111 protein-coding genes, 1 tRNA gene, 2 rRNA genes and 2 pseudogenes (1 of these 116 running past the window's edge) are annotated in these 115343 nt (G+C 67.7%); 70 read left to right on the top strand and 46 right to left on the bottom strand.

Features of this window, described 5'->3' with window-relative positions:
• The 18 genes from K2R93_04415 to K2R93_04330 all read left to right on the top strand — a co-directional run.
• On the top strand, positions 1-502 hold the 3' portion of the coding sequence (locus tag K2R93_04415; protein MBY0489063.1) for a double zinc ribbon domain-containing protein. Its footprint begins 362 nt before the window's first position; only the last 502 of its 864 coding nucleotides appear in the window; its start codon lies beyond the left edge, outside the window; it ends in the stop codon at positions 500-502.
• Between the two features lie 5 nt (positions 503-507).
• The gene (gap, locus tag K2R93_04410; protein ID MBY0489062.1) at positions 508-1521 is read left to right on the top strand and encodes a type I glyceraldehyde-3-phosphate dehydrogenase; all 1014 of its coding nucleotides are present in this window, start codon (positions 508-510) and stop codon (positions 1519-1521) included.
• 83 nt (positions 1522-1604) lie between these two features.
• Complete coding sequence (locus tag K2R93_04405) at positions 1605-2801, top strand: phosphoglycerate kinase (GenBank protein ID MBY0489061.1); 1197 nt, start codon at positions 1605-1607, stop codon at positions 2799-2801.
• An 18-nt stretch (positions 2802-2819) separates the two neighbouring features.
• Entirely contained in the window at positions 2820-3575 is a 756-nt protein-coding gene (gene tpiA / locus K2R93_04400; GenBank protein ID MBY0489060.1) for a triose-phosphate isomerase, read from the top strand.
• Between the two features lie 140 nt (positions 3576-3715).
• Positions 3716-4117, top strand: coding sequence for a preprotein translocase subunit SecG (secG, locus tag K2R93_04395; GenBank protein ID MBY0489059.1), 402 nt, complete (start codon positions 3716-3718; stop codon positions 4115-4117).
• A 7-nt stretch (positions 4118-4124) separates the two neighbouring features.
• Entirely contained in the window at positions 4125-5237 is a 1113-nt protein-coding gene (carA, locus tag K2R93_04390) for a glutamine-hydrolyzing carbamoyl-phosphate synthase small subunit (protein ID MBY0489058.1), read from the top strand.
• Between the two features lie 153 nt (positions 5238-5390).
• Positions 5391-5723: an integration host factor subunit beta gene (locus K2R93_04385; protein MBY0489057.1), complete on the top strand. Its 333-nt coding sequence runs from the start codon at positions 5391-5393 to the stop codon at positions 5721-5723.
• A 91-nt stretch (positions 5724-5814) separates the two neighbouring features.
• Positions 5815-6057, top strand: a complete 243-nt coding sequence (locus K2R93_04380) for a MoaD/ThiS family protein (protein MBY0489056.1) — start codon at positions 5815-5817, stop codon at positions 6055-6057.
• 3 nt (positions 6058-6060) lie between these two features.
• A complete protein-coding gene (locus K2R93_04375; protein ID MBY0489055.1) occupies positions 6061-6540 on the top strand; it encodes a molybdenum cofactor biosynthesis protein MoaE in 480 nt (159 codons plus the stop codon).
• On the top strand, positions 6540-7511 hold the full coding sequence (gene moaA, locus K2R93_04370) for a GTP 3',8-cyclase MoaA (GenBank protein ID MBY0489054.1): 972 nt from the start codon (positions 6540-6542) through the stop codon (positions 7509-7511). Before K2R93_04375 ends, moaA begins: the two co-directional genes overlap by 1 nt.
• Positions 7512-7735: 224 nt before the next feature.
• Complete coding sequence (mdh, locus tag K2R93_04365; protein MBY0489053.1) at positions 7736-8665, top strand: malate dehydrogenase; 930 nt, start codon at positions 7736-7738, stop codon at positions 8663-8665.
• 60 nt (positions 8666-8725) lie between these two features.
• Positions 8726-9418, top strand: a complete 693-nt coding sequence (locus K2R93_04360; GenBank protein ID MBY0489052.1) for a succinate dehydrogenase cytochrome b subunit — start codon at positions 8726-8728, stop codon at positions 9416-9418.
• A 1-nt stretch (position 9419) separates the two neighbouring features.
• The gene (locus tag K2R93_04355; GenBank protein ID MBY0489051.1) at positions 9420-11333 is read left to right on the top strand and encodes a fumarate reductase/succinate dehydrogenase flavoprotein subunit; all 1914 of its coding nucleotides are present in this window, start codon (positions 9420-9422) and stop codon (positions 11331-11333) included.
• Positions 11333-12106: a succinate dehydrogenase/fumarate reductase iron-sulfur subunit gene (locus K2R93_04350; protein MBY0489050.1), complete on the top strand. Its 774-nt coding sequence runs from the start codon at positions 11333-11335 to the stop codon at positions 12104-12106. Before K2R93_04355 ends, K2R93_04350 begins: the two co-directional genes overlap by 1 nt.
• A gap of 82 nt (positions 12107-12188) precedes the next feature.
• Positions 12189-13010 carry a c-type cytochrome gene (locus K2R93_04345; GenBank protein ID MBY0489049.1) on the top strand — a complete coding sequence of 274 codons (822 nt, stop codon included), beginning with the start codon at positions 12189-12191 and terminating at the stop codon, positions 13008-13010.
• Positions 13007-13624 carry a twin-arginine translocation signal domain-containing protein gene (locus K2R93_04340; GenBank protein ID MBY0489048.1) on the top strand — a complete coding sequence of 206 codons (618 nt, stop codon included), beginning with the start codon at positions 13007-13009 and terminating at the stop codon, positions 13622-13624. Before K2R93_04345 ends, K2R93_04340 begins: the two co-directional genes overlap by 4 nt.
• Positions 13625-13789: 165 nt before the next feature.
• Positions 13790-15199 (top strand): hypothetical protein, encoded by a 1410-nt coding sequence (locus tag K2R93_04335; protein MBY0489047.1) that lies wholly within the window; start codon positions 13790-13792, stop codon positions 15197-15199.
• Between the two features lie 78 nt (positions 15200-15277).
• Positions 15278-16720 carry a hypothetical protein gene (locus tag K2R93_04330; protein ID MBY0489046.1) on the top strand — a complete coding sequence of 481 codons (1443 nt, stop codon included), beginning with the start codon at positions 15278-15280 and terminating at the stop codon, positions 16718-16720.
• Here K2R93_04330 and dcd read toward each other — a convergent pair.
• Positions 16701-17255, bottom strand: a complete 555-nt coding sequence (dcd, locus tag K2R93_04325; protein ID MBY0489045.1) for a dCTP deaminase — start codon at positions 17253-17255, stop codon at positions 16701-16703. The two genes, K2R93_04330 and dcd, sit on opposite strands and share 20 nt — an antisense overlap.
• Positions 17256-17585: 330 nt before the next feature.
• On the opposite strand from dcd, the gene K2R93_04320 reads away from it, so the two are divergent.
• The 34 genes from K2R93_04320 (at position 17586) to K2R93_04155 (ending at position 50611) form a co-directional block, all read left to right on the top strand.
• On the top strand, positions 17586-17993 hold the full coding sequence (locus K2R93_04320) for an NADH-quinone oxidoreductase subunit A (GenBank protein MBY0489044.1): 408 nt from the start codon (positions 17586-17588) through the stop codon (positions 17991-17993).
• A 29-nt stretch (positions 17994-18022) separates the two neighbouring features.
• Complete coding sequence (locus K2R93_04315) at positions 18023-18610, top strand: NADH-quinone oxidoreductase subunit B (GenBank protein ID MBY0489043.1); 588 nt, start codon at positions 18023-18025, stop codon at positions 18608-18610.
• A complete protein-coding gene (locus tag K2R93_04310) occupies positions 18607-19320 on the top strand; it encodes an NADH-quinone oxidoreductase subunit C (protein MBY0489042.1) in 714 nt (237 codons plus the stop codon). Before K2R93_04315 ends, K2R93_04310 begins: the two co-directional genes overlap by 4 nt.
• A gap of 124 nt (positions 19321-19444) precedes the next feature.
• Positions 19445-20638: an NADH dehydrogenase (quinone) subunit D gene (nuoD, locus tag K2R93_04305; protein MBY0489041.1), complete on the top strand. Its 1194-nt coding sequence runs from the start codon at positions 19445-19447 to the stop codon at positions 20636-20638.
• Entirely contained in the window at positions 20635-21186 is a 552-nt protein-coding gene (locus K2R93_04300) for an NAD(P)H-dependent oxidoreductase subunit E (GenBank protein ID MBY0489040.1), read from the top strand. Before nuoD ends, K2R93_04300 begins: the two co-directional genes overlap by 4 nt.
• Positions 21186-22514, top strand: a complete 1329-nt coding sequence (nuoF, locus tag K2R93_04295; protein ID MBY0489039.1) for an NADH-quinone oxidoreductase subunit NuoF — start codon at positions 21186-21188, stop codon at positions 22512-22514. Before K2R93_04300 ends, nuoF begins: the two co-directional genes overlap by 1 nt.
• A gap of 7 nt (positions 22515-22521) precedes the next feature.
• Positions 22522-24102, top strand: a complete 1581-nt coding sequence (locus K2R93_04290) for a (2Fe-2S)-binding protein (GenBank protein MBY0489038.1) — start codon at positions 22522-22524, stop codon at positions 24100-24102.
• Entirely contained in the window at positions 24099-25430 is a 1332-nt protein-coding gene (nuoH, locus tag K2R93_04285) for an NADH-quinone oxidoreductase subunit NuoH (GenBank protein ID MBY0489037.1), read from the top strand. Before K2R93_04290 ends, nuoH begins: the two co-directional genes overlap by 4 nt.
• Positions 25431-25471: 41 nt before the next feature.
• Positions 25472-25927: an NADH-quinone oxidoreductase subunit I gene (locus K2R93_04280; protein MBY0489036.1), complete on the top strand. Its 456-nt coding sequence runs from the start codon at positions 25472-25474 to the stop codon at positions 25925-25927.
• Entirely contained in the window at positions 25924-26430 is a 507-nt protein-coding gene (locus K2R93_04275; protein MBY0489035.1) for an NADH-quinone oxidoreductase subunit J, read from the top strand. Before K2R93_04280 ends, K2R93_04275 begins: the two co-directional genes overlap by 4 nt.
• Positions 26427-26720: an NADH-quinone oxidoreductase subunit NuoK gene (gene nuoK / locus K2R93_04270; protein ID MBY0489034.1), complete on the top strand. Its 294-nt coding sequence runs from the start codon at positions 26427-26429 to the stop codon at positions 26718-26720. Before K2R93_04275 ends, nuoK begins: the two co-directional genes overlap by 4 nt.
• Complete coding sequence (nuoL, locus tag K2R93_04265) at positions 26717-28738, top strand: NADH-quinone oxidoreductase subunit L (GenBank protein ID MBY0489033.1); 2022 nt, start codon at positions 26717-26719, stop codon at positions 28736-28738. The genes nuoK and nuoL overlap by 4 nt, the downstream gene beginning before the upstream one ends.
• Complete coding sequence (locus K2R93_04260; protein ID MBY0489032.1) at positions 28738-30309, top strand: NADH-quinone oxidoreductase subunit M; 1572 nt, start codon at positions 28738-28740, stop codon at positions 30307-30309. The genes nuoL and K2R93_04260 overlap by 1 nt, the downstream gene beginning before the upstream one ends.
• Positions 30306-31877 (top strand): NADH-quinone oxidoreductase subunit N, encoded by a 1572-nt coding sequence (locus K2R93_04255; GenBank protein ID MBY0489031.1) that lies wholly within the window; start codon positions 30306-30308, stop codon positions 31875-31877. The genes K2R93_04260 and K2R93_04255 overlap by 4 nt, the downstream gene beginning before the upstream one ends.
• Before the next feature lie 55 nt (positions 31878-31932).
• Complete coding sequence (locus K2R93_04250; protein ID MBY0489030.1) at positions 31933-33312, top strand: phosphomannomutase/phosphoglucomutase; 1380 nt, start codon at positions 31933-31935, stop codon at positions 33310-33312.
• A 21-nt stretch (positions 33313-33333) separates the two neighbouring features.
• On the top strand, positions 33334-35913 hold the full coding sequence (locus tag K2R93_04245) for a UPF0182 family protein (protein MBY0489029.1): 2580 nt from the start codon (positions 33334-33336) through the stop codon (positions 35911-35913).
• 66 nt (positions 35914-35979) lie between these two features.
• Complete coding sequence (gene sucC, locus K2R93_04240; GenBank protein MBY0489028.1) at positions 35980-37125, top strand: ADP-forming succinate--CoA ligase subunit beta; 1146 nt, start codon at positions 35980-35982, stop codon at positions 37123-37125.
• On the top strand, positions 37122-37994 hold the full coding sequence (gene sucD / locus K2R93_04235; GenBank protein ID MBY0489027.1) for a succinate--CoA ligase subunit alpha: 873 nt from the start codon (positions 37122-37124) through the stop codon (positions 37992-37994). The genes sucC and sucD overlap by 4 nt, the downstream gene beginning before the upstream one ends.
• A 103-nt stretch (positions 37995-38097) precedes the next feature.
• The gene (ndk, locus tag K2R93_04230) at positions 38098-38520 is read left to right on the top strand and encodes a nucleoside-diphosphate kinase (GenBank protein ID MBY0489026.1); all 423 of its coding nucleotides are present in this window, start codon (positions 38098-38100) and stop codon (positions 38518-38520) included.
• Between the two features lie 127 nt (positions 38521-38647).
• Positions 38648-39157 carry a DUF177 domain-containing protein gene (locus K2R93_04225; GenBank protein ID MBY0489025.1) on the top strand — a complete coding sequence of 170 codons (510 nt, stop codon included), beginning with the start codon at positions 38648-38650 and terminating at the stop codon, positions 39155-39157.
• 37 nt (positions 39158-39194) lie between these two features.
• Positions 39195-39377 carry a 50S ribosomal protein L32 gene (gene rpmF, locus K2R93_04220; protein ID MBY0489024.1) on the top strand — a complete coding sequence of 61 codons (183 nt, stop codon included), beginning with the start codon at positions 39195-39197 and terminating at the stop codon, positions 39375-39377.
• Between the two features lie 2 nt (positions 39378-39379).
• On the top strand, positions 39380-40432 hold the full coding sequence (gene plsX / locus K2R93_04215; protein ID MBY0489023.1) for a phosphate acyltransferase PlsX: 1053 nt from the start codon (positions 39380-39382) through the stop codon (positions 40430-40432).
• Entirely contained in the window at positions 40429-41427 is a 999-nt protein-coding gene (locus K2R93_04210; protein ID MBY0489022.1) for a ketoacyl-ACP synthase III, read from the top strand. The genes plsX and K2R93_04210 overlap by 4 nt, the downstream gene beginning before the upstream one ends.
• 35 nt (positions 41428-41462) lie before the next feature.
• Positions 41463-42413: an ACP S-malonyltransferase gene (gene fabD, locus K2R93_04205; protein ID MBY0489021.1), complete on the top strand. Its 951-nt coding sequence runs from the start codon at positions 41463-41465 to the stop codon at positions 42411-42413.
• A 7-nt stretch (positions 42414-42420) separates the two neighbouring features.
• Positions 42421-43191, top strand: a complete 771-nt coding sequence (gene fabG, locus K2R93_04200; GenBank protein MBY0489020.1) for a 3-oxoacyl-[acyl-carrier-protein] reductase — start codon at positions 42421-42423, stop codon at positions 43189-43191.
• A 136-nt stretch (positions 43192-43327) separates the two neighbouring features.
• On the top strand, positions 43328-43567 hold the full coding sequence (locus K2R93_04195) for an acyl carrier protein (protein ID MBY0489019.1): 240 nt from the start codon (positions 43328-43330) through the stop codon (positions 43565-43567).
• Positions 43564-44811, top strand: a complete 1248-nt coding sequence (gene fabF, locus K2R93_04190) for a beta-ketoacyl-ACP synthase II (GenBank protein MBY0489018.1) — start codon at positions 43564-43566, stop codon at positions 44809-44811. The genes K2R93_04195 and fabF overlap by 4 nt, the downstream gene beginning before the upstream one ends.
• A 78-nt stretch (positions 44812-44889) precedes the next feature.
• Entirely contained in the window at positions 44890-46080 is a 1191-nt protein-coding gene (locus tag K2R93_04185) for a CofH family radical SAM protein (protein MBY0489017.1), read from the top strand.
• A gap of 16 nt (positions 46081-46096) precedes the next feature.
• Entirely contained in the window at positions 46097-46945 is an 849-nt protein-coding gene (locus K2R93_04180; protein MBY0489016.1) for a menaquinone biosynthesis protein, read from the top strand.
• A gap of 11 nt (positions 46946-46956) precedes the next feature.
• On the top strand, positions 46957-47994 hold the full coding sequence (gene mqnC / locus K2R93_04175; GenBank protein ID MBY0489015.1) for a dehypoxanthine futalosine cyclase: 1038 nt from the start codon (positions 46957-46959) through the stop codon (positions 47992-47994).
• A gap of 14 nt (positions 47995-48008) precedes the next feature.
• Entirely contained in the window at positions 48009-48482 is a 474-nt protein-coding gene (ispF, locus tag K2R93_04170) for a 2-C-methyl-D-erythritol 2,4-cyclodiphosphate synthase (GenBank protein ID MBY0489014.1), read from the top strand.
• Between the two features lie 107 nt (positions 48483-48589).
• Positions 48590-49084, top strand: coding sequence for a VTT domain-containing protein (locus tag K2R93_04165; protein ID MBY0489013.1), 495 nt, complete (start codon positions 48590-48592; stop codon positions 49082-49084).
• Entirely contained in the window at positions 49051-50010 is a 960-nt protein-coding gene (gene xerD / locus K2R93_04160; protein ID MBY0489012.1) for a site-specific tyrosine recombinase XerD, read from the top strand. Before K2R93_04165 ends, xerD begins: the two co-directional genes overlap by 34 nt.
• Positions 50011-50023: 13 nt before the next feature.
• The gene (locus tag K2R93_04155; protein ID MBY0489011.1) at positions 50024-50611 is read left to right on the top strand and encodes an aminodeoxychorismate/anthranilate synthase component II; all 588 of its coding nucleotides are present in this window, start codon (positions 50024-50026) and stop codon (positions 50609-50611) included.
• An 18-nt stretch (positions 50612-50629) separates the two neighbouring features.
• Here K2R93_04155 and K2R93_04150 read toward each other — a convergent pair whose 3' ends face one another.
• Positions 50630-51607, bottom strand: a complete 978-nt coding sequence (locus tag K2R93_04150; protein ID MBY0489010.1) for a TerC family protein — start codon at positions 51605-51607, stop codon at positions 50630-50632.
• 108 nt (positions 51608-51715) lie between these two features.
• On the opposite strand from K2R93_04150, the gene kdsB reads away from it, so the two are divergent.
• The 15 genes from kdsB to dapF all read left to right on the top strand — a co-directional run bounded on the left by kdsB (position 51716) and on the right by dapF (position 68986).
• Positions 51716-52477, top strand: a complete 762-nt coding sequence (gene kdsB / locus K2R93_04145) for a 3-deoxy-manno-octulosonate cytidylyltransferase (GenBank protein MBY0489009.1) — start codon at positions 51716-51718, stop codon at positions 52475-52477.
• 2 nt (positions 52478-52479) lie between these two features.
• On the top strand, positions 52480-54162 hold the full coding sequence (locus K2R93_04140; protein ID MBY0489008.1) for a CTP synthase: 1683 nt from the start codon (positions 52480-52482) through the stop codon (positions 54160-54162).
• On the top strand, positions 54159-54992 hold the full coding sequence (kdsA, locus tag K2R93_04135) for a 3-deoxy-8-phosphooctulonate synthase (GenBank protein ID MBY0489007.1): 834 nt from the start codon (positions 54159-54161) through the stop codon (positions 54990-54992). The genes K2R93_04140 and kdsA overlap by 4 nt, the downstream gene beginning before the upstream one ends.
• Positions 54992-55624, top strand: coding sequence for an HAD hydrolase family protein (locus tag K2R93_04130; protein MBY0489006.1), 633 nt, complete (start codon positions 54992-54994; stop codon positions 55622-55624). The genes kdsA and K2R93_04130 overlap by 1 nt, the downstream gene beginning before the upstream one ends.
• Positions 55549-56583: a KpsF/GutQ family sugar-phosphate isomerase gene (locus tag K2R93_04125; GenBank protein ID MBY0489005.1), complete on the top strand. Its 1035-nt coding sequence runs from the start codon at positions 55549-55551 to the stop codon at positions 56581-56583. Before K2R93_04130 ends, K2R93_04125 begins: the two co-directional genes overlap by 76 nt.
• Entirely contained in the window at positions 56583-57143 is a 561-nt protein-coding gene (gene lptC / locus K2R93_04120) for an LPS export ABC transporter periplasmic protein LptC (GenBank protein ID MBY0489004.1), read from the top strand. The genes K2R93_04125 and lptC overlap by 1 nt, the downstream gene beginning before the upstream one ends.
• Positions 57140-58858 carry a hypothetical protein gene (locus K2R93_04115; protein MBY0489003.1) on the top strand — a complete coding sequence of 573 codons (1719 nt, stop codon included), beginning with the start codon at positions 57140-57142 and terminating at the stop codon, positions 58856-58858. Before lptC ends, K2R93_04115 begins: the two co-directional genes overlap by 4 nt.
• Before the next feature lie 353 nt (positions 58859-59211).
• A complete protein-coding gene (gene lptB / locus K2R93_04110; protein MBY0489002.1) occupies positions 59212-60060 on the top strand; it encodes an LPS export ABC transporter ATP-binding protein in 849 nt (282 codons plus the stop codon).
• The gene (rpoN, locus tag K2R93_04105) at positions 60057-61556 is read left to right on the top strand and encodes an RNA polymerase factor sigma-54 (protein ID MBY0489001.1); all 1500 of its coding nucleotides are present in this window, start codon (positions 60057-60059) and stop codon (positions 61554-61556) included. The genes lptB and rpoN overlap by 4 nt, the downstream gene beginning before the upstream one ends.
• Positions 61557-61623: 67 nt before the next feature.
• Positions 61624-62640, top strand: coding sequence for a glycosyltransferase (locus K2R93_04100; protein ID MBY0489000.1), 1017 nt, complete (start codon positions 61624-61626; stop codon positions 62638-62640).
• 13 nt (positions 62641-62653) lie between these two features.
• On the top strand, positions 62654-63850 hold the full coding sequence (locus K2R93_04095; GenBank protein ID MBY0488999.1) for a glycosyltransferase: 1197 nt from the start codon (positions 62654-62656) through the stop codon (positions 63848-63850).
• Complete coding sequence (locus K2R93_04090; GenBank protein MBY0488998.1) at positions 63847-64827, top strand: flippase-like domain-containing protein; 981 nt, start codon at positions 63847-63849, stop codon at positions 64825-64827. Before K2R93_04095 ends, K2R93_04090 begins: the two co-directional genes overlap by 4 nt.
• Before the next feature lie 41 nt (positions 64828-64868).
• Positions 64869-67304 carry a YfhO family protein gene (locus tag K2R93_04085; protein MBY0488997.1) on the top strand — a complete coding sequence of 812 codons (2436 nt, stop codon included), beginning with the start codon at positions 64869-64871 and terminating at the stop codon, positions 67302-67304.
• A 19-nt stretch (positions 67305-67323) separates the two neighbouring features.
• Positions 67324-68076, top strand: coding sequence for a polyprenol monophosphomannose synthase (locus K2R93_04080; GenBank protein MBY0488996.1), 753 nt, complete (start codon positions 67324-67326; stop codon positions 68074-68076).
• A 112-nt stretch (positions 68077-68188) separates the two neighbouring features.
• The gene (gene dapF / locus K2R93_04075; GenBank protein ID MBY0488995.1) at positions 68189-68986 is read left to right on the top strand and encodes a diaminopimelate epimerase; all 798 of its coding nucleotides are present in this window, start codon (positions 68189-68191) and stop codon (positions 68984-68986) included.
• 571 nt (positions 68987-69557) lie between these two features.
• Here dapF and K2R93_04070 read toward each other — a convergent pair.
• Both K2R93_04070 and moeB read right to left on the bottom strand, forming a co-directional pair.
• Positions 69558-70217 carry a tetratricopeptide repeat protein gene (locus K2R93_04070; GenBank protein ID MBY0488994.1) on the bottom strand — a complete coding sequence of 220 codons (660 nt, stop codon included), beginning with the start codon at positions 70215-70217 and terminating at the stop codon, positions 69558-69560.
• Positions 70218-70311: 94 nt separating this feature from the next.
• Positions 70312-71619 carry a molybdopterin-synthase adenylyltransferase MoeB gene (gene moeB, locus K2R93_04065; protein ID MBY0488993.1) on the bottom strand — a complete coding sequence of 436 codons (1308 nt, stop codon included), beginning with the start codon at positions 71617-71619 and terminating at the stop codon, positions 70312-70314.
• Between moeB and K2R93_04060 the strand changes: the two genes are divergently transcribed.
• Positions 71618-72733, top strand: a complete 1116-nt coding sequence (locus K2R93_04060) for an exo-alpha-sialidase (GenBank protein MBY0488992.1) — start codon at positions 71618-71620, stop codon at positions 72731-72733. The two genes, moeB and K2R93_04060, sit on opposite strands and share 2 nt — an antisense overlap.
• Complete coding sequence (locus K2R93_04055) at positions 72730-73056, top strand: MoaD/ThiS family protein (GenBank protein ID MBY0488991.1); 327 nt, start codon at positions 72730-72732, stop codon at positions 73054-73056. The genes K2R93_04060 and K2R93_04055 overlap by 4 nt, the downstream gene beginning before the upstream one ends.
• 49 nt (positions 73057-73105) lie before the next feature.
• Here the strand turns inward: K2R93_04055 and K2R93_04050 are convergent.
• The 5 genes from K2R93_04050 to K2R93_04030 form a co-directional block, all read right to left on the bottom strand.
• A tRNA-Arg gene (locus K2R93_04050) sits at positions 73106-73179 on the bottom strand.
• Between the two features lie 23 nt (positions 73180-73202).
• Positions 73203-73673, bottom strand: a complete 471-nt coding sequence (locus tag K2R93_04045; protein MBY0488990.1) for a hypothetical protein — start codon at positions 73671-73673, stop codon at positions 73203-73205.
• Complete coding sequence (locus K2R93_04040; protein ID MBY0488989.1) at positions 73673-74221, bottom strand: adenine phosphoribosyltransferase; 549 nt, start codon at positions 74219-74221, stop codon at positions 73673-73675. Before K2R93_04040 ends, K2R93_04045 begins: the two co-directional genes overlap by 1 nt.
• Before the next feature lie 23 nt (positions 74222-74244).
• On the bottom strand, positions 74245-74565 hold the full coding sequence (locus tag K2R93_04035; protein MBY0488988.1) for an acylphosphatase: 321 nt from the start codon (positions 74563-74565) through the stop codon (positions 74245-74247).
• Entirely contained in the window at positions 74562-75668 is a 1107-nt protein-coding gene (locus K2R93_04030; protein ID MBY0488987.1) for a hypothetical protein, read from the bottom strand. Before K2R93_04030 ends, K2R93_04035 begins: the two co-directional genes overlap by 4 nt.
• Between K2R93_04030 and K2R93_04025 the strand changes: the two genes are divergently transcribed.
• Positions 75646-75870: a hypothetical protein gene (locus tag K2R93_04025; protein ID MBY0488986.1), complete on the top strand. Its 225-nt coding sequence runs from the start codon at positions 75646-75648 to the stop codon at positions 75868-75870. The genes K2R93_04030 and K2R93_04025 overlap by 23 nt on opposite strands.
• A 140-nt stretch (positions 75871-76010) precedes the next feature.
• On the opposite strand, the gene K2R93_04020 is transcribed toward K2R93_04025, so the two are convergent.
• The 37 genes and pseudogenes from K2R93_04020 to K2R93_03840 form a co-directional block, all read right to left on the bottom strand.
• Positions 76011-76670, bottom strand: coding sequence for a protein-L-isoaspartate(D-aspartate) O-methyltransferase (locus tag K2R93_04020; GenBank protein ID MBY0488985.1), 660 nt, complete (start codon positions 76668-76670; stop codon positions 76011-76013).
• A complete protein-coding gene (gene surE, locus K2R93_04015) occupies positions 76652-77410 on the bottom strand; it encodes a 5'/3'-nucleotidase SurE (GenBank protein MBY0488984.1) in 759 nt (252 codons plus the stop codon). The genes K2R93_04020 and surE overlap by 19 nt, the downstream gene beginning before the upstream one ends.
• 26 nt (positions 77411-77436) lie before the next feature.
• Positions 77437-77823: a MerR family transcriptional regulator gene (locus K2R93_04010; GenBank protein ID MBY0488983.1), complete on the bottom strand. Its 387-nt coding sequence runs from the start codon at positions 77821-77823 to the stop codon at positions 77437-77439.
• Between the two features lies 1 nt (position 77824).
• Entirely contained in the window at positions 77825-78832 is a 1008-nt protein-coding gene (locus tag K2R93_04005; GenBank protein ID MBY0488982.1) for an NAD(P)-dependent glycerol-3-phosphate dehydrogenase, read from the bottom strand.
• Positions 78832-79467 carry a glycerol-3-phosphate 1-O-acyltransferase PlsY gene (plsY, locus tag K2R93_04000; protein MBY0488981.1) on the bottom strand — a complete coding sequence of 212 codons (636 nt, stop codon included), beginning with the start codon at positions 79465-79467 and terminating at the stop codon, positions 78832-78834. The genes K2R93_04005 and plsY overlap by 1 nt, the downstream gene beginning before the upstream one ends.
• A complete protein-coding gene (gene der, locus K2R93_03995) occupies positions 79464-80774 on the bottom strand; it encodes a ribosome biogenesis GTPase Der (protein MBY0488980.1) in 1311 nt (436 codons plus the stop codon). The genes plsY and der overlap by 4 nt, the downstream gene beginning before the upstream one ends.
• Before the next feature lie 18 nt (positions 80775-80792).
• The gene (locus tag K2R93_03990; GenBank protein MBY0488979.1) at positions 80793-82088 is read right to left on the bottom strand and encodes a DUF512 domain-containing protein; all 1296 of its coding nucleotides are present in this window, start codon (positions 82086-82088) and stop codon (positions 80793-80795) included.
• Between the two features lie 154 nt (positions 82089-82242).
• Positions 82243-83388, bottom strand: a complete 1146-nt coding sequence (locus K2R93_03985) for a threonine synthase (protein MBY0488978.1) — start codon at positions 83386-83388, stop codon at positions 82243-82245.
• Complete coding sequence (gene uvrC / locus K2R93_03980) at positions 83385-85388, bottom strand: excinuclease ABC subunit UvrC (GenBank protein MBY0488977.1); 2004 nt, start codon at positions 85386-85388, stop codon at positions 83385-83387. Before uvrC ends, K2R93_03985 begins: the two co-directional genes overlap by 4 nt.
• Entirely contained in the window at positions 85378-86976 is a 1599-nt protein-coding gene (murJ, locus tag K2R93_03975) for a murein biosynthesis integral membrane protein MurJ (GenBank protein MBY0488976.1), read from the bottom strand. The genes uvrC and murJ overlap by 11 nt, the downstream gene beginning before the upstream one ends.
• Entirely contained in the window at positions 86973-88592 is a 1620-nt protein-coding gene (gene bshC, locus K2R93_03970) for a bacillithiol biosynthesis BshC (GenBank protein MBY0488975.1), read from the bottom strand. Before bshC ends, murJ begins: the two co-directional genes overlap by 4 nt.
• Before the next feature lie 73 nt (positions 88593-88665).
• A complete protein-coding gene (locus tag K2R93_03965; GenBank protein MBY0488974.1) occupies positions 88666-89130 on the bottom strand; it encodes a 23S rRNA (pseudouridine(1915)-N(3))-methyltransferase RlmH in 465 nt (154 codons plus the stop codon).
• A gap of 14 nt (positions 89131-89144) precedes the next feature.
• Positions 89145-89927: pseudogene (locus tag K2R93_03960) on the bottom strand (Glu/Leu/Phe/Val dehydrogenase).
• A 126-nt stretch (positions 89928-90053) separates the two neighbouring features.
• Positions 90054-90455: pseudogene (locus tag K2R93_03955) on the bottom strand (Glu/Leu/Phe/Val dehydrogenase).
• 53 nt (positions 90456-90508) lie between these two features.
• Positions 90509-91552 (bottom strand): tetraacyldisaccharide 4'-kinase, encoded by a 1044-nt coding sequence (locus K2R93_03950; protein ID MBY0488973.1) that lies wholly within the window; start codon positions 91550-91552, stop codon positions 90509-90511.
• Positions 91549-92238, bottom strand: a complete 690-nt coding sequence (locus tag K2R93_03945; GenBank protein MBY0488972.1) for a lysophospholipid acyltransferase family protein — start codon at positions 92236-92238, stop codon at positions 91549-91551. Before K2R93_03945 ends, K2R93_03950 begins: the two co-directional genes overlap by 4 nt.
• Positions 92235-93377, bottom strand: a complete 1143-nt coding sequence (gene lpxB / locus K2R93_03940) for a lipid-A-disaccharide synthase (GenBank protein MBY0488971.1) — start codon at positions 93375-93377, stop codon at positions 92235-92237. Before lpxB ends, K2R93_03945 begins: the two co-directional genes overlap by 4 nt.
• Positions 93346-94398: a Gfo/Idh/MocA family oxidoreductase gene (locus tag K2R93_03935; GenBank protein ID MBY0488970.1), complete on the bottom strand. Its 1053-nt coding sequence runs from the start codon at positions 94396-94398 to the stop codon at positions 93346-93348. The genes lpxB and K2R93_03935 overlap by 32 nt, the downstream gene beginning before the upstream one ends.
• A gap of 20 nt (positions 94399-94418) precedes the next feature.
• Entirely contained in the window at positions 94419-95198 is a 780-nt protein-coding gene (lpxA, locus tag K2R93_03930) for an acyl-ACP--UDP-N-acetylglucosamine O-acyltransferase (GenBank protein MBY0488969.1), read from the bottom strand.
• A 6-nt stretch (positions 95199-95204) separates the two neighbouring features.
• Entirely contained in the window at positions 95205-96473 is a 1269-nt protein-coding gene (locus K2R93_03925) for a bifunctional UDP-3-O-[3-hydroxymyristoyl] N-acetylglucosamine deacetylase/3-hydroxyacyl-ACP dehydratase (GenBank protein MBY0488968.1), read from the bottom strand.
• Positions 96470-97582 (bottom strand): UDP-3-O-(3-hydroxymyristoyl)glucosamine N-acyltransferase, encoded by a 1113-nt coding sequence (lpxD, locus tag K2R93_03920; GenBank protein ID MBY0488967.1) that lies wholly within the window; start codon positions 97580-97582, stop codon positions 96470-96472. Before lpxD ends, K2R93_03925 begins: the two co-directional genes overlap by 4 nt.
• Positions 97579-98148, bottom strand: coding sequence for an OmpH family outer membrane protein (locus K2R93_03915; GenBank protein ID MBY0488966.1), 570 nt, complete (start codon positions 98146-98148; stop codon positions 97579-97581). Before K2R93_03915 ends, lpxD begins: the two co-directional genes overlap by 4 nt.
• Before the next feature lie 57 nt (positions 98149-98205).
• Positions 98206-100605: an outer membrane protein assembly factor BamA gene (gene bamA, locus K2R93_03910; protein ID MBY0488965.1), complete on the bottom strand. Its 2400-nt coding sequence runs from the start codon at positions 100603-100605 to the stop codon at positions 98206-98208.
• Between the two features lie 275 nt (positions 100606-100880).
• A complete protein-coding gene (locus K2R93_03905; protein MBY0488964.1) occupies positions 100881-103388 on the bottom strand; it encodes an ATP-dependent Clp protease ATP-binding subunit in 2508 nt (835 codons plus the stop codon).
• 28 nt (positions 103389-103416) lie between these two features.
• Entirely contained in the window at positions 103417-104517 is a 1101-nt protein-coding gene (locus tag K2R93_03900) for a protein arginine kinase (protein MBY0488963.1), read from the bottom strand.
• On the bottom strand, positions 104514-105011 hold the full coding sequence (locus K2R93_03895; GenBank protein MBY0488962.1) for a UvrB/UvrC motif-containing protein: 498 nt from the start codon (positions 105009-105011) through the stop codon (positions 104514-104516). Before K2R93_03895 ends, K2R93_03900 begins: the two co-directional genes overlap by 4 nt.
• A complete protein-coding gene (locus K2R93_03890; protein MBY0488961.1) occupies positions 105011-105751 on the bottom strand; it encodes an ABC transporter ATP-binding protein in 741 nt (246 codons plus the stop codon). Before K2R93_03890 ends, K2R93_03895 begins: the two co-directional genes overlap by 1 nt.
• The gene (locus K2R93_03885) at positions 105744-106994 is read right to left on the bottom strand and encodes an ABC transporter permease (GenBank protein ID MBY0488960.1); all 1251 of its coding nucleotides are present in this window, start codon (positions 106992-106994) and stop codon (positions 105744-105746) included. The genes K2R93_03890 and K2R93_03885 overlap by 8 nt, the downstream gene beginning before the upstream one ends.
• 16 nt (positions 106995-107010) lie before the next feature.
• On the bottom strand, positions 107011-108477 hold the full coding sequence (lysS, locus tag K2R93_03880) for a lysine--tRNA ligase (GenBank protein MBY0488959.1): 1467 nt from the start codon (positions 108475-108477) through the stop codon (positions 107011-107013).
• A gap of 74 nt (positions 108478-108551) precedes the next feature.
• Positions 108552-109625: a peptide chain release factor 2 gene (prfB, locus tag K2R93_03875; protein MBY0488958.1), complete on the bottom strand. Its 1074-nt coding sequence runs from the start codon at positions 109623-109625 to the stop codon at positions 108552-108554.
• A gap of 183 nt (positions 109626-109808) precedes the next feature.
• Positions 109809-110609, bottom strand: a complete 801-nt coding sequence (locus K2R93_03870) for a zinc-ribbon domain-containing protein (GenBank protein ID MBY0488957.1) — start codon at positions 110607-110609, stop codon at positions 109809-109811.
• Positions 110606-111502 (bottom strand): GGDEF domain-containing protein, encoded by an 897-nt coding sequence (locus K2R93_03865; GenBank protein MBY0488956.1) that lies wholly within the window; start codon positions 111500-111502, stop codon positions 110606-110608. Before K2R93_03865 ends, K2R93_03870 begins: the two co-directional genes overlap by 4 nt.
• A 368-nt stretch (positions 111503-111870) precedes the next feature.
• Positions 111871-112752, bottom strand: a complete 882-nt coding sequence (locus K2R93_03860) for a hypothetical protein (protein ID MBY0488955.1) — start codon at positions 112750-112752, stop codon at positions 111871-111873.
• Positions 112752-113726, bottom strand: a complete 975-nt coding sequence (locus K2R93_03855) for a PorV/PorQ family protein (GenBank protein ID MBY0488954.1) — start codon at positions 113724-113726, stop codon at positions 112752-112754. The genes K2R93_03860 and K2R93_03855 overlap by 1 nt, the downstream gene beginning before the upstream one ends.
• Positions 113726-114604, bottom strand: coding sequence for a GTPase Era (gene era, locus K2R93_03850; protein ID MBY0488953.1), 879 nt, complete (start codon positions 114602-114604; stop codon positions 113726-113728). The genes K2R93_03855 and era overlap by 1 nt, the downstream gene beginning before the upstream one ends.
• A gap of 130 nt (positions 114605-114734) precedes the next feature.
• Positions 114735-114851, bottom strand: a 5S ribosomal RNA gene (gene rrf, locus K2R93_03845).
• A gap of 136 nt (positions 114852-114987) precedes the next feature.
• A 23S ribosomal RNA gene (locus K2R93_03840) occupies positions 114988-115343 on the bottom strand; the annotation flags it as partial.

The raw sequence follows: 115343 nt of genomic DNA, 5'->3' as shown, positions 1-115343 counted from the left end.
GGTGCACGCCCTCAAGTATCAAGGGTGGTCTGCGGCGGCCGAACCCATGGCCGCACGCCTGGCCCGCCTCAGTTGGCCCCGCGATGTGCGGGAGGAGCGCGCCGCTCTGGTCCCCATCCCGCTGTCACGCCAGCGGCTCCGCGAGCGGGGATACAATCAGGCCGCCGAGCTCGCGCGGGCGCTCGCCCCCCGCTGGAACCTGCCGGTCTGGGAGCAGGTGCTCGTCCGTACGCGCCACACCGCGTCGCAAGTCCGGTTGACACCATCAGAGCGGGTGGGCAACGTTTCCCAAGCGTTTGTCGTGCCTGAGTTTCGACGCTCGCTGCTGCGTGGACAGCATGTCGTGCTGGTGGACGATGTGATCACGACGTCCGCGACGCTCAATGCCGCCGCCGAGGCACTCCTCGCTGGCGGCGCCCGCATCATCAGCTGTGTGACCTTCGGACGGGCGCCTGATCCTGGCGACCGCGCCGTTCCCGACTACGACTTCATCCGGAACTGACTCGAATGGCTCTTCGTGTTGGCATCAACGGCTTCGGCCGTATCGGCCGCCAGGTGCTGCGTGCCGCCAAGCTGCAGGGCGTCGCGGACATCGATTTCGTCGCCATCAACGACCTCACCGACACCAAGACGCTCGCGCACCTGTTCAAGTACGACTCGGTGCACGGCAAGTACGACGGCCAGGTGAGCGCCGATGCCGATGGCATCACGATCGACGGCGACAAGGTCAAGATCCTCGCCGAGCGCGATCCGGCGAAGCTGCCGTGGAAGGACCTCGGTGTGGACATCGTGCTCGAGTCCACCGGCCGCTTCACGGATGCGAAGGATGCGGTGAAGCACATCGAGGGCGGCGCGAAGAAGGTCATCATCTCGGCGCCGGCCACGAACGAAGACATCACCGTCGTGATGGGCGTCAACAGCGACAAGTACGACCCGGCCAAGCACCACATCATCTCGAACGCGTCGTGCACCACGAACTGCCTCGCGCCGATGGTGAAGGTCATTCGTGAGTCGTTCGGCTTCGTGCATGGCTCGATGGTCACGATCCACAGCTACACCAACGACCAGTCGATCCTCGACCTGCCGCACAAGGACCTCCGCCGCGCCCGCGCGGCCGCTGTCTCCATGATCCCGACGACGACGGGTGCCGCCAAGGCCACCGCGCTCGTGATCCCGGAAGTGAAGGGCAAGATCGATGGCGTCGCCGTGCGCGTGCCGACGCCGGACGTGTCGCTCACCGACCTGACCTGCATCGTCGAGAAGACGGTCACGAAGGATGAGGTGAACGCCGCGTTCCAGGCCGCCTCCGAGAGCGGCGCGCTCGAGGGGATCCTCGGCTACAGCACCGAGCCGCTCGTCTCGGTCGACTACATCGGCAATCCGAACAGCTGCACGCTCGACGCCGGCAGCACGATCGTGATCAACGGCACGATGGTGAAGATTTCCGGCTGGTACGACAACGAGTGGGGCTACTCGTCGCGCTGCGTCGATCTGCTGCGCTACGTCGGCTCGCGCCTCTAATCCCGCTGTGACTTGAACTGCCCACGCCGAGATCATGGTGACCTCGGCGTGGGTCGTTTGCATTGTTCTCCGTCCCGCCTTCGATGACCACCAAGACCATTCGCGACCTCACCCCCGCTGAGCTCAAGGGCAAGCGCGCGCTCGTGCGCGTCGACTTCAATGTCCCGCTCGACGAGGCCGGCAAGGTCGCCGACGATACGCGTATCACGGCCGCCCTTCCCACGATCACGACGCTGCTCGACGGGGGCGCGAGTGTCGTCCTCATGGCGCACTTCGGCCGTCCCAAGGGAGCGCCGGAAGCCAAGTACTCGCTCAAGCCCGTCGCCGATCGGCTGAAGGAGCTGCTCCCGCGCCCCGTGCACTTCCTCGACGTGACGGTCGGCGAGCGCGCCGTGGAAGCGACGCAGAACCTCGAGCCCGGCGAAGTGCTGCTGCTCGAGAACACGCGGTTCCTGCCGGGCGAAGAGAAGAACGACGAGGCGCTCTCGTACCAGATGGCGCAGCTCGGTGACTTCTACGTGAACGACGCGTTCGGCGCCGCGCATCGTGCGCATGCCAGCACGGCGGGCGTGACCAAGTTCTGCCGCCCGGCGGTCGCCGGTCTGCTGATGGAGAAGGAGCTCGCCTACCTCGGCGGCGCGCTGGCCAATCCGCAGCGGCCGTTCGTCGCCATCCTGGGCGGCTCCAAGATTTCGGGCAAGATCGACGTGGTCGAGGCGCTGCTCCCCAAGGTGGACAAGCTCCTCATCGGTGGCGCAATGGCGTGCACCTTCTTCCGTGCGATGGGCTTCGAAACGGGGAACTCGCTCGTCGAACCCGATCGTCTCGACATGGCCAAGGATCTGCTGGCGCGCGCTGGTGACAAGCTCGTGCTGCCAGTGGATGCGACGATCGCGCCCGGCATGGACGCCGGCGCCGAGGCGAGCGCGGTGAACGCCGATCGCATTCCCGCCGGGCAGGCGATGTTCGATATCGGGCCGGCGTCTGTGACGCAGTATCGCGCCCTCGTCGAAAGCGCCAAGACGGTGCTCTGGAACGGCCCGATGGGGGTGTTCGAAAAGCCGCCGTTCGATGCCGGGACGCGCGGCGTCGCCGAAGCCATGGCCGCCGCGACGGCCAAGGGCGCGACCACGATCATCGGCGGCGGAGACTCCGCGGCCGCCGTGGCCGAAGCGGGGCTCGAGTCGCAGATGTCGCATGTCTCCACCGGTGGTGGGGCGTCGCTCGAATTCCTCGAGGGGAAGGATCTCCCCGGCGTGTCGGCGCTCGATCGCGCCTGATCTCCTTCGAACCCAGCCATGTATCTCAAGCCCATCATCGCCGCGAACTGGAAGCTCAATCATGCGCCGACCGACGCGCGTGCCTTCCTGCAGCGGTTTCTCGCCCAGGTCCCCAAGCTCAACGACCGTACGTTGATCTTCTTCCCCTCGGCGATCACGCTCACCACCGTCATCGACGGCCTCAAGGAGCGCCCCGAGATCTGGACCGGTGTGCAGAACGTTCATACCGAGGCCCAGGGCGCGTTCACCGGTGAGAACTCCGTGCTGATGGCGCGTGATGTGGGCGCGCGCGTCGTGCTGGTCGGCCACTCGGAGCGTCGCCATGTCTTCGGCGAGACCGATGCGCAGACCACCAAGAAGATGGCGCTGATCGCGCAGGGGCGGCTCATCCCGATGCTCTGCGTCGGGGAAACACTCGCCGAGCGCGAAGCCGGGCAGACGGCCATGGTCGTGGAGCGTCAGCTCTCGGCCGGCCTCGCGGAACTGGACGACGCGCAGATCGCCACGATCATGCTGGCGTACGAACCCGTCTGGGCCATTGGGACGGGTCGCACCGCCACCCCCGAGGATGCGAGCGAGATCCACGGGGTGCTGCGCCGGGCACTCGGCACGCGCGTCGGGGAGAAGGTCGCGGCGAGCATTCCGATCCTCTACGGCGGCTCGGTCAACCGGGGGAACGCGAGCACGCTGCTGGCCGCCCCGGACGTGGACGGGCTGCTCGTGGGCGGGGCCTCGCTGGACGCCGACAGCTGGGCCAGCATCGTCCGGGCCTGACCGGGGCCGCCCGGTCCGGTGGCAGGGGGCAAGCGCCGTCACCGGAAGGACTTGCCCCAATCGCGCCGCTCCGCGAAGTTTCGAGGCTCGGGTGAATCGCCGGGGCGATTCACTCCTCAACTCTGGTCTCCGTTCCTGCCATGTACACGTTCCTGCTCGTGCTGCTCATCCTCGACGCGATCGTCCTCGCGGCGGCCGTTCTTCTCCAGTCGGGGAAGGGTGGTGGTCTTGCGGCCAGCTTCGGCGGCGCCAGCTCCTCGGCAGACTCGGTCATCGGCACGCGTCAGGCGGGCAACCTGCTGACCAAGGCGAGCTGGTGGTGCGGCGGGATCTTCCTCGGTCTCGCGTTCATCCTGCAGATCATGAGCACCCGGGGCACGGCGCCCAAGTCGGTGCTCGACAAGCTCGGCGCCACGGCGCCGGCCAGCGCGCCGGCCGCGCCCACCTCCGGCAACAAGAGCGCGGCGCCGTCGGCACCGCTGACGCAGCAGGCCGCTCCGGCGACCGCGCCGGCGACGCCGGCCGCCCCCGCCAAGCAGTAAGGGCGCGGTGGACACGCACCCGATCAAGGGGTTCCTCCTCCTCGAGGACGGAACCCTTTTTCTCGGCCGTCTCGTGGGCACGGCTGGCCCCACCGTCGCCGAGGTCGTGTTCACGACCAATATGACGGGGTATCAGGAGACCTTCTCCGACCCGTCCTTCCGTGGGCAGATCGTCGTCATGACGGCGCCGCAGATCGGCAACTACGGGATCAACACCGACGACCCCGAGTCCGAGCACCCGCAGGTCGCCGGCGTCATCTGCCGTGAGCTGTCGCCGACGTACTCGAACTGGCGCGCCACCGGCAGCCTCCCGGCCTGGCTGGGCGCGGCGAATGTCCCGGTGCTCACCGAAGTCGATACCCGCCGCCTCACCAAGCATCTCCGCAGCCGCGGGGTCATGCGGGGCGTCATCGGAGCCGGCGACAGCCCGACGAAGGAAGCGCTGGGCGCCCTCGACAGCTGCCCGAGCATGGAGGGGCTCGACCTCGCCACGGTCGTCTCCACCCGCGAGCCGTATCAGTGGGGCAAGGCCGAAGCGACCTTCCATGTCGTGGCCTACGACTACGGCATCAAGCGGAACATCCTGCGCCTCTTTGAAGCGCACGACTGCCGCGTGACCGTGGTGCCGTCGGATACGCCTGCCGAACAGGTGCTGGCCATGAATCCCGACGGCGTCTTCCTGTCAAATGGCCCCGGCGACCCGGAGGCGGTGACGTACGCCCCCGCGGCGATCAAGGCCATCGCCGGTGAGCGCATTCCGATGTTTGGCATCTGCCTCGGGCACCAGCTGCTCGGCATCACCTTCGGCGGCCGGACCGCCAAGATGCCCTTCGGCCACCGGGGCGGAAATCAGCCGGTCAAGGACCTCGCCACGGGCCAAGTGCTCATTACGTCCCAGAACCATGGGTTCGCGGTCGTCGGCTCGCCGGACGGGGTCGAGGGCGCGCCCGATCTGGCTGTGACGCACGTGAACCTGAATGACGGCACGGTGGAAGGGCTGCGGCATCGGGAGCTCCCGATCTTTGCGGTCCAGTACCACCCCGAAGCCGCCCCGGGGCCGCACGATGCGGTCCCCCTGTTTGACCAGTTCCTGTCAGCCCTCAAGCGGCGACGTGGGTGAAGTGAGCCAACCGCTTGACTGATATGCACTAAGGTCATACGTTCGCAAAGCTTCGTTCGGCGTTCGCGGCGGTCTTCCCGGCCGGTCAGCGGACCTCAAGTGCGGCGCGAGGTACCTCCACCACCCCGCGTTGCTGCCCCTCTGGTAGATCCCATGACCAAAGCCGATCTGGTCGAGAACGTCACGGCGCGCATCGCACGGACGGCTGGGCCAACGATTTCCAAGAAAGACTGCGCGCGCGTCGTTGACGCGTTCCTTGATGCGATCAAGGAAGCGCTGCAGGAGCAGAAGAACATCGAAGTGCGCGGATTCGGCACGTTCAAGATCCGGCAGCGGAAGACGCGCATGGCGCGCAATCCGCGCACCGGCTCGCCCGTCGAAGTGTCCGCTCGTCCTGTCCCGGTGTTCAAGCCCAGCAAGGAGTTACGGGCGATGGTCGCTGGTGTCGAAGAGCACATGCTCGACGACGATCACGACGACGATTGAACGCTGCGCGCGGCCGTGGCCGCGCTGATCACCATGCGATGAGGCCCGGCATACTGTGTATGCCGGGCCTCATGGCTATCTTGCCACCGTCATGGGCATTCCCGTCCTGCTCTTCGCGTCCTACGCCGACGCCTTGGGGTCACGCACCCTCGACGTCCCGATCACGGCGCCGTGCACCACCGCCGAGCTCGTGGCCGCCTTGCGCGCGCTCCCCGGCGGCGACCGTCTGCCTCCCAAGCCGCTGATTGCCATCAATCAACGCTGGGCGAAGGGCGAGGCCGTGATTCAGGCGGCGGACGAAGTGGCCGTCATCCCGCCAGTGGCCGGGGGCTGACGCATGTCCACCACCGGACCGACCTTCGGCGTGGTGCATGCGGCCATTGTGCACGCGCCCATCGATGTCACGACGCTGATCGCCCGGGCGCAGGCGCCTGGCGTGGGCGCGCTGTCGGTCTTCGTGGGTACCGTCCGCGACCTGAACGATGGCCGCCCCGTCACCGGCATGGATTACGAGGCCTACGAGGCCATGGCCGCCTCGGAGTTGGCGGCCGTGGCGCAGGAGGTCTGCGACGCCCAGCCGGGGCTCCGTGTGGCCCTGGAGCACCGGCTCGGCACCCTGTCGATCGGCGAGGCGAGTGTCGCCATCGTGGCCGCGCACGCCCACCGTGCCGAGGCCTGCGACAGCGCCCGCGCGATCATCGAGGCGCTCAAGGTGCGCGTGCCAATCTGGAAGCGCGAGCACTATGTGGACGGCGAGCGCGCCTGGGTCGATCCAACAAAGTCGGCCGGCGCGGCGCCCACCGGGGCGGAGCGCTGATGCAGGACCAATTCGGGCGCGGCATCGAGTACCTCCGCATCTCCGTCACCGATCGCTGCAACTTCCGGTGCCAGTACTGCATGCCGCTGGAAGGGCTGCCGTGGCTCCCCAAGACCGATATCCTCCGCTACGAGGAGATCGTCGAGGTGGTCCGGCAGCTGGCCCCGCTCGGGCTCAAGCGGCTGCGGATCACCGGCGGCGAGCCCACCATCCGGCCGCAGCTGGCGTCGCTGATCGCGATGCTCAAGGCCGTGCCGGGCATCGAGGACATCGCGCTCTCGACGAATGGCGTGAAGCTCCCCGCGATGGCGGCGGAGTTGGCGGCGGCGGGGCTCGATCGGGTGAACATCAGTGCCGACTCCCTCCGCCCGGAGCGCGTGGTCGCCATTGCGCGACGCGACCTCGACTTCGATCTCGTGCGCGCGGCGCGTGCCGCCGAGGCGGCGGGTATCGGGCCGATCAAGATCAACGTCGTGGTGATGCGCGGCATCAACGACGACGAGGTCACCGACTTCGCGGCGCTGACCCGCGAGCACGCGTGGCACGTGCGGTTCATCGAGCTGATGCCGGTGGGCGAGTTGCGTGAGCTCACGTGGGACCATGTGGTGCCGAGCGATGAGATCCTCACCCGTCTTCGCTCCCACGGCGAACTCCAGCCCGATGCGGGACCGGCGCGCGGCAATGGTCCGGCCGTGTACTATCGCTATGCGGGCGCCGCGGGCACGGTGGGCGTCATCACGCCCATGACGCACACCTACTGCGAGCGGTGCAATCGCGTCCGCCTGACCGCCGACGGCCGGTTGCGCACCTGTCTCTTCGGCGACCATGAAGTCCTGCTGCGCGATGCGCTGCGCGCCGGGCAGCCGCTCGAGCCGCTCTTCGTGCGGGCGCTCGCCGAGAAGCCCAAGGAGCACGCCCTGCTCCAGATGCAGATCGGCGGGCTCAAGGCCCTGAGCCAGGTCGGCGGCTAGTCGTTGCCGTCGCAGCGTTTCGGACGCCACGACTAGGACCGTACGGTCGTGCCCGTTGTTATTGCTCGCCTGTGTGCAGCACCCTAAGTTCCTCAGTACCAAACCAGATCAGACGTCGTGATGCGGTAACCAGCGAACAGGTGTTTTGCTGGCACCGGCGACGCTGCTCACTCCCCAACACTTCGCGGTTCAGCACGCTGAACCGTTCGGAGATTCGTCACAACATGGTCAACAAGATCACGGTCGTTGGTGCTGGCAATGTCGGCGCCACGACGGCGCAGCGGATCGCCGAGAAGTCGCTCGGCCGCACGGTGGTGATGGTAGACGTCGTCGACGGCATCCCGCAGGGGAAAGGCCTCGACCAGTGGGAGTCGGCGCCCGTAGAAGGCTTCGACACGCGCGTCATCGGCACCAACGGCTACGAGGAAACGGCGGGCTCGGACATCGTCGTGATCACGGCCGGCATCGCGCGCAAGCCGGGCATGTCGCGCGACGACCTGCTCAACACGAACGCCGGCATCGTGAAGTCGGTGTCGGAGCAGATCAAGGCGACGTCGCCGAACGCGATCGTCATCGTGGTCTCGAATCCGCTCGACGTGATGTGCTACGTCGCGAAGCAGGTGACGGGCTTCCCGCGTGAGCGCGTGATCGGCATGGCCGGCGTGCTCGACACGGCGCGCTACCGCTCGTTCATCGCCGAGGCGCTGAACGTCTCGGTGCGCGATATTCAGGCGATGGTGCTCGGCGGGCATGGCGACACGATGGTGCCGCTCGTTTCGTACACCACGATCAGCGGCATCCCGATCCGTCAGCTGATGGGTGAGGAGCAGCTCGCCGCGATCGTGCAGCGCGCGCGCGATGGCGGCGCCGAAATCGTGAAGTACCTCAAGACCGGGTCGGCGTACTACGCGCCGTCGTCCGGCGCCGTGGAGATGGTGGAAGCCATCGTGCACGACCGCAAGCGCATCCTGCCGTGCGCGGCGTGGCTCGAGGGCGAGTATGGCATGCACGGCCATTACCTCGGCGTGCCGTGCAAGCTCGGCAAGAATGGCCTCGAGCAGATCCTCGAGATCGAACTCACCGCCGACGAGAAGGCGGCGCTTCAGAAGTCCGCGGCCGCGGTGCTGGAGCCCATGTCCGTCATCTCCCTCTGACCTGTCGAAGCCGGCGCCCTCACCTCGGTGACGGCGCCGGTTTCCACATCAACCCTACCTATGTTCGGTCTCACTCGGTTCTGGCAGAGCACGATCGGCAAGAAGATCGTGATGGCCGTGACGGGGATCATCGGCATCCTCTTCGTCATCGGCCACATGGCGGGCAACCTCCAGATGTTCTATCCGGATGCCCCGCTCAAGATGCAGCACTACGCGCAGCTGCTGCGCATCAGCATGCCCGCGCTGTATGCCGTGCGCGCCGTGCTGCTGCTGAGCGTCATCCTGCACGCGGTCGCGGCGTATCAGCTCACGATGATTGCCAACAAGGCGCGCCCTGAGAAGTACCAGGTGCGCAAGCCGCAGGTCACCACGCTCGCGGCCAAGACGATGCGCTGGGGCGGCGTGCTCCTCGTGGTCTTCATCGTGTTTCACATCCTGCACATGACGCTGGGCACGGTGCACCCGCAGTTCGTGCATCTCGATCCGTACAACAACCTGCGGACCGGCCTCGCGAATCCGCTCGTGGCGGGCTTCTACGTCCTCGCCGTGGGCTTCCTCGGGCTGCACCTGTATCACGGCGCGTGGGCCGTGGCGCGCACGCTCGGTGTGGCGCGTCCGTCCACGCAGCCGCTCAAGCGCAAGCTCTCCGTGGTCATCGCGATCGTGGTGGCGCTCGGCTTCATGGCCGTGCCGGTCGCCGCGGTCCTTGGTCTCTTCCCCGAGGCCTCCGTTCCCGCCGTGGAGGCCAACTGACATGCTCGAACTGAACGCCAAGATCCCCAGCGGTCCCCTCGAGCAGAAGTGGGACCAGCACAAGTTCTCGATGAAGCTGGTGAACCCCGCCAACAAGCGGAAACACCATGTCATCGTCGTCGGCGCCGGCCTGGCCGGTGCCTCGGCGGCCGCCACGATGGCCGAACTCGGCTATCAGGTGTCGTGCTTCGTCTACCACGATTCGCCGCGGCGCGCGCACTCGATCGCCGCGCAGGGCGGCATCAACGCCGCCAAGAATTATCAGAACGACGGCGACTCGGTCCGCCGCCTGTTCTACGACACGATCAAGGGCGGCGACTTCCGCGCCCGTGAGGCGAACGTGTATCGCCTCGCGCAGGTGTCGGTGAACATCATCGACCAGTGCGTGGCGCAGGGCGTGCCCTTCGCGCGCGAGTACGGCGGCCTGCTGGCGAACCGGTCGTTCGGCGGTGCGCAGGTGTCGCGCACGTTTTACGCGCGCGGCCAGACCGGGCAGCAGCTGCTCATTGGCGCCTATCAGGCGCTCGAGCGCCAGATCGCGCTCAAGAAGGTGCAGATGTACACCTTCGAGGAGATGCTCGATGTGGTGCTCGTGGACGGCTATGCGCGCGGCATTGTCTCGCGCAATCTGCTCACGGGCAAGATCTCGTCGCACGCGGCCGATGCCGTCGTGCTGGCGACCGGCGGGTACGGCAACGTGTTCTACCTGAGCACGAACGCCATGTACTCGAACGTCACGGCGTCGTGGCGCGCGCACAAGAAGGGCGCGGCGTTTGCGAACCCGTGCTACACGCAGATCCATCCGACGTGCATTCCGGTGCACGGCGAGCATCAGTCCAAGCTGACGCTCATGTCGGAGTCGCTCCGCAACGACGGGCGCGTGTGGGTGCCCAAGGCGCGCGGCGACAACCGGCCGCCGTCGCAGATCCCCGAGTCGGAGCGCGACTACTACCTCGAGCGCAAGTATCCGAGCTTCGGCAACCTCGCGCCGCGTGACATCTCGTCGCGTGCCGCCAAGGAAGCGTGCGACGATGGACGCGGCGTGGGCCCGGGTGGGCTCGGCGTGTATCTCGACTTTGCCGACGCCATCAAGCGCCTGGGCAAGGCGACCATCGCCGAGCGCTACGGCAACCTGTTCGACATGTATCAGCGCATTACGGACGAGAATCCGTACGAAGTGCCGATGCGCATCTACCCGGCCGTGCACTACACGATGGGCGGCCTCTGGGTGGACTACAACCTCATGAGCACCATCCCCGGTCTGCACGTTGCCGGTGAGGCGAACTTCTCCGATCACGGGGCGAACCGTCTGGGCGCCTCGGCGCTCATGCAGGGGCTCGCCGACGGCTACTTCGTGTTGCCGTACACGATCGGCGACTTCCTCGCGGGGACCAAGCTGGCCAAGGTCGACAATTCCCACGCCGAGTTCCGCGCTGCCGAAGAAGCGATCAAGGCGCAGACGAAGCAGTTCCTGAGCATCAAGGGGAAGCGCACGGTCGACAGCTTCCACAAGGAGCTGGGGAAGATCATGTGGGAGTACTGCGGCATGGCGCGCGACCGGGAGGGGCTCACGAAGGCCATCGGGCTGATCCAGTCGCTCAAGGACGAGTATCGCCAGAACGTGAACGTGCCGGGCAGTGCCGACTCGCTCAACCAGGCCCTCGAGAACGCCGGTCGCGTGGCCGACTTCATCGAGCTCGGTGAGCTCATGTGCCGCGACGCGCTGCATCGCGAAGAATCGTGCGGTGGCCACTTCCGCACCGAGTACCAGGACGAGGGCGAGGCCAAGCGCAACGACGACGAGTACGCGTATGTCGCCGCGTGGGAGTACGCCGGTGAAGGCAAGGCCCCGATTCTCAACAAGGAACCGCTGGTGTACGAGAACGTGCACCTCTCCACGCGGAGCTACAAGTAATGAAGATCACGCTCAACGTGTGGCGTCAGCCGGCGAGCAGCGCGCCGGGCAAGCTCGAGACCTACGATCTGGATGGCGTCAGCGCCGACATGTCGTTCCTCGAGATGTTCGACATGCTGAACGAGAAGCTCACGCTCGAAGGGAAGGAGCCGGTCGCCTTTGCGCACGACTGCCGCGAAGGCATCTGTGGCTCCTGCGCCATGATGATCAACGGGCAGGCGCACGGGCCGTGGAAGGGCGCGGCCACCTGCCAGTTGCACATGCGCGCCTTCAAGGATGGCGACATCATCACGGTCGAACCGTGGCGCGCGTCGCCGTTCCCGATCGTCAAGGACCTCGTGGTGAATCGCGGGGCCTTCGACCGCATCATCCAGGCGGGCGGCTATGTGTCGGTGAACACCGGCGGCGCCCGCGACGCCAATGAGATCCTGATCGGCAAGGATGTCGTGGAAGAGGCGATGGATGCCGCCGCCTGCATCGGCTGCGGCGCCTGTGTGGCGGCGTGCCCGAATGCCTCGGCCGCCCTCTTCACCGGGGCCAAGATCACGCACCTCGGCCTCCTGCCGCAGGGCCAGCCGGAGCGGGACAAGCGCGCGCTCGGCATGGTCGAACAGATGGACCTCGAGGGCTTCGGCCACTGCACGCTCACCGGCGAGTGCCAGGAAGCCTGCCCGAAGGAGATCTCGATCGACGTGATCAAGCGCATGAACCGCGACTACCTCGCGGCGAGTGCGCGGCGGCAGGAACCGCGCGCGGTTGCCGGTTCGGGCTGACGTTCACCGCAGGGATCGGTACGGCACACGGGTGAGATCCCACGATCTCACCCGTTTGCTGTTCCGGGCACATATTGCACAGATGCGTCGCCGACTCCTCGCGCTCTCCATGCTCCTGGCGAGTACCACGCCACTGCGGGCGCAGCTGACGCCCCCCGCGAGTGGCGGCGATGCGGCCCGCGGGTTGGCGCTGCTCACCAATTTTCGCGACTCCCTGCCGCACCACAGCGGCAATGGCCTCCGCTGCATCAGCTGCCACCTCGACAACGGCACGCGAGCCACCGCCATGCCGTGGCTCGGCAGCGTGGCCCGCTACCCGCGGTACCGGTCCCGGCCGGGCTACGAGGAGACCATCGAGCGGCGCATCAACGAGTGCATTGCGCGCAGCCTGGCGGGCAAGATGCTACCGGAGCATGGCCGCGAGATGCGCGACATGGTGGCCTACCTCGAGACATTGCGTGCGGCGCCACGGCCCGCGGGCGTGGACTCGGTGAAGCAGGCCGGGCGCGCAACCGCCGGTCGGCGCGTGTTCACCGCGACGTGCGCCCGTTGCCACGGCCCGAACGGGCAGGGGCTCCCCACCGGTCCCGCCCTCTGGGGCGCGGCGAGCTTTTCGATCGGCGCCGGCATGGCGCGGCAGTACACGTTCGCCACGTTCGTGCGCCACAACATGCCCTTCGATCACACGATCACGCTCACGGATCAACAGGCCGCCGATGTGGCCGCGTATGTCCTACGTCAGGCGCGTCAGGATCATCCGGGCAAGGAACGCGACTGGCCCAAGGGCGACGCACCGGCCGATGTCGCGTATGCTACTGATGGGGCCCGCGCCGCCGGAAAACCGCTGCCTCCCGTACGGCCGCTGCTCAAGCGGCGTATTTCCCCCGACTCCCTCGTCAAATGAGCTCGAACGATCGTCGCACCTTTCTCTCGCGGCTCGCCACGCTCGGAGCTGCGCTCGGCCTTGGCAGCACGACCGCGCACGCGGAATCGGTTGATCGCCCGCAACCGGGTGACGAGCCCTGGATGAAGCGGCTCACCGGCAAGCAGAAGGTGCTCTTCCATTCGCACATGCCCACCGACGGGCAGGCGGTGCGGTGGGGGCAAACCTTCCTCGACACGCAGAAGACCACCTACGGTCTGAGCGACGCCGAGTCCACCGTCGTGATCGGGCTCAACGGCCGCTCCATCGGCTGGTTCTTCAACGATGCGCTCTGGGCCAAGTACCCCACGATCGGCGAAGTCATGGGCGCACCGGGGGCCAGGAATCCGCAGGCGGCCACCATCGCGGGGCTCGTTTCGCGCGGCGTCATCTGCCTCGCCTGCAACAACTCGATCCGCGCCTCGTGGCAGCGCTTTCTGAGCGAGGCTCAGAAGGCCGACCAGACGCTGCGCAACGGTTTCGCCGATGAGATCAAGGCGAATCTGCTGCCGGGGGTCGAGGTCGTCCCCGCGATGGTCGTCACGCTACAGCAGGCGCAGGACCGCGGCTGCCGGTACATCTACGCCGGCGGCTGACCGGTCGCCCATTCCGGCGGCAGACACGCCGCTCACCGTGAGCGGCGGCGTCTAGCTCCCGTCTTTTGCCCCCGGCTCGGGGATTCGGACATTGTCGCCGAACCTGAACCGGGGGGCGTTGTGCGGAATGGACGTCGCCGGCTGGCCTGGCCAGCCCAGTGGTTTGTGAGCACCCTGCCGTTGGCGCTGGCCGCGGCCTGCGGTGCCAGTGATGCCGTGAATCCCGGCACCGTGCCGGACGCGCGACTCGATGTCTGCGAACCGGGCGCCGGTGCGCCCGTCTCCATCGCCCCCAGTGAGCGCGCGGCGCTCGAGGAACGGGGCGGGTTCGTCACCACCCTGCGCGTGGACCAGAGCGTCACCCGCAACGATGGCGTAACCTTCCGCCGCATCACCGACGCCCTCGCCGAGGCCCGGCGCCTCCGCGCCGCCAAGCCGGCGGGCGCGTGCCGCATCACCATCTTCGTGCCGGCGGGCACGTACGTGGGGAGCACCGCGGGAACCGATACGCTGCTCGAGGCGCTCCCGCTGCGCCTCGACATGCGAGACGTGACGCTGCGCGGGGCCTACGCCATCCCCACCGACAGTCTCGACCGGGCGCTCGGGCCGGTGTCGCAGAGTGCGTCGGCCGCCACGACGCTGATCGCCCGCCCGGCGCTCACCATCGTTGGCGGCACCACGCAAACCGGTGTGTCCGAGCCGCTGATCCTGGTGAACAGCGAGAACGGCTCGGGGGGCGACGGGGCCGTCATTGAACGGTTCGTCCTGCGCTCCGGGCACGCCGCCGCCGATTCGGTCACCGCCGGGAAAGGCATCCTCAGCCTTCGCGCCAATAACCTCGTCATTCGCGGCAACAGCTTCGAAGGCAATTTCACCGAGCGCGTGGATCTGCGCGGCGGGTCGGCGACCGTGCAGCGCAACTACTCGAGCGGCCCCGGTGAAACGTGCGATATCTGTCTGGCCGGGCCTGGCGTCTTCACCGTCGATCGCAATACGCTGACACAGGGCGGCATTCCCGGCATCCTGATCGTGCCCGCGACAGTGCTCCCCGTCCCCTCGGGGATCAATCAGTTTGTCCCGCCCACGGTCTCCGAGATCCAGGCGACGATTACCGCCAATGAGATCAGCGGCCATCAGCGCGTGCCTGTCGGCACCGGGATCCGCATCGCGACCATCGGCATCAACGCGCCGAATGTGCAGGGGACCTCGCGCGTGCAGGTGGTCGGCAACACGCTTCGCAACAATCGCTTTGGCTTCATCATCGAAGCGGGATTTCCGGTGGCCGGTACGCTGCTGCGAGGCGATGCCGTCGTCACCGCGACCAACAACGCCTTCATCAACTCCTGCCAAACCGATCTCTACGTGGCGTTCGTGCGGCACACCACGGGGCTCGGGCTGGCGAACACACCGTTCGCCCGCAACTCCACCATCGCGCTCGAACTGGGGCCGGATGCGCCCTGGGCGCGCGCTTGGTTTGCGCATCCGGACGGTTTCGGGAATACGCTCATCGTGAACAAGGCTACCATCGCCAACGACCGCGTGGCGCCGTACAATCCCACCAAGCCGTGCTCCTGACATACGCGAGGCGCTGCTCGCCGGGAGGGGGATCTGTCGTCACATGAGACGCCGTTTCGCCTGCGCGTCATCGGGCCGGTGCTGCTGGAGCGCACCGGCCCGCCCACGCGCGACGTCGCCGAGGCCGCCGCGCTGACCCAGCCGCGCCCGCTGGCGCTGCTCGCGCTGCTGCTCCTCGCCCGCCCGCGTGGCGCGCAGCCGCGCGAGCAGATCATGCAGTGCCTCTGGCCCTCCGCCACCGAGGAGCAGGCGCGTCGCGGCCTGCGCAACGCCCTGTACGCCGTGCGACAGGTGCTCGGCAATGATGCCATCGTCTCGCTGGGGGAGCGGCTCCTCGGCATCAATCCGCGCGTGGTGGGGTGTGACGCACTCGATCTCGAGCGCGGCGACGAGCAGCTGCGGCGCGCCGCGATCGGCGACATCGCGCCCTTTCACGGGTTCACCATCGACGACGCCGCGCCGTTCAACGCGTGGCTGGACAGCGAGCGGGAGCGCCTGCGCGCCATTGCCCGCTCGGGAACGGATCTGCTCGCCCGCGAGGAGCCCGCGCCGCGCGCGGCGCATCCGCACGCGATGGATCCGTACACCTGCTATCTGCGCGGCCATTACTTCTTCCTGCGGGCGGCGCACGGCGGCGCGCCCGATGAGCTCGAACAGAGTCGCCGCTGGTTCGAGCGCGCGCTGCAGATCGATCCGGCATACCCGTCGGCGCTGGCCGGGCTTGCCAACTACTATGCCGTCGCCGCACGGCGTGGGGCGTACGCCGACTTCACCCCCACCTTCGGGCGCGCGATCGAGTTGAGCCATCGCGCCGCGTCGCTCGATCCGACGCTGGCGATTCCGCATGTCCATCTGGGCGTGCAGGCGCTGTACCTCAACGACGACTTTGAACGCGCCGGGCGGGAGTTCGCCACCGCCGCCTTCAAGGAGCCGGAGTATGCCGAAGGGCGACGTTTCTATGGCGTCTGGCTCGGCCTCGCCGGGCGGCACCAGGAGGCGCTGCTCGAGATGGAGATGGCGGCTCGACTGGAGCCCGATATTCCGCACGTGCTCAGTTCACTGGCCGCCGCACGGCTCAAGGTCGGCGACGTCGAGGGCGCTGAAGCCGCGGTGCGCGAGACGCTGCGCCTCGATCCGCGGCACCGACCCGCGCGGGAGCGACTGATTGCCATCCTCGAGCGCACCGGGCGCACGGGCGAGGCGTTGGCCGAGCGCGAACGGGCCCCGGCGCTGCCGGATGCCGCCGTCTATCGCGAGGCGTGGGACGCGGAGGGCGTGGGTGGCTACGACCGCGTGCGGGCACGGCGCCGCAGTGAACAGATCGCCGCGTTGGAGGTGCAGCTGATCGAGGGCATGCCGCCATCGGTCAATGACATCTTTGCCCCTCCGGTGCTGCAGCTGGTGCAGCTGCTCCGGGAGGCCGGCGACGACCGGCGCGCGCGCGCCTGGGAACTGCAGGCCAGTGCCGGACGCCCGGCACTGGCGCACTGGTTTGCGGGGCTCAGATCCGCGGCAACGTGACGCCGTGCTGCCCCTGGTACTTGCCCTTCTTGTCGCCGTAGCTCACTTCGGGTTCTTCATCGCCGGTAAAGAACACCACTTGGGCGATGCCTTCATTGGCGTAGATCTTGGCCGGCAACGGCGTGGTGTTGGAGATCTCGAGCGTCACGTAGCCTTCCCACTCCGGCTCGAACGGCGTGACGTTCGTGATGATACCGCAGCGGGCATACGTGCTCTTGCCCACGGTGAGCGTGAGCACGTTGCGCGGAATGCGGAAGTACTCCACGGTGCGCGCCAGCGCGAAGGAGTTCGGCGGCACGATGCACACGTCGCCTTCGTACTCCACGAAGCTCTTCGGATCAAAGTTCTTCGGATCGACGATGGAGTTCAGCACGTTCGTGAAGATGCGGAACTCCCGCGCCACGCGCATGTCGTAGCCGTAGGAGCTGACGCCGTAGGAAATCACGCCCTGACGCACCTGGCGATCCTCGAACGGTTCGATCATGCCGTGTTCGCGCGCCATGCGCGTGATCCAGCGATCTGAGCAGAGCCCCATGGGGTGATGTCGGCGAGAAAGTGGGACAGGGCGGGGGGCCTCGGACCCTCAGGTCCTGAGCCTCTCGGAAGCGGCGGGCGGAAAGCTAGGGACCGCCGCCCCTCCGTGCCACGGGCGGGGTCGGTGGGGGGTCGGAGGCGGGGCCTGCCGGGCCCACCGGGGCGGTCGGCGGCCGAACGCGCGGTAACCGGTTACTTAGCCAACCTTTTATTTCCCATGCCGTTGAGGGTTTCCGGTCCCTCACATAGGTTGGACGTGTGCTTTTGTGAATATTTTCACGAAGTCAGCGCACTCCCCAGGTTCGACCCCGTCGTCCCGCTGCCTTTCGCGATGCTTCGCTCCTATCTGCCGGTCCTGTTGTTGCTGGCGTTTGTCCTGCTCAACGCGGTGCTCATCCTGGGCATCGCGCACCTCACGGTGAAACCGCAGCCCACGCCGGTCAAAACGACCCAGCCCTACGAATCGGGCATCAGCCCCCTGGGCGACGCGCGTGAGCGATTCTCGGTGAAGTTCTACCTGGTCGCCATGCTCTTCATCGTCTTCGATATCGAGACGGTGTTCATGATCCCCTGGGGCGTCCAGTACCGGCAGCTCTCCTGCACCGTCCCGCTCGCCGGCGGCGCCTGTCCGGCCGGACAGATCTCGTTCTTCGGCTTCGGGGAGATGCTCGTATTCGCGCTCATTCTCCTCGTTGGCTTCATCTACGTCTGGAAGAAGGGAGCCCTTTCGTGGGATTAACCCCCGCCCGGGACAGCCGCCTCGTGCAGGTGGATCCAGGGTCGCAGGACGGCTGGGTCACCAGCCGGCTCGACCTGCTCGTCAACTGGGCGCGCGCCGGCTCGTTGTGGCCCATGCCCTTCGGCACCGCCTGCTGCGCCATCGAATTCATGTCCACCGCGGCGAGTCGTTTTGACCTGTCGCGCTTCGGCATGGAGCGCCTCGCGTACTCGCCGCGCCAGGCGGACGTGCTCATCTGCGCCGGCCGCGTGCCGCTCAAGCTCGCGCCCGTCCTGCGTCGCATCTACCAGCAGATGCCGCAGCCCAAGTGGGTCATCTCCATGGGCGCCTGCGCCTCCACCGGCGGCATGTTCGACAACTACGCCGTGGTGCAGGGGATCGACACCATCATTCCCGTCGACGTCTACGTGCCCGGCTGCCCGCCGCGCCCGGAAGCGCTGATGCACGGCATCATGATGCTGCAGAAGAAGGTCATGCAGGAGCGGCTGCGCGATAGCGCGCGCCACGTGGAGATCGAGCCCGACCCGTCGAGCCAGCTCTACATTCCGCCGTCACGCATCGACGAGCTGTCCGAACCGTTCGGCAACTCGGTGCATCAGACCCGGTCGGCGCCGTGACCGTTCCCGTACCGGCCGCCGCCACCACGCCGACCCCCGCAGCAGCGGCGGCGCTGACCTCCGCGAGCATCATCCCGCCGCACACCGGCGGTGACGAGAATCCCAGCGCGGCCGCTCTGCGCGCGCAGTTCGGCAGCGCCATCACGCGCGTCGAAGTCATCTGGGGCGATACGGTGGTCTTCGTGGCCCGGGAATCGCTGCATGCCGTCGTGCGCTGGCTGCACGACGTGGAGCAGTACGATTACCTCGTGGACGTGACGGCGGTGGAGTACCGCACGCCGGAGCGCCCGATCGAAGTCGTATGGCATCTGCGCGCACTGGCGCGCCGGCGCTTCCTGCGCCTCAAGGTCGAGCTCCCCAAGCGCGGCCCGCTCAGCGTGGCCAGCGTGATCGACATCTACAGTGGGGCCGATTGGCTCGAGCGCGAGTGCTTCGACATGTTCGGCGTCACGTTCGAGGGGCATCCCGATCTGCGCCGGCTCCTCATGTGGGAGGGGTACCGCGAAGGGCATCCGCTGCGGAAGGATTTCCCGCTGCGCGGGCGCTTTTCGCGCGCGGAGCAGCTCAAGCAGACCCTCGCCGCGGAACCGGAAGCGCGCTACTCGATGAACGAGTTGAGCATCGCCGAGGCGTACGATCAGCTGCCGGCGGACATGAAGGAGCGGCTGTCGCATCGCGGCGAAGCCGGCCATCGCTCGGAGGGTGAGTGACATGACGGCCCCTCGGCGAACGATCGAAGTCGCGCTCGGGACGAGCGGCGTGGATGCACAGGGCCAGCCCCTGCGGGCGCCGCTGGTGGCGCAGGGCGGTGCCGCGGTGGCCCTCGAGGCCCCGATGGCCCACACGCCCGAGCCTGAGCTCGACGCCGATCACATGCTCATCAACATCGGCCCGCAGCACCCGGCCACGCACGGCGTGCTGCGGTTGGTGCTCGAGCTCGATGGCGAAACCGTCGTACGCTGCATTCCGCACATCGGCTATCTGCACTGCGGCTTCGAAAAGATCGGCGAGTATCGCCAGTACAACCAGATCATTCCCTGGACGGATCGCGAAGACTATCTCAACTCGCCGGGGAACAACGTCGCGTTCGTGCTGGGCGCCGAACGGCTGTTCGGCGTCGGGATGACCGAGCGCACGAAGGTGCTGCGCGTCATCCTCTGCGAGCTCTCGCGCATCATCTCGCACCTCGTCTGGCTCGGGACCACGTCGGTCGACATCGGCGCGTTCACGCCCTTCCTCTGGTTGTATCAGGAACGCGAGAACGTGTACAACCTGCTCGAAGGGTGGGTCGGCGCACGGCTCACCACGACGGCCACGCGGGTGGGCGGCATGGCGGCCGACATCCCGGATGGCTGGATGGATGGGCTCAAGGCCTTCGTCCGCAACTTCCCCAAGACGCTGGAAGAAGCGGTGCGGATGCTCGAAACCAATGGCATCTGGGCCGGCCGTACGGTTGGCCTCGGTGCCCTCGGACCGGCCGACGCGATCAACGCCGGGCTGTCGGGCCCGATGCTGCGCGCCTCGGGCGTGCCGTACGATGTGCGCAAGGATGTCCCGTACCTCGACTACGAGACCTACGACTTTGACGTGCCCGTCGGCACGCAGGGCGATGTGTACGACCGCTTCCTCGTCCGGGTCGAGGAGATGCGGCAAAGCGTGCGCATTCTCGAGCAGGCCATCCAGCGGCTCCCCGATGGCCCGGTGAACATCAACGACCCGCGGCTCATCCTGCCGCCCAAGCACAAGGCGACGAGCGAGATGGAATCGATGATCCATCACTTCAAGCTCGTCATGGAAGGGCCGCGGCCGCCGGTGGGCGAGTGCTACGTGCCCGTCGAAAGCCCCAAGGGCGAGAAGGGCTACTACTTCGTCTCCGACGGCTCGTCCAAGCCGGTGCGGTGGCGCATCCGCCCGCCGTCGTTCGTGAACCTGAGCGCGATCCCGAAGATGGTGGAGGGACACCTCCTCTCCGACGTGATCGCCATCAACGCCAGCATTGATATCGTGATGGGAGAGATCGACCGGTGAGCCACGGCCCCTCCGCCAGCGGCGGCGCCCTCGTGGCCGCCCCACCGCACGGGCATCACCACGACGAACCGCATGAGCCGGTCTTCGTCGGCGCGGCGCGCGCGCAGCTCGACACGATTCTCTCACGCTACCCCACCAAGCAGGCCGCGCTGCTCCCGGCGCTCTGGATGCTGCAGGACGCGCGCGGCTGGGTGAGCGAGAAGGGGATCGAAGAGATCGCCCAGTGTCTCGAGATCACGCCGGCGTACATCAAGGGCGTCGTGAGCTTCTACACGATGTACCATCAGCACCCGGTTGGGCGTCACTTCATCCAGGTGTGCACCACCACGCCCTGCAACGTGTGCGGCGCCGAAGACGTGGTGAAGAGCTTCCTGGAACACACCGGCTGCGGCGATCTGGGGCTCACCAGCGCCGACGGCAAGTACACGGTGATCGAGGTCGAGTGCCTCGGCGCGTGCGGCTTTGCCACGCCGGTCATGATCAACAACGATTTCATCGAGTCCGTGACACCCGAGTCGGTGCCGCGGATTCTGTCGGAGCTGAAGTAATGGGCTACCCGCATCCGTCGCATCCGCGGGAAACGCCGATCCTGTCGAAGTACTTCGGCGACGCCGGCGCGCGCACGCTCGAGGGCTGGCGCCAGCGCGGTGGCTACGAAGCACTCGAGAAGGCGCTCGCCACCGATCCGCAGGAACTGCAGACGATCGTGAAGGACTCCGGGCTCCGCGGCCGTGGCGGGGCCGGGTTCCCGACGGGCATGAAGTGGTCGTTCATGAAGCCCGACGGCAAGATCCACTACATGCTCTGCAACGCCGACGAGTCGGAGCCGGGCACGTTCAAGGATCGGGAGATCATGCGCTGGACGCCGCATGGCCTCGTCGAGGGCGTCGCGCTCGCCGCGCATGCGATCTACGCCGAGACGGCGTACATCTACATCCGCGGCGAGTTCACCGAGCCGTACGCGCGGGTCACCAAGGCCGTCGAGGAAGCGTACGCCGCCGGCGTGCTGGGCCCCAACGCAATGGGGAGCGGCAAACGCGTGGATGTGCATGTGCACCGCGGCGCCGGCGCGTACATCTGCGGCGAGGAAACGGCGCTCATGAACTCGCTCGAAGGGCGCCGCGGTAATCCACGCATCAAGCCGCCGTTCCCGGCCGTTGCCGGACTCTTCGGCAAGCCCACGACGATCAACAACGTCGAGACGCTCACGACGGTCCCGTACATCATCAAGAACGGCGCCGAGTGGTACAAGCAGTTCGGCCGCCCCGACAATCCGAAGAGCATCGGCACCAAGCTCTTCAGCGTCTGCGGGAACATCAGCCGCCCCGGCAACTACGAAGTCGCCCTCGGCTTCCCGTTCAAGGACTTCCTGTACGACCTCTGTGGCGGTCCGCTGCCGGGGCGTGAGATCAAGGCCGTGATCCCCGGCGGATCGTCAGTCCCGATCCTCACCCGTGAGGAAGCCGAGAACGCGATCATGGACTACGAGGGCATGGTGGCCGCCGGCACGATGCTCGGATCCGGCGGCGCCATCGTGTTCGACGATCGGCAGGACATGGTGCGCCAGATCGCGCGCCTCACGCGCTTCTATGCGCATGAGAGCTGCGCGCAGTGCTCGCAGTGCCGTGAGGGGACGGCGTGGACCACCCGCATCCTCGATCGCATCGTGGCCGGGCAGGGCACGGCCGAAGATCTCGACACGCTGCTGTCGATTGCCGACAACATGAGCGGCAAGACGATCTGCGTGCTCAGTGATTCCTGCGCGACACCGGTAGTGTCGGGCATCAAGAAGTTCCGTCACGAGTTCGAGGCGAAGATCGCCATGAACCGCGGCATGGTCACCGTACCCGGGGCGTTCCGCGCCCCGGCCGCGTGAGGCGTTGATGGCAGACGTAAAGTTGGTGAACTGCACGATCGAAGGACGCCCGGTCACCGTCCCCGATGGCACCTCGATTCTCGAGGCCGCGAAGACGGCGGGCGTGCTCATCCCGCACTACTGCTACCATCCGGGGCTTCCGGTGGCCGGCGTGTGCCGCATGTGCCTCGTCGAAGTCGAGAAGTTTCCGAAGCTCGCGCCCGCCTGCGCCACCACGGTGGGCGAGGGCCAGGTCGTGCACGTGCACTCGGCCAAGGCGCAGGAAGCGCGCAAGGGCGTGCTGGAGTTTCTGCTGATCAACCATCCGCTCGACTGCCCGATCTGCGATCAGGCCGGCGAGTGCGAGCTGCAGGACTACACCTTTGCCGAAGGGCGTGCGGACTCCCGGTATCGTGAGCCCAAGCGGTTCAATCCGGTGGAGGATTTTGGCGGCGACGTGCTGTACGTGCAGAACCGCTGCATCCTCTGCACGCGCTGTGTGCGCTTCATGAGCGACGTCGCGCAGGATCCGGTGCTGAACGTGTCCGAGCGCGGGGATCGCGCCTTCATCGGCAAGGCCGAGGGGCATGACCTCACGAATCCGTGGGCCGGGAACGTGATCGATCTCTGCCCGGTGGGTGCGCTGCTCTCCAAGGACTTCCTGAACCGCGCGCGCGCGTGGGAGCTCGATCGGGCGCCCACCGTGTGCACCGGCTGCAGCCAGGGGTGCAACGCGGTCGCCGAGACGCGCGACAACGTCGCGGTGCGCCTCAAGCCGCGCCCGAACGAGGCGGTGAATCACTACTACATGTGCGAAGTCGGGCGCCTGAGCTATCGCGACTTCAACCGACGCGATCGCGTGGAGCAGCCGCTCGTGCGCGTGGGCGCCTCGCTGCAGATCACCGATTGGGAGGATGCCATCGCCGCGGCGGCGCGCACGCTGCAGGGATCGCGCGTGGTCGTGCTGGCGTCGCCCAATCTCTCGAACGAAGCGCTGTTCCTGCTCGAGCGCGTCATCACCACGGTGGGCGGGCAGGGGGCATTCCGCGTCGAGCGTGGTGAGGCGTTCCCGCTCCCCGGCGTGCCCGATCTGGCCCTGCGCGAGGAGCGCGCCGCGAATGCCACCGGGGCCCGCGCGCTGGGCTTCGTGGAGGTCGCCTCCGCGGCGGCGGCGCTGCGTGACGGCGACGTGCTGCTGGTGGCGGGGGATGCCCTGACCGAGCACGATGCCGACGCGCTCGCGCGCGCCAGTGCCGTCGTGGCGCTCGGCACCGTGCTGCCCGCGGCGCTCGCCGCCAAGGCGGCCGTGGTCCTGCCGATCACGAACACCTTGGAAGAAGAAGGCACGTTCACCAACCTGCGCGGCCGCGTGCAACGCTTCCTGCAGGCCAAGACGGCGCCCGGCATCGCCCGGCCGAGTTGGTACGTGCTGGCGGATCTCTTCGCGGCGATCGGTGGCGACGCGCGCTTCTTCCTGCCGCAGGAGGTCTTCGCGGCCCTCGCGGCCACGCACGCGCCGTTCGCGGGGCTCGACTACGAGGGGCTCGGTCTGCGCGGGCTCCCCGTCCTGCAGGAACCGGCCACGCCGGCATCCGGAGTGACGGCATGAGCACGCTATCGGTGCTGCCGGCGCTCGACCTCGCCCGCTGGTTCCCGCTGGCGGATTCGCAGAAGGCGCCGGAAGCCATCGGGACCTTCGTCCTCGCGAGCGCGGTGAAGATGCTCATCGTCTTTGCCGTCGTGCTGGTCTCGGTGGCGTTGCTGACGCTCGCCGAGCGCAAGATCGCGGCCTGGATTCAGGATCGGCGAGGCCCCAACCGGCTCGGCCCGGGTGGCATCCTGCAACCGGTGGCCGATGGTCTCAAGAACTTCATGAAGGAAGAGACCAACCCGGCCTTCGCCGACAAGGTCCTCTTCATCCTCGCGCCGGCACTCGCCTTCGTGCCGGCCCTCGTCACCTGGGCGGTGCTACCGATCGCCGCGCCGCTCCCGACGCCGTGGGGCCTCATCGACATGGCGGTCGCGCCGTTGCCGGTGGGGTTCCTGTTTACCCTCGCGATCTCGTCGCTCGGGGTGTACGGCATCGTACTCGCCGGGTGGAGCTCCAACAACAAGTACGCCCTGCTCGGCGGCCTGCGCTCGAGTGCGCAGATGATTTCGTACGAGATCGCCATGGGCATGTCCACGATTCCCGTGCTGCTGCTCGCCGGCAACGTCTCGCTGTCGGCTATCGTGCAGCAGCAGGCGAGCATGGGCTGGAACATCCTGTCGCTCACCGTGGCCTGGTTCACGTTTCTGGTCGCGGCCTTTGCGGAGACCAATCGCCTCCCGTTCGACCTCCCCGAAGCCGAATCGGAACTCGTGGCCGGCTACCACACGGAATACTCGGGGATGAAGTTCGCGATGTTCTTCATCGCCGAGTATGCGAACATGATCACCGTGAGCGGGATGACGGCCACGCTCTTTCTAGGTGGCTGGGATCTGCCGTTCACGCAGTGGGACAACATCCCGCCGTTCACGGTCGTGAAGACGGTCGTGACGCTGCTGGCCTTTGCCGCCAAGGTGGGGGCCTTCCTGTTCCTCTTCATGTGGATTCGCTGGACGCTCCCGCGGTTCCGCTATGACCAACTCATGTCGCTGGGGTGGAGCATCATGCTGCCGCTGGCGCTCTTCTATATCGTGCTCATCGCGGGGGCCACGCTCGCGCTCGACGCGATGGGGGTGGCCCGCGGGCCGCTCTTCTCGCTCGCGCTCCTCGGGCTCAACGTGGTGGTGATCACCGTGCTGCTGCGCTGGCTCGATCGCGGGAAGCTCATCAGCCCCGCCAGCGCGCGCGTCGGGGCCACCGATCTGGCCCGGATGCGTGCCCGCGGGCTCGACGTCGCACGGAAACAACTGGCCACCGGAACGCCGGGTGCCATCGAGGGAGGCCACTGATGGCGATCGGCGTCAAGGTCATGGAGCGGCCACTCGAGCGCGTGAGCTACGTCCGCTCCACGCTCAAGGGCATGGCGGTCACCTTCAAGCACCTGGTGGACCCGCACAAGGTCACCATGGAGTATCCCGAGACCAAGTGGGATCTCTCGCCGCGGTGGCGCGGCACGCACCGCATGCTCACCACCGAGGATGGCAAGGCCAAGTGTGTGGCCTGCGGCCTCTGTCCGACCGTGTGCCCGGCCAACTGCATCAAGCTCACCCCCGGTGAGGACGAGCAGGGGAACCGGTATCCGCTCGTGTTCGAGATCGACGAGTTCCGCTGCATCTTCTGCGGCTACTGCCAGGAAGTCTGCCCGGAGGAGGCCATTCATGTCGGTCGCCACTACGAGAACGCCGAGTACGATCGGGCGAGCTTCATCTACGATCTCGAGCGCCTGACCAGCCAGACCCACCCGGTCAGCGAGCTCTGGGACCCCGCCGATCCGAAGGGCGAATGAACGGCTTCTACCAGTTCCAGTTCTACTTCTTCGCGCTGCTCGCCATCGTGAGCGCGCTGCTGTTCGTGACGCGCAAGAACCCCGTGCCGGCCGCGCTCTGGTTGGTGAACGTGATGTTTGCACTCGCCGGGCTGTACGTCATGCTGGATGCGCCGTTCGTGGGCGCCGTCCAGGTGCTCGTGTACGCCGGGGCGATCATGGTGGTGTTCGTGTTCGTGGTCATGCTGCTCAATCTCGGACGCGACGGCATCTCGGATCTGCGCGGGCTCCCGGCACGGCTCGGCGCCGGCTTCGTGGGGCTCGCGCTGCTCGCCAACCTGCTGGTCGTGCGGCGGGAGTCGCTCCCGACGCTGCCGCTGGCCGCCCCGAGCGAGAACGTCGTGGAGCCGGTCGCGGCCTCGCTGTTCACGGATTACCTCGTCGCCTTCGAACTGACCAGCCTCGTGTTGCTGGTGGCCGTCGTCGGCGCCGTTCTCCTTGCCAAGCGGAAGGCGCAGGCATGATCAACGACGCGCTGATCGTTTCGGCGATCCTCTTCGTGATCGGCGTGATGGGGGTACTCACCCGCCGGAACGCGATCATCCTCTTCATGTGCGCCGAGCTGATGCTCAACGCCGTGAACCTGAGCTTCGTGGCGCTCGCGAAGCTCCACAACGTCACCGGGCACGTCTTTGTCGTGATGGTCATGACCATCGCGGCTGCGGAAGCGGCCGTGGGGCTCGCGATCATCATTTCGATCTTCCGCCACTTCGGTACGGTGGACCTGTCGAACCTCCGGACGCTCCGCGGATGATCCCGAAGCTGCTGCCCTTCGTCGTCTTCCTCCCGCTGATCGGCTTCCTGATCAACGGCGCGATCGCCCTGTTCGGTCGCGGCGAGAAGGGGACGGCCCGCCATCCGCTCGTCACCGTGATCGGCCCGGGCGTCGTGATCGGTGCGTTCGCCCTCGCCGTCGCGCTCTTCATGCGCATGCGCGTCGCCTTCGGTGACCCGGTCATCGTGTCGCTGGGCGACTGGATGCCGATGGCCGAGTTCAACATCGCGTGGACGCTGCAGCTCGATCAGCTGAGCATGGTGATGCTCCTGGTCATCACCGGCGTCGGCTCGCTCATCCATCTCTTCTCCGTCGGGTACATGCGCGACGACGCGGGCTACGCGCGCTACTTCGCGTATCTCAACCTGTTCGTCGCGTTCATGCTCGTCCTGGTGCTGGGCGCCAACTACCCGGTGATGTTCCTGGGATGGGAGGGCGTCGGCCTGGCGTCGTACCTGCTCATCGGGTTCTGGTTTGGCGAGCGCGCCAATGCCGAAGCCGGACGCAAGGCGTTCATCGTGAATCGCATCGGCGACTTCGGCCTGCTGATGGCGATGTTCCTCATCTACTCGGCCAACCAGCATCTCGACTTCGTCACCTCGCACTACAACGTCGGGCAGCTGGTGAACCACCCGATGTCGTATACGATCGCGATGTTCCTGCTGCTCGGCTGCGTGGGCAAGAGCGCGCAGATCCCGCTGTACATCTGGCTCCCCGACGCCATGGCCGGCCCGACGCCGGTGTCGGCGCTGATCCATGCGGCCACGATGGTCACGGCGGGCGTGTACATGGTGACGCGCGCCTCGCCGATCTTTGCGGCGGCGCCGAACGCGTCGCTGGTGGTCGTGCTGGTGGGCGCGGTCACGGCGCTCTATGCCGCGACCATTGCGCTCCGGCAGTGGGATATCAAGAAGGTGCTGGCGTACTCCACCGTCTCGCAGCTCGGCTACATGTTCGTGGCCGTTGGCTCGGGCGCCTACACGGCGGGCGTGTTCCACCTGGTCACGCACGCCTTCTTCAAGGCGCTGCTCTTCCTGGGCGCGGGCTCGGTGATTCACGCCATGCATCACGCGTATCATCACACGCATCGCGACGGCGAGGATGCGCAGGACATGCGCAACATGGGCGGCCTCGCGCGCTTCATGCCGGCCACGGCCGGTGCGATGACCCTGGCCACGCTCGCCATCGCGGGCGTGCCGCCGCTGGCCGGGTTTTTCTCGAAGGACGAGATCCTGTCGTCGGTCTTCGCCCGCGCCGGGGGCTCCGCGTTGGCGAGCGGGTCGCTGCTGGGGATCCCCGGCAGCACCGTGTTGTACGCGGCGTACGGCATGGGCATTCTCACGGCGCTGCTCACCGCCATCTACATGACGCGGTTGGTGCTGCTCACCTTCTTCGGCAGCAACCGCACCGGTGAAGCGGAGCGGGGGGCCTTGCACGAGGCGCCGCTCATCATGACGGTCCCGGTGCTGCTCCTCGGGGTGCTGACGCTGGGTGGGGGCTGGCTCAATCTCCCCGAACTCCTCCCCTGGGGACGGGTCGGCGTACTCGAGCACTGGCTCGCACCAGTGGTCGCCGGCGCGGCGACCCGGCTCGCGCCGGCGCAGCCAGTGGCCCATGGCACGGAACTCCTGCTCGTGGGCATCGCGACCGGCACGGCCCTGCTCGGCATCGTCGTCGCCCTCGTGCTGTACCGGAAGCCGCTCGAGGACAAGGCGCACTCCCCGGAAGACACGAGCCTGCTCGCCCGCGCCTACGGTGTGGACGCGGCCGTGCAGGCGGGCGTGGTCCGACCGGTGGCCTGGTTCTCCGACACGGTGCTCGCTCGCGGGATCGATCGCTTCATTGACGCCACGTTCACAGCGGTCGGTGCGCTGTTCCGTGGGGTCTCGTCGCTCTTTGGCAGGCAGGTGCAGGATGGCGATGTGGGCAAGTATGCCTGGCTGCTGGCCGGCGGTGCGATCGTGCTGATCGCCGCCCTCACGCTGGCGGGGCACTGATGCGCACCGCCTTGCTCTCCATGGGCGCGCAGCATTGGGTGCTGCTGGCGCTGCTGGTGTGGCCCGTAATCGCCGCCGTGATGGTTCGCCTGCTGGGTCGCGACGTGTCGCGCGACGAATCCGGCGCCGAAGCCCCGAGCGGCGGCCCCGATGCCCGTGTCCTCACCCTGGGCGCGCTCATCGTGGAGGCGCTCCTCGGCCTCGTGCTCTTCACGCTCTTCGACGCCGCGAAGAAGGGATGGCAGGCGCGCATCGACCTGCCGTGGCTGTCCGATCTTGGCGCGTCGATCAGTCTTGGCGTGGACGGGCTCTCCATGCCGCTCGTCGTGGTGACGGTGGTGCTGCTGCCGATCACGCTGCTGGGTGCGTGGAACAACGTCCGGGTGCGCACTCCGGCGTTCGGGGCGCTGGCCTTGTTGCTCACGAGTGGTCTGGTCGGCGTCTTCGTCGCACTCGATCTGCTGGTCTTCTATCTCGCGTGGGAGCTCATGCTGATCCCCACGTACCTGCTGGTGGGGGTGTGGAGCACCGCCGGTCGCTCGCGGGCAGCGCTGCGCTACGTGCTGTTCACGCTGGTGGGATCGCTGCTGATGCTGGTGGCGATCATCACGCTCTGGAATCTGGGTGGCGCCAACAGCTTTGGCTGGGATCACCTCGCCCTGCAGACACTCACGCCGCGGACGCAGCTCTTCCTCGCGCTGGCGTTTCTCTCGGCGTTCGCCGTGAAGTCAGCGCTCGTGCCGTTCCATACGTGGTTGCCCGATGCGCAGGAGGCCGCGCCCACCTTCGCGGCCGTCACGATCGGCTTCAAGGTCGGGGCGTACGGCATTCTCCGCTTCGTGCTGCCGTTCTTCCCGGCGGGCCTCGCGTGGGCGCCCTTGCGGAACACCCTGCTGGTGTTGTCACTCATCGGCATCCTGTACGGCGCGTTCGTCGCGCTCGCGCAGCGCGATCTCAAGCGGGTGATCTCCTACAGCTCGATCAGCCACCTGGGCTTCATCATGCTGGGCGCGGTGGCGTTCACCGGCCCCGGCCTCGAAGGCGCGGCGATGAGCATCGTGAACAGCAGTCTGACCACGTGCGCCCTCTTCCTGCTCGCCGGGATGCTCGAGGATCGCACGGGCAGCACCGAGCTGTCGCAGTTCGGCGGCATCGCCGCCCGTGCCCCGTTCTTCGGCCTGGCGCTGACCGTCGCCATGCTCGCGACGATCGGATTGCCGGGGACGAGCGGGTTCGTGGCCGAATGGATCGTGCTCTTCGGCGCCTTCCAGACGAAGCCCACCCACACGCTCATTGCGACGGCCGGCGTGGTCATCGCCGCCGCCTATGGGTTGCGGGCGGTCCAGCAGCTTCTCTTTGGTCCGGCCGGTGCCCGCACCGCGTCCATGACGGATTGTTCGGGACGTGAGCGTGTCGCGCTCGGTCTGGTGCTCGCCGCCATCGTGGCGCTGGGCATCGCGCCGGCGCCGGTGCTGCGTCCGTTGGCCCTCGGCACCAACACGGTGCTCGAGGCGGTGCAGTTCGGTCCGAACGCACCGTATGCGTCTCCCTCGATGTCGGTGAATCGATGAGCGACCTCGTGTCCGCCGGCGCGCTCCTGCGCGCCCTCGCGCCCGAGATGCTGCTGAGCGCCGGAGCCATGCTCATGCTGCTCCTGGCCGTGTGGCGGCCCGCGGTCGCGCGGGTCGATCTCGCCGAGGGCGGGGAACGCACCGGCACCATGGTGCAGATCGGCCTCGCGCTGTGCCTCTTTGCCGCGGTCGTGGTCGGGATTTCGTGGGGCGACAACGCCCCCGGCACCGCGGACCTGCGGCTCGCCGGTGACGGCTTCCGCTGGGCCATGGACCTCGTGATCCTCGCCGGCACCGCCGCCACGCTCGGGCTCATGGAGGCCGACCATCGGCGCAGTGGCGCGTATGCGCCCGAGGCGCCGGTGCTGGTCCTGCTCGCCGCCGTGGGGATGATGGTGCTGGCCGCCGCGCGCGATCTGATGTTCATCTTCCTCGGCATCGAGTTGATGTCGCTGGCGATCTACGTGCTCGCGGGGCTCAATCGCCGCAGCGCGCGCGGCGCGGAAGCGGCCATCAAGTACTTCCTGCTCGGCGCCGTGTCGACCGGCTTCCTGCTGTATGGCATGGCCCTGTTGTACGGTGCCACCGGCAGCACGCGGCTGGTGGATATCGCCGAGTGGATCACGGCCCATCCGGACCTCTCGCCGCTCCTGGTGCTTGGCACGGCGCTCTTGCTCGTCGGGCTCGCGTTCAAGGTGGCGGCGGCCCCGTTCCATCTCTGGACCCCCGACGTCTACGAAGGCGCGCCGCTTCCCATCGCGGCATTCATGTCGGCGACGGTCAAGACCGCCGCGTTCGCGGCGTTCGCGCGCGTGATGATCGAAGCGCTGGCCGCCGCGTCGCCACGCTGGCACCTCGGCGTCTGGTGGCTCGCCGCGATCACCATGATCGTCGGCAACGTGCTCGCCCTCTCGCAGCGGCAGGTGGTGCGCATGCTCGCCTATTCGAGCATCGCCCATGCCGGCTATCTGCTGGTTGCGGTGCTCGTCGGCGCCGAAGCCGGCACGGCCGCCATCGTCTTCTATGCGGTGTCGTATACGCTGGCCACGATGGGCGCCTTTGCGGTGCTCGTCACGGTGAGCAATGGTCGCGACCTGTCGCTCACGATCGATGACATCGCGGGCCTGTGGATGGTGCGGCCATGGCTCGCGAGCGCGATGGCGGTGTTCCTGCTCGCGCTGCTCGGCATGCCGCTCGTGGGTGGCATGGGCTTCTTCGCGAAGTGGTACATCCTGCAGGCGGCGCTGCAGGCGTCGTCGCCGCAGACGATCCTCTCGGTCATTCTGGTGGTGACCAGTGCGATCTCGGCGGGCTACTACCTGGTCCTGATCTCGGCGATGTTCATGCGGCCGCGTCCCGAGGGGCAGCCGCTGCCCACCACGGCCCCGATTCTCCGCGCGATCATCAGCGTGGCTGCCGTGACCCTGCTGGTGCTGGGGCTCTATCCCACGCCGCTGGTGCAGGTGGCCCGTCAGGCCTCCACCTCCTCCCCGCGCGCCCCCTCGACCGACGGGCCCAACGGTGGCAGGATTCGCTTGCAGACGGCGGCGACCCCCGGCGCCCCGTAGGAATGACCCGGTCCCGGCGGCAATCGTCTCTCCGGGACCCTTCCAATTCCTTCCCATGTCGATCAGCCAGACCATTTTCCGGCAGTATGACGTTCGCGGTATCGTGGGCCAGGACCTCACCGATGAGGTGGCCTACGGCCTTGGCCGCGCCTATGCGGCCCTCCTCGCCCAGCGCGGGATCAGCGGCGCCGTGGCGGTGGGTCGAGACAATCGCCCCAGCGGCACCGCGCTGCGCGACGCGCTCGTCCGCGGTCTGACCGAAAGCGGCGTGGATGTGGTGGATGTGGGGGTCGTCCCCACGCCGCTCCTCTACTGGTCGTTGCATCACGAGCCGGTGGTCGGCGGCATTCAGATCACGGGCTCCCACAACCCGCCTGAGTACAACGGGTTCAAGATGTGTCTCGGTACCGGGTCGCTGCACGGCGCCGATATCCAGACGCTGTATCAGTACATCGTCGCCGGCGTCTTCCCGAGCGGGCAGGGGCACGTGCGGCATGTCGAGGTGATCGATCGGTACGTCGCCGACATCGCCCAGAAGATCGGCCCGCTCCGCCACGCCGACGGCACGCCGCTCAAGGTGGTCTATGACTGCGGCAACGGCGCCGGTGCGCTCGTCGCCCCGCAGCTGATGCAAGCGCTCGGCGTGGAGGGCATCGGCCTCTTCACCGAAAGCGACGGCACGTTTCCCAATCATCACCCCGATCCGACGGTCCCCGAGAACCTCGAGGACTGCATCGCCGCGGTGAAGCAGCACGGCGCCGAAATCGGCGTGGCCTTCGACGGCGACGCCGACCGCATCGGCGTCGTGGATGCGTCGGGACGGATCATCTGGGGCGATCATATCCTGCTGCTCTACGCGCGGGATGTGCTCGCGCGCACCGGCACGGGACAGCCGATCATCTTCGACGTGAAGTGCTCGCAGGCACTCATGGACGGCATCGCCGCGGCGGGCGGTCAGGCGGTGATGTGGAAGACCGGACACTCCCTCATCAAGGACAAGATGAAGGAGACGCATGCGCCCATCGCCGGTGAAATGTCGGGGCACATGTTCTTCACCGAAGGCTTCTATGGGCACGATGACGCGCTGTACGCCGCAGCGCGCCTGCTGCGGATCATCGCCGATGCCGGTCAGCGGATTGATGAACTGCTCGCCGACGTGCCGCCGTTCGTGAGCACGCCGGAGATTCGCATCGATACCGACGAAGCCACGAAGTTCGCGATCATGAGCAAGGCCGTCCCGCACTTCAAGGGGCTCTACGACGTGATCGATGTCGACGGCGTTCGCGTGCTCTTCGGCGACGGCTGGGGCCTGTTCCGCGCCTCGAACACGCAGCCGGTGATCGTCGCGCGCTACGAGGCACGCACGCCGGAGCGGCTCGCCGAGATTCGCGGCATCATGGAAGCGTGGTTGCGCGAGCAGGGCGTCACCCCCTGACGCCCCACACGCAGCGCTGAGATGCGCATTCGCGGCTGGCTGCTGATCGCGCTCGCGACGATCGCCGGGCTCCTCCTCGTGGGGCGCACGGTGACGGCGTTGATGGTCGACCACGCGTGGTTCGCCGCGATGGGGGTCCCGGGGCTGTTCTGGGAGCAGGTCATCGACTCCCTCGTGCTGCAGGGCGGGGCGTGGCTGGCCGGCTCGCTGTTCGCGTGGGCCAATCTCCATGCGGTGCGGCGGACGATTCAGGCCGTCGCCATCCCCTCGCGGGTCGCGAACATCGAGTTCGTGGCCATGGTGCCGGCGCAGCGCCTGTCATCAGCCACGCTGATCGCCGCACTCGTGATCGGCGCCGTACTCGCGCTGCCCATCACCAACTGGAGCGACCTCGCGCTCGCGCGCCACGGGCTGCCCTTCGGCGAGATCGAGGGCATTCTGGATCGCGACCTCGGGTTCTACGTCTACTGGTTGCCGCTCGAGGAGACGCTGTATCTCTGGTCGTTGGTGGCGATCGTGGCCATGACCGCGCTCGTGCTGGTGCTGTACGCGCTGACGCGCTCACTGCGGCTCGAAGGGCGTCGCCTGACCGCGTCGAACCACGTGCGTCGGCACCTCAGCGCGCTCGGAGCCGTGGTGTTGTTGCTCCTGGCGTGGAGCTATCGACTCGACGCATTCGACCTGCTGCAGCAGGGCAGTGGTCCCGATGGGCTCTTTCTGCACGTGGATCATCGCGTGACGCTCCGCGTGGATTTTGTCCTGTCCTACGCCTGCGCTATCGCGGCCGCGATCATTCTGCGCACCGGGTGGGTGGGGCAGCTCCGCGCGGCGTTCGTCACGCTCACGCTGGTGCTCGTCGGGGCCATCGGCCTGCGTCAGGTCGCGCCGGCGGTGCTGGCGCGCGGCGATCTGCTGGGCGATCCGGCCAAGCGGGACCAGGATTACGTGGCATCGCGCACGCTCTTCAGCCGGCGCGCGTACGACGTGGATGCCATGCGATTGGCGTCGGATTCGCTCGGCCCCGAACCGAGTGCGCTGACCGACAGCGTCCGGCCGCGCCGCATCGAGCGCGCGCCGGTGGCCACGCTGGCCACGCTCGGGGATGACGCGTCGTTGTGGGATCGCACGGCCCTCGGACAGGCGCTCGGCGATGCGTCGGCGGCCAGCGCCGACCGTCCTGCCGCCGAGCCGGCGACCAGCAATCGCCTGGTCGATGCCGCGCCCGTCGGCTGGACGATCATCGATCATCGTCTGACCGGGCTCGTCGTCCGACGCCCGGTGGCGAGCAGCGAACGGTGGCGGCTGTTCGTGGCCGACGCCACGCGGCCGGTGCTGCGCGACAGTACGCTCGATCTCGCCCCGGCCGATGACGACGCGCGTGGTGCCTGGCCGCTGGTCGGTCCCGGACTCGAGGGCGCACGCCTGCTCACCGAACGAGCCGCGAGCGACGTCCCGGCGCCGTCGCTCGCGTCGCGGCGCCAGCGCCTGGCGCACGCGTGGGCGCTGCGCGATGCCGACCTGCTTGCCGCCGACTCCGGCGAGACCCACGCCCCGGTGCTCGTGACGCATCGCGACGTCCGCGATCGCCTCACGCGGCTCGCCCCCATTTTCGTACAGGGCGCCGATGTGCTCCCCGTGCGGCACGAGGAGCGGCTCTACTGGGCCGTACAGCTCTACAGCGTCTCCGATCATTATCCGTTGAGCCAACGCTGGGCCATCAACGACCACTGGTACGGCTACTTCAAGCTGGCGGCGACGGCGCTGGTCGATGCGACCACCGGCCGCGTGCAGCTCGTGCCGAGCGCGCGCCCCGACGCGATCACGCGCACGTGGATGACCCGGCTGCCGGTGCTCTTTACGCCCGTGAGCGCGCTACCGCCCGGGCTGGCCGATCAGCTGCCCCCGGCCACCGAGAGCGCTGCCGCCCAGATTCGCACGTTCGCCCGGTTCGGGTCGCGGCTGGACGGGCCGACCGTGCGCCATCTCCCCGACAGTCTCCTGGCGCGTACCGCACCCGCCCCATATGTGGTGCGCGACGGCGCGGCGGGCGCGGGAATCCTCGCGTGGAGCGTCCCCCTCCTCGACGAAACCGAGGAACTTGACGGCGTCGCCGTCGTCACCGGCGGTGCCGCGCGCACGACCTGGTGGCACCCCACGTCGGCGCCGTCGATCCGGTGGCGGAGCGCGCTCGAGGCGCTGCAGGCCAGCGACGATACCGTCGCGACGCCAGCGGCCACGGCGAAGCGGGACGCGCGCCGTCGACGGGGCCCGGTGCAGGCGCTGATGACCACACGTGGCCCGCTGCTCATGCAGGTCACGCAGACGACCCGGGCCGATGGCACACCGGCGATTGCGCGGGTGGCGCTGACGGACGGGCAGCATACCGGGGCCGGAGGGACGCTCGCCGCGGCTCTCGTGGCCATCGGCGAGCGGCCGTCGGGCGGGGTACCTCCCGCGGCGGCGAGTGGGTCGGTCTCCTCCGATGGGGAGGCCGCCCGCCTGTACGACGTCATGCGGCGCGCGATGCAACGCGGAGACTGGACGGCCTTTGGTGCGGCCTTCGACAGTCTGGGCTCCACGTTACGTCGCCCTCCGCCGTAGACGAGTGGCGAGCTGGATGTACACCCCCTAGCATACCGCTGACATTCCCCAGTCCTTGGAGAGCGCGTGAACCTACACGAGTATCAGGCGAAAGAGCTGTTGCGGGCGGCCGGCGTGCCGATCCCGCCCGGCGAAGTCGCCACGACGCCCGAACAGGCGGAGGCCATTGCCAAGAAGTATGGCACCGCCGTCATGGTCAAAGCCCAGGTGCATGCCGGTGGTCGCGGCAAGGCCGGTGGCGTCAAGTTCTGTCCCACGCCGGAGGCCGCGAAGGAGAAGGCCACGGCCATCCTTGGCATGACGATCAAGGACCTCACCGTCGAGAAGGTGCTCGTGACGGTGGCGGCCGACATCGGCTCGGAAGCGTACGTCGGCATCATCGTCGACCGCGCGACCAAGAAGCCGGTCTTCATGGTGTCCGCCGCCGGCGGCATCGACATCGAGGAAGTCGCGGCGACCACGCCCGAGAAGATCCTCTATCACCCGGTCGACACGCGCTACGGCCTCCTGCCGTTCGAGGCGATGCGCATGGGCTTCTTCCTGTACAAGGACGTCAAGCTCGCGCGTCAGGCCGCGAAGATCATGCAGCAGCTCTACACCGCGTTCATGAGCGCGGGCTGCTCGCTGGCCGAAATCAACCCGTTCGTCATGACGCCCGCTGGTGAGCTCATCGCCGTCGACGGCAAGATGGTCATCGACGACAACGAGCTCGATCGCCGCCCCGAGATCGCCGCCCTGCGCGACGAATCGAGCGAAGCGCCCAGCGAAGTCGATGCCCGCAATGCGAACCTCACGTTCATCAAGCTCGATGGCAACGTGGGCTGCGTCGTGAACGGCGCCGGTCTCGCCATGGCCACGATGGACCTCGTGAAGTACTACGGCGGTGATCCGGCCAACTTCCTCGACATCGGCGGCTCGTCGAATCCGGAGAAGGTCGTGAATGCGCTCCGCATCATCACGTCCGATCCGAACGTGAAGTGCATCCTGTTCAACATCTTCGGCGGCATCACGCGCACCGATGACGTGGCCAACGGCATCGTCACGGCCACGAAGGCGAACCCGCTGAAGGTGCCCATCGTCATCCGTCTCACCGGCACCAACGAGGAGCTGGCGTTGAAGATCCTGCAGGAGAACGGCTTCTCCGCGTCCAGCGACATGGACTCGGCGGTGCAGCGCGCGGTGGAACTCGCGACGAAGGGAGGTGCCGCGTGAGCATCTTCATCGACAACAGCACCAAGCTGATCGTGCAGGGCATCACGGGCCGCGACGGCTCGTTCCATGCCAAGCAGATGATCGAGTACGGCACCAAGGTCGTGGCCGGTGTGACGCCCGGAAAGGGCGGGCAGGTGTTCGAGGGCACCGCGCCCATCTTCGACACCGTGCATGACGCGGTGCAGGCCACCGGCGCCAATACGTCGGTGATCTACGTGCCGCCCATGTTCGCGGCCGACGCGATCATGGAAGCCGCGGCGGCGGGCGTGAAGTTCATCGTCTGCATCACCGAAGGCGTGCCGGTCCTCGACATGACCAAGGTGTACCCGTACGTGAAGGAGTCGGGCGCGCGCCTCCTCGGCCCGAACTGCCCGGGGCTCATCACGCCGGGCCAGTCCAAGGTCGGCATCATTCCGGGCCGCATCTGCGCTCCCGGCAACGTGGGCGTCGTGAGCCGCTCGGGCACGCTCACCTACGAGGTCGTGAACGCGCTCACCAAGGCCGGGATCGGCCAGAGCACGTGCGTCGGCATCGGTGGCGACCCGATCAACGGCACGAACTTCATCGACTGCCTCAAGGCGTTCGAGGCGGATCCGAACACGAAGGCCGTGGCCATGATGGGGGAAATCGGTGGCACCGACGAGCAGGAAGCGGCTGCCTTCGTGAAGGAGCACATGACCAAGCCGGTCGTGGGCTTCATCGCGGGTCAGACGGCCCCGCCGGGCCGCCGCATGGGCCACGCGGGCGCCATCATCTCGGGTTCGGCCGGGACGGCCGCCGAGAAGATCGACGCCTTCAAGGCCGCCGGCATGGGCGTCGCCCAGCGCCCGGTGGACTTCGTGGAGCTGATCAAGGCGCGGCTCGCCTAAAGGGCCGGCCCGCTCCCGGAACGTCCCGGGGTGGTTATCTTGCGCGCGGCGGACGCCTCACGGTGTCCGCCGCGTTGCATCTAACCTCTTGCCAAATCAGACCATGGCCGGTCGTCATACGCTTACCATCGTGAAGCCGGATGCCTTTGGCGCCGGCAATGCGGGCAATATCATCGCGCTGCTCGAAAAGCAGGGCTTCAAGGTGAAGGCCGCGCGCGTCATGCACCTCACGACCGCCCAGGCGGGCGCGTTCTACGAGGTCCACAAGGCGCGCCCGTTCTTCGGCGAGCTCGTGGAGTTCATGACCAGCGGCCCGTGCATGCCGATGATCCTCGAGAAGGACGACGCCGTGGCGTCGCTCCGCACGGCGATCGGCGCCACCGACCCGGCCGAAGCCGCCGAGGGCACGGTGCGCAAGCTGTACGCCGAGTCGAAGGGGAAGAACGCGATCCACGCCTCGGACTCGGATGAGAACGCCGCCCGCGAGGCGCGCTTCTTCTTCGCCGAAGCCGACGTCATCGCCTGATTTCCGGCTCTGCCGTGGGGCCCGGCGTAACTCTGCGTCCGGGCTCCACTTAAAGCCATGTTCCCAACGCGAGAATACTCGGACGAGCCCTTGTGTCACGGGGACGGCCGCTCTACGTTTCACGGCTATGCTGTGCTTTGACATCCGGAGTCTGGAAGCCCGTGCCGAGAGCGTCGATGGTCTGCTCGAGTCCGGCGATCCGGTGTGGGAAGCCGAGGACACGCGTCCGGCGGAAGCCGGGGTGTTCGTGTCCGGCCGGCTCTCCAGCGCGGGGCATGGTCGCTTTTACTTCAGCGGCCGGTTCCATGGCACGGCGACGAGCGAGTGCAGGCGCTGCCTGACCGCCGTCACCTTGCAGGTCTCGGAAGATGTGCAGTGGATCTTCGCCCAGTCCGGAGTGGACGAAGCCGAAGAAGACGATGTCTTTCCGATTCCGGCGAACGAACGCGAGCTCGATCTGCGTCCGGTAGTGCGCGAAGAGTGGTTGCTGGCGGTGCCGGCGTTTGCGCTCTGCAAGGACGACTGCAAGGGCCTGTGTCCGTCCTGTGGTGCCGATCGCAATACGGGGGAGTGCAGCTGTCCCCCGCCGTCAGATCCCCGTTGGGAGTCGCTGCGCGCTCTGCGCGACGAGCCCTGACGGTCCTTCTTGTCCCGAACGTTCAGGTCAGAGTCCCATGGCCGTACCGAAGCGCCGTACCTCCAAGCGGCGGAAGCGCGCCCGCAATACGCACAAGGCTGCGCCCGCCATCGTCATCCAGTCGTGCCCCCAGTGTGGCTCGGCCAAGCGCCCGCACCGCGTTTGCGCGGAATGCGGGTACTATGCGGGTGAGCAGCGGGTAACGGCGCAGGAAGCGTAAGCTTGGCGCGCATTGCCGTGGATGCCATGGGGGGCGATTTCGCTCCCCGGGCCCCCATCGCCGGCGCCCTCCAGGCGCTCGCCGCGCTCCCCCCGCAGCACCACATCGACCTCGTCGGCCAAACGGCCGTCATCGAGGCGGAACTCGACGCGTTGTTCAGCGGCGAGCTCGCCTCGATTCGTCATGTCCGGGAGCGCCTCGCCATCATCGAGGCCCCCGAGGTCATCGAGATGACCGACAAGCCGTCGGTCGCGCTGCGCGGCAAGACCAATAGCTCCATGGTCGTAGGGCTCAAGCGCGTCGCCGAAGGCCACGCGCAGGGCTTCGTCTCCGCCGGCAACACCGGCGCCCAGATGGCCGCCTCGCTGGTGCTCCTCAAGCTGCACCCCGGCCTCACGCGCCCGGCCATCGGCACCGTCTTCCCGACGGCCCGGCAGCCGGTTCTCGTGCTCGACTCGGGCGCCAACGTGGACTGCTCAGCCGAAGAGCTGGTCCAGTTCGCGCGGATCGGCACCGTCTACGCGCACGCGCTCCTCGGGCGAGAGAATCCCGCCGTCGGGCTCCTCTCCATCGGCGAAGAGCCGGAGAAGGGGAATGCCGCGGTCAAGGACGCACATCAGCGGCTGGCCAGCGCCGGTCTCAATTTCCTGGGCAACGTCGAAGGGCGCGACATCCCGAAGGGCCGCTGCGATCGCGGCACCATCGACGTCGTCGTCTGCGACGGGTTCGTCGGCAATGTGCTGCTCAAGTTCTACGAGAGCATCGGCCCGATGATCATCGGCATGGTGTCGCAGGTCGCGAACCTCGACGCGCACGCCATCGCCAAGCAGCTGACGCAGATCGATCCCGATGAACATGGCGGCGCGCCGCTCCTCGGCGTGCGCGGGGTGTCGATCATCTCGCACGGCAAGAGCTCGCCGCGCGCCATTCAGAACGCCATCGCCGTGGCGCTGCGCGCCCACGAATCCGGCATGACCGAGGAAATCGGCCGCCGCCTGGCGGAATCGATGCCCTCGGCGACGGCGTCCGCGACCTCCAGCACGACTGCCGCATGAAGCGTCCGTTTGCCTACATCGCCGGCACCGGCCATGCCGTGCCCAAGCGCGCCGTCACCAATCACGACATCGCCGCGATGGGCGTGGAGACCGACGATCAGTGGATCGTCGAGCGCACCGGCATCAAGCAGCGCTACGTCGCGGGGGAAGGCGAATCGCTGACCTCGATCTCGGCCGAGGCCGCGCGGCAGGCGATGGCCAAGGCCGGCGTCCAGCCCGGCGAAATCGATACGATCATCCTCGGCACGGCGTCCCCCGACCATCTGCTCCCGTCCACGGCCGTGGAAGTGCAGACGGCGCTGGGGTGCACGCGCGCGGCGGCGTTCGATCTCGGCGCCGCCTGCAGCGGCTGGCTCTACAGCGCCATCGTGGGCGAGTCGCTCATCGCCAGCGGATCGGCCGACACCGTGCTGGTGATCGGCGCCGAAAAGCTGAGCAGCATCGTGGACTGGACCGATCGCAACACGTGCATCCTGTTCGGCGACGGCGCCGGCGCGACGGTGCTCCGTCGCACGCCGCAGCGCGGCGGCACGAAGGGCATTCTGTCGACCTTCATGCGCTCCGATGGCGCGCTCGCCGAGCTGCTGTGGCGTCCCGCCGGCGGCGGGGCCAAGCCGTTCTCGCCCGAGTCGTTCGAGCACAAGGAGCACTACATCCACATGGCAGGGCGTGAGGTGTTCAAGCACGCCGTACGCTCGATGGCCGAATCCACCGATCGTGCACTCGACGCCGCCCGCCTGACCGCCGCCGACATCGACCTGCTGATCCCGCATCAGGCGAACATCCGGATCATCGAAGCGACGGCCAAGCACGCCGGGATCTCGATGGACAAGGTGTTCGTGAACGTCGATCGCTACGGCAACACGTCCGCCGCGTCGGTCCCCATCGCGCTCAATGACGCGATGGAGCAGGGCCGCGTGAAGGAAGGCTCGACGGTGCTCTTTGCGGCATTCGGCGCCGGGTTCACCTGGGGCTCGGCCGTCGTCCGCTTCTGAGCGGCACGCGGTCCGTTTTCACCACTCGCTACGCCATGGAAATCGTCCTCCTGCTGCCCGGGCAGGGCTCTCAGAAGGTCGGCATGGGCAAGGACCTCTACGAGGCCTTTCCCGCCGCCCGTGATGCCTTTCAGACGGTCGATGACGCCGTTGGGGCCGCGCTGTCGACGCTCGCCTTCGAAGGGCCGGCCGATGAGCTCACGCGCACGCTGAATGCCCAGCCGGCGCTGCTCGCGCATAGCGCGGCGGTGTGGGCGGTGGTGCGCGACGCCGTCGGCCCCCAGCTGCGGGCGGCCGCCGGTCACTCGCTCGGCGAGTTCTCGGCGTACCACTGCGCGGGCACGCTCGATCTCGCTGCCGCCGCGCGCATCGTGCGCCAGCGCGGCACGCTCATGTACGAGCAGGGGGTCGCACGACCGGGCGCCATGGCCGCCATTCTGGGCGTGCTCACCGCCTCGATCGACGACCTGTGCGCGCAGGCCAGCCGCGAGCGCGGGCTCGTCGTGCCGGCCAACTACAACAGCGAAGAGCAGGTGGTCATCTCGGGCGAAGTCGCAGGCGTGGAGCGCGCGATGGAACTCGCCAAGGAAGCCGGGGCCAAGCGGTGCCTGCCGCTGCCTGTGAGCGGCGCGTTTCATTCGCCGCTCATGGAGCCGGCGGTGGCCGGCCTCACGACCGCGCTCGATGCCGAGGTGTGGCAGGATCCGTCGGTGCCGGTGGTCGCGAACGTCAACGCGCAGGCCATCACCGACGCCGCCACCGCCAGGGCGCTGCTCGTGCAGCAGCTGACGGCCCCGGTGCAGTGGACGCGCGTCATGCGCGAACTCGCAGCCCGTCATCCCGAGGCCCTCTTCCTCGAGATCGGCAGCGGCGCGGTGCTCACCGGGCTCGCCCGCCGCATCGCCCCGGGCGTCAAGACCGCCTCGTGTGGCACCGTGGCCGAAGTCGAGAAGCTGCTGCAGGACCTTTCCGCCGCACGGAGCTGAGACGGACATGAGTACGCCCTCGCAGGGTCTCACCATTCAGCTGGGCGGGCGCGTGGCGCTCGTCACCGGCTCGACGCGCGGCATCGGCCGCGCCGTCGCCACGGCGCTCGCCAACGCAGGCGCCCGCGTCGCCGTGACGGGCCGCGATCTGGCCAAGGCGCAGGAAGCCGCCGCCGAGATCGCCGCCGCCACGGGGGCCGACGTGCGCGGCTTCGCCGCCGATGTGAGCGACGTGGCGCAGGCGACCGCGCTGGTCGAGGCGGTGGAGAAGGAGTTCGGCGCGCTCGACATCCTGGTGAACAACGCCGGCCTGACGCGCGACAACCTGATGATGCGCCTCAAGGACGACGACTGGGACGCCGTGATCAACGCCAACCTGCGCGGCGCCTTTGCGACCTGCCGGGCGGCGACGCGCGGCATGATGAAGCGCCGGTGGGGGCGCATCATCAACATCGCCAGCGTGGTCGGCCTGATTGGCAACAAGGGACAGGTGAACTACGCGGCCAGCAAGGCGGGCTTGATCGGCATGACCAAGTCCATCGCCAAGGAGCTGGCCTCGCGGAACATTCTGGCCAACGTGGTGGCCCCCGGCTTCATCGAGACCGATATGACGGCCGCGATGACCCCGGAGGCCCGCAGCACGCTCAGTGCGGGGATTCCGCTCGAGCGCCTCGGGACCCCCGAGGACATCGCGAGCATGGTGGTTGTGCTCGCTTCCGACCTGACCAGTTACGTGACCGGGCAGGTCTTTGTGGTGGACGGCGGCCTGGTGATGTAGAGCGCCTCGGGTTGCTCGATCCGTCCGCCCCCAACCCGCCCCGGCGGGGCGCGGGATGGGCGCCGGGCCTCCCAGTGGCGCCTCGCAACGGCTAAGTTCCCCATCTTCCCTTACCAACTTCAGAGGAACCGTTCCCATGTCGGATCACGCGTCGAAGATCAAGGACATCATCGAGAAGGAGCTCGGGGTGGAGCGCGAGAAGCTCACGCCCGAGGCGAGCTTCATCGAAGACCTCGGCGCCGACTCGCTCGACATCGTCGAACTGGTGATGGAGTTCGAGAAGGAGTTCAACATCGACATCCCCGATGAGGATGCCGAGAAGCTCCGCACGGTCGGCGACGCCATCGCGTACCTCGAGGCGAAGGTCGGCGGTTGATGCGGCGGGTCGTCGTCACGGGGTTGGGTGCCGTCACGCCCGTCGGCAACGACGTGGCGACGACCTGGCAGTCCTTGCTGGGTGGGGTGTCTGGAGGCGCTGACATTACCAAGTTCGACGCCAGCACCTTCAAGGTCCGTTTCGCCTGTGAAGTGAAGGGCTTCGACGTCGGTCTGTACATGGACCGCAAGGAAGCCAAGCGGGCGGACCTGTTCACCCAGTACGCCATGGCCGCCTCGGTGCAGGCCATGGCCGATGCCGGTCTCGAACACGGGAAGAACTACAACCCGGAAGAGACCGGCGTCATCATCGGCAGTGGGATCGGCGGCCTGAACACGATGGAGGACCAGCACTCGGTCCTCATGACGTCGGGCAACAAGCGCATCTCGCCGTTCTTCATCCCGATGTACATCGCCGACATTGCGGCGGGTGTGGTCTCCATGCGCTTTGGCGCCAAGGGCCCCAACTACGCGACCATGTCGGCGTGCGCGACCAGCGCGCACGCCATCGGCGAGGCGTTCCGCACCATCAAGTACGGCGATGCCGACGTGATGATCTGCGGCGGCGCCGAGGCGTCGGTGTGTGCCATGGCGATTGGCGGATTCGGGAACATGACGGCGCTCTCGGAGCGCAATGACTCCCCGTCTACCGCCTCGCGTCCGTTCGATGCCACCCGCGACGGCTTCGTGCTGGGCGAGGGGGCCGGTGTGGTGGTGCTCGAGGAGCTCGAACACGCCCGCCAGCGTGGCGCGCGGATCTACGGCGAGGTCATCGGCTACGGCGCCACCGGCGACGCGTACCACCTCACCGGCCAGCCCGACGCGCACGAAGGGCTCCAGCGGGCCATGAAGCGCGCGCTCCGCGACGCGAAAATCGCCCCGACGGATGTGGATTACATCAACGCCCACGGCACCTCGACGCCCCTCAACGATCCGAACGAGATCAAAGGCATCAAGGCCGTCTTCGGCGACCACGCCCGCGCGCTGTCCGTGAGCTCGACCAAGTCGGCCACCGGGCACATGCTGGGCGCCGCCGGCGGGGTGGAATTCATCGCCTGCACGCTGGCCCTCCGGGACCAGATCATCCCGCCCACGATCAACTACAGCACGCCGGACCCGGAGTGCGATCTGGACGTCACCCCCAATACGCCCAAGCAGCGCCAGGTGCGGGTCGCCCTGTCGAACAGCTCCGGCTTTGGTGGCCACAACGTCTCCATCGCCGTAAGAGGGTGGCACGGCGACTGATTGCAGGACATATATCGAGGTGACGCGCGACGGGGAGCACTCCAGAGGTCGTCGCGCCGGAACCCCGGGTCTGTCCTGATGCCACACGCTGTGCCCTTTGATGTCGCTCGCCTGCAGGATCCGGCGCTTCGCCCCATCGGCGAAAAGCTGGTCCGCGGCGAGCGATTGTCGTTTGCCGACGCCCTGACGCTCTACCGCACCCCCGACCTGCTGGGGCTCGGGGCCATGGCCGATGCCGCCAACCGCGCGAAGCACGGTGATCGCGTCACCTTCGCGGCCAACCAGCATATCAACCCCACGAACATCTGCGTGCTGCGCAAGACGTGCGTGTTCTGTGGGTATGCGCGCCTGCCGAAGGAAGAGGGGGCGTACCGCTATTCGCTCGAGCAGGTGCTCGCCGAGTCCGATCGCGCCGATGGCACCATCACGCGCGAGTTTCACATCGTGGGCGGCCTCGATATGCAGGCCGGGCTCGCGTACTACCAGGAGATGTTCCGCGCCCTCAAGCAGCGGCATCCCCAGGTGCACATCAAGGCGCTCACCGCCGTCGAGATCGCGCACATCGCGCGCATCGAGAAGATGAGCCGCGCCGATGTGCTGATCGCCCTGCGCGAAGCGGGCCTCGATACGCTGCCGGGGGGCGGCGCCGAAACCTTCAGCGCCGCAGTGCGCGAGCAGATCGCCGACAAGAAGCTGGGCGGCGCCGACTACATCGACGTGCATCGCACGGCACATCAGCTCGGCATCCGCTCCAACTGCACGATGCTCTACGGCCACGTGGAGACCTTCGAAGATCGCGTGCAGCATCTCACCATGCTCCGCGATTTGCAGGATGAAACGGGTGGCTATCTCGCGTTCATCCCGCTGGCATATCACCCCGACGACAACGAACTCGGGACCACGCTCGGCCGTACCGGCACGGCCACGACCGGCATGGACGACCTGCGCAACCTGGCCGTGGGCCGTCTCTATCTCGACAACTTCGAGCACATCAAGTCGCACTGGATCATGGTGACCCAGCCGGTGTCGCAGATCGCGCTGCACTTCGGCGTGAACGACATCGAAGGCACCGTGGTGCGCGAAAAGATCTACCACGCGGTCGGCGCCCACACGCCGCAGGGGATGACGCTGCCGCAGCTGCTCACGCTCATCCGCGGGGCTGGGAAACAGCCTGCCGAGCGCGATTCGTTCTACCATGTCCTCCGGGAGTTCCCGGAGGGGGACACCGGCGCCGAGGCGCCGGCGGCCGACGCGCTCGCGACGGTCTGACCTTCGTTCACTGCCCATGCTCCGCGTCGGCCGCATTCGCTACATCAACTGCTATCCGGTTTACGGCGGCATCGATCGGGGCATCGTCCCGTTCGAAGGGACGCTCGTGGACGGCGTGCCGACGCACCTGAACCGCCTGATGGCGGCCGGGGAGCTCGATGTGAGCGTGGTGTCGGCGGTCGAGTACGCGAAGGACGCGACGCAGTTCCTGCTGCTCCCCGAACTGGGGATCACCAGCGATGGGCCGGTCCGGAGCGTGGTGCTCTTCAGCAAGCGCGACCCGCGCGATCTCGGCGGGCGCCGCGTCGTGGTGAGTTCGAGCAGCATGACGAGCGTCGCGCTGCTCGAACTGCTCTTCGAGAACGTCTGGCGCTGCCGCCCCGAGTTCGTGCCGGGCAACGCCGAGCTGGCCGATCTGGGCACCTTCGAGGCCGACGTGCACGACGCCCGGCTCGTGATCGGCGATGCGGCCCTGCGCATGTTCGATGAGGCCAACCGGGGCGGACTCTGGGCCGAGCGCTATCCGTGGCGCGAGGATCTGGGTGCGGTCTGGAAGCAGTGGACCGGGCTGCCGTTTGTCTTTGCCGTCTGGGTGGCGCAGCGCACCACGCCGGTGCGCGAGGCGTTGTCCGTGCACGGCTCGCTGCTCACCTCGCGCGACTGGGGGCTCGCCAACATTCCCGAGCTTTCCCGTCAGGCCGCCGAGGCCAGTGGCGTGCCGTTTGAGACCTGCGTCGAGTACTTCGCAGGCCTCGATTATCGCTTGTCCTATCCGCATCTCGCCGGGCTCTCCGAATTCTTCCGCCGGCTCGTGTCGGCCGGTCGTGTGCCCGATGGCAACTTTGCGTTTCTTCCCGCAGCCTAGCCCGACTTCCCATGCGTGATCTGCTCGATTTCTACACGAATGCCCCCCTGCTGGAACTCGGCCAGGAGGCCGATCGCGTCCGTCAGGCCAAGCACCCGCACGGGGTCGTGACGTACATCGTCGATCGCAACATCAACTACACGAACGTCTGCGTGGCCGACTGCGGCTTCTGCGCGTTCTATCGGCGGCCGAAGAACGGGGAAGGGTACACGCTCTCCTTCGAGCAGATCGGCGCCAAGATCGAGGAGACGAAAGCCCTCGGCGGCGTCCAGATCCTCATTCAGGGCGGGCACAATCCGTACATCCCGTTCGAGTGGTACCTCGACCTGATGCGCTACATCAAGAAGTACCATCCCATTCACATCCACGGCTTCTCGCCGAGTGAGGTGGACTTCTTTGCGACGCGCTTCCGCATGGAAGCGCGTGATGTCATTCGCGAACTCAAGGCGGCAGGGCTCGACTCCATCCCCGGCGGCGGCGGCGAGATTCTCGTGCAGCGCGTGCGGGACATCGTCGCCCCCAAGAAGGCGGGTGCCGATCGTTGGCTCGAAATCATGGAGCTCGCGCATCAGGAAGGGATGAAGACGTCGGTCACCATGATGTACGGCATCGGGGAGACGCTCGCCGAGCGCATCGAGCATCTGCAGCGGGTGCGCGATCTGCAGGCGCGCACCGGCGGGTTCACGGCGTTCATCACCTGGCCGCTGCAGCCGGAGAACACGCCGACGCTGTCGCACATGCCCAAGACCGACGCGGTGACCTACCTCCGCACCGTCGCCATCTCACGCATCGTGCTCGATAACGTGCCCAACCTGCAGTCGAGCTGGGTCACCATGGGCATGAAGGTCGGACAGATGGCGCTCCGCTTCGGCTGCAACGATTTCGGCTCGCTGATGATCGAAGAGAACGTGGTCTCGGCGGCGAACACGACGCACCGCACCACGGTGGAGGAGCTCGATCGGCTCATCATCGATGCCGGCTTCACGCCCGCGCGGCGTCGGCAGGACTACTCCATCATCGCCGACGCCCCGGCGACGGTCGCCGCGTGACCGGCACCCTCCCCATGCGGGTGGGCATCGGCTACGACTCGCATCGGTTCGGCGAGGGCGGGCCCATGCGACTCGGCGGCATCGACATTCCGAGTGACCGGCACTGTGCCGGCCACTCGGACGGCGATGCCATTTGCCATGCGGTCACCGATGCCATTCTGGGGGCGGCCGGATTGGGCGACATCGGCGAGATGTTTCCCGATACCGATGCGGCCAACAAGGGGAAGGACTCGGTCGTGATGCTCGAGGCCGCCGTGGCGCGGCTGCACGCCGCCGGATGGCGGGTGGGCAACGTGGACATCACGGTGATCACGCAGCGCCCCAAGATTGGCCCGCACCGGCAGGCCATTCGTGAGCGACTGGCCACGGTGTTGCAGGTGGGGGCGGCAGACGTGTTCGTGAAGGGCAAGACCAACGAACAGCTCGGCTGGATTGGGCGCGAGGAAGGCCTCGCCGTGATGACCACCGCCAGCATTCTCCCCCGCTGAACGATCTCCTCGACTGGCTCACGGGTCTCCCGGATCCGCTGCTCTACGGCACGCTGCTGCTGGCCGCGTTCGCCGAGAACATCTTCCCGCCGCTGCCCGCGGACACCGTGATTGCGCTGGGGGCCTTTGTGGCCGCCCGCGGCAACGGCACCGCCTTCGGCGTGTGGCTCGCCACCATGATCGGCAATATCGGGGGCGCGATGGCGATGTATGGCGTCGGGCACCGCTACGGTCTCCCGTTCCTGCAGCGCCGGGCACCGCGGCTCTTCCCGGCCGGCGCCACCGAGCGCTTCGCCGAACAGTTTGCCGCGCAGGGCATGGTGGCGGTGGTCATCAGTCGCTTTCTGCCGGCCGTGCGGGCCGTCGTGCCCCCCGTGGCGGGCGCGCTGGGTATCGGGGCACTCCGGGCCCTGATCGCCATGGCGATCGCGTCAGGCGCCTGGTACGGGCTCGTGTGCGTCCTGGCCTTTCGGGCCGGCGCGAACAGCGATGCCTTGCTCGCCCGCATCGCCGAGCAGCAACGAACGGTGGGGCTGGTCGCCCTCGCGCTGGCCGCCATGGGCGGGGGCTGGTTCCTCTGGCGGCGGCGGAGGGGCGCGTGAGTACCCCCGCCGCCGACACCGACGACAAGGCGCTGCGCCGCGGCTTCCATCTGCAAGCCTTCGAGGACGCGTTGCAGTTGGAAGAAGGGGCGTCCCCGCGCACCATCGAGGCCTATCGCCGCGATGTGATCCGGTGCGCCGCGTGGCTGCGGGCGCAGGGCATCACCACCGCCCGGGACATCACGCCGGGCAGCCTGCGCGAGTTCGTGTACCACCTCAAGGATCTGGGGCTCGCCGGTAGCTCCATCCGGCGCAATATCTCGGCGCTGCGCACCTGGTTTCGCATCCTCGTGGCCGAGGGGCTCGTGCACACCGATCCCACCGAGCGGCTCGATTCACCGCAACGGTGGCGCACGCTCCCGGAGGTGTTGAGCGTGGACGAGGTCACCCGCCTGCTGGCGGCACCGCAGCTGGAGGAGCGCCTCGCCTTTCGCGACCGCGCGATGCTCGAGTTGGCCTACGGCGCCGGTCTGCGCGTCTCGGAGTGGATCGGGCTCGCCGTGAAGGACGTGCTGCTGGAAGAGGGGTTGCTGCGCGTCTTCGGGAAGGGCAGCAAGGAGCGGCTGGTGCCGATCGGGCGATCGGCCATCGGCGCGGTGGCCGTCTACCTGCGCGAACTGCGCCCCGTGCTCGAGAAGGGCGCGGGGAAGGGCATTCTCTTCCTGAACGGGCAGGGGAAGCCGCTCACGCGCATGGGCGCGTGGAAGATCCTGCGGAAGTACGTCGAGCAGGCCGGTATCGAGAAGGCCGTCTCGCCCCATACCCTGCGGCACTCCTTCGCCACGCATCTGCTGGAAGGCGGCGCCGACCTGCGCGCGGTGCAGGAGATGCTGGGACACGCCGACATCGCGACGACGCAGATCTACACCCACGTCGATCGTGAGTATCTTCGGAGTGTCCACAAGCAGTTCCATCCGCGCTCCTGAGGCCCAACGGCGCATGCTCCTCGTCATCGACAACTACGACTCGTTTACCTACAACCTCGTCCAGTATTTCGGCGAGTTGGGGGAAACGCTCGAGGTGCATCGCAACGACGCACTCTCGGTGGATGACGTGGGCGCCATGCGCCCGGAGGCGATCGTGGTCTCGCCGGGCCCGTGCTCGCCGCGCGAGGCCGGCATCTCGGTGGACGTGATTCGCCGCTACGGCCCGGAGATTCCCCTGCTCGGCGTGTGCCTCGGCCACCAGGCCATCGGCGAGGCGTACGGTGGTGTCGTCTCTCGCGCGAAGCGGGTGATGCACGGCAAGATGTCCCAGCTGCAGCACGACGGGACCGGCCTCTTCCAGGGCGTGCCGAGCCCCTTCGGTGTGATGCGCTACCACTCGCTCATCGTGGAGCGGGACACACTGCCGGCCGAGCTCGAGGTCACCGCCACCGCCGTCGATGACCCCTCGGAAATCCACGCCCTGCGCCACCGCACCCATCCCGTCTGGGGCGTGCAGTTTCATCCCGAATCGATCCTCACCGAGCACGGCCGCGACCTGCTGGTGAACTTCCTCGCCATGGCGCGCGCGCACCGGCGCTAAGCGGCCCCGACGCGCCGCTTACTTCGGATCGTGCTCCACGAACGTCTCGGCAATTTCGGCGATCTCCTCGATCTCCTCGCTGGGCTTGATCACCAGCGACAGGAGCACGCTCGTCAGCAGCACGCCCGCGACCACGCCCAGGGACACGCCAATGCTGATCGGGTACGTCTCCGACAGCAGCATCTTCACGCCCACGAACGCCAGCACGACCGACAGGCCGTACTTGAGCAGGTGGAACTTGCCGATCACGCTGGCGAGCACGAAGTACATCGACCGCAGCCCGAGAATGGCGAATACGTTGGACGTGTAGACCAGAAAGGGATTGCGCGTGACCCCGAAGATTGCCGGAATCGAGTCGAGCGCGAACACGACATCGGTGGTCTCGACGAGCATCAGGACCACGAAGAGCGGCGTGGCGGTGCGACGCATGACGCCGCCAGGGCCCGCCTCACGAATGAAGAAGCGCTCGCCGTGAAACTGGGCCGTGACGGGCAGGACCTTGCGCACGAACTTGATGACCGGGTTCGCCTCGGGTTCGATCTCGCTGTCTCCACCGAACGCCATCTTGATGCCGGTGTAGACGAGGAACGCGCCGAAGACGTAGATGATCGCGTGGAACCGCTCGATCAGCACGGCGCCGGCGCCGATCATCGCGCCGCGCATCAGCAGCGCGCCGAGGATGCCCCAGAACAGCACCCGATGCTGTAGTTCCGGCGCGATGCGGAAATAGCCGAAGATGAGGATGAAGACGAACAGGTTGTCGACCGACAGCGCCTGTTCGACGAGATAGCCGGCGTAGAACTCCAGCATCGACGCCCGCCCCATCTCGAGGCCGATCCAGCCGCCAAAGCCGATGGCCAGCGTCACCCACACGGCACTCCACGACAGGGCTTCCCGAACCGACACGGCGTGCGCCTTTCGGTTGAACACCCCGAGGTCGAGCGCCAGCAGGAACAGGACCAGGGCGTTGAAGCCGATCCACCACGATGTGGGCATGCCGAAGCGTTGGAAGTGACGACGTGCGACCTGTTTGCCTTCAGCCGCCGAACCGGGTATCTTAATTGGCGTGAATTTTGCTGCAACCACGCCCCTTTCGACCGGCCAATGCCAGTCCTGGCGGTGATCCCGGCGCGCCTCGGCGCGACACGGCTTCCCCGCAAGCCGCTTCGCCTCCTCGGGGGCGAACCGCTCGTGGTCCGAGTCTATCAGCGCGTCCTGGCACTGCAGGTGGCCGACGCCGTGGTGGTGGCCACCGACCACGACGAGGTGCGGGCCGCCTGCGCGACGCACGGGATCCCCGTCGTCCTCACCAGCACGAATCATCCCAGCGGGACGGATCGGGTGGCCGAAGTGGCCGCCCACCCAGCCTATGCCGGCTATGACGTGCTGCTCAACGTGCAGGGAGATGAACCCTTCGTGTCGGCGGAGGCGCTCCGCGGGGCGGTCGAGATCGTGACCAGCGGCCGGGCCCCCATCGGCACCGCCGCCGTGCCCGCGCCGCCAGACGTCCTTACCCGGCCCGACGTGGTGAAAGTCGTCCGCACGGATGAGGGCCGCGCCCTCTACTTTTCGCGAGCGCCCATACCGTACCTGCGCGAAGCCGCCGATGCCTCGGTGCGCGACCCGCTCGTCCGTCAGCACATCGGCGTCTATGCCTACACCCGCACCGCACTCCAGCAGTGGGTGAGCTGGGCCCCGCATCACCTCGAACTCATCGAACGGCTGGAGCAGTTGCGGCCGCTCGCTCATGGATTGGCCATCGGCGTGGCGGATGTTCCGCACGCCGACGGCGGTATCGACACCGAAGACGACCTCGTGCGCGCCAACGCCCGCTGGGCCTCCACTGAACCGGGACTGCACTCATGACCATGCCACTCACGCCGGGCCAGGCCTCCACGCCGAAGTACATCTTCGTGACCGGTGGCGTCGTGTCCTCCCTCGGCAAGGGCATCGCTGCGGCGTCGCTCGGACGCCTGCTCGTCGAGCGCGGATTCCGCGTCACGATGATGAAGCTTGATCCGTACCTCAACGTCGACCCCGGCACGATGTCGCCGTTCCAGCACGGCGAAGTCTTCGTGACCGATGACGGCGCCGAGACGGACCTCGATCTCGGCCACTACGAGCGCTTCCTCGATCGCCCGCTGTCGCAGGCCAACAACATCACGACCGGGCGGATCTACTCGAACGTGATCACCAAGGAACGCCGCGGGGAATACCTTGGCTCCACGGTGCAGGTCATCCCGCACATCACCGACGAGATCAAGAACGCCGTCAAGCGCATCGCGCCGGGCAACGATGTCGTGCTCGTCGAGATCGGCGGCACGGTCGGTGACATCGAGTCGCTGCCGTTCCTCGAAGCCATCCGCCAGTTCCGTCGGGAAGTCGGCAAGGAGAACGCGCTGTTCGTGCACCTCACCCTGGTGCCGTACATCGCCGCGGCCGGCGAGGTGAAGACCAAGCCCACGCAGCACTCGGTACGCGAGCTCATGGAGATCGGTATCCAGCCCGACTTCCTGATCTGCCGCAGCGAAAAGCCGTTGCAGGATGATGTGAAGCGCAAGATTGCGCTCTTCTGCAACGTGGACTTTGGCGCGGTGATCGAAAGCCCCGACGTGCCCACGATCTACGAGATCCCGCTCGTCTTCGAGCAGCAGGGCTTTGCCGAGCGCGTCATGGAGCGTCTGCGCCTCACGGCCAACACTCCCGATCTCGGCGCGTGGCGCACCATGGTGCAGCGCATCACGCATCCGCGGGAAAAGGTCAAGATCTGCGTCGTCGGCAAGTACACCGATTACGTGGACAGCTACAAGAGCGTGCAGGAAGCGCTCATCCACGGCGGCATCGCCAACGACGTCGGGGTGGAGCTCGCGTGGACGTCGAGCGATCTGTTCACGTCGGCCGAGCGCGCGCGGGAGATCCTGTCGCAGTACCACGGGCTGCTCGTGCCCGGCGGCTTCGGCGTACGCGGTGTGGAAGGCATGGTCGAAGCGATCCGGGCCGCGCGGGAGATGCAGCTGCCGTTCTTCGGCATCTGCCTCGGCATGCAGGTCGCCATCATCGAGTTCGCCCGCCACGTGCTCCAGCTGGGCGACAGCCACTCCAGTGAGTTTGCGCCGGAGTGCAGCAATCCGGTGATCTCGCTCATGGATTCGCAGCGCGAAGTGACCGACAAGGGGGGCACGATGCGCCTTGGCGCGTACCCCTGCCGCCTGCAGCGTGGCTCGAAGGCGGCGGAGATCTACGGCCAGCCCGAGGTGAGCGAGCGGCACCGCCACCGCTACGAAGTCAGCAACCGCTATCGCGAAGCGTTCGAGAAGAATGGCATGCGCCTCAGCGGCCTCTCGCCCGATGACTCGCTCGTCGAGATGATCGAGTTGCCGGCCGACACGCATCCGCACTTTGTTGGCTGCCAGTTCCACCCCGAGCTGCAGTCGCGCCCGCTGCGTCCGCATCCGCTGTTCGCGGCGTTCGTTGCCGCCGCCGATCGCCGGCGGCGCAGTGCCGCGGCCACGCACGCGCCGGCGCCGGCACTTGCCCACGTGAACCAGTGAGCCTCGTGTCTGCGTCGCATTTTCCCGGCGATCGGTTGTTCCTGATCGCCGGTCCGTGTCAGCTCGAAGACGATGCACTCAACCTGCGGGTCGGTGAGGCGCTCGCGCGCCTCGCCGAGCATGTGCCGGGCGGGGTGATCTTCAAGGCCAGCTTCGACAAGGCCAATCGCTCCAACATCGATGGTGTCCGCGGCCCCGGCATCGACGCCGGCCTCGCCGCCCTCGACCGCGTGCGCGCGGCGACCGGCCTGCCCATCCTGACGGACGTGCACGAGGCCGGGCAGTGTGCGGCCGCCGGGCAGGTCTGCGACGTCCTGCAGATCCCGGCCTTCCTCTGCCGCCAGACCGATCTCCTGCTGGCCGCAGGCGCGACCGGGCGAGCGGTCAACGTGAAGAAGGGGCAGTTCCTGCACCCCGAAGGCATGCGCGGCGCCGTCCGCAAAGTCGAAGCGGGGGCCACCCTCGCCGGGAAAGACGTCGGCGCGCTCGCGGTCACCGAGCGCGGCACCTTCTTCGGCTACGGCGACCTCGTGGTGGACATGCGGAGCTTCGCGCGCATGCGTGAGGCGTGCGGCGTTCCGGTGATCTTCGACGCGACGCACAGCGTGCAGCAGCCGGGGAAGGGGCAGGGGGGCGCCAGCGGTGGCGCGCGGGAGTTCATTCCGCCGCTCACCTTCGCCGCCATCGCGGCCGGAGCGCAGGGGCTCTTTCTCGAGACCCATCCCACGCCCGATACGGCGCCGAGCGATGGCCCCAACATGATCCCGCTGGCCGAGCTGCCGGATCTCCTCGCGCGCGCGGTGGATATCTGGGATCGGACGGTCCGGTGATGATGGACGCTGACGGCCTCGCGCCGCTCACGGTGTATGCACCGCGGATCGAGCCCGCGGTGGCCAAGCGCATCAAGGTGGTCGGCTTCGATGTGGACGGCGTCCTCACCGACGGCGGCGTCTACCTCGGCAGCACGCGCCATGACGAGGCGTGGCTGCCATTCGAGCTCAAGCGCTACGACATCCAGGACGGTCTCGGGATGGCGATGCTGCGCGAGTGCGGACTCAAGGTCGTGATCATCACCGGGCGCGTGTCCGAAAGCGTGGCCACGCGCGGTCGGGAGCTGCGGGTGGATGCGTGCATCCAGGATCCGCACGCGCGCAAGCTGCCCGCGCTGCGGCGACTCTGCGACGAATGGGGCATGACGCTCGACGAGGTCGCGTTCGTGGGCGACGACCTGCCCGATCTGGCGGTGCTGCGCGCAGTGGGGCTCCCCGTGGCCGTGGGCAACTGCGTCGCCGAGGTCGCCCGCGCGGCCCATCTGCAGCTCGCCAGGACGGGCGGGCGCGGGGCGGTACGCGAATTTGCCGAGGCACTGCTGCACGCGCGGGGCGAATGGATCGATGCGGTGGAGCGGTATGTCGCGAGTCGCAGCGTGGATGGCGATGTGGTGACGGAGGTGCGTCAGTGAGCCAGGCCGAGATCATCGCGCGCGGTCAGCGCGTCCTTGCGCTCGAGGCGGAGGCGCTGCGCAACGTGGAGCAGGCGCTTGGCGCCTCGTTCGTCACCGCGGTGCAATTGCTGGCGGGTTGTCGCGGGCGCGTGATCGTCGCCGGCGTCGGCAAGTCGGGGCTCGTGGGCCGCAAGATGGCGGCGACGTTCACGAGTACGGGCACGCCGGCCATGTTTCTCCACCCGGTGGAGAGCCTGCACGGCGACCTTGGCATCGTGGGCCCGGATGACGTCGCCATTCTCATTTCGAAGAGTGGCGAGAGCGACGAACTGCTCGGGCTGATCGAGGCGCTCGCGCGCATGGGGGTCAAGATGATCGCCATGACCGCCGGCCCCGAGTCGCGGCTCGCGCGCCTCACCGATGTCACGCTCGATCTGCTGGTGAAGGAGGAGGCGTGCCCACACGATCTCGCCCCGACCACCAGCACGACCGTCACGCTGGCGCTGGGCGACGCGCTGGCGGTGGCGCTCATGGCCGAGAAGGGATTCCGTGCCGAAGACTTTGCGCGCCTGCATCCCGGTGGAGCCCTTGGCCGCAAGCTGTTGACGCGCGTGAGTGACGTTATGGAAACCGAACGGCTGCCCGTGCTGCCGAAGTCGGCCACGATGCGCGAGGCCGTGGTGCTGCTCGCCGAGCGCCGGGGCATTGCCATCGTGGTGGAACAGGAGCGCGTCTCCGGGGTCGTCACCGCTGGCGATCTCACGCGTCTGCTGGAGCGCCACCAGGATGTGCTCACGGTTCCCGTGGCCTCCGTCATGACCACGTCGCCGCGCCTGGCGCAGGAGCACGAATTGGGGAGTGCGGTGGTGCATCGCATGGAAACGCATGGCATCATGGCGATGCCGGTGACCTCCGCGAGCGGAACGCTCGTCGGGGTCGTTCATCTGCATGACCTCATGCGCGCGGGAGCGGTGTGATGCGGCGCGCACAGGTCGTGACGATGGCGGTGGCCGCCGTGTCCCTGCTGGGGGCCGCCGCGTGTCCCCAGAAGAAGACAGCAGGCGTCGCCCCCAAGCGGCTGACGATCCCCGACTCGGCGGAAACGATCGCCTTCGGCACCCGGGTCGTCCTGACGGACCGCGGCGTCAACAAGGGCGAGCTCTTGAGCGATACCGCGCTCACGTACGAGGATGGCACGCGCCTTGTCTTGTATCCGGTGAATATGACGTTTTACACCACCACCGGAGCCAAGGACGGCGTGATGACCGCCAAGTGGGGCACGTACAACCAGCGGCTGCAGCGCCTGGAAGTGCGCGGCAACGTTGTGGTCGTGCGCGAAGATGGCAAGCGGCTCAGCACGCCGCAGTTGGTCTACGATCAGCAGCGCAATCAGTTCTTCACCGATTCGGCGTTCACGCTCAATGAGCCGAAGCGGACCATGACGGGCATCGGCTTCGAAAGCGATCCGAAGATGACGACGTCCAAGTGCCTGAAGTCGTGCAAGTTTACTGGCGCGGTGCAGGTACCCACGAAGTGACCGATCGTCACGCGCCGCTCGCCACGCCGACACGCCGCACCGCGGCGCTGTGGCGTCTGAGCGCGATCGCACTGCTCGTCGCGGCGGCCTGCCGTGGTGGCGGGAGCGCCGGTGGCAAGGCCCCCGCGCCGCAGCCGCCGGTGGCGCCCGCCAAGCCGGAGACTGCCGCGGCGCCCAAGGACACGAGCACGCCGGCCGCGCCCAAGTCGGACAGCGCCAAGGCGCCCGCGGCCGACTCCACCAAGAAGGTGGATTCCAAGCCGGTCCCCAAGAAGAAGCCGGCCCCCGCCAGCAAGAACTGTTTGCTGGACATGGCCGAGTCCCCGCCCGACAACCGGCTGCTCTACCAGCGCATCAGCGAAGGCGTGTCGAACACGTTCATCGGTGGTGGGTTCGTGGGCCGTTGTCAGGGCGAGGACAACAAGCTGCGCGCCGACAGCGCCGAGCAGTTCGAAGGTCCCGGCATCATCAATCTCTTTGGCAACGTCGTGTATGAAGAGCCGAAGAAGATGCAGGTGCGGGCCACGCACGCGATCTACTTCACCCGCGAAGGGCGGCTCTTCGCCGATGGCGGCGTGATCGCCACCGGGCTCGAATCGGGCAGCACGTTCACCGGCCAGAGCATGGAGTACTACCGGGCGACCGCCGAACGGCCGGTGGCCCGCCTCGTCGCACCGATGCGCTCCACGGCCACGCTCATCGAGAAGGACAGCGTCACCGGCAAGCCCGGGCCGCCGACCTCCATCACCGCCAATCGCTTCGAAGACGCCGGCGACTCGCTGCTGTATGCGTGGGGCGAAGTGGTGATCCAGCGCGAGCGCCTCGTCGGCCGCGCCGACAGCTCGCTCTTCGACAAGGTCACCGAGAAGTCGCGCCTCATGCGTGGCGCGCGCATCGTGAACAACGATTCCGCGCGGCGCTTCACGCTGAACGGCGACACCATCGATTTGTACAGTCAGAATCGCCAGCTCGACCGCGTGATCGCGCGCCACATTGGCCACGCGACCACCGACGACATGCAGCTCGACGCCGAGATCATCGATCTCCGGCTCAAGAATCAGCAGCTCACCGAAGCCTTCGCCTTCGGCAAGGGCCGCGCGAAGGCCAAGACGCCGCAACAGGATGTCGAGGCCGATTCGCTGCGCATCCGCATGGTCGACAAGGTCGCCCGTGAGGTGCACGCCATCGGGGGCGCCAAGGCCGTCGGCGCCGTGGACTCCACCAAGATCAAGTCGCCCGAGAAGGACGTGCTGCGCGGCGACAGCATCTTCGCGTACTTCGACAGCTCCGAAACGGCGATGAAGGACACCGTGAAGGGGCCGCCGATCAAGGAGATCCGCGCCATCGGGAACGCCTCCTCGCTCTTTCACATGGCGAGCAACAAGGGGCGCGAGGCGCGACCGTCGATCAACTACGTGCGCGGCCTGCGCATCTGGGTCAATTTCGATACCGGGGCGGTCCGCACGGTGCGGGTCGATCAGCAGGCCTCGGGCATCTATCTCGAGCCCGAAGACAGTACCGTGGTGGATTCGGCGGCGGTCAGGGACAGCCTGTCCAAGGCCGCCGAGGCGGCGAAGAAGGGGGGGAAGAACGCGCCGAAGGGGAAAGCCCCGCCGGCCAAGGCCCCCGCCAAGCCACCCGCCAAACCGCCCACCCCCATTGACGCAGCCCTGCCGCCGCTCGCGCTGGTCGCTTTCCGGTCCCGACGCCCATGAGCCATCCCGACTCGTTCGCCCCACCCACTGACGACGCCGGCGTCCTGGCCCTGGTCGCCCGGGCGGTGCACGGGGACCGTGCGCTCGCCGCCATGGTGCAGGCGATGCTCGACGCTGCCGACGCCAACGGCGCCGCGCCGGTGCAGGCGCTGGTCGCCCGATATCTCGCCGACCTCGCCGATGCGCAGCGTCCGTCGCCCGACGAAGTCCGCAGCCATCTGGCGGCGGCGGTGCTGCCGCGGCTGGCTGCCACTGGGCTGATCGAGGCGCCCGCCAGCCCTCCGTTGCCCCCCGAGGCCACGGTCCGCTTTACCGCCGCCGTCTGGCCGGCCCTGCAGGCCCAACGTGCCGAAGTGGCACGGCAGCTTCGGGCCACGGGCGAGCATCGGCGGCCGTCCCCGACCCCCGCCTCCACGTCGGCCGCCGCGCCAGCCTCGGTCCTCAGCGCCGACGGCCTCGTGAAGATCTACAAGGGCCGCCGGGTCGTGAACGACGTCGCCCTCCGCGTGGCGCAGGGTGAGATCGTCGGGCTCCTGGGACCGAACGGCGCCGGCAAGACCACCACGTTCTATATGCTGGTCGGGTTGATTGCTCCCCAGGCCGGGCGTATCCGCTTGGATGGCAACGACATCACCGACATGCCCATGTACCGCCGCGCACGGCAGGGGATCGGTTACCTTTCACAGGAGCCGTCAATCTTCCGTAAGCTGACGGTCGAACAGAATATTTTGGCGGTCCTCGAGACGTTGCCCATCTCCGCCGAGGAGCGGAAGGCGCGTCTGGAGACCCTGCTGGACGAACTCAGCATCAAGCACCTGCGCAAGAGCAAGGCCTATCAACTCTCGGGCGGCGAACGTCGCCGTCTCGAGATCACCCGCGCTCTGGTCACGCAACCCAAGTTCATGATGCTCGATGAGCCGTTCGCCGGCGTGGACCCGATCGCGGTCCACGATATTCAGACCATCGTGGCGGACCTCCGCCACCGTGGCATCGGCGTGCTCATCAGCGACCACAACGTCGAACAGACCCTCGACATCGTCGATCGGGCGTACATCATGTTCGAGGGGCAGGTGAAGGTCTCCGGTACAGTTCGTGAACTCGTCTTCGACGATTCCGTCGCGGAGGATTATCTCGGGCCCACCCTGGCGGCCCGACTCCGCCGACGCTTCGCCGAAGCAGACGAGGGAGTGCTGACCGAATGAAGACAGGTCTCCAGCAACACGCCGGACTCCGACAGGAGCTCAAGGTCAATCCACGCCTGTATCAGGCGATGGATTTGCTCTACATGCCCCTGCTCGACCTCCAGCAGCACCTCAAGCAGGAGCTGCTCACCAATCCCTTCCTCGAGCTCGTCGAGCCCGAGGAGGACGACGACGACAGCCCCGATGCGGAGGAGTCGTCGGAACCGGAGGATCTGGCCGAGCCGGAAACCACCTCGGAAGCCGCCGCCGAGCCCGAGAAGACGGGCGACGACGACGTCGACTGGGAAGCCGTGCTGCTCGATGGCTTCGAAACCGGGGGCCAGCGCGAAGAGCACGAGCAGCGGGAGTGGTACGAGCCCGTCACCGTCGATTCCCGCGATCTGGGCGACCACCTCACGGAGCAGCTCTCGCTCCTCGAGCTGTCGCCGCGTCAGGCGTTTCTCGCCGAGGAATTCGTCGGGAACATCAACGACGACGGCTGGCTCGCCTGCTCGCTGGAAGAAATCCAGCGCGGCGTGAACGAGCTGCTGCAAAAGGAAGCCGAAGAACGCGACATCGACGGCACGGTGCCGGTCTTTACCGACGCCGAGATTCTGCAGATGCTGCAGATCATTCAGGATCTCGATCCGCCGGGCGTCGGCGCGCGGGATCTGCGCGAATGCCTGCTGCTGCAGCTCCGTGCCGCCGGTCAGCGGGAGTCGCTCGCGTATCGCCTCGTGGAAGAGGCGTTCGAGGAGCTCATCGCCCATCGGTGGAGCGAGCTCTCCAAGCGCTTTGGTATTTCCGCGCAGGACGTGCAGGGCGCCGCCGACGAAATCGCCAAGCTCGATCCGCGCCCGGGCCTCCGCTTCAGCGCCGGCAGCGACAACTACATCATCCCCGACCTCGTCGTCGAGAAGATCGAAGGGCATTACCACATCTTCCTGAACGACGGCAATCTGCCGCGCCTCAAGCTCTCGCGCACCTATCAGGAAATCGCGCGCGACAAGAAGAAGTACGACGCGGAGAGCAAGGATTTCATCGCCAGCAAGCTCAACTCGGCGAACTGGATGATTCAGGCCATCGAGCAGCGTCGGCAGACGATGCTCAAGGTCATGCATTACATCGTCGATCGGCAGAAGGACTTCTTCGAGCGTGGCGTGCAGGCGCTGCGCCCGCTCACCCTGCGCGAAGTGGCCGAAGCCGTCGGCATGCACGAAAGCACCGTCAGCCGCGTCACGAACGAGAAGTTCGTCCAGACGCCACGGGGCGTGCTGCCGCTCAAGTTCTTCTTCTCCTCCGGCCTCTCCACGGCCGATGGCGACGACGTCTCCGCCCGCGGGATCAAGGACCAGATCCAGAAGCTGGTCTCCGGCGAGGACGCCAAGAACCCGCTGACCGACCAGGCGATCGTCGAGATCCTCCAGCAGACCGGCGTCAACATCGCGCGTCGTACGGTGGCCAAGTATCGCGACCAGCTGGGCGTCCTCCCCGCCCGGATGCGCAAGCGCGTCTGACGGGCGGCGTCCGCGCGGGCGCCGCAGTCGCGGAGCCCGCCGCGACCGTGTACCCTTCTGCATGGCCGTGAGTACCCGACCCCTCCGCACTACGCCCCGTCAGCCGCAGGCGCCCCTCGTCGACGTGAGCGTGCTGGTCCCCGCCAAGGATGAGGCGGGGAACCTCGCGCTCTTCCTCGAGCTGTGCGAGGCGATGATCCGCGCGCAGTCCGCCCGCTACGAAGTGGTGGTCGTGGACGATGGCTCGACCGACGGCAGCTGGGCGCTGCTGCAGCAGCTCCGCACGCGCTTCGACTTCCTCCGCCCGGTGCGCCATCGCGCCCAGCGCGGCATCGCCGAGGCGCTGCGCACGGGCTATCTCCACGCCCAGGGGCAGGTGCTCGTCTTCTACCCGGCCGATCTGCAGTTCAAGCCGGAAGATATCCCGAGCCTGGTGGGGCCCATCCTGGCCGGTGAGTCGGACATGGTCACCGGCTACAAGCAGGGGAAGTACGAGAAGGCCTTCGTATCGCGCATCTACAACGGCCTGAGTCGCACACTCTTTCACGTGCCGGTGCGCGACCTGAACAACGTGAAGGCCTATCGGCGGGAGATCATGGCGGCGCTGCCCATGCGCCCCGACTTCCACCGCTACATGATCGTCATGGCCGCCGCGCAGGGCTTCACGGTCACCGAAGTCCCGATCCCGCTCTACCCGCGACACAGCGGCCGCTCCAAGTTCGGCCTGTCGCGCATTCCGGTGGGCGTGCTCGACATGGTCGCGGTGTGGTTCGAGCTGCGCTTTGGCCAGAAGCCGTTGCTGGCCTTCGGCATGCTCGGCGCCGCGCTCTTCGGCGTGGGCTTCCTCGCCGGCATCACCGCGCTCGGGTGGCTCGCTGCGACCGGCGAAGGGCAGCGCTGGGTCTGGACGCTCATCCAGACGTGTCTGCTCCTCGGCTCCGTCTTCTTTGCCACGGGGCTGCTCGGCGAGCAGATCGCGCAGCAGCGCGCCGAGATGCGCGAACTGCGCCGCGAACTCGACGAGCTGGCCACGCGCGCCGCCGACGCGGACAGCCTCGACGCCGGCACCGTCGACCCGCGCTGATGCGGAGACGCTGATGCGGACGCCCGGGCGCACCGCTCCGCGTATCCTCTTCGTTACGCACAACGTGCCTCGCGCGGCCGGTGATATCGCCGGTTCGTTCGTGCTGCGGCTCGCGGTAGCACTGCAGGCCGCTGGCGCGCGCGTCGACATCATCGCCCCCGGTGCCCCAGGGCTCGCCCCCCACGACACCCTCGAAGGGGTCCGCATCGACCGCGTGCGCTATGCCAGCGACGCGCGCATGACGCTCGCCTACACCGGCACCATGGCGGAAGCGGTGCAGGGGAGCTGGAGCGGCCGCTTCGCGCTGCTGCAACTGCTGTGGCACCTGCGCCGCGCCACGCAGCACGCGCTGCGCGCGGCCGCGACGGCGGGTGACCCGTACACCGTGGTGCATGCGCACTGGTGGTTTCCGGCGGCACTCGCGCTCAAGGGAGCACTCCCCGCCGAGACGCCGCTCGTCATCACGATGCACGGCTCGGACGTGCGTCTCGCCGAGAAGAAGCCGGTGGCGCATCCGCTCATGCGCGCGGTGCTGACCTCGGCGCGGGTCTCGACCGCGGTGTCCTCGTGGCTGGCAGATGCCGCGCATCGCATCGCCCCGGCCGCGAAGATTGCGATCGCGCCCATGCCGGTGGACGACCGCCTCTTCGCCGATCACGCCGATGACGACGCGCGACACGGCGTGTTGTTTGTCGGCCGCCTGAATGCGCAGAAGGGGCTCGCCGACTTGCTGGAGGCGATGGCCGATGCGCGCCTCGCCACCGAACGCCTCACGATTGTCGGCGAGGGCCCCGATCGAACGGCGCTCGAACAGCAGGCGGCGCGCCTCGGGCTCACGGATCGCCTCACGTGGCTCGGCGTGCTCACGCCGTCGATGCTGGTCGCGCGCTATCGCGAAGCCGCCGTCGTGGCGATGCCCTCGCGCAACGAAGGGCTCGGCTTGGTCGCCGTGGAGGCCCAACTCTCCGGCACCCCCGTGGTCGCCTATGCGGAAGGCGGGCTGCTCGATGTCGTGCGCCCCGAGCATGGCGGGACGCTGGTCACGGCCGGTGACCGGGCCGCGCTGGCCACCGCGCTCGCGCGTCTGCTGCACGATCCCGCCGCCTGTGTGCAGGCCGGCCTGCAGGGGCGCGTCTTTGTCCAGTCGCGCTTTACCCCCGACGCGGTGGCTGCGCGTTACCTCGCGCTGTACGCCGAGGCCACGTCATGAACCGCGCGCCGCAGTCCATCGCCTGGTGGCGACATCCGGCGTTTCGGCTCGCCCTGCTCGCCGTCGCGTTCGTCTCCCTCGCCTGGGGGTTCTCGGCGCAATGGCGCGACCTGCAGACGGAGATCGCCGCCTCGGCACGTCAGCTGACCATTCACTGGGGCTACGTGCTGCTCGGCTCGGGCCTCGTGCTCGCAACCCATGCCACGCTGGTGCAAAGCTGGCGCATGCTGCTCGCCGGATGGGGCGGGTCGCTCGGGTACGGGCGCGCGGTGCAGATCTGGACGATCGCCAACCTCGGGAAGTGGATCCCGGGGAAGGTGTGGCAGGTCGGCGCGATGGGGATGATGGCCGAGGATGAAGGCGTCTCGGGCATCGCGGCGGCCGGTGCGGCGCTCCTTGGCACCCTCCTCAACATCGGCGCCGGGTTCGGTATTACGGCGCTCGCGGGGGCACCGGCGCTCAACGCCGTGCGACCGGGGCTCCAGCCGGTCGCGCTTGTCGCCTCGGCGCTGTTCCTGATCGGGGTGGCGGCGCTGCCGTTCGTGCTGCCACGCCTTCTCGATCGCTTGGCCACGTGGCGCGGCTTGCCGGCCGCGGAACAGCATCTCGCACCGGCCGCCGTGTGGACCGCCACCGCCATCAATGCTGCCTCGTGGGTGGGATATGGCGCAGCGTTCTGGTGCTTTTCCCGGGGCGTGACGCCGGGCGTCAGTGGCGATCCCAGCGCGTTCGTCGCAGTTTACACGGCTTCGTATCTCATTGGATATCTGGTTCTGTTTTCCCCCGGTGGACTGGGCTTTCGCGAAACCGCGCTCGTCGCGCTGCTCGTGGCACTCGGCATGGCCGGAAAAGGTGACGCAGCGATCCTTGCGCTGAGTTCACGGGTATGGATCACTATCCTCGAGATTCTGCCCGGGGTCATCGGCTTGCTGCTGCTGACGCCCAGGCAACGCGCGGTGCTCCGTCGCCCCGGCTGATCGCCGGTCCCGGAGTCGCGCCTCCCGACACCGACTCCTTCATGGCCCGACCTGACGCACCGACGCCCCCCGCAGCCCCGAAACAGCCGTTTCTGGTGGCCGCCGGCGTCTGCGTACTTGCCACCCTGCTGCTGGCGTGGCCCGCGTTGGGCGGGGCCTTTCTGGTCAATCCGAATTCCGACCAGTACATCGCGGGCTACTCGTTCCGAGAGTTCGCCGCCCGCTCGCTGCGCGAGGGCCAGGGCTTTCCCCTCTGGAACCCCTACCAGTTCGGCGGGATGCCGTATGTCGCGGCCATGCACGGCGACATCTTCTATCCGACGTTCCTCCTGCGACTGATCCTGCCGACGGACGTCGCGATGACCTGGGGCTTCGTGCTCCACATGATGCTGGCCGGCATCTTTACCTACGGCTTTCTGCGCGCAGCCGGCGTGCGGTTCCACGCCGCCTGCGTGGGTGCGGTCGCGTATCTCCTGAGCGGCGCGGTCGCGTCGTATGCGTCGCCCGGACACGACGGCAAGCTGTTCGTCAGCGCCTTGCTGCCCGCGGCCCTCTGGGCCCTGACCCGCGGCCTCCGCGATGGGCGGCGCGGCGCCTGGGGGGCGCTGGCCGTCGTCGTGGGGTTGGGCGTGCTCTCCCCCCACCCGCAGCTGCTGCAGTACCTGCTGCTGACCAGCGGGGCCTACGCGCTCTTCCTCGCCCTGCGGCCAGCGTCCGTCTCCACCGACGACGGTCCGGTGGCCGATCAGGCCCCGCGGTTCCCGCGGCTCGGACTCGCCCTGCTGGCGGTGGTCCTGGGTGCCCTCATCGGCGCCATCCAGTACCTCCCGGTTCGCGAGTACGTCGCCTGGTCGCCACGCGCCGGCGGCAAGGGGTACGACTACGCCACCAGCTTTTCGTTTCCACTCGAGGAAACGATCAACATGTACCTCCCCCAGTTCTCTGGCATTCTGGAGCACTACTGGGGGCGCAACGGCATCCATTTCCACAGCGAGTACATCGGGGCCAGCGTCCTGATCCTCGCGCTCTTTGCCTTCGGGGGCGGCCTCCTCAACCGGCACCGTGGGCATGTCTGGTTCTGGCTCGGCGCCCTGATCGTCTCGCTGCTGTGGGCGTGGGGGGGCAACACGCCGTTCTATCAGCTGGTCTACGCCATCGTCCCCGGGAGCAAGTTCTTCCGGGCCCCGAGCACCATTCTGTATGTGTCCGCCTTCGCCTGCGCGGTGCTGGCGTCGTTCGGCGCCGAGCGCGTCTTGGCGGGGAAGGGGACCACCCGCTACGCGATCGGCTGGGGGCTGTTCGCCCTGCTGGTCGCCGGCATGGCCACGGCGGGGGGCTTCACCAATATCGCGATGGCGCTGCTGGGCGACGCGCGCGGTGATGCGATCGAGGCGAATGCCACGAACGTGGTGCTGGGCGCTTGGCGTTCGGCGGCGGTGGTCTTCGTGGCCGCTGGCCTCATGCTCGCGATCGCCCGCGGCCGACTCACGGGGGCGCGTGCCGGCTGGCTGCTGACCGCCTTGGTGGCGCTCGACCTGTGGAGTATCGAGCGCCACTACTGGACGTTCTCCGCGCCGGCGAGCCAGCTCTATGCGGAAGACGACATCATCCGGTTTCTCAAGAAGCAGCCGCAACCGAGCCGTGTCATTGCACTTCCGCTCGGTGAGAACATGGCGCCTCACGATCCGTTCGTCCTGGGCGACGCGCTGATGCACCATCAGATTCGCGGCGTGCTGGGCTACCACGGCAATGAGCTCGGCCGCTATCAGGAGCTATACGGGAAGACCGAAGGCTTCCAGTCGGTTGCCAATCCGAACTTCTGGTCGCTCGTCAACGCGCGGTTCTTCTACACCAACGCGCCGGGGCTTCCGTTCCAGGGCGCCAAACTCGTGGCCGGTCCGGTGCGGAATGCGGCCGGTACCATGACCTATCTGTACGAGCTCCCCGGCGAGCACCCCGTGGCCTGGCTCGCGCCGATGAAGGTGAAGCTCGACGATGCGACCGCCAAGGCCACGGTGCTCAACCCGCTGTTCGACGTGCGCCGCGTGGCGATCTTTGACTCGAGTGCCAACGTGGCCGCCCAGCCGGTGAACTCGCCGCTCCCGGAGCCGGTCCCGTTCGGTGTGACGGCGAGCCGCTATGAGCCCGGACGCATTGAGCTCGAACTCGACGGCCCGGCGCCGGCCGGAAGCGCGTTGGTGGTGTCCGAAAACTTCTATCCCGGCTGGACGGCGACTGTGGACGACAAGCCGGTCCCGGTCTCCCGAGTAGACTTCACCCTCATGGGCCTCGAGCTGCCGACGGGCGCCAAGAAGGTGACGCTGTACTTCACAAGCGCGCCGTATGAAACCGGCAAACTGCTTACACTGCTGGCGCTTGGCCTCTCTGTACTCTGGTGGATTCTTGGTCTGATGCTCGATAGACGGTCTGTTCCAACGCCCCCCGCCACCCCGGCCGCTGCTGCGGCCGCCGCCTGACGGTCGCCCGATGATGCGCATGGCGACGCCCCCGCGCGGGGCGCTGACGACCGGTGAGAAAGGGCTGGTCATCGTTCCGACGTACAACGAAAGCGAGAACGTCACCCGCATCGTGCCGCTGATCCTGCAGCAGGATCCACGGCTCGAGGTGCTCGTCGTCGACGACAACTCCCCCGACGGCACCGGCCGCCTGGCCGACGAGATGGCTGCGGCCGACCCCCGGGTGCACGTGCTGCACCGGGCCGGCAAGGAGGGGTTGGGCCGCGCCTATCTGGCGGGCTTCGGGTGGGCCCTCGAACGGGACTACGACTACATCTTCGAGATGGACGCCGACTTCTCCCATGACCCGGCGCATCTGCCGGAGTTTCTGGCGGCGATCCAGGGGGCCGATCTGGTCCTCGGCTCGCGCTACCGCGATGGGAAGGTCACGGTCGTCAACTGGCCGATGACCCGGCTCATGCTGTCCTACGGGGCGAACATCTATGCCCGGGCGGTCACCGGGATGCATCTGGGTGACGGGACCGGGGGGTTCAAGTGCTTCCGCCGGCGCGTGCTGGAGGCCATTCCGCTCGATCAGGTCCGGTCGAACGGCTACGCCTTTCAGATCGAAATGAGCTTCCGGGCCTGGAAGCGCGGCTTCCGGATCGCGGAGATCCCGATCGTATTCCACGATCGCACAGAAGGGGAGTCGAAGATGTCGAAGCGGATTGTGCGTGAGGCCATCTGGATGGTCTGGCGCCTCCGCTGGTGGGCGCTGACGGGCCGGGCCTGAGCTCGCACGGGTCGCGGCTGCCCACTGCTTCAAGCGAACTCATCCATAAAGATTCAGGGGACAGCGGGGAGCTGTGGACATCAAAGATCTGTGTGGTCTGCCGTTTACCAAGATGACCGGCTCGGGGAACGACTTCGTCTTCTTCGACGGTCGGACGGTCTCGCGGGCGCTCGTCACGCAGCCTCAGGCGATTCAAGCGATCTGCAATCGCTACAACGGGATAGGCGCGGACGGCATCGTCGTTCTCGAGCCAGTGTCGAACGGGGCGGACGTCCAGATCCATTATTTCAACAGCGATGGTACGCCGGCAGATTTGTGCGGCAATGCCACCCTGTGCTCGACGGCCCTCTCGGCGGCCGTCGGCCTCGGCAGCGTCGACGGGATGCGGCTGTCCACCGGCGCCGGCCTGATCACCAGCCGAGTGGGGGCGCTGCCTGAGATCGACTTCCAGCCGGTCAGCGATATCAGCCCACGCATGCCCATCGCCCCGGTCCCGGGCGAGCTGCGCATCGGGTACGCGACGGCAGGGATCCCGCACCTGGTGATTCTGTGCGAGGATGCCGACGCCGTGGACCTGGAGGGGCGCGGACCGGGGCTTCGGTGGGATCCCAGCACCGGCTCGGCGGGGGCCAACGTCAACTGGGTGTCTCGGCGCCCCGACGGCCGGTGGCGCTACCGGACCTTCGAGCGTGGCGTCGAGGGGGAGACGCAGGCCTGCGGCACGGGCGCGATCGCGACGGCCATCCTGCTGGCCACCTGGGGGCTGGACGCGGGCCCCTCGGTGACGATTCGGACGAGTTCCGGGCGCGACCTCATCGTGCGGCTCACGCCCATCCCTACGGGCTTTCAGCCCACGCTCCAGGGCGAAGGACGCGTCGTCTTTCACGGGCAGATCGACCAGCTGGGCTGAGCCACGCGAGTCAGGCTGAACACAAAACCTGAGTCTCCACACCGTGCGAATTGCTCACGACCGATGAGCGATTCGCACTTTTTTCTTTCTCCACAACGCCCAAAAGCGGGCGTGAATCGGGCGACGCGTACACCAACGTTGGTGGCCGGTTGCCCACGGTTCGCAGATCACCAATCGGAATGTGGAGAGGTGGACACTTTGACCATCCGTGATTCCCGAGGAGCAGTCTGGGCTATCGGGGTTATCGTAAAAGAATGTACTGCAATCGGTTAGACAGTTTTGTGCAGGCTGGCGTGGGAATCTCCTCAAACTTTCCCACAGTTATCCACCATCTTTAGTTTACATAACATGTATTATGCGCACTAATGATTGCCGGATATGCACAGCAAAGCGTCTCATTTCAGAAGTGTGACCATCTCCCCTCTCGTGGATATATGCTGGCCACGCCGATCCGTGAGCGATGGCAATCATGGCCAGGTCGCCGCTCACAAAAGTAAAGGCGGCCCGATCCATGTGGACCGGGCCGCCTCGTCACATTCCGACGCGAGATCGCGTCATGTGAACAACCGGGTTACGGCTTCGCGCTCAGCTCGCCCAGGCGGACGTTCGCTTCCTGCTGCACCGGGTCGCCGTCGATGGCCGCCAGCGTCTCCCACAGCTTCTTGGCCTCAGCCGTCTTGCCGGCCGCCTGAAGGCTCCGGGCCTGCGACGCCTGGTACTGGTGCTTGTCCGCCGGGAACGGCGCCGCGTCGGCCGCCTTGGCGTAGTGCGTCGCGGCGTCGTTCCACGACCCCTTCATCTCGTACCCGGCCGCGATCAGCGCCTCGATCGCCGACTTGAAGTCGGACGACGCGCCGGCCGACGCCTTCTCGAGCGCCTTGATCCCGTCGTCGTACTTCTTCTGCTCGTACATGGCCTGCGCCGCCAGCACGGCCGCCTGCTGCCCCGAGGCGGTGCCCGAGTATCGCGTCGCGACCTTCTCGAGCGACGACTGGGCTTCCGCCCACTTGCCCTCGGCGAACGCGCCCTGCGCCTGGTACAGCGCCGTCGACGCCTTCTCACGCGTCGAGCCGCTCCAGCTCCGGTAGCCCACGATCAGCGCGCCAACCACCGCGGCGCCGCCGATCACACCACCGATCAGCTTGCTGTTCGTCTGGAACCACGTAGACAGCGACTCGAGAGCGTCCTCACTGGACGCGGAGGACTGGGCGGAACGGGATGCCTGCGCCATGCGGATACGGCCGGATAAGGGACAGAAGGACCAGCAAACTAGCCTAGCAAGATAGCGTACTCAGGCCGCGCAAGGCACCACCCCCGGAGGCGCACTACCGGGAGATCGGCGCCCCCGCTGCCTCCCAGGCCAGCATCCCCCCCGCCAGCGACGCCACATCGGACAGGCCCGCTAGGGCCAGCAGCCGCGCCCCCTCCGTGCTACGCTTGCCGCTCCGGCAGACCACGAGCCAGGCGCGGTCGGCGGGCAGCTCGCCGGCACGCGCGGCGACCTGCCCGAGCGGGATGTGCACCGCCCCCGGGATCATACCGGCGGCTACCTCGTCCGGCTCCCGAACGTCCAGCACCCCCGGCGGCCGCGACGCGGCCAGTTGCGCGCGCGCCTCCGCCACGGTGACCGCACGAACCGCGGGCGTACCCGTGTCCCTCAAGGGCGCCGTCCCGCAGAACTGGTCGTAGTCGATCAGCGCCGTGAGCGTGCGCGTCCCGCAGGCCGGACACGCCGGATCGCGCTCAATCGCGATCGTGCGAAAGGCCATCCCCAGCGCGTCCACCATGAGCAGCCGGCCGGCAAGTGTCTCGCCGATTCCCAGCAACAGCTTGAGCGTCTCCACCGCCTGGATCGTCCCAAGCAGCCCCGGCAGCACGCCGAGCACCCCGCCCTCGGCGCAGTTCTGCACGAGGCCGGGCGGCGGCGGCTCGGGATAGAGGCAGCGATAGCACGGCCCCTGCTCCGTGGCAAAGACCGACGCTTGGCCATCGAACTGGAACACCGAGGCGTGGACATTCGGGCGTCCCGTCAGCACGCACGCGTCGTTGACGAGATAGCGCGTCGCGAAGTTGTCGGTGCCGTCTACCACGACGTCGTACTGCTGGATGAGGTGCAGCGCGTTGGCACTGGTCAGCCACGCATCGTGCCCCTGCACCTGCACATGCGGGTTGAGATTATGCAGCCGATCCGCCGCCGACTCGAGCTTCGAGCGCCCGACGTCGCGGGTGCCGTGCAACACCTGACGCTGGAGGTTGCTGACGTCCACCCGATCGTGGTCCACCACGCCGATCGTCCCGACGCCCGCGGCCGCGAGGTACAGGGCGCAGGGGGACCCCAGCCCACCGGCGCCCACCAGGAGCACCCGGGCCTGCTTGAGGCGCAGTTGCCCAGCCTCGCCCACGTCGCGCAGGATGAGGTGTCGCGCGTACCGGGCGCGCTCATCGGCGGAGAGCGGCGCGGCATGCGCGGTGCGGGCGTCTGGCGGAGCGGCTGAACCCACGATGATTTCCGGCTCGGGTGGAAGTCGAAGTGTGAGGCCGCGGCGGGCGCGAGGCAATCGGTGCGGGTGATCCGGCCGGTCCCGTCCCTGCCCCGTATGTTCAGCGTCCCCACCTCTACCGGAGTCACGCATGAGTCGTGTTCGCGTGTTGGTCGGAACCCGCAAGGGCGCCTTCATCCTGAGCGCCGATGGCGCGCGCCGCGAATGGACGGTCGACGGGCCGCACTTCCCGGGGTGGGAGATGTATCATCTCAAGGCGTCGCCACTCAATCCCGATCGCCTGTACGCGTCGCAGTCGAGCGGATGGTTCGGCCAGCTGATTCAGCGTTCCGACGATGGGGGACGCACGTGGCAGGCCACGGACAACCACTTCGCCTACGATGGCGTGCCGGGCACGCATCAGTGGTATGACGGCACGCCGCATCCGTGGGAGTTCAAGCGCGTCTGGCATCTCGAGCCGTCGCTCACCGAGCCCGACACCGTCTTCGCCGGCGTGGAGGATGCAGCGCTGTTCAAGTCCACCGACGGCGGCGCCAGCTGGCAGGAGCTGTCGGGGCTGCGCGGCCATGGCAGTGGCCCGCACTGGCAGCCGGGCGCGGGTGGGATGTGCCTGCACACGATCGTGCTCGATCCGGCCGACGCCAACCGCCTCTACGTGGCGATCTCCGCGGCGGGGGCGTTTCGATCGACCGACGGCGGCACCACGTGGACGCCAATCAACAAGGGGCTGCGATCAGAGCAGATCCCCGATCGGGACGCCGAAGTTGGTCACTGCGTGCACCGCATCGCGATGCACCCCAGCAATCCGCAGCGTCTCTATATGCAGAAACACTGGGATGTGATGCGCAGCGATAATGGGGGCGACAGCTGGTATGAGGTGAGCGGCAATCTCCCCACCGACTTCGGCTTTCCCATCGATGTGCATGCCCACGAACCGGATACCGTGTACGTCGTGCCCATCACAAGCGACGCGCACCACTTTCCGCCCGATGGCCAGTTGCGTGTGTATCGCAGCCGCACGGGTGGCCACGAGTGGGAATGCCTCGGGAACGGGCTGCCCGAGCGCGACTGCTACGTGAACGTGCTGCGCGATGCGATGGCCGTGGACACACTCGACAGCTGCGGCATCTACTTCGGTACCACGGGTGGGCAAGTGTATGTCAGCCCCGATGGGGGCGATCACTGGTCGGCCATTGTGCACGATCTGCCGCCGGTGCTGTCTGTCGAGGTGCAGACGCTCGCATGAGCGACGCGCCAGCCCGGGCCGCGGAGTGTATCCGCGTCGTACTCCCATCGCCCCTGCGCGCGCTCGCCGGTGCCGCGAGTGAAGTGCGCGTGTCGCTCGCGGCGCCCGCAAACGTGCACGCCGTGGTGGATGCCCTGGAAGCGATGTACCCCATGCTGCGCGGCACCATTCGCGATCGCAGCACGCGCCAGCGACGCGCCTTTGTGCGCTTCTATGCCTGCGCCCGCGACTGGTCACATCAGGATCTGGCCGAGCCCCTGCCCGAAGCGGTGCGCCGCGGCGATGAGCCGCTCCTGATCGTGGGCGCGATGGCCGGGGGCTGACGCACACCAGCCCGGGTTCGCATTCCGCGAACACCGGGCTGGCGTCAGGTGCCCCCGAGAGGATTCGAACCTCCGACCAACAGTTTAGGAAACTGCTGCTCTATCCAACTGAGCTACGGGGGCGGACCATCAGACGGCTTCGGAAACTAGTGCCGCCGGTGTGACGCCCACAACTCCGGCTCGGGCGGCTTCGGGGCGTCGCAGGTGATCTTCGTCTTGATGCTGCGCTGCTCGAATAACCGGAGGGGGCTGGGGTGCGTTTCGCCACCCATGTCGTCGCTGCCAAAGAAGTAGACCGTCGAGAGCCGCGCGCCCTTGGCCGTACTCGTGGCCGTGATCGGCAAGCCTTCGATCTGGAGACTCTCGCCGGCGTCGAGCACGTCCACGAACCGCGGGATGGTGCCCGAGCCGCCGCCGGTCTGATAGATCGCGACGCGCCGCGCGAGTTCGTTCTTGACGGTGTAGGTCGCCGTACCCGAGCGGCATTGGGTCACGAGCGCATTCATGGCGGCTGAGCGATCCGCTGGCGTGCGCGCCGGCGTGCGCGCTGACGTCGAGGCGCAGCCGGCCGCACCGACCGCCGCGAACGCGCCGACCATCCGCCGCACCGCGCGCATCAGAAGGTCACCACCGAGTGCACGGTGCGATCGCCAAGTGCGGCGCGCCCCGACAGAAACGCGAGCTCGACCAGCACGCCCACCGCCACCACCTCCCCGCCCAATCGCTCCACCAGCCGACAGGTGGCCGCCGCGGTCCCTCCAGTCGCGAGGACGTCGTCGATCACCAGCACGCGCGGGCGGTGTCCGTCGGCGATGCCGATCGCGAGCGCGTCGGTATGCATCTCGAGGACGTCGCTGCGGTACTCGAGCGCGTACGCCTCGCGCTCTGTCTTCCACGGGAGCTTGCCGGGTTTACGCGCGGGGGCGAAGGCGCAGTCGAGCGCCAGCGCGAGCGGCATGCCGAACAGGAAGCCGCGCGATTCCACACCCACGACATGCGTGATCCCCGCCGCGACGAACGGCGCCGCCAGCGCGGCGGTCACCTCACGCATCAGCCCCGGATTGGCCAGGACCGGCGTGATGTCCTTGAAGAGAATCCCCGGCGTGGGGAAATCGGGAACGTCGCGAATGGTCGCCGCGAGGCGCGCAGGCAGAGTGCTCGACATGCGCCGAAAATAGTGCGCGTCGCTCAGCGGTGCACGGCAAAGGGCTGCGGGAGCGCTCCGGCATCGACGACCGAGATCGTCTCCGCGTGCACCGCACTCACCTGGGCACCACTCGGCCCAACGGCAATCGCCTCGCGCAGCGCCTGCACCGCGTCCGCGGCGCCGGCGACTTCGAGCAGCACGGTGCCATCGGGCTCATTGCGCACCCAGCCGGCCACGCCGAGTGCGCGGGCGCGCTCACGGACGAACCAGCGAAAGCCCACCCCCTGCACGCGCCCGGCCACCCGAAAACGATGCCCGGTGGCGCCGCCCTCGTCGACCGGTCCGGCGTCAGGCGCACTCACCCCAGTCGAATCCCCAACAGCGCCGCCAACGCCGAAACGAGCGCGGCCGCATCGCCCATGCGCGGATCGTAGCCCGGCAACTGGAGCTCGCCGTTGCGCACGCGCTGCGCGAGCACTTCCAGGGCCTGCGCCGCGGCAATCGCACTCGCATCGGCGGCGGCCTGCTCGGGTTCCGCTTCCTCCGCGAAGAGTGCCTGCACGGGCGTCGCGTGAATCGGCGTGCCCGTCACCGGCGTCACCGGACGCGTCGGCATGATGTTGAGCAGATCGTCGTCGCTCCACGCCGGGAGCGCCGCCGCATCGGCAGGCTCGCTGAAGAGCCGCGCGGGATTCTCCGCCGCCTCCGCGGCGCTCACCGACAGATCGCGCGCGAGTTCGTCGAGCGCGTGCGCCGTCTCGGCGAGCGGCCACTCGTCGGCGACGGGCTCCGTGACCGCCTCCGGTGCGTGGGTCTCGAATCGCTCGGCAATCGGCTCGCCAACCGGCTCGGCGATCGGCTCGGACACCGGCTCGATCTCCGTCTCCGCGGCGGCTTCAGCCGATGCCTCCGCCGGCGGTACATACGGTGGCACAAACGGCGGCACCGCATCGACCCGCAACGGCGTGTGGCTCGCGACCGGCGTGAAGGACACCGGCGTGTTGTACAACGGCGTCGGCTGCGCAAACGACGTGTCGGCCACGTACGGCGATGCTGATTCCTGGATCGGCGCCGCATCCGGCTCCGCTTCCAGCGCCGACTTTGGCGCGGACTCCGGCTCAAGGACAGGCGCTTCGGCAGCGGCCTCCACCTCGCTCATCGCCGCCTCGATCATCGCCGACTCGATCATCGCCGACTCGAGCGCGTCATTCGGCACGATCACCGGCGACGAGATGGGCGTGGAGTAGCGATAGGCATCCGGCGGGCCGGCGATCGCTTCCATCGGCGCCACCGGCGTATTCGCGAGGAACTGATCGATCCACGGCAGCTCGCCCGACGTCTCGCGCTCGGTGGTGGCGTCGCTGCTCAGGAACTCCCGAATCGACGGGAGCGGATGCTCGTCGGTGACGTGACTGAACAGCGCGGGTACGGAGTCACTCGGCGTGGCAATCGGCGCCGCGGACATGACGGGCGTGGCACTCCGCACCGGCGTGCCGATGGCCGCTGCCGGTAGCGCGGGGGTCGCCACGAGTCGCGTCGACATGCTCGCGCGCCAGGGCGCCGGCACGAACGGCCCGGTATCCCAGCGGGGCGCGGGCGTGAGCACCGCGCTCGCCAAACCCGTCGAGGGACCGGCAAACGGCGGCACCGAAAAGCGCGCTGTTTGAGAGGAGAAAGGGCCGGACGCGGAGGCGGAAGTCGTCATGTCGGGATCAGACCAGAGGCAGAGGACCGCGGCCGGCATCGGCCACCATCGAAACGCCGTTCGCGAAGATGCGCTGGGGAGCGCGACCGGCGCAAACCAGAGTTACCCTGGCCACCCCTGCGCCCCAATTAAGGGGACGAAGCGGACCGGCGTGATGTCACGGCGCTCGAGGCGCCCGCCCCGCTTGGTATAGAGCGTCAGCATCTGCTCCTCCTTGTCCCCGATCGGGATCAGCATCCGCCCGCCTTCCGCGAGCTGCGACTCGAGGGCCGGCGGAACCGCCGGCGCCCCCGCGCTCACGACAATGCCGTCGTACGGCGCATACTCACGCCAGCCGAGCGTCCCGTCGCCCAGCGACAGACTCACGTTGCGCACGTTGGCCTGCGCCAGCAGCGGCCGCGCCCGGTCCAGCAGCTCCCGGAAGCGCTCCACCGAAAAGACCTGCGCCGCCAACTCGGCGATCAGCGCCGTCTGATATGCGGAGCCCGTGCCGATCTCCAGCACGCGTTCCTTCCCGGTGAGCATCAGCTGTTCGATCGCGCGCGCATGCACATACGGCTGCGAGATCGTCTGCGCGTTGCCGATCGGCAGCGCGGAATCCTCGTACGCACGATGCCGTACCATGGGCGGCACGAACAGGTGGCGCGGTACGGTGTCGATCGCGCGCAGCACGGCGAGGTCGCGGATTCCCTTGTCCTGCAGCGCCTCGACCAGCCGGCGGCGGGCGCCGCGGTACTCCGGCTCTACAGGTCCCGCCACCAGTCCGTCGCCGTGTTGAGGACATCGCGGTGCGTCAGATCGAGATGCAGTGGCGTCACCGAGATGTAGCCATCATGCACCGCGCGGAAATCCGAATCTTCCGGACCGCTCCACTCCACCGAGCCGCCGCCGATCCACAGGATCTCCCGCCCCCACGGATCCTTCATGCGGGTGATCGAATCGCTGAACACCCGCCGCCCAAGGCGCGTGAGCTTCACGCCCTTGATCTGATCTCCAGGCACCGCGGGGAGATTGACGTTGAGCAGCGTGTCGCGCGGGAAGGCCGGCAGCGCGATCAGATGGCGCAGCAAGTCCCGGATACGCTCGATCTGTGTTTCGAGCACTGCGTCCGCCCGGAGCACGCTCCCGGCGAACGACATGGCGATCGCCGGAATGCCCAGGGCCAGCCCTTCCATCGCCGCCGCAACGGTGCCGCTGTAGAGGACATCCTCACCCATGTTGGGGCCGTGATTGATGCCGCTGATCACGTACTCCGGGCGCGCGTCGAGCAGGGCCTCGCAGGCCAGCATGACGCAGTCGGTGGGCGTCCCGTCCACCTGCCACCGGCGTTCGCCCAGCCGGACCGGGCGGAGGGGATGATGCAGGGTGAGCGAGTGGCTTGTGGCGCTCTGTTCGCGATCGGGGGCGACCACGGTGAGCTCGCCCAGAGGCTCACAGGCGCGTTCGAGCACGCCGAGCCCCTTGGCCAGAATACCGTCGTCGTTGCTGAGGAGAATGCGCATGGAGCGGAATGAGGGTCGGCGCAGGCTCAGGCGCCGCGCGGGGGGTCGTCGGTCAACGGCGCGTTCAGCAGCGACAGCAGGTCGTTCACTTCGCGTTCGATGCTTTCGAGCGCCTCCACTTCGAGCGCCGCACGGGCCGCGGTGCGCAGCGAGCCGCCCTTGCGGTGTTCATCCAGCTTCTGCCGTGCGCCGTCGATCGTGTACTTCTCGGTATACAGCAGATGCTTCACCAGCAGAATCAGTTCCACCTCGCGTCGGGAGTAGACGCGATTGCCGCTGCGGTTCTTGGCCGGGTTGAGTGGCTTGAACTGACTCTCCCAGTAGCGCAGCACGTGCGGCTTGAGCTCGGTGAGCGCGCACACCTCACCGATCGAGTAGAACTCCTGCACCAGTTCGCCGCGGACCGTGGCCATGTCAGTCGCGCTCCGCCCGTAGCTCGCGCGCCATGAGCTCGGCCACCGCGGTCCGTGGCGCCTGCCCCTCGAACAGGATGCGATACGTCGCGTCCACGATGGGCATCTCCACGCCCACCTTGTCGGCGAGCGCCTTCGCGCTCTGGGTGTTGAGCACCCCCTCGGCCACGCTGTCCTTGCCGGCGAGAAACTGCTCGAGTGTTTGCCCCTGCCCGATCGCGACGCCGACCGCGCGGTTCCGGGAGAGCGCCCCCGTGCACGTGAGCACGAGATCGCCGAGCCCCGCGAGGCCGGCGAAGGTGTCGGCCTTCGCGCCCAACGCCACGCCCAGTCGCGTCATCTCGGCCAGGCCACGCGTCATCAGCGCCGCCCGCGGGTTGAAGCCCAGCCCGAGCCCATCGAGGATCCCGGTCGCAACGGCCATCACGTTCTTGAGCGCGCCGCCGAGCTCTACACCGGTCACGTCATCGCTGGTGTAGACCCGAAAGGCCGACGCACTCATCGCCGCCTGCACCAGACGCGCGGCGTCATGATCGGTGCACGCGGCGACGACGGCGGTCGGCTGCCCCTGCGCCACTTCGGCGGCAAAGCTGGGGCCACTCACCGCGACCACGGGATGCGCACCCGCTTCCTGGTGCACCACATCGGTCATGAGCGCGAGCGTCTCGCGTTCGATGCCCTTGGTCGCCACGCTCAACACGGCCTGCGGGGCCAGCGAGGCGGCACCGGCCGCCACCACCCCGCGCAGCACATGCGACGGCGCCGCATACACCACGAGCGCGGCATCCTGCAGCGCGGCGGCCATGTCACTCGTGGCCACGAGCGTGGGCGCGAGCGCATGACCCGCCAGAAAGCGCGGATTCTCGTGCTGCGTGTTCACCGCGGCCACGACGTCGGCTTCGCGCGCCCACAGACGCACCGGATGACCGTTCCGCGCGAGGCGATCGGCAATCGCCGTGCCCCACGCGCCACCGCCGATCACGGCGCACGTCGTCGTGCCTCCGCCCATCAGGCCGTGCCTCCCACTGTCGATTTGGTACCGATGCGACGCTCTTCGCCGCGCCGCAGACGGCCGATGTTGTCGCGATGCGTGTAAAACACGAAGGCCGCGATGACACACCCGAGCCACGTGAGCAGCGTCGACCCATCGCGCACGAGCAGCGTAACCGCGAGTACCGCCGCGCCAACCAGCGATCCCAGCGACACGTATCGCGTCATCGCCACGCACACCACAAACGCCGCGACCGCCAATCCAGCGGCCACCGGCGAGAGCGCCACGAACACGCCGCTGGCGGTCGCCACGCCCTTGCCACCGCCCTTGCCGAGCAGGAATACCGGCTTCACGTGTCCCACGATCGCGAGCACGCCGAACGCCATCGCCCAGGCCGAGGTCCCCCCCGCCACCCCGGCAAACGCCGGCAGGTAGAGCACGGGCAGCAACCCCTTCAGGAAATCCACGACATAGACCAACAGCCCCCACTTCCACCCGAGCGTGCGGAAGACGTTCGTCGCACCCAGGTTCCCCGATCCGACGGTCCGCAGATCCACGCCATTGGCCTTGCCGACGAGAAACGCCGTGGGGAACGACCCCACGACGTACGCCAGCCCAAGCGCGATCCACAGCATCGGGGACAGGGGGCTCAACTGTTCTTCCTCTTGAGCACGATCCGCACCGGCGCACCGGTGAAGCCCCACTTGTCGCGGAGCTGATTGTGGATGTAGCGGATGTAGTGCTCGGGGATCAGCTCCGGCGCGTTCCCGAAGAACGCGAACGTCGGCGGCGCGACTTCCACCTGCGTGGCGTAGTTCAGCTTCACCTCACGCCCGGCGGCTTGCGGCGGCTGCAGCTTCGCCACGATCTCGGCCAGCGCGTCGTTCACCTGCGACGTGCTCACACGCCGCAGCCGCTGCTCCTGCACCTCAAGGACGAGATCGAGCGCCTTGGTGACGCGCTGCCCGGTCTTGGCCGAGGTGAACAGGAACGGCACGTACTCGAGGTACGGCGCCTTCTCCACAGCATCCTTGCGGAACTTGGCCGAACTCTTGTCGGTCTTGTCCTCGTACAGGTCCCACTTGTTGATCACGATGATCAGGCCGCGCCCGGCTTCCCAGGCAAGCGTGGCGATCTTGAGGTCCTGATTCTGCAGGCCCTCAGTCGCATCGATCATGAGCACGCACACGTCGCTCGAGTCGATGGCGCGCCGCGTGCGCAGCGCCGAGTAGAACTCGATGCCATCGTCGATCTTGGACTGACGGCGCAAACCGGCCGTATCCACAAAGATCAGGTCGCGGTCGTGGTAGCGCATCGGCGCGTCGATGGCGTCGCGCGTCGTGCCGGACTCGTCGTTCACCACCAGCCGCTCTTCACCGAGCAGGCGGTTCACGAAGCTCGACTTGCCGACGTTCGGACGGCCGATGACGGCCACGCGCACGGCTTCGGACTCCTCGACTTCCGCCTCCGGAATCGCCGCGACGACGGCATCGAGCAGATCGCCGGAGCCCTTCCCATTTGCCGCCGACACGGGATAGACGTCGGTCACGCCCAGCCGATAGAACTCGTAAAAGTCGCTGCTGTTCGGGTCGTCCACCTTGTTGGCGACGAGCAGCCACGGCTTCCGCGCATTGCGCAGCAGGTCCACGATGCGGGCGTCACTGGGATGCACGCCCACCTTGGCATCGACCACGAAGAGCATCAGGTCGGCCTCGTCCATCGCCTGCATGACCTGATGACGAATCGCGGTGTCCATCGGCAGGGTCGAGTCTTCGACCAGCCCGCCCGTGTCCACCAGCCAGAACTTGCGGCCGGCCCAGTCGGCCTGGCCGAAATGCCGATCGCGCGTCGTCCCCGCTTCATCGCTCACGATGGCGGTAGCTTCGCCGATCACGCGGTTGAAGAGGTGCGACTTGCCCACATTTGGGCGACCAATGACGGCAACGACAGGAAGACTCATGATCCGAAAGGCAGGGGCTCAGGCGATGGAAGGCACCGCCGCATTCCCTTCCGGGACGAGCGCGTCGATGAAATCGTAGGAGGGATACACAGGCATCGGCAGCGATTCCCGTACGGCAATGAAGGTGTCCTCGTCGAGGAACAGCCCGTCATCGTTGATGCACTCGGCCGGGATCAGCGCGAGGTCGAGATCGTGGCGATCCGCGAGCACGCGCCGGATGTCGGCACCGACCAGCAGGCCGGCCGTCGTGGTGGTCGGCCCGAAGAGCGAGTTCTCGGCCGTAATCAGCACGAACTCGGCGCCGGTGGCCGCGTGAAGCTGCTCGAGCAGTTCGGGCATCAGCGGGGTCATGGAGACACCCGTCACGATCCCGATCCGCTTGCCCTCCAGGCGCGGCAGCTGCGCCAGCCCCTCGGCGACCCGGGCCCGGAGCGAGGTCACCGCCCCCACGCCGTTCTCGATCTGCACGAACTCGCCGTAGTGCTCCACATCTGGCAGGGGTTCGCCGGCCAGCAGATAGAGCTCATCGGAGCCGAACACCCACCGGTCGTCGCGCTCGGCGAGCCCGCGCTCTTCCCAGCGATGCACCGCGTCGAGCAGACGCTTGGCATTTTCGGCGTCCATCGGCTTGCCCGAATACAGGTGACTGAACTGCGTCACCCCCACCGGCACCAGCGCAACGGACATCACGGCATCGCCCAGATTCCACAGATCCGTCAGCGACTGCTCGAGCACCTCGCCGTCGTTGAGCCCGGGCACCACCACCATCTGGCAGTGGAACTGGATGCCCCCCTCCGCCAGGCGCGTCATCTGCTCCACGATGTTGGGCACGCGCGGATTGTTGAGCAGCACCTTCCGTGCTTCCCACGGCGTGGCATGCACCGACACGTAAAGCGGCGAGAGGCGGTACTCGAGGATGCGCGCGATATCGCGCTCCTTCACGTTCGACAGCGTCGCGAAGTTGCCGTAGGCGAACGACAACCGGTAATCGTCGTCGCGAATGTAGAGCCCCTTCCGGAGCCCCTTCGGGAGCCCCTCGATGAAGCAGAACTCGCAACGGTTCGCGCAGCGGCGCACGGTGGGCGGCGCCAGCTCCACCCCCATGGACTCGCCGCCTTCGCGCTCGATCTCGTACTCGACCGTCTGTCCATCGGGGAGGCGTGCCGACACGACAAACGCATCGTCCGCCGTGAGGAACTCCCAATCGAGGAAGTCCTCCAGCGGCCGTTCGTTGACGGCGAGCAGCTCAGTGCCGGGAACGATGCCAAGGTCATCGGCAATGCTCCCCGGCTCAACACGCGTGACGCGAACCATGCCCCGGGACAAGAAGGGGGGCGGGACCCGAGGACCCACCCCCAAAGCAGACGGGCGACAACGGGATCGTTGCCGCCCACCTGAGAAAATCTACGAACCGGAGTGGCCGAAGTCAATCAATTGCATGGACTTCGGCGCCGCGAACCAACCCGCTTTACTGGCGGTACGACGCCCCGCTGCCGGTATTGAACACCACCACCTCGGCGTCGGCGCTCACCGTGCCGGCCTGCACCGCATCGCGGAGCACGGAGAGGGCGCAGCCGTCCTCTGGCGCGGAGTCCACGCCCGTGGCCTTCGCGACCCGGAACGTCCACTCCTTGATCGCCTCCTCGGAGGCCGTTCCGGCGACGCCATTCGTCTCGCGAAGGACCCGCAGGAGGATGCGGTCGCCGAGCGGCGACGGTACGCGAAGACCGGCCGCGTAGGTCACCGGATCGACCCACGGTTCCGCCTTCTCGGCGCCCGCCGCGAAGGCCCGCGCAATGGGCGCACACCCGGCCGCCTGCGCGACGACGTACTGCGGCTGGACCCGCGCGGCGTCGATCCACCCACCCGCCGCGAGCTCCTGGAAGGCCTTCCAGATCCCCACGGTCCCTTCCCCGCCCCCGGTCGGATAGACGATGACGTCCGGGATGCGCCAGCCCAGCTGCTCGGCCAGCTCGAAGCCCATCGTCTTCATCCCCTCCGCGCGATAGGGCTCGCGCAGCGTCGAGATGGCGACGTAGCCGGACTCGGCCGCAAAGGCGAGTGACATCTTGCCGGCATCGCCGATATGGCCGTCAATGCGAATGAGCTCCGCCCCCATGGCCTCGATCGTATCGAGAATCGGCCGAGGAGTCGTGCGGGGGGCGTATACGCGAATCGGCACCCCCGCGGCCGCGCCATACGCCGCGAGCGCGGCCCCGGCGTTGCCGGCGGTCGGCACGACGATGCCCGGCACCCCGGCCGCCTTCGCGCGGGTGACCGCCGCACTCATGCCCCGCGCCTTGAACGAGCCCGTCGGGTTCTGGCTCTCGTCCTTGATCCACAGCGCGCGCACGCCAACCGCCTTCGCCAACTCCGGCGACGGAATCAGCGGCGTGAGCCCTTCGCCGAGCGACACCGGCGTCTCACCGGCGAGCAGCGGCAGGAAGGGCGTGTACCGCCACATATCCCACCGCGGCGCCAACGGGGTGCCCTTGGGCACCGGAGCGTAGCGCGCGAACAGCGGCTGATGACAGGCCGGGCACAGCGAGGCGCCGGCGACGGGAACCTCGGTATCACACGCCGAGCAGCGGAGCGTCCAGGTGAACGTGGTCATTCGGAGGGGGAAGGAGAGTCGGAAACGAGGTCGGATGACGGCGGTGGTGCTGCAGCCGCGATGTCGGGGGCCGGTGCTACCGGAAGCTCGACCCCCAGCGCCTGCAGGACCTTGCGCGCCGAGGTCTCGCCAAATCCCGGAACGGCAGCGATCGCCTCAACACTGGCGTCCTTGACGCCCTGCACACTGCCAAAGACGTGCAGGAGCGCGCGACGCTTGTTGGGGCCAATCCCCGGGATCTTGAGCAGTTCTGATGTGATCGTACGCGCCGCGCGCTTCTGTCGCTGGAACGTGATCGCAAACCGGTGCGCTTCATCGCGCGCCTGTTGCAGCATGCGCAACGCGGGTGACCGTCGGGGCAGTCGAACCGGGTCCGACTGTCCGGGCAGGAAGATCTCTTCATCCTTCTTCGCCAGGCTGATGAGACCGATCTGGGTGACGCCCAGCGCATCGAGCGCGTCGCGCGCCATGCCCAGCTGCCCCTTGCCCCCGTCGATCACGGCGAGATCGGGAAGCGGCTTCTCTTCGTCAAGCCGGCGTCGGAAGAACCGGGTCACGACTTCATGCATCGACTTGAAGTCGTCGTTGCCTTCGAAGATCTGGATCTTGAACTTGCGGTACTCACTGCGCTTGGGGCGCGCGTTCTCGAACCACACCGCACTGGCCACGACATCGGTGCCCTGCGCGTGCGAGATATCGAAGCACACGAGCGACCGCGGCAAACGCGGCAACCCAAGTTCACGCTGCAGCTCGTAGACTGGATCGGCCGCGCGTTCGTCCGCCTCGAGCGACGCCAGCTTGAACTCTTCGAGCAGATGCCGCGCGTTCTGATCGGCCAGATCCACGAGCGCCCGGCGCGAGCCACGCTGCGGCACGCGAATGTGGGTGCCCTCGAGCGACGCCTCCAACATCTCGCGATCCGGGAAGTCGAACGGCACCAGCAGATCGGCCGCGCGCGCCTCGGCGGTGCGATACCACTGCGCCAGACAGGCGGCGAGTACGCTCTCATCCTCCTCGCCCTCAGCATGCTCGAGCAGGCGATGATCGCGCGCCAGCAGCTTGCCACCGCGAATACGCAGAATCACCACGCACGCATCTTCGCCATCGCGGGCATAGCCCACCACGTCGCGGTCTCCGCCTTCCACCTCGAGCACCACCGTGGGCTCTTCCATCTTCTCGAGATGCCGGAGCGCGTCGCGTAACTCGCCGGCCGTCTCGAAGTCGAGTCGCTCGGACGCCTCGAGCATGCGCGACTTGATCTGACGCACGACCTCACCGGTGCGGCCCTCGAGGAACCACACGACTTCATCGATCATCGTGCGGTAGTCCTCGACGGACTGATAGCCCACGCACGGGGCCTTGCATCGCTTGATGAAGTAGTCGAGACAGGGCCGCTCCGGTGCCTCACGCGGCAGCGCGTAGTGGCACGAACGGACCGTGAAGATCCGCTTCACCACATTGAGGGCGCGTCGCATCGCGCCCACGTCGGTGTACGGTCCGAAATACCGCGCGCCATCTTCGAGCAGGCGCCGCGTTACGATCACCCGCGGGAACGGCTCCTGCACCGTGACCTTGATGTACGGGTACGACTTGTCGTCGCGCAGCGCAATGTTGAAGCGCGGGCGATACTCCTTGATCAGCGTGGCTTCGAGAATGAGCGCATGCGCTTCACTCGGCACCACGATCGTGTCGAGGTCGCGCACCTTCCGCAGCAGTCCGCGCGTCTTGGGGCTCGTCTCGTGATCCTGCGTCCAGTAACTGCGCACGCGACTGCGAAGCCGCTTGGCCTTGCCCACGTACAGCACCGCACCGTCGGCATCCTTCCACAGGTACACGCCCGGGCCATCAGCCAGATGCGGCAAGCGACGCGCGACGCGCTCGGGCATGCCCCGTGCGAGGGCGGCTCGGGTCCACTCGTCGTCGGGCAGCGGCAACTGTTCGATGCTCTGCTCCTGCACGCCACCACCAACCGGGACGTGCGGCCCCGTCTCACTGCTCATTGGCCGCTCCGGCGGTCGCCGCGCGCCCCCGCGGACGCTGACGCAGCCATCGTGCCGCCTCGGCCGAGCCCATCCACCAGGCCACCACGAGATACGTGAGCCCGAACGCCATCAGCACCGGGATCCCCGCGAGGCGCGTATGCAGATCCGGCGCCCACTGCTGCTGCGCCAGCATGCCCGTGACGCCGACCCCGGTGGCCGCGGCCGTGGCCAGGGCGATGCGTCGGGTGCCCTGCCACATGGCGGGCGTGTAGATGGTCCCGAGTCGCGCGCGCAGCCCGCGCATGAGGATACTCAGGTTGGTATACGATCCGAGCGACGTGCCGAGCGCGATACCGGCGGCAGCGTACGTGGTATGGCGGAGGGCGTAGGCCAGCACGACCGACGCAATGGCCGACACGACAATGCTCGTGAGCGACGCGCGCAACGGCGTCTTGTAGTCCTGCAGCGCGTAGTGGCACGACGCCAGCAGCTTCACCGACGCAAAGCTGCCCAGCCCCACGGCGAACGCTCCCAACACGATGTGCACCGTGTGCTGATTCGCGGCGGTGAACTCGCCGCCACGATACAGCATGCCCACGATGTAGTTGCCGAGCGCAATGAATGCGAGGGCGCTGGGTACGATGTAGAAGAGAATGCGCTGCCAGCCCCCGCGGAGTCGCTCGCGCAGCGCGTCCATCGCCTGCGTCCCCGACTCCCGAGAGAACTCCGGCAGCGCCGCGGCGGCCACCGACACACCGAACAACGACACCGGGAGCAGCGCGATGTTGTTCGCGAGCGTCATGCTCGTCACCGCACCCTCGGGGAGATACGAAGCGATCCACAGGTCGATGAAGCTCGACACCTGCACGGCGCCGAGCGCCGTCACCACCGGCACGACATTCCGGAGCGTCTGCACGACGCCCGTCACGGTGCGGTCCAGCGTGGGGCGCAGCGGGCCAGCAAGCCGCAGCACCTCCGGCAGTTGTGCAGCGATCTGCAGCAGCGCACCGCCGAGGGTGGCCCAGGCGAGCCACGTCACCAATTGCACCGCGTCGGCCGCGCGCGGACCGCCGATCAGCAGCACCACGATCTGCACCAGCGACCACATGGCCGCGCTCGCATAGCTCCAGAAGAAACGGCGATGGGCGTTCTGCACGCCGAGACACCAGCCGCTCAACACCATGACACCGGTCATGGGGAACAGGATTCGGGTCAGTCGGGTCGTGAGCTCGGCGGTTTCGCCCTGGAAGCCCGTCGCAAACACCCGCGTGAGGAGCGGCGCCGACACGATACCCACGAGCGTGAGCACCGAGACGGCCGCCAGCAGCAACCCGAGCATCGCGTTTGCCAGCGCGCGCGCCCCGCGCTCATCACCACGGGCGAGGAGCCCACTGTACACCGGCACGAAGGACGCCGACATTGTGCCTTCGCCGAGCAGGTTGCGCACGGCATTGGGAATCTTGAACGCGGTGTTGTAGGCGTCGGTCACCGCATTGAGACCGAACGCCGACGTGACCACGTAGTTGCGCACCAGTCCCATGAGGCGACTGACGAGGATCCCTGCGCCGACGACGAACGCCGAGCGTCCGCCCTCACGTCCGCTCATGACGCGCCTGCGGTCTCCGCTACCGGTGCCGCGGCATCGCCATGCACCAACGCCGCTGCATGCTCCGCCGCCGCGTCGGCCATGGCGGTCAGCACGCCCGTCCCATAACGCACGAGGATCGGCATCAGATTGAGCACGCGCTCCGGCGAGGCGCCATTGGGGCGCAGTGCCGCCCGCACGGCGGCGACCTCACGCATCGCCTCCGTCTCACGGCGCTTGACGCCCGCCAGCAAGCGCCGCTCGAACCGGTCGAGGGTATGCGTCAGGTCTCGCGAGAGCCCCTGCACCGTTTCGGGAGCGACGGGCGACTCCTCGCCGGCCAACGATTCCCCGAGCGTGCGCACCTGTGCATCGAGCGTGACCCGCAGGCGCTCGAACGTGTCCGCCACGTTTTCGTCGAGCCGTGCGCGCGCCAGAATCTGCTCGGCCGCATGTGGATCGCGCAGCGCCGCATCATCGAGCCCGAGCGCGGCTTGATGCTCCAACGCGCGCGTCTCCACGACTTCACACGCCCAGCGCGGCGCGGCGACCGGTGCGGCGGCCTCCAGCGCCTCCGCCACCGGAGCGACTTGGGCGAAGTAGGCGTACTCACCGGGGCCGGCGAGATAACACACGGTCGGCAGCAAGGCACGTTCGAGCACCGGGCGCAGCAACACGTTGGCGCCGAGCGTGCCCACCTCCGCTTCGCGGGCCACCGTGGCGGCACTGTCGAGCGGCACGCGCTCGCGTGTGCGCTGTGCCACGCCCTGCTGGCTTTCGAGTTGGGTGCGGAACACCAGCGAAAGCCCATCCACGACATCGACCTGCGGCGCGTACCCGGCCGCCGTGATGGCGTGCGTGCGCGCCTGCAGGGCGCTCTGCACCGCCCCGGCCCGGCGCAGCGCCTGCCGCAAAAACGGATCGGCCGCGGTGCGCAGGGCCGGATGCGACGCATCGAGAACAGCGATGCCCAGCGGCTCCAACAACGCGCGCAGCAGCTGCAGATACGCCCCGCCGATGGTGGCGTGCGGTACGTAGGCGGTGTCGATCAGCTCGAGCACCGTAGCGTGCGCCGCCGACCCACAGGCCGAGGTCAACGCGGCGCGGGCCGTGGACAGGTCCCCGAGCGGGACCTCCGACATCGCCACCCCTTCGGTGGCGGGGCCCATCAACTGCGCGCTCACGACGCCGCGCGTAGTCGCAAACGATGTGACCGCCGCTTCCATCCAATCGGCGTCGTCCGTCGCCGCCCAGAAGACGGGGGCCACCGGAACGCCGAGCACCGGTTCCAGCGCGTCGGCCAGCGCGAGCGCGCTCATGGCCTTGCTGAACGTGTAGGCCGGTCCGCCGAAGAGCCCCGGCTGTTGCCCGGTCGTCACAAGGACGCCCCCGGCGGCCGCACGGGTCAGGCGGTCGGCCGCCGCCCCGGTCGCCGCGAAGGCGGCGGCCAGCGGCGTCAGCCAGTCGGCCGGCGACGCCTGCCGAACCGCCGCCGCATGCGAACGCCAGTCGGCGTTGGTGCGTGGACATCGGGCGTACCACGCGGCCAGCTCGCCGCGCTGCGCGGCCTGCGAGAGCGCGCTGCCGCCCAGGGGCGCGCGCCGAATGCGCAGTCCCTCCGGGACACGCCCGGCCATGCCCTCCTCAGCGCTGCCTGCGTTCACGCGTTGCTCCTCGTTCCAACGGCCCGGATCTCGACGATACCAAAGATTACTTGTGGTACGGCTCGCCGCGCATGATCGTGCCCGCCCGGTAGAGCTGCTCCGCCAAAACTAGTCGAGCAACCTCGTGGGGGAGCGTCCAGGGCGCTAGTGAGAGCCGCCGGGCCGCCCGGCCGCGAATGGCCGGCCCGAGCCCGTGCGCGCCGCCAATCACGAAGGCCACGCTCCGCGCCTCATCCCGGCACTGCTGGAGCCAGCGCGCGAAGGGCTCCGACTCCATCACGACGCCCCCGGGATCGCACGCCACCACCAGGGCATCCGACGGCAACCGCTCAGCCAACCGCGTCGCCTCCCGGTCGCGCACCACCTCCGGCGTCAGGCCGCGGCCGGGTTCCTCGCGCACCTCCGCCACCTCGAGCGGCCAGTAGCGCGCCGCGCGGGTCTCATAGTCCTGAATGGCATCGGCCAGCCCCGCATGGCGAGGCCGGCCGATGACCACAACCGACACCTTCACGAATCAGGCGGCGATCAGGCGTAGATGCCGCGCAGGCGATGCACGGTGGCCACGCGGCTGATCGAGAGCATGTAGGCCGCCGTGCGCATGTTCACCTTGTGCTGCTTGCTGAGCTGCAGCACGTCGGCAAAGCTGCGGGTCATGATGTCGGCGAGCCGCTCGTTGACCGTCGCCTCGGACCAGAAGTACCCCATGCGGTCCTGCACCCACTCGAAGTACGACACGGTCACACCGCCAGCGTTCGCGAGGATGTCGGGGATGACGAAGATCCCCTTCTCGTCGAGAATCGGATCGGCCGCCGCGGTCGTCGGCCCGTTGGCGCCTTCGCAGATGACCTTCGCGCGGATCTTCGGCGCATTCTTGGTGGTGATCACGTTCTCGAGGGCCGCCGGCACGAGCACGTCCACTTCGAGCGTGAGCAGCTCCTCGGGATCGATCGCGTCACCGCCCTTGAACCCTTCGAGCGTGCGATGCTGACGCACGTGCGCATTCGCCGCGTCCACATCGATGCCATTCGCGTTGTAGTACGCGCCGGTGCGATCGCTGATGCCCACGATCTTGCACCCTTCGCGCGCCATCAGCGTGGCCGCCGTGGAACCCACGTTGCCGAAGCCCTGCACGGCCACCGTGGCGCCCTTCATGGACATGCCGAGATGCTGCAGCGCTTCGCGCGTGACGAGCATGCAGCCGCGACCGGTCGCCTCCTTGCGGCCCAGCGAGCCCCCCATCTCCACCGGCTTGCCGGTGACGACCGCGTTCTCGGTGCGCCCGACATGCATGGAGTACGTGTCCATGACCCACGCCATCACGCGTTCGTTCGTGTTGACGTCCGGCGCCGGCACGTCGGTGTCCGGCCCGAGCAGCGAGATGATGCCCTTGGTGTAGCGGCGCGTCACGCGCTCGAGTTCACCCACGCTCATCGAGAGCGGGTCGCAGATCACGCCACCCTTCGCACCACCGAACGGCAGATTCACGACGGCGCACTTCCACGTCATCCAGGCGGCGAGGGCCTTCACCTCTTCCAGCGTGACATTCATGTCGAAGCGGATTCCACCCTTGGCGGGGCCGCGCGACGTGTTGTAGAGCACGCGATACCCGATGAACACCTCGACATCGCCGTTGTCGAGCTGCACGGGAATCGAGACGGTCAACTGCTTTTCGGGATTGCGCAGGATCTTGTAGATGCCGGGCTCGAGATCGAGCAGTTCGGCGGCGCGGTCGAAGCGCGACATCATCGCTTCGAACGGATTCTCTTCCTGAAGAAAGCGGTCCTTGTCCGGACGAACGATGCTGTCCGTCGGCAGGCGCAGCAGATCGATGGCCATGAGGCGGGGAGTCGGTTTTTTTGCCGGGCAGGCCGGCGGTGGGAGTGTCGTAGTCAGCGCGCCGCCAGAACCCGGTCACACTCCCGCTCCAGGACCTCGGCGCCTCGATCAACCACGACGGTCTGAGAAACATACCAAAGCGGCGTCGCTTCGCGAGGCCAGAGGGCGGCCAGCTTCACGGCGTCCTTCAACGTACAGACCACCAGATCGGCACCGTGTAACACGCGAGAAACACCGGTCACATCCGTGGCCGAAAAGCCATGGTGATCGGGAAACCGCAGGTCGTGCACGACCTGAGCGCCGCAGTCCCGCAACTGTTGCGCAAAGGCCGCCGGATCGGCGATCGCGGAGAGGGCCACGACCCGCGTCCCGGCCAGCGTGGACAGGGGGCGGGGGGCCGCGCCCGCCGCCGCGCGCGCATCGTGCAGCGCATCCGGCATGAGGCGGACCACCGCGGGCGTATGAGTGCCGCCGTCGCGGGTCGGGATCCCGGAAATGCGGGCGCAAACCGCCTCCACCCGGGCCGCATCCGCCGCCTTGACGGTGACGATCACCGCCGTGGCGCGCGACAGGTTGCGGAAGGGTTCGCGATAGGGCCCGGCGGGGAGCAGGTCCACGCGCCCATTCCAGCGGTCGGCACTCACCAGGACCACATCGGCCACCCGTGGGGCCCGGCGGTGCTGGAACGCATCGTCGAGCACGGCGCAGTCATGCCCTGCGCTGCGCGCCGCCTGCAGCGCAGCGAGTCGGTCGGGCGACACGCGCACCGGAACATCGGGCGTGAGCAACTCGTGCACCCGCCACTCGTCATCGCCGTAGCCGCGCAGCACCAACGTCGGGTTCGCGCCGCGGGCACGCAGCCGGGCCGCGAACCACGACGAGATCGGCGTCTTACCGGTGCCTCCCACCGTCAGATTGCCGACCGAGACCGCAGGAATGGGTGCCGCCACCGCGGCCTGTCCATCGAACCGCTCGTTGCGCGCCTGCACGATCCGGCCGAACAGCCACGCCGGTGGGGTCAAGGCCGCGCGCACGACCGCCGACGCCACCTGCTCGTCGTACCAGGTCCACTCGGCGAACCGCCGGAGCGCGGTCATGACGTCGGGCGCCCCGCGGGGTCATGGTGGAGGCGCTCGACCTCGCGCAACGCGTCCATCATGCGCGCCTGAAACTCGTCGCTCCGCGCCGCGGCCTGACGCACATCGGGATCATCCAGCGTGATCGGCGGCGTGTACAGCACGGTGATGCGGGCGAACGGCTTCGGGATCTCGAAACCATCCCAGCTCTTCAGCTGCCACTTCTGATCGGTGTGCGCCAGAATGAACACCACCGGGACCTTGGCCCGGTGCGCCAGAATCAGCGCCCCCTGCGCGAAGCTGTGCCGCGGCCCGCGCGGACCGTCCGGCGTGAACGCCATATCGGCGCCCTGCTCCACCACACGCACCGCCTCCAACAACGCACGGGTGCCGCCCCGCGAACTCGAGCCGCGCACGCCGAACATGCCGAACAGCGAGACGATACGCGTGATGATCTCCCCGTCCTTGTGCTCGCTGATGAGCACGCCCGTGCGGAACCGGTGCGCGAAGAGCGTGGGCAACATCTGTCCGTGCCACAGCGTGTAGACGACCGGCTGCGTGCCCGGCACGCGCGCCAGCAGCGCCTCGTTGCCCACCACGCGATAGCGCCACGTGCGCGCGAGTCCGCGCACGAGCCATCCGCCCAGCGTGATCGCGAGCCGCGTCTTCCAATCGAGCGCGCGCGGCGGCGTGTCACTTTGGCTCATGCGTTCCCGAGCAACTGCCGGATGAGCGTCGCGACCCGCGCCGACGCCCCCGGCGTTCCCAGCTTGCCGCGCACGGCCTCGAGTCCGGCCTCGGCCTCACGGCGGGCTGCGCTCGCGGCATCGAGCAGCGGCAACACCGCATCGGCTACGCGCTCGGGCACGAAGGCATCCTGCACAAACTCGCGCGAGACTTCGCGCCCCGCGACGACATTCACCAGGCCGATGTGCGGGATCTTCACCAGGCGCTTTGCAATGGCGAAGGTGATCGGATTCGTGCGATAGCCGATCACGTGCGGCAAGCCGGCCACCGCCGCTTCGAGCGTGTTCGTGCCGCTCTTCAGGATGCCGGCCGTGGCGGCGCGCTGGACCACGAACGAAGCACCCTGCACCAGCGGAAACGGGCACTGCGACGGATCAATACGGACCGTGGGCGCCACGCCCACGACGACCTGCACGTCCGGGCGGCGCGCCTGCACGGCGCGCGCCGCGTCGATGAACGGCACGAGATGCCGCTCAATCTCGGCGCGGCGACTGCCGGGGAAGACGGCAAGGACGGGCGCGTCCGGGTCGAGCCCAAGTTGCGCACGCGCCTCCGCGCGCGACGGCAACGATTGGGCGCGGTCGAGGAGCGGATGCCCAACGAAGGTGGCATCGACGCCATGCTGACGCAGCAGCGCCTCTTCGAACGGGAGGATGCAGGCCGCCTTGGTCACGACGTCGGCAATGACCGGCAGGCGTTTCGCCCCCCAGGCCCACACCTGTGGCGTGATGTAGTAGAGCACGGGCACGCCCGCAGCCTTCGCCGCGGCCGCGACCTTGAGATTGAATCCCGGATAGTCGAGCAGCACCACCAGCCCGACCCGACCACTGGCGAGTTCCGCCCGAATACGACGCAGCAGCGTCCAGTGCTTGGGCACATGCTGCAGCACCTCCACGAAGCCCATCACGGCCAGCTGTTCGACGTCTTCGAGGATCTCCACCCCGGCGCGCCGCATATGGCCACCGCCGACACCGCGCATGCGCAGCGCGGGGAGCGCGGCCCGCAGCACCTCCGCCACTTTGCCTGCGTGCAGGTCGCCGGACGCTTCGCCGACGACGAACAGCACGTCACGCACGCGCGGCCCCGGCTGCGGCCGCATCACTCGCGCGCATGACCTGGTGCGCCTGCTCGATCGCGTGGACAATGCGCAGCGCCGCTTCAAGCGCATCGCGCCCTTCCTCGCCGGTCACGGCCACCTTGTTGCGGCCGGTCAGTGCCCCGAGGAACTGAGACAGCTCGAGCACCAGTGGTTCCGCTTCCGGCGCCTCGAGGACGACTCGCTCCACGAAGTCCTCGAGCGCGCGCGGCGCACGCGCCAGCTGCATCGGATCGAAGTCGCCACGCAGCCGGAAGTACTCTCCCGTGCCGGCGGCGAGGTCGAGCGAGAGATACCCACTGCGTTGAAAGATGCGCAGCTTGCGCAGCCGCTCCCGCGAAACCCGGCTCGCGGTAATGTTCGCCACCGCCCCGTTCGCGAACGTCAGCCGCGCATTGGCGATGTCCACCTGCGGGGTAAGCACGGGGATGCCCATGGCCTGCACATCGGCCACGCGCGTGCCGACGAGTGTGTGCACCAGATCGAGATCGTGGATCATCAGATCGAGCACGACCGCGACATCCGATCCACGCGGATTGAACGGCGCCAGGCGATCGCTTTCGATGAACCGCGGCCCGTCCACATACGGCATGGCGGCCCGCACCGCCCGATTGAAGCGCTCGACGTGCCCGACCTGCACGATGACGCCCGCCGCCTTGGCCTTGCTCAGCAGGTCATCGGCTTCCTCGAGCGTGACCGTGAACGGCTTTTCGACAAAGACGTGCTTACTGCGCGCGATGGCCTGCGAGGCCACCGCGTGATGCGCCGTGGTCGGCACGACGACCGACACCGCATCGACCTCATCCAGCAAGCGGTCGAGCGAGGGGAACGCGGACACGCCGTACTGGGCTGCGATCTCCGCGGCGCGCGCCGGATTCTCGTCGACGAAGCCGACGAATCGTTCACCGCACAGGTCGCGCAGGATGCGCACGTGGTGCGTCCCCAGACCACCGGCGCCAACCACGCCGAGGCGCGGCGCGCCGGGCCGGGAAAACTGGTGCCGATCGGTGCCCTGCTGCGTCATGCCAAATGCCTCGGAAGGTCTCAGAACCCGACGCCGCGCTGACTGGCTTCGATGAACGTGAGGAAGTGATCGACTTCGGGAATGATCGTCATCTCCGCGCGCGCCTTCTCGATGCCCTGCGACAGGTTGAGATCGGAGCGGAAGCAGAAACGGTAGGCCTGCTTGAGCGCCTTGACCACGGCGTCGTCGAACCCACTGCGCTGCAGCCCCACCGAGTTCAGACCGAACAGCTTGATCGGATTGCCCACCGCGCGCACGTACGGAGGCACGTCCTGCGATACGCGCGAGCAGCCCCCGATGAACGAGTGCTTGCCGATGCGCGCGAACTGGTGCACGGCGCAGAGCCCCGAGATGATCGCCCTGTCCTCGACCTGCACATGACCGGCGAGCTGGGTGCCGTTCGAGATGATCACCGAGTCGCCCAGGTGACAATCATGCGCGAGATGCACATAGCTCATGAGGAAACAGCCCTTCCCCACCCGCGTCGTGATCGAGTGCGCCGTCGCCCGGTTGATCGTCGCGTACTCACGAATGGCCGTATCGTCGCCGATCTCCACCCACGTCTCTTCGCCGCGATACTTGAGATCCTGTGGATCGCCACCGAGGATCGCCCCGATGCCCACGTGGACGCGCTCGCCGAGGCGCACGTTGCGCTCGAGCGTGGCGCGAGCCGCGAGGCGCGTGCCGGTGCCGAGGGTGCACTGTGGGCCGACGATGGCCCACGGCCCGATCTCGATGTCGTCGCCCAGCTGGGCCGACGGATCGACGATGGCCGTGGGGTGAATCTTCACACTGGACATTGAGCGTTACCGATCGCGAATGGTGGCGGCCATGTCCGCCTCGGTGGCCACCTGCCCGTCAACATACGCCACGCCCTTCATGCGGCAGATCGCGCCGCGCATCTGGGTGACCTCAAGCTCGAAGCGCAGCTGGTCACCCGGCTTCACCGGGCGGCGGAACTTGACGTTGTCGAGCGTCATGAAGTACACGACTTTGCTGGCCGGATCCTGCACGGTGCGCATGAGCAGCATGCCGCCCACCTGCGCCATGGCTTCGATGATCAGCACGCCCGGCATGATCGGATGTCCGGGGAAGTGCCCCTGAAAGAACGGCTCGTTGATCGTGACGTTCTTCAGGCCCACGATCCGCTTGCCTTCCTCGAGCTCGAGGATGCGATCCACGAGGAGAAACGGATAGCGGTGCGGCAGCACCTGCATGATGTCTTCGATGTTGTACAAGGCAGGCTCCCGGACGGCGTGTTGCACCAACGCGCGCACCAGGGCAACAGTGCCCCGGTGACTGGGTTTGTGGGCCACGATGCGGGCCCGAAGGCGCGCACCAGCGAGCACGAGATCGCCCACGCAATCGAGCGCCTTGTGCCGCACGAATTCATCCGACCACCGCAGCGTGGTCTCCACCAGCCCCTCGGCGTCCATCACCACCGCATTCGCCGTCGAGGCTCCCTGAATCAATCCCTTTCGGCGCAGCGCGTCCACTTCATGCAGGAACCCGAAGGTCCGCGCCGCCGCGAGCTCCGAGCGGAACGTGGCTTCGGTGACCTGATAGGTGCCGCGCTGCGGGCCGATCAGCGGGTGCGGAAAATCGATCGAGACATCGAGATGGCAGCCGAAACACGGATGCGCCTCATATACCGACTCGCCGTCCTCCACGCGAATCGACTTGCGCAGCACCAGCCACTCGGGGCGGCCCTCCTGCGCCACCAGCCCGGCCTGCTCGAGCGCCGCCACGAAGGGCTGCGCGCTGCCGTCCATGATGGGCGGCTCCGGGCCGTCCATGTCGATCAGGAGGTCGTCGATCGCGAGCCCGCCGACCGCCGCCAAGACATGCTCCACCGTGTGGAGCGCCGCCGCCCCCGTACCCAGCTGCGTGCGCCGCTCGGCCTCAACCGCGACGTCCACCCGCGCCGGCACCAGCGGGGCCTCCGGCAGGTCCACGCGACGAAACACGATGCCCGTGCCCGACGCGGCCGGACGAAAGGTCAGGCGACAGGGTTGGCCCAGATGGAGGCCGATGCCTTCAACGGCGGCCTCCCCGGCAATGGTGCGACGACTCACTCCGAGGCTCCGGGCGTAGACGGCGAGGCGGTGGAAGGCGCCTCGTGGGAGGCCAGCAGGCGCTCCAGCGGGCGAATGAGCTTGGCCAGCCGCACAAGCGCCGCCTGCGCGCGCAGCTGCTCCTTGTGCGGACGCGCCGGATAGCCGGACCACGTTTCCCGCGCCGGGACATCGCCGAACACGCCCGCCTGGGCCGCGATCGTCGCCTGCGCGCCGATCGTCAGGTGCCCGCCGATGCCGACCTGCCCGCCGATGCGCACGCCATCCTCAATACGCGAGGACCCGGCGATGCCCGTCAACGAGGCCACGAAGCAGAAGCGGCCAATCCGTACGTTGTGCCCGATCTGCACGAGGTTGTCGATCTTGGTGCCGGCGCCAATGATCGTATCATCAACGCTGCCGCGATCCACGCAGCTGTTGGCGCCGATCTCGACATCCGCCCCCAGCACGCAGCGCCCGACGTGGGGAATGCGCGCCACGCCCGTCGGCTGCGGCACGAAGCCGAATCCTTCACGGCCGACCTGCGCGCCGGCATGCAACACCACGCGGTCGCCCAGCTCGACGAACGGATACACCACCGCATGCGGGAAGAGACGCACGTCGCGCCCGAGCACACTGCCGGCGCCGACGCTGGCGCCGTCGCCGATCCAGCAGCCGTCACCGAGCACCACGTCCTCGCCAATCACCGCGTAGGGATCGATGGTGACGCCCTCGCCAAGGCGGGCGGAGCGAGCCACGACCGCCGTCGGATGCACCCCGGCCGCGCGCGGCGCCCGCCGATGGAACCGCGCCAGCAGCGTGACCAGCGCATCCATGGGCTTGTCAACAATGATGCGCGTGACCGGTCCACCCTCGGCGTGCTCGAACGCGGGCGCCGTGAGAACGACGCCGGCCCGTGACGCGGTGAACCACGCGTAATAGCGCTGATGCGCGAGGAAGCTGAGCTCGTCCGCACCCGCCCGATCGAGCGGCGCGATCCCGCGCACCACAATCTGGCCGTCGCCGATGAGGCGTCCGCCCACCTGTGCCGCAACGTCAGCGGCGGTGATGGGCACCTGCCCATCACCGCCGCCCGTGACCGTCATCCCGCCGGGCGACGAATCGCTCACGCCGTGGGCGGCTTCTTGGTGCTGATGCCCGCCGGCGCCGTGGCCGGACCCGTCGACGGCTTCGCCGTGGCCGGCGCGGCCATCTTCGGGGCGCTCAGACGCAGCTTGGCCACCACGCGGTCGGTGATGTCCAGGTTCTTGTCGGCCGACACGATGTACGGCATCTCGACGGCCACGTCGAAGATGAACGCATAGCCGCCTTCAGCGCGCACATCGTCGAGCGCCTTGCGGATGCCGTCCATGATCGGCGCCATCAGCTCCTGCTGACGCGTCTGCGCCTGCTCCTGCAGCTTCTGCGCCTGCGTCTGCCAGGCCTGCTGCTTCTCGGTGAGCACCTTGAGGCGCGCTTCCTTCGCCGCGCCCTGCAGCGTGGGCTCTTCCTTCGCCCACCCTTCCTGCAACGCCTGCAGCGAATCCTGCAGCTTGTTCATCTTGTCGCGCAGCGGGCCCATTTCCTTCTCGTAGGCCGCTTCGGCCTCGGTGCGCCCGGGCGCGCTGGCCATCAGCGCCTGCGAGTTGACGTACGCGAACTTCTGCTGGGCCTGAGCCGCAGTGGAGGCGCTCACAAGGAGTACGCAAGCGCCTACGAAGGAGGAGAAACGCATGAGAGGAGTGTCCTGAGTTTAGAAGAGCTGGCCGAGACGGAAGTGGAACTGCCAACGCGGGTCCTTCACGACCAAGCCAGTGGTGAGATCCACTCTTGTCCGGTCGAAGCCGTACGCCATGTCGAGCCCGAGCGGGCCGAGCGGCGTCACGGTTGATACCCCGAATCCGACGGATCGGAAGAGGCGGGTCGGGTTGATCTGACGCGCGGACGCCCAGTTGTTGCCGGCATCCGAGAACACGTTCGCGTAGAACATCTGATTGAAACGGATACCGATCTCCCCGGTCATCGTCATGAACGCATTGCCGAAGGACGCCGGGTCCGACCGATACTGGTCCACGTTCGGGTTGAAACCGGTCGGCGTGATCGAGAACTCCGGATAGCCACGGAGCGCCTGACCGAACATCACGCCACCCACCGAGAACTGCTGCTGGAAGAAAAAGGGCCCGGAGTTGCCGAACAGCGCCCCGGCCTTCGCCTGCAGCCCCAGCGTGACCTTCACCGGCTGCGAGCCCGGCGTGCTGCCGCCGAACTGCCCGAGCAGCGCGTACGACCGGATTTCCGTATCGACGCGCTGGAAGTTCACCGTGCCGCCGAGCAGGCCGCCGGTGAAGTCGGTGTTGATCGAGCGCAGCGATCCCTGCGTGGCAAACGGCATGTCCACACGCGTGTCATACTGGTAGCCGAGGCCGATGCTCGAACGGAAGCAGTTCCGCTGGCAGGTGCTGTTCTGCACGAAGCCCGACGTGAAAGTCGTGGCCTCCCCGGTGTACGACAGCGCGAGTGACGAGAAGTAGTTCCAGGGCACCGGCAGGCCGAGACGGAACGAGCTGCCCGTGCGCACATTCTGCCCGAGGTTGCCGATCACGAAGCGCGACTGCGTACGATAGGCGCTGAGCGCGCCCGACATACGCGTGCCCTTGAGCGCCGGGTCGGTGTAGGTCGCCGTGAAGTCGTTGAAGAACCGGCCGTACTGCCAGTTCACCTTCCCCTGCTTGCAGTTGCCGAAGAGGTTCGGCTGTTCGAGCCCGACGAACCCGCCGAAGCCCACGCCCCCCTGGCCCATCGACGCACCGAAGTTCACGCTGCCGGTGCGCTTCTCCTTCACCTTGAAGACGATGTCCACATCGCCCTGATCGTTGATCGGCTTCGAATCGGGGAACGGCAGCGGCGACTCGAAGAAGTTCAGGTTCCCGATGCTCTGGTAGCTGCGGATCATCTGCTGCTGGCTGAATGGGCCGCCGGGGACCATGAAGATCTGTCGGCGGATGCACTCGTCCGACGTATAGTCATTGCCCTGGATCTCAATGCGGTTCACGATGGCCGGATTCCGCTCGTCGATCTCCCAGCGGAGGTTCACCGTGGGCACCGAGTCCGTCCCTTCCTTGCGCCGCTCGACCACCGGCCGCACCTGCGCGTACAGGTAGCCGTTGTTGCGATACTCGTTGTTCACCTTCTCGAGGGCGTCGTCCCACTTGTGCTGGTCGAACATCCCCTCGGGCGCGGCGGCCTCACGCTTGATGAGCGCCTTGACGCGCTGCGTCAGCGTCGGATCGTAGCCGGCGAACGGATAGAACGCCTTGAGCTGCTCAGTGGGGAAGCGACGGTTGCCGGCAATCTCGAACGTGCCCACGCGATACTGCGGGCCCTCCTGCACACCGATCTGCACGAGGCCTTTGCCGCGCTCACGGTCCACGATCAGCGTGTCCTTGGTGATGCGCATGTCCACGAAGCCGAGACGCGCATAGAGCCCCGGAATGCGCTCGCCGAGGTCACCGACGTACTTGTCCTCGTCAAACTCACCCTTCCGGAACCAGAAGAAGCCTTCCGGGCGAATCTTCATCGCGCCGGCAATCTCCTTGTCCTTCACGCGGCGATTGCCTTCGATGTCGATCCCCGAGATCGCCAGCCGTCGCCCTTCGTCGATGCGATAGGTCAGCCCGATGCGCCCATCCTCGAGCGGCGTCGAATCGATGGTCACACGCGCCAGGTAGTAGCCATTCGCCTCGTAGGTGGAGTCGATGCGCGCGCGCGCCTTCGCCACCTGCATCGGATCGATGGGCCGGCCGATCAGCAGATCGACCTTGTCCTTGATGGTGCGCTCGGAGATCGCGCTCGGCCCGATGACCTTGAGGTCACCGAGGAGCGCGCGCTCCTGCACGAGCACAACCATGAGCACCTTGCCGGCCACACTCTCGACGTCGCACGCCATGCGCACATCGTCGAACAGGGCCAGGTTATAGAGCGCCTTGATGCTGCGCTGCACCGCGGGAAAGCTCAGCGGGGCGCCCGGCGCCAACCCGAGCTCGGCGCGGATTCGCGCCTCGGCCACGTTCTGGTTGCCGCGAATCGCCACCGAGTCGGGCGTGGCGCAGCGACCCGTAATCTCCTGCGCCGACACGACGGCAGGAGCGGCCACGGTCACCACGGCCGTCAAGGCGGCCGCACAGACCTGGCGGAGGGACCGAACGAAAGGCTTCAGGGGAGCGCTTCTCAGCATAGCCTTGGAATATAACCGGATACCGGGGGTGGAGGGGGCACCCGAGGCCCCCATCCGCCGGGACGAATCCCGCGGCAGGTCGTACCCCGGAAACAGACAAACGGCCGGTCTCCCTACGGAGACCGACCGTCGTCTGACACCCATTCCCGGGCCGGGCGTTGCCGGCCGGGCCACCCCGCCCGTCCCCGGTCGCCTTACGCCTGCGGCGTGGGCGACAGGACCCGGAACTCGAGCTTCTCCTTCTCGGTGGTCGAGACGGCCACCTCGATCTCGTCGCCCTTCGAGAACTCACCCGTCAGGATCTTCTCCGAGAGCGGATCCTCAACGTAGCGCTGGATCGCCCGCTTGAGCGGACGGGCGCCGAAGTGCTCGTCGTGCCCGTGGTTGACCAGGAACTCGGTCGCCTCGGGGGTGAGCGCGATCTTCATCTCCTCCTCGGCCAGACGCTTCTGCACGTCGGCGAACAGGATGGACACGATCTGCGAGATGTGCTCCTTCCCGAGCGGGTGGAACACGATCACGTCGTCGAGGCGGTTCAGGAATTCGGGATTGAAGACCCGGCCCATCTCTTCCTTCACCTTGTCCGAGATCCGCTCGAAGTCCCCGCGCGAGTCCTGCGTGGCGAAGCCGAGCGACTTGCCCTTCGTGATGTCCTTCGCGCCCACGTTCGACGTCATGATGACGACGGTGTTCTTGAAGTCGATCACGCGGCCGTAGTTGTCGGTGAGGTGACCCTCATCGAGCACCTGCAGCAGGATGTTGAACACATCCGGATGGGCCTTCTCGATTTCGTCGAGGAGCACCACGCTGTACGGCTTGCGACGCACGGCCTTGGTGAGCGTGCCGGAGTCCTCGTAGCCCACGTAGCCCGGGGGCGCGCCGATCAGGCGCGACACCGAGAACTTCTCCATGTACTCGCTCATGTCGACGCGGATCAGCGCCGAGGCATCGGCGAAGAGGAACTTGGCCAGCGAACGCGCCAGCTCCGTCTTACCGACACCGGTGGGGCCGGAGAAGATGAACGAGCCGATCGGCCGGCGCGGATCCTTGAGGCCCGCGCGGCTGCGGCGAATGGAGCGGGCGAGCGCCTTGATGGCCTCGTCCTGTCCGACCACCGTCTGGTGCATCTCCTCTTCCATGCGCAGCAGGCGCGACGTTTCCGCTTCCTGCAGGCGCGTGACCGGGATGCCGGTCCAGCGGCTGACGATAAAGGAGATCTCGTCTTCGCCAAGCGTGGGGCGGAACGACTGCCGCCGCTGCTCCCACTCCTCCTGCTTCTTGCGGATCTGGGCCTGCACTTCGCGCTCGTTGTCGCGGAGCGACGCCGCGCGCTCGAAGTTCTGGTCGCGCACCGCCGCTTCCTTCTCGGCGTTGATCGCTTCCAGCTGCTCCTTGAGTTCGGCCACTTCCGACGGCGGCACCTGCGCGGCCAGACGCGCGCGCGCGCCGGCCTCGTCGATCACGTCGATGGCCTTGTCCGGCAGGAAGCGGTCGGTGATGTAGCGCTCCGACAGCTTGGCCGCGGCCAGCAGCGTCTCGTCGGGGATGTTCACCCGATGGTGATCTTCGTACTTCTTGCGCAGCCCCTGGAGGATCTGCACGGTCTCATCGATCGAAGGCGGCTCCACCACGACCGTCTGGAAGCGACGCTCGAGGGCCCCGTCCTTCTCGATGTACTTGCGATACTCGTTCAGCGTGGAGGCCCCGACGCACTGCAGCTCACCGCGCGCGAGCGCCGGCTTGAGCATGTTGCTGGCGTCGATCGCCCCTTCGGCCGCCCCGGCGCCGACGAGCGTGTGCAGCTCGTCGATGAACAGGATGACCTGCTTGTTCTGCGCGATCTCGTTCATGACCGCCTTGAGGCGCTCTTCGAACTGGCCGCGATACTTGGTGCCGGCGATCACCGCCGCCATGTCGAGCGACAGGACGCGATGATCCCGCAGCGAATCCGGGCAGTCGCCGTTCGCGATGAGCTGCGCGAGCCCTTCGACGATGGCCGTCTTGCCCACCCCCGGCTCGCCGATGAGCACCGGGTTGTTCTTCTTGCGCCGCGTGAGGACTTCCATCACGCGCTCGATCTCCTTGGCGCGCCCGATCGTCGGATCGAGCTGGCCTTCCGCGGCCAGCTGCGTCAGGTCGCGGCAGAAATGATCGAGGGCCGGCGTCTTGGACTTCTTGTCGCCCTTGGCCGGTGCGGCCGACGGCGGGGCGCCCGCGCCCGCCTTCTCGGCCGGCGGCGTCGGTCCGCCCTGCGGCATTTCCGTCCCGAGCAGGCGCAGCGTTTCCGCGCGCGCCGCATCGAGATTCACGCCGGCATCGGTGAGCACCTGCGCCGCGATCCCCTTCTCCTCACGCAGCAGGCCGAGCAGCAGATGCTCCGTGCCCACGTAGCTGTGATTGAGATCGCGCGCTTCGGCCATCGCGAGCTCCAAAACCTTCTTGGCGCGCGACGTATACGGCAGATCCGGGCCGGTGGCCTGCGCCGCCTTCCCCTTCTTGACCGTGTCTTCGATCTTCTGCGTGACGTCGTCGAGATCGACGTTGAGGTTTTGCAGCACCGCCGCCGCAACGCCCTCACCCTCACGGATCAGCCCGAGCAGGATGTGCTCGGTCCCGACGTACTCGTGATGGAGGCGCGCCGCTTCTTCGCGCGCCATCGCCAGCACCTTCCGCACCCGCTCGGTGAAGTTGTAGCCGTTCATCGTCCCCTCAGGGTCGTTGGGAAGCGGATCATTCGACGCCGCCGCCTTCGCTCACGAGCACCTGCCGCACGTATCGCGCGCGCGCCAGGTTGGCCTCGCTCTCCGTCAGCACCTTCCCCTCACCATGCGAGAGGTGCGCCGACTGCGCAAAAATCAGGAGCTTGTTGAGAGTGTATACACTGAGCCCAGTGATCAGTTTCAGGCCGACCGCCAGGCGCACCCCGCTCAGATAGTTCATGGCCTCGTCGAACGTCAAGCTGCGGGCATACCGCAGCGTGCCGTAGGCGCGCCACAACTTGTCCTCGATAATATACCCAGCGTCCCGCACCAGCACACGACGCGCTTCTTCCTCGCGCTCGATCGTATGACGTACGACGCGCACCAGCAGGTCCTGTAACTCCTCCTCGGAACGCCCCAACGTCGTCTGATTCGACAACTGGAAGAAATTCCCGACGACCTCACTCCCCTCGCCGTACAGGCCGCGGTAGGTGAGCCCCATCTGCTGCAGGCCGGCTAGGACCTTCCCGATCTCCTTGGTCAGGACCAGCCCCGGTAAATGGATCAACACCGACGCCCGCAATCCGGTGCCCGCGTTGGTGGGACAGGCGGTCAGGAAGCCGAATTCCCGATGGAACGCGTACGGGACCTGCCCCCCGAGCTCCTGATCCAGCCGCTGGACGGCTCCGAACGCCTCCGGCACGGCAAAGCCCGACCGGAGCGCCTGAAGCCGCAGATGATCCTCCTCGTTCACGAGGAGCCCCACCGACTCGCCCAGAAACACCGCCGCCCCGCTGCGGACCGGGTGCTGGGGATCCAGCCCGGCCAGCTCCTTGCTGACCAGATGCCGCTCATGCAGCAGCTGCCGGTCAACCGTCGGGAGCTCCTCCATCCGGACCAGCAGGCTCCCGGCGAGACTCGGCACGCCGGTGAGCGCGTCACGGACCTGCGCGAGCATCCGGAGCCGCTCCCCCTCGCGGGCCCGCCCGGTGAAGGCATACCCCGAGACGTTGCGCGCCAGCCGCATGCGGGTCGAAATCACCACATCGCTGTTGGGCCCCGACGCATCGAGCCACCGGACGCCGCCATCGGGGAGCAGCGACAAATCGAGACCAGGTCGGGGGGCTGTCATGCGACCGGACTCTCCAGCACCCGGATACGATCACGCAGCTCCGCCGCGAGTTCGAACTGCTCCGCCTCGATCGCGCGCCGCAGCCGGTCGCGCAGATCATGCAGGCTGTCGGGCTTCTCCAGCAGATGCGCCACCGGCGCCTCGTAGCGCACCCCCACATGCCGCGAGCTGCCATGCAGGCGCCGCAGCAATTCGCGCAGACTGCGCTCCATGGTGTCGTAGCACGACGGGCAGCCCAGACGTCCGGTCGCCTTGAAATCGCGCGACGTGGCGCCGCAGAACGCGCACTGTGCGGCATCGCCGGCGGTCGTGGGCGCCTGCTGCTGGACCGCCTGGAGGATGTCCCCGAGCGGGTGCTGCGGCACCGCCAGCGTCGTCTCGACGCCCTTGGCGGCCGCGCACTTCTCACACAAATGGAGCTGCGTGACCGCGTTGTCCACGATCCGCGTCAGATGCACGACCGCGTCGCGCTCCTTGCAGTTGTCGCAGAGCATCAGCTCCCCACCGTTCGATGTCCGTCTGACGGCACCAACTTGCCCCCCTCCAACAATAGCGTCCGATCGGCCCGCGCAGCCAGCGACTGGTTGTGCGTCACCACGACCAGTCCGAGCGACTGATCGCGGGCCAACTCGGCAAACAGATCGTGCAACTGCTCGGCGTTGTGCCAGTCGAGGTTGCCACTCGGCTCGTCGGCCAGGAGCAGCGCCGGGCGGGCCGCCAGCGCGCGCGCCACCGCCGTGCGCTGCTGCTCGCCCCCGGACAACGCCGCCGGACGATGATGCAGCCGCGCCGACAGCCCCACGCGCTCCAGCAGTGCCGTCGCGCGCGTGCGCGCCTCCGCCTCCGCCACCCCGCCGATCCGCAGCGGCATCATGACGTTCTCGAGCGCCGAGAACTCGCGCAGCAGATGATGAAACTGAAACACGAACCCCACGGCACGGTTCCGGAGCGCATCCAACCCCTCGTCGGACAGCGATCCCACCGCCTGGCCGGCCAGGCGGATCTGCCCCGCCGACGGCCGCTCCAGCGCCCCGAGGACGTGCAGGAGCGTGCTCTTCCCGGCGCCGCTCGCGCCCACGATCGCCACCATCTCGCCGCGCTGGACCGTCAGCCCGACCTCGTCGAGCACGCGGATCACGCCCCCGTCGCCGCCCGTGAACTCCTTCACGAGCCCCTCGGCCTCGATGACCGGCGCATCCGACGCAGCCGCGCCCCCCGCCCGCAGGTCATTCATGACGGATGGCCTCGACCGGATACAGCTTCGCCGCCTGCGAGGCGGGATACAGCGTCGCCAGCGCCGAGATCGCCAGACTGGCCACCACGATCATCACGACATCGAGCAGCTGCATGGCCACCGGCAGATGATCGATGAAATACACCGACGGATCGAGCGCGATGAGCTGATACTTCTCGAGCAGGAGCGCCACCGCGAGCCCCAGCACGAGCCCGCCGAACGTGCCCACCGCACCGACCACCACGCCCTGCATGAGGAAGATCCGCCGAATGCTCGTGGCGGGCATCCCCATCGCGCGCAGAATCCCGATTTCGCGCGTCTTGTCGGCCACGACCATGGTCAGCGTCGACACGATGTTGAAGGCTGCCACGAGCACGATCAGCAGCAGGATGACGCTCATCCCCAGCTTCTCCAGCTTGAGCGCCTGAAAGAGCGAGCGGTTCTGCTCCTGCCAGTCGAGAGCCCGCACCGGCGCATCCACCGAGGCGCGGATGGAATCCGCCACCGCGGGCGCGGTCCAGCGATCGCGCGTGCGCACCTCGATACCGGTCACATCGTTGCCAAAGCCCGCGAAGCGCTGGGCGACGGGCAAGTCGATGTAGAGATACGCATCGTCGTACTCATACATGCCGGTCTCGAACACGCCGCTCACCACCACGGTATCCACTCGCGGAATGATCGCGCCGGTGCTGGCGTTCATCTCGAGCCCCGCCGCGCCGAACAGCACGACAGTGTCACCAGGAAACGCATTGAGCTTGCTCGCCAGCAGCTTGCCCAGCACGGCGCCCGGCAAGGCGATGCTGTCACGGCGGAACGAGAAGTCTCCCAGAATGGCATGCGACCGGATCGTCGTGACGTCGCTCCCCGCGGAGTCCGCGGGGTGGATGCCGACGATCTGCGTGCCGGTCTGGTAGCCCGAGAGATTCCGCACGAGCCCCTGCGTCGTGATGAACGGCGCCGCGCGCACCACCCCCGGCACCTGCATCACCTTCGTGCGCACGGCGGGCCAATCCACCATGCGCATGTCCGAGCCGTACGGCAGCACCCGCAGGTCGGGGCTCCCCACGAGAATCTTCTCGCGGAGGTCCCGCTGCAGGCCGTTCATGACGCCCATGATCACGATCAGCGCACTGACGCCAACCAGCACGCCGCCGATGGCGATCACGCTGATCAGCGACAGCAGACGCGACCCGCGACGACTGCGCAGGTAGCGCCATGCGATGCCGAGCTCGATGCCCCTCATCGTCCGCTGGCCCGGATCACTCGGGGCGCATCGTCGGGAAGAGGATCACGTCGCGGATGTTCGCCGTATCGGTGAGATACATGAACAACCGGTCGATACCGATGCCCACGCCACCGGTGGGCGGCATGCCGTACTCCATCGCCCGCAGGTAATCCTCGTCCACGCCGCTCGCCTCGTCGTCACCGGCCGCGCGCAGCGCCGCCTGCGCCTCGAAGCGCTCGCGCTGATCGATGGGGTCATTGAGCTCGGAGAAGGCATTCGCGAGCTCCTTGCCCTTCGCGAACAGCTCGAAGCGCTCGGTGATGCCCGCCGGCCCGCCACGCTTGGGCTTGGCAAGCGGCGAAAGCTCCTTCGGATAATCCACCACAAACGTCGGCGTATCGATCTTCGATTCGACCAGCGCCTGGAACATCTCGTCGAGCACCTTCGGGCGGCTGAGCGTGGCGACCTTTGCCACGCCGATGCGCTCGGCGGCGGCCCGCAGCTCGGCATCGCTGGCCGTCATCACATCGAGCCCCGCCGCCTTCGACAGGCTGGGGACCCACTCGATCCGCGGGAACGGCGTGCTGAAGGTCGGGACCTTCTCGCCCACGCCCGGAATCGCACGCACGGCATCGGCCGCCGCCACCAGCAGCGACTCGACGCGCCCCATCATGGTGGTGTAGTCGGCGAACGCCTCGTAGAACTCGAGCATCGTGAATTCCGGATTGTGCGTCCGGTCGATGCCTTCGTTGCGGAAATCGTGGCCGATCTCATACACGCGCTCGAAGCCGCCCACGATGAGGCGCTTGAGATACAGCTCGTCCGCGATGCGCAGATAGAGCGGCATGTCGAGCGTGTTGTGATGCGTGATGAACGGCCGGGCCGCCGCGCCGCCATAGAGCGGCTGCAGCACCGGCGTCTCCACCTCGAGATACCCCAGCGCGTCGAGATGCCCGCGGATCGTGCGCGTGAGCGCCGAGCGCGCCCGAAAGAACGCGCGGACTTCGGGATGGACAGCCAGGTCGGCGTAGCGCTGGCGCGCCCGCTGTTCGGTATCGGCGAACGCCGAGTAGCGGACGAGCTGCCCGTCGACCATCTGCTCCTTGCCGAGCGGCAGCGGGCGCAGCGACTTGGAGAGCAGTTCGACGTGGCTCACCTTGATCGTGGCCTCACCGGTGCGCGTCCGCATCATCGTGCCGCCTACACCGATCCAGTCGCCGAGATCGTAGTCACCCAACTGCGCGAACAGCGCGTCGCCCAGTTCATCCTTGCGGAAGTAGAGCTGCACGCGCCCGTCCATGTCGACCAGGTGGGCAAAGGCCGTCTTGCCCTGGCTGCGCCACGAGACAAGGCGCCCCGCCACGCGCACCGCCGGCCCCTCCTCCGCGTCGCCCAGCGCGGCCACGGCGGCACTCGCCGTGTGCGTGCGATCGAAGGAGTAGCCGAACGGCTCCACGCCACCGGCCCGCAGGCGCTCGAGCTTCTCGCGCCGCGCCTTCATCACGAAGTTGAGTTCTTCGCGCTTCTGCTCGGCGGTCAGTTCAGGTTCGGCGCCCGGATTCAGCGTCTCGTCGCTCACGACACGCCTCCCTCGGCGCCGGCCGCGCTCTCCTGCTTGAGATACGCCTGAATGAACGGATCGATATCGCCGTCCATCACCTTCTGGACGTCGGCGATCTTGAGCTCGGTGCGGTGGTCGTTGACCATCGTGTACGGTTGGAAGACGTAGCTGCGGATCTGACTGCCGAACGTGACGTCCTGTTTGTTCGCATCGAAGGCCGCCTTCACGGCCGCCTGCTTCTCCGCCTCGAGCTGATACAGGCGGTTCTTGAGCTGCTTCATCGCCGTCGCCTTGTTCTTGAACTGCGACCGCTCCTGCTGCGAGGCGCACACGATGCCCGTCGGCAAGTGCGTGATGCGCACCGCCGAGGACGTCTTGTTGACGTGCTGCCCACCGGCGCCGGACGCGCGATAGACATCGATCTTGAGATCCTCTTCGCGGATCTCGATGTTGATCTCTTCGTTGACGACCGGATAGACGAACACCGACGCGAAGCTCGTGTGCCGGCGCGCCTGCGAATCGAAGGGCGAGATGCGCACGAGCCGATGCACGCCCGACTCGGGGCGCAGGAAGCCGTACGCATACTGGCCCTTGATCTCGAGCACGGCCCCCTTGATGCCGGCCTCTTCGCCTTCGGACAGGTCGAGCATCTCGAGTTCGAACCCCTTCCGCTCGCACCAGCGCGTGTACAGGCGCTGGAGCATCGACGCCCAATCCTGGGCCTCGGTCCCGCCGGCGCCGGCGGAAATCTCGAGCTGCGCGTCGCGGAAGTCGTCCTTCCCGCGGAGCAGCGACTTGAGCTGATACGCCTCGACGTCGGCCTTGATGCGCTCCACTTCCGCATCCAGGTCGGCGTTCATCCCCTTGTCGGGCTCGAGCTGCAGCAGCTCGTCGAGCTCCCGGGCGCCCTCGATGCGGCCGGTGAGCGAATCCATCGGCTCCACCCAGCCCTTGAGCATCTTCACCTGCTGCACGATGTCCCGCGCGTGCTCCTGGTCGTTCCAGAAGGCGCCGTCGGACATCTCCTCCTCGTACGCGGCTAGCGTCGAGCGCTTGGAGTCGATGTCAAAGATACCTCCGCATCTCAGTGAGCTGCTCGTCCGCCCACGCGAGCACCTTCAGGCGTTCGCCGTCCTGCATGTCATCCTCCACGTACGACGCGAGCCGCTTTCCGCGGTGGAAAGCGGCCCGAAATTGTCTGCTGCCTCTCCGATGCCCAAAGCTATCGGATCCGGCGGGCGGATAACAGTCGTGCGGCGCTCGGAGCCGGCCTAGAAGAGGCGGCGGCCGCCGGCGAGGATCTCGTTGAGCGCGTCCTGGAAATGCGGGGCCCCTTCGGCCACATCGCGACCCACCTGCTCGACATACTCCTCGTAGCTCTTCTTGATCTCCTCGCGGAAGAGCTGGCGGAGCGTCCCGTCGCGCAGCCCTTCTTCACGCTTGGCCGGGTGATAGGCCACGAGATCGGACACGAGCGCCCGGGCGAGGCGTCGCGCCCGCTGCGACGGGTCGGCCCGCAGGAACGGGTTGATCGTGCGCTTGCTGCCCGCCGGCGTCGGCACCATGGATGGCGCCGGGGCGGCCGGGGCGACGGCGGTCGCGGCTGGCGTCCCGAAGGCGGGGGTCGAGCGCGTTGGCGATCCCAATGCCGGTGCGATCCCCGAGAACGTGGGCGTGGCGCGCGGCGGCACCGAGATCACCGCCGGCGGTGGCGGTTCCGTGGCGCGATCCGCTTCCGCCGCGGTACCGAGCGCCGGCGTGGAGAACGCCGGCGTCCGGCGCATCGGCGGCGCGAACGCAGGCGCCGCCGGCGGCGAGACCGGCGCGGCGGAAGCCAGCGAAGGCGCGATGGCGGCGGGCGCACTCGGTGTCGGCAGGCTCGCCGGGACCGACGGCGTCGGCCGCGGCACCGCAAGGCTCGCCGCCGAAGGCGTCACCGACACGGGCAACGTGCCCGCCGCAATGGCGATGATGCCGCCACACACCGAGCACCGCGCTCGTACGCCGGTTGCCGGCACCTTGGCCGGGTCCACACGAAAGACGGACTTGCACTCCGGGCAATTCACCGTCATGACGCGCCTCCCACCACACGCAGCCCCACGCGCTCGTCCGCACGCACATCGGCCCCATGCGCGGTATCCACCGGCGCCTCATCGCGGCGCCGATCCACAGCCCACACCGAGCCCGGCAATGTCTTCGCGTAGCTCTTCATCTCCGTCGCCAACTCGCTCACCTCGATCGCTCGCGTGAAATGGCGCCGCTGATTCGTGACCACGCCCACTGACAACGTCATCAGCGGCACGCGGTGCAACTGTCCCCGGCGGTCCTTGCCGAAGAAATATCCCACTCTGCGATCCTGCTCGGAATACTGCCAGGGGATCAATTCGTCGAAGACATGCACGATTTCGTCGCAAACCCGGGGGGCCGCCGCCAGCGGGACCGTAAACAGGAAATCGTCCCCCCCGATGTGCCCGACGAACCCCTCGCCGCCGCACAGCCCCGTGACCACGTCGTGCAGGATCCGCGCGACCAGCCGAATGACCTGATCCCCGTGGTGATAGCCGTAGCGGTCGTTGAACTCCTTGAAGTGATCGAGGTCGGCGTAACAGGCCGCGAACTTCTCGCCGCTCGCCACCCGGCGGGCCAGCTCGGCCTCGATCTCCCGGGCCCCCGGCAGGCGGGTCGACGGATGGACATCGGTGTCGCGGTCACTTCGGCGCAGCAGGGCGCCGGCCCGGGCGGCCGCCTCCTCCTCGGAGACATCCTCGCGCAGCACCTCATCGGCGCCCGCCGCGAAGGCCGCGGCAAAGCGACTGGCATCGGTGAGCACCAGGACGGGTACGATCCCCGTATAGGCATCCCGCTTCAGTCGCCGGCAGGTCGCCAGCGTGGCATCCGCCCACGCCGCGTCGCCACGGCCGTCCAGCACGATGACGCGGGGGCGCGACTTGAGCGCCGCCGCCACGATCTCCTCCGGGCGCCCGGTCGCCTGCCGCGGTCCGCCCAAGGCATCCAGCCACGCCGATAGCCACGCCGGTTCCTCCCGACCATCGGTCAGGCGAAGCGCGGTCTGGTCTAGGAGGGCGAGCGACATCCGGGCGGCGGATTCGGGTGGGGACCATGCCGGCGCCGGAACCTCCGGTCGCTCGGGACGGGCGCACGTTCCCCTTTGTCAGGAGACGATCCACATTCGCGCTTCGCCACGTGAACGCCAGAGCTCGTCGTGACGAAACGCACACGCCACGTGAGGATTTTCTCAGCTGGTGACGTGACGTGACGGCGACGCCGGTCGCGAAACGGTGCGCGGCCTCGCCGGGGGACCGGCAGTGGCGCTCAGCGCGCCCGCAAACCGATTAGCAGTTGCGACTGCCCGGTGGGCGTCGCGGCGTAGTCGGTCGTGACGCCGTCGAGGCGAAGGCCGCTGGTCCGCCCCTCCTTGCCCGTGCCGAAGCGGCGGACCCGCACGCTGATATAGGCGTCGATCAGGCTGCTCAAGTGGTTCATCGCGACCACGCCAAGCAACGTCGTGGCGCGCTGATAGCTCCGATTCGCACTGCGGATTGTCTGACGATAGACGTCCTGCTGCAGCTGCTGATCGCGCCAACTCCACCGATACTCATCGGTCACCGCCGACGCGAGATAAAACGCGAGCGCCCGTTGATACTCGGGGCTGTTCCTGGCCGGCGTGACGTTCGGATTGGCCCAGTAGTTCTGCCGCGCGAGCAGCCAGCGCGCGCCGTTGTACGTGGTCGGATCCGTCTCCGGTTCCACCGCGCCACTCGACGCTTTGCTGTACGCACCACTCTCGAGAAATTTCTCCATCGACTCGTAGTAATCCCACGTGCCGATGCGCGTTCCCCCGTACGGCTTGCGCGCCACCTCGCTCGCGAGCTGCCGATACGCGCCGCGATCCCGGTTGCCGTCCCGCTCCGCGGCGAGATACTGAATCACGAGAAACGCTTCCGCTGCCACGTAGGCCACGCTGCGCGGTTGCTTGAGCATCGACTGCCCCGCCCCCGGTACGGCCAGCGACGCGAGCGGCGCCCACCACGACGCGGGCGACGCCGAGGGCGCCGGTGTCAGCGCCGGCTTCGTGCTCGGCGAGGCGCGGCCGAGGCCCGCCCGCGTCTCGCGCGGCTGGGCGAGGAGCCATGAGGGCGCGGCTCCCAACAACAGGGCGCCGGCGAGCACGAGCGGCACACGTTCACGGCGCATCAGAAGCGCGCCCGCAAGGTGAAGTAGGTCGCCGACTTGCCCGATTGACTCGAGACGGCGTCGTAGCGCTGCGCGAGGTCAACGCCAAAGCCTTGCCGCTCATACCCGAAGCCAAGCGACGGGCCCTTCCCCTGCCCCGGCTGCTGCCGATAGCCGGCCCGCACGAAGAGCTGATGGTCGTACGCCAGGGTCATCCCGACGCCGCCAGCTGCGCCATCGAGCGCGGGGGCGTGCACCACATCAGCCGCCACGTCGAGCGTGGTCTTGCGCGCCGCCAACGCCTTGCTCGGCACCTGCACGCGAATCCCCATCTGCACCACGCGCGGCAGGGGGTCCGCCTGTTCGGCGTCCTTCACCTGAAGCGCGGGCCCCAGATTGCGTACCGAGATCCCGACCGACACCGGGGTGGTCGTGGGCAGCGCATACTGCGCGCCGACGTCCAGGGCGCTGGTGGAGCCAGAGATCACCGGCTGATCGCCACACGAGCCGCTGCACTGGAAGCGCAGCATCGCAAACTTGTAGGTCAATCCCGCGCTGAGGCGGTTCCCGATCGGTGTCGCATACGACAGCGCGAGCTGGTAGTTGCGATTGGTGATCGTGCCGACCGGCTGGCCGTTCAGATCGGTGGCCTGCTGATCACCGTAGTTCACCAGATACGCCGACGCCGCGAGCGTCCCCAGCACCTTGGACGGGCGGGTGAAGGTGACCATGTCGGTGGTGGCCACCACGGTCTGGCCGTGATGCAGCGCGAGATCGCCACGCGCCATGCGCGCGAGCGCCGCGGGATTCCACCAGATCCCTTCGCTTCCGAGCGTCGTATCGGCGGCAACCGCCTCGCCCTGCCCGACCGCGCGTGCGCCGAAGGGCATGAGCAAGTACAGCCCACCGTTCTGCGCGGCGGCAGGACGGGCCAGAGCGCTCAGCATGACGACCAGCGTCATGGTGAGCCACAGCCGGATACGACGCCCGGACATCAGGGCCGCTGTTCCGGGTCGCCGTACCCGAGGCGGCGGACCGCACTCCGGTTCTTGCGCCAGTTGGGCAGGACCTTGACCCACAAGTCGAGGTAGACCGGTTGGCCGACGAAGCGCTCGATCTTTTCCCGAGCGCTCTTCCCAAGCTTCTTGATCTGCTGGCCGTTGGCTCCGATCACGATTCGCTTCTGGCTGTCGCGTTCAACGTGCAGGACGGCCCGAATGTACAGCGGTGATGAGCCTTCGCGAAACTCCTCAATCTCACACGCGAGCGCGTGCGGGAGCTCGTCACCCAACTGATCCAGTGCCGTTTCCCGCACGAACTCGGCGCAGAAGAATCGCACCGGTTGCGTGGAGATCTCGTCGTCCGGATAGAGATACGGACTGACCGGCAACTTGCCGGTGATGGTGCTCACCAGCGTATCGACCCCACTGCCGCTCGTCGCCGACAGAAAGACGGCGTCGGGATGCAGGACCTGGAGTGCCTCGCGCTGATCGGCGGTGAGGAGATCTGCCTTGTTGAGCGCGAGGATGGTGACGGCGCGAGGCGCGTGGTCGAGTTGCGCCGCGTGTTGGAAGCTTTCGGGAATGGTGCCGCTGGCGTCGACGACATGCACGAGCACATCGGCATCACGCACCGCCGCGAGGGCGGCATTGCGCATGGCGCTGTGCAGGGTGTCGCGGGGCTCGAGCAGTCCGGGCGTATCGAGAATGACCATCTGCGCATCGCCCTCGGTGCGAATCCCGACGATGCGATGGCGGGTGCTTTGCGCCTTGGCCGAGGTGATGGCGAGCTTTTCGCCGACCAGTCGGTTGAGGAGGGTGGACTTCCCGGCATTGGGGAAGCCGGCGACGGTGACGATACCGGCGCGGGTCACGGGTGCGCCGCCGGTGCGGGCACGGGGCGCGTGGTGACCTGGGGGGCGAAGAGAGCGATCATAGGCAGAGACCCAAGTATATACACGAACCCCCCATCCCTCGCAGGGAGGGACGGGGGGTTCGAAGGGGTGCCGGCGACGGCCTACTCTCCCGCGAGCTCTCGCCCGGAGTACCATCGGCGCTATCAGGCTTAACGACCGTGTTCGGGATGGGAACGGGTGTGGCCCTGACGCTCTAGTCGCCAGCGAATCGGGAGCCCGAGGGCTCAAGATTCGACAAACGGAAGGGGTGATCATGGGGCAGCATCGCCACTCCGGGCGAGTGCTGCAAGACGTGCGTGTGCTCTGCGGGATTGCTTCGTCCATGGTGGTAAAACCATGGGGGAGTCAAGCCGCACGGGCGATTAGGACAGCTGCGCTCGGAACGTCTCGCGACGCTTCCACGTGCTGCCTATCGACGGAGTAGTCTCCTCCGGCCCTTCAGGGAGCTCAAGGCTCCAGGGAGAATTCATCTTGGGGGGCGCTTCCCACTTAGATGCTTTCAGCGGTTATCGCCACCGACCATCGCTACCCGGCGTTGCAGCTGGCGCCACAGCCGGGACACGAGCGGGTCGTCCGACTCGGTCCTCTCGTACTAAAGTCCGCTCCCCTCAATTCTCCAACGCCCACGACGGATACAGACCGAACTGTCTCACGACGTTCTGAACCCAGCTCATGTGCCACTTTAACCGGCGAACAG

The organism is Gemmatimonadaceae bacterium (genome assembly GCA_019752115.1).
In the GTDB taxonomy this organism is placed as follows: Bacteria; Gemmatimonadota; Gemmatimonadetes; order Gemmatimonadales; family Gemmatimonadaceae; genus Gemmatimonas.
The sequence above is the reverse complement of the archived record's forward strand: the minus strand, read 5'-3'. Positions and strand labels throughout refer to the sequence as shown.

Bases quoted from the DNA above. Each gene is read 5' to 3' on its own strand.
- mqnC (MBY0489015.1), top strand. From the start codon at position 46,957: ATGCGTGATCTGCTCGATTTCTACACGAATGCCCCCCTGCTGGAACTC.
- K2R93_04405 (MBY0489061.1), top strand. From the start codon at position 1,605: ATGACCACCAAGACCATTCGCGACCTCACCCCCGCTGAGCTCAAGGGC.
- K2R93_04090 (MBY0488998.1), top strand. From the start codon at position 63,847: ATGAACCGCGCGCCGCAGTCCATCGCCTGGTGGCGACATCCGGCGTTT.
- K2R93_04005 (MBY0488982.1), bottom strand. From the start codon at position 78,832: ATGGGCGGAGGCACGACGACGTGCGCCGTGATCGGCGGTGGCGCGTGG.
- K2R93_03985 (MBY0488978.1), bottom strand. From the start codon at position 83,388: ATGACCACGTTCACCTGGACGCTCCGCTGCTCGGCGTGTGATACCGAG.
- K2R93_03945 (MBY0488972.1), bottom strand. From the start codon at position 92,238: ATGAGCCAAAGTGACACGCCGCCGCGCGCGCTCGATTGGAAGACGCGG.
- K2R93_03935 (MBY0488970.1), bottom strand. From the start codon at position 94,398: ATGACGCAGCAGGGCACCGATCGGCACCAGTTTTCCCGGCCCGGCGCG.
- uvrC (MBY0488977.1), bottom strand. From the start codon at position 85,388: ATGAGCAGTGAGACGGGGCCGCACGTCCCGGTTGGTGGTGGCGTGCAG.
- K2R93_03990 (MBY0488979.1), bottom strand. From the start codon at position 82,088: ATGGTTCGCGTCACGCGTGTTGAGCCGGGGAGCATTGCCGATGACCTT.
- ispF (MBY0489014.1), top strand. From the start codon at position 48,009: ATGCGGGTGGGCATCGGCTACGACTCGCATCGGTTCGGCGAGGGCGGG.
- K2R93_04225 (MBY0489025.1), top strand. From the start codon at position 38,648: ATGCTGTGCTTTGACATCCGGAGTCTGGAAGCCCGTGCCGAGAGCGTC.
- lpxA (MBY0488969.1), bottom strand. From the start codon at position 95,198: ATGTCCAGTGTGAAGATTCACCCCACGGCCATCGTCGATCCGTCGGCC.
- gap (MBY0489062.1), top strand. From the start codon at position 508: ATGGCTCTTCGTGTTGGCATCAACGGCTTCGGCCGTATCGGCCGCCAG.
- moaA (MBY0489054.1), top strand. From the start codon at position 6,540: ATGCAGGACCAATTCGGGCGCGGCATCGAGTACCTCCGCATCTCCGTC.
- K2R93_03950 (MBY0488973.1), bottom strand. From the start codon at position 91,552: ATGACCGCGCTCCGGCGGTTCGCCGAGTGGACCTGGTACGACGAGCAG.
- mdh (MBY0489053.1), top strand. From the start codon at position 7,736: ATGGTCAACAAGATCACGGTCGTTGGTGCTGGCAATGTCGGCGCCACG.
- K2R93_04045 (MBY0488990.1), bottom strand. From the start codon at position 73,673: ATGCGCGCGGTGCGGCGGATGGTCGGCGCGTTCGCGGCGGTCGGTGCG.
- K2R93_04140 (MBY0489008.1), top strand. From the start codon at position 52,480: ATGCCACTCACGCCGGGCCAGGCCTCCACGCCGAAGTACATCTTCGTG.
- lpxB (MBY0488971.1), bottom strand. From the start codon at position 93,377: ATGCGGCCGCAGCCGGGGCCGCGCGTGCGTGACGTGCTGTTCGTCGTC.
- K2R93_04060 (MBY0488992.1), top strand. From the start codon at position 71,618: ATGAGTCGTGTTCGCGTGTTGGTCGGAACCCGCAAGGGCGCCTTCATC.
- tpiA (MBY0489060.1), top strand. From the start codon at position 2,820: ATGTATCTCAAGCCCATCATCGCCGCGAACTGGAAGCTCAATCATGCG.
- K2R93_04345 (MBY0489049.1), top strand. From the start codon at position 12,189: ATGCGTCGCCGACTCCTCGCGCTCTCCATGCTCCTGGCGAGTACCACG.
- fabD (MBY0489021.1), top strand. From the start codon at position 41,463: ATGGAAATCGTCCTCCTGCTGCCCGGGCAGGGCTCTCAGAAGGTCGGC.
- K2R93_04340 (MBY0489048.1), top strand. From the start codon at position 13,007: ATGAGCTCGAACGATCGTCGCACCTTTCTCTCGCGGCTCGCCACGCTC.
- K2R93_04030 (MBY0488987.1), bottom strand. From the start codon at position 75,668: ATGTCCGCGGCGCCGATTGCCACGCCGAGTGACTCCGTACCCGCGCTG.
- K2R93_04150 (MBY0489010.1), bottom strand. From the start codon at position 51,607: ATGCCCACATCGTGGTGGATCGGCTTCAACGCCCTGGTCCTGTTCCTG.
- nuoH (MBY0489037.1), top strand. From the start codon at position 24,099: ATGAGCACGCTATCGGTGCTGCCGGCGCTCGACCTCGCCCGCTGGTTC.
- K2R93_04275 (MBY0489035.1), top strand. From the start codon at position 25,924: ATGAACGGCTTCTACCAGTTCCAGTTCTACTTCTTCGCGCTGCTCGCC.
- K2R93_04380 (MBY0489056.1), top strand. From the start codon at position 5,815: ATGGGCATTCCCGTCCTGCTCTTCGCGTCCTACGCCGACGCCTTGGGG.
- murJ (MBY0488976.1), bottom strand. From the start codon at position 86,976: ATGAGCGGACGTGAGGGCGGACGCTCGGCGTTCGTCGTCGGCGCAGGG.
- K2R93_03870 (MBY0488957.1), bottom strand. From the start codon at position 110,609: ATGACGGTGAATTGCCCGGAGTGCAAGTCCGTCTTTCGTGTGGACCCG.
- K2R93_04125 (MBY0489005.1), top strand. From the start codon at position 55,549: ATGGATCGATGCGGTGGAGCGGTATGTCGCGAGTCGCAGCGTGGATGG.
- K2R93_04130 (MBY0489006.1), top strand. From the start codon at position 54,992: ATGATGGACGCTGACGGCCTCGCGCCGCTCACGGTGTATGCACCGCGG.
- nuoK (MBY0489034.1), top strand. From the start codon at position 26,427: ATGATCAACGACGCGCTGATCGTTTCGGCGATCCTCTTCGTGATCGGC.
- K2R93_04055 (MBY0488991.1), top strand. From the start codon at position 72,730: ATGAGCGACGCGCCAGCCCGGGCCGCGGAGTGTATCCGCGTCGTACTC.
- K2R93_04385 (MBY0489057.1), top strand. From the start codon at position 5,391: ATGACCAAAGCCGATCTGGTCGAGAACGTCACGGCGCGCATCGCACGG.
- K2R93_04260 (MBY0489032.1), top strand. From the start codon at position 28,738: ATGCGCACCGCCTTGCTCTCCATGGGCGCGCAGCATTGGGTGCTGCTG.
- K2R93_04070 (MBY0488994.1), bottom strand. From the start codon at position 70,217: ATGGCGCAGGCATCCCGTTCCGCCCAGTCCTCCGCGTCCAGTGAGGAC.
- lptC (MBY0489004.1), top strand. From the start codon at position 56,583: ATGCGGCGCGCACAGGTCGTGACGATGGCGGTGGCCGCCGTGTCCCTG.
- K2R93_04255 (MBY0489031.1), top strand. From the start codon at position 30,306: ATGAGCGACCTCGTGTCCGCCGGCGCGCTCCTGCGCGCCCTCGCGCCC.
- K2R93_03860 (MBY0488955.1), bottom strand. From the start codon at position 112,752: ATGCGCCGTGAACGTGTGCCGCTCGTGCTCGCCGGCGCCCTGTTGTTG.
- K2R93_04095 (MBY0488999.1), top strand. From the start codon at position 62,654: ATGCGGACGCCCGGGCGCACCGCTCCGCGTATCCTCTTCGTTACGCAC.
- nuoD (MBY0489041.1), top strand. From the start codon at position 19,445: ATGGCCCACACGCCCGAGCCTGAGCTCGACGCCGATCACATGCTCATC.
- rpmF (MBY0489024.1), top strand. From the start codon at position 39,195: ATGGCCGTACCGAAGCGCCGTACCTCCAAGCGGCGGAAGCGCGCCCGC.
- moeB (MBY0488993.1), bottom strand. From the start codon at position 71,619: ATGCGTGACTCCGGTAGAGGTGGGGACGCTGAACATACGGGGCAGGGA.
- K2R93_04350 (MBY0489050.1), top strand. From the start codon at position 11,333: ATGAAGATCACGCTCAACGTGTGGCGTCAGCCGGCGAGCAGCGCGCCG.
- K2R93_03855 (MBY0488954.1), bottom strand. From the start codon at position 113,726: ATGTCCGGGCGTCGTATCCGGCTGTGGCTCACCATGACGCTGGTCGTC.
- secG (MBY0489059.1), top strand. From the start codon at position 3,716: ATGTACACGTTCCTGCTCGTGCTGCTCATCCTCGACGCGATCGTCCTC.
- K2R93_04375 (MBY0489055.1), top strand. From the start codon at position 6,061: ATGTCCACCACCGGACCGACCTTCGGCGTGGTGCATGCGGCCATTGTG.
- dcd (MBY0489045.1), bottom strand. From the start codon at position 17,255: ATGGGGCTCTGCTCAGATCGCTGGATCACGCGCATGGCGCGCGAACAC.
- K2R93_03900 (MBY0488963.1), bottom strand. From the start codon at position 104,517: ATGACAGCCCCCCGACCTGGTCTCGATTTGTCGCTGCTCCCCGATGGC.
- kdsB (MBY0489009.1), top strand. From the start codon at position 51,716: ATGCCAGTCCTGGCGGTGATCCCGGCGCGCCTCGGCGCGACACGGCTT.
- K2R93_04210 (MBY0489022.1), top strand. From the start codon at position 40,429: ATGAAGCGTCCGTTTGCCTACATCGCCGGCACCGGCCATGCCGTGCCC.
- K2R93_04245 (MBY0489029.1), top strand. From the start codon at position 33,334: ATGCGCATTCGCGGCTGGCTGCTGATCGCGCTCGCGACGATCGCCGGG.
- rpoN (MBY0489001.1), top strand. From the start codon at position 60,057: ATGAAGACAGGTCTCCAGCAACACGCCGGACTCCGACAGGAGCTCAAG.
- K2R93_03905 (MBY0488964.1), bottom strand. From the start codon at position 103,388: ATGAACGGCTACAACTTCACCGAGCGGGTGCGGAAGGTGCTGGCGATG.
- K2R93_04290 (MBY0489038.1), top strand. From the start codon at position 22,522: ATGGCAGACGTAAAGTTGGTGAACTGCACGATCGAAGGACGCCCGGTC.
- ndk (MBY0489026.1), top strand. From the start codon at position 38,098: ATGGCCGGTCGTCATACGCTTACCATCGTGAAGCCGGATGCCTTTGGC.
- K2R93_04155 (MBY0489011.1), top strand. From the start codon at position 50,024: ATGCTCCTCGTCATCGACAACTACGACTCGTTTACCTACAACCTCGTC.
- nuoL (MBY0489033.1), top strand. From the start codon at position 26,717: ATGATCCCGAAGCTGCTGCCCTTCGTCGTCTTCCTCCCGCTGATCGGC.
- K2R93_04355 (MBY0489051.1), top strand. From the start codon at position 9,420: ATGCTCGAACTGAACGCCAAGATCCCCAGCGGTCCCCTCGAGCAGAAG.
- K2R93_04360 (MBY0489052.1), top strand. From the start codon at position 8,726: ATGTTCGGTCTCACTCGGTTCTGGCAGAGCACGATCGGCAAGAAGATC.
- K2R93_03885 (MBY0488960.1), bottom strand. From the start codon at position 106,994: ATGAGGGGCATCGAGCTCGGCATCGCATGGCGCTACCTGCGCAGTCGT.
- K2R93_04010 (MBY0488983.1), bottom strand. From the start codon at position 77,823: ATGGCCACGGTCCGCGGCGAACTGGTGCAGGAGTTCTACTCGATCGGT.
- K2R93_04040 (MBY0488989.1), bottom strand. From the start codon at position 74,221: ATGTCGAGCACTCTGCCTGCGCGCCTCGCGGCGACCATTCGCGACGTT.
- K2R93_04195 (MBY0489019.1), top strand. From the start codon at position 43,328: ATGTCGGATCACGCGTCGAAGATCAAGGACATCATCGAGAAGGAGCTC.
- K2R93_04085 (MBY0488997.1), top strand. From the start codon at position 64,869: ATGGCCCGACCTGACGCACCGACGCCCCCCGCAGCCCCGAAACAGCCG.
- nuoF (MBY0489039.1), top strand. From the start codon at position 21,186: ATGGGCTACCCGCATCCGTCGCATCCGCGGGAAACGCCGATCCTGTCG.
- K2R93_04180 (MBY0489016.1), top strand. From the start codon at position 46,097: ATGCTCCGCGTCGGCCGCATTCGCTACATCAACTGCTATCCGGTTTAC.
- lysS (MBY0488959.1), bottom strand. From the start codon at position 108,477: ATGAAGGCGCGGCGCGAGAAGCTCGAGCGCCTGCGGGCCGGTGGCGTG.
- bshC (MBY0488975.1), bottom strand. From the start codon at position 88,592: ATGGCCGGGCGTGTCCCGGAGGGACTGCGCATTCGGCGCGCGCCCCTG.
- K2R93_04250 (MBY0489030.1), top strand. From the start codon at position 31,933: ATGTCGATCAGCCAGACCATTTTCCGGCAGTATGACGTTCGCGGTATC.
- K2R93_03890 (MBY0488961.1), bottom strand. From the start codon at position 105,751: ATGAATGACCTGCGGGCGGGGGGCGCGGCTGCGTCGGATGCGCCGGTC.
- der (MBY0488980.1), bottom strand. From the start codon at position 80,774: ATGAGTCTTCCTGTCGTTGCCGTCATTGGTCGCCCAAATGTGGGCAAG.
- surE (MBY0488984.1), bottom strand. From the start codon at position 77,410: ATGCGCATTCTCCTCAGCAACGACGACGGTATTCTGGCCAAGGGGCTC.
- K2R93_04320 (MBY0489044.1), top strand. From the start codon at position 17,586: ATGCTTCGCTCCTATCTGCCGGTCCTGTTGTTGCTGGCGTTTGTCCTG.
- dapF (MBY0488995.1), top strand. From the start codon at position 68,189: ATGACCGGCTCGGGGAACGACTTCGTCTTCTTCGACGGTCGGACGGTC.
- K2R93_04080 (MBY0488996.1), top strand. From the start codon at position 67,324: ATGGCGACGCCCCCGCGCGGGGCGCTGACGACCGGTGAGAAAGGGCTG.
- K2R93_04185 (MBY0489017.1), top strand. From the start codon at position 44,890: ATGCCACACGCTGTGCCCTTTGATGTCGCTCGCCTGCAGGATCCGGCG.
- K2R93_03895 (MBY0488962.1), bottom strand. From the start codon at position 105,011: ATGCTCTGCGACAACTGCAAGGAGCGCGACGCGGTCGTGCATCTGACG.
- fabG (MBY0489020.1), top strand. From the start codon at position 42,421: ATGAGTACGCCCTCGCAGGGTCTCACCATTCAGCTGGGCGGGCGCGTG.